Source organism: Pirellulaceae bacterium (assembly GCA_019636385.1).
Classification (GTDB): Bacteria; Planctomycetota; Planctomycetia; order Pirellulales; family Pirellulaceae; genus Aureliella.
In genome coordinates, this window is sequence record JAHBXT010000001.1 from 346,029 (window position 1) to 461,371 (window position 115,343).

General features: G+C 54.8%; 97 protein-coding genes and 2 pseudogenes (2 of these 99 cut by a window edge). 29 read left to right on the plus strand and 70 right to left on the minus strand.

Annotated elements, in window-relative coordinates:
• Nucleotides 1–788, minus strand: the 5' end (the start) of a protein-coding gene (locus KF752_01265) for a DNA translocase FtsK (GenBank protein MBX3420163.1). It extends 2,203 nt beyond the left edge of the window; 788 of the gene's 2,991 nt are visible here — the first part of the coding sequence; its start codon is at nt 786–788; its stop codon lies off the left edge, out of view.
• Between the two features lie 484 nt (nt 789–1,272).
• On the opposite strand from KF752_01265, the gene KF752_01270 reads away from it, so the two are divergent.
• The gene (locus KF752_01270) at nt 1,273–2,580 is read left to right on the plus strand and encodes a neutral/alkaline non-lysosomal ceramidase N-terminal domain-containing protein (GenBank protein ID MBX3420164.1); all 1,308 of its coding nucleotides are present in this window, start codon (nt 1,273–1,275) and stop codon (nt 2,578–2,580) included.
• 47 nt (nt 2,581–2,627) lie between these two features.
• Nucleotides 2,628–3,380, plus strand: coding sequence for a metallophosphoesterase (locus KF752_01275; protein ID MBX3420165.1), 753 nt, complete (start codon nt 2,628–2,630; stop codon nt 3,378–3,380).
• Here the strand turns inward: KF752_01275 and KF752_01280 are convergent.
• The 27 genes from KF752_01280 to rpsJ all read right to left on the minus strand — a co-directional run bounded on the left by KF752_01280 (nt 3,346) and on the right by rpsJ (nt 18,975).
• A complete protein-coding gene (locus tag KF752_01280) occupies nt 3,346–4,065 on the minus strand; it encodes a DJ-1/PfpI family protein (protein MBX3420166.1) in 720 nt (239 codons plus the stop codon). The genes KF752_01275 and KF752_01280 overlap by 35 nt on opposite strands.
• 1 nt (nt 4,066) lies before the next feature.
• Complete coding sequence (gene rpmG / locus KF752_01285) at nt 4,067–4,231, minus strand: 50S ribosomal protein L33 (protein ID MBX3420167.1); 165 nt, start codon at nt 4,229–4,231, stop codon at nt 4,067–4,069.
• A 20-nt stretch (nt 4,232–4,251) separates the two neighbouring features.
• Nucleotides 4,252–4,842 (minus strand): 50S ribosomal protein L17, encoded by a 591-nt coding sequence (locus tag KF752_01290; protein MBX3420168.1) that lies wholly within the window; start codon nt 4,840–4,842, stop codon nt 4,252–4,254.
• Nucleotides 4,843–4,924: 82 nt separating this feature from the next.
• Nucleotides 4,925–5,917, minus strand: coding sequence for a DNA-directed RNA polymerase subunit alpha (locus KF752_01295; protein ID MBX3420169.1), 993 nt, complete (start codon nt 5,915–5,917; stop codon nt 4,925–4,927).
• 109 nt (nt 5,918–6,026) lie between these two features.
• Entirely contained in the window at nt 6,027–6,407 is a 381-nt protein-coding gene (rpsK, locus tag KF752_01300; GenBank protein MBX3420170.1) for a 30S ribosomal protein S11, read from the minus strand.
• Between the two features lie 135 nt (nt 6,408–6,542).
• Complete coding sequence (rpsM, locus tag KF752_01305; protein ID MBX3420171.1) at nt 6,543–6,926, minus strand: 30S ribosomal protein S13; 384 nt, start codon at nt 6,924–6,926, stop codon at nt 6,543–6,545.
• A 160-nt stretch (nt 6,927–7,086) separates the two neighbouring features.
• The gene (gene secY / locus KF752_01310) at nt 7,087–8,457 is read right to left on the minus strand and encodes a preprotein translocase subunit SecY (GenBank protein ID MBX3420172.1); all 1,371 of its coding nucleotides are present in this window, start codon (nt 8,455–8,457) and stop codon (nt 7,087–7,089) included.
• A gap of 53 nt (nt 8,458–8,510) precedes the next feature.
• Nucleotides 8,511–9,008 (minus strand): 50S ribosomal protein L15, encoded by a 498-nt coding sequence (gene rplO / locus KF752_01315; protein MBX3420173.1) that lies wholly within the window; start codon nt 9,006–9,008, stop codon nt 8,511–8,513.
• Entirely contained in the window at nt 9,005–9,499 is a 495-nt protein-coding gene (gene rpsE, locus KF752_01320) for a 30S ribosomal protein S5 (GenBank protein ID MBX3420174.1), read from the minus strand. The genes rplO and rpsE overlap by 4 nt, the downstream gene beginning before the upstream one ends.
• Nucleotides 9,500–9,532: 33 nt before the next feature.
• On the minus strand, nt 9,533–9,892 hold the full coding sequence (rplR, locus tag KF752_01325; GenBank protein ID MBX3420175.1) for a 50S ribosomal protein L18: 360 nt from the start codon (nt 9,890–9,892) through the stop codon (nt 9,533–9,535).
• 88 nt (nt 9,893–9,980) lie between these two features.
• Nucleotides 9,981–10,517, minus strand: a complete 537-nt coding sequence (rplF, locus tag KF752_01330) for a 50S ribosomal protein L6 (protein ID MBX3420176.1) — start codon at nt 10,515–10,517, stop codon at nt 9,981–9,983.
• 82 nt (nt 10,518–10,599) lie between these two features.
• Nucleotides 10,600–10,995, minus strand: coding sequence for a 30S ribosomal protein S8 (rpsH, locus tag KF752_01335; GenBank protein MBX3420177.1), 396 nt, complete (start codon nt 10,993–10,995; stop codon nt 10,600–10,602).
• 173 nt (nt 10,996–11,168) lie between these two features.
• Nucleotides 11,169–11,354 (minus strand): type Z 30S ribosomal protein S14, encoded by a 186-nt coding sequence (locus KF752_01340; protein ID MBX3420178.1) that lies wholly within the window; start codon nt 11,352–11,354, stop codon nt 11,169–11,171.
• 120 nt (nt 11,355–11,474) lie between these two features.
• A complete protein-coding gene (gene rplE, locus KF752_01345) occupies nt 11,475–12,041 on the minus strand; it encodes a 50S ribosomal protein L5 (GenBank protein MBX3420179.1) in 567 nt (188 codons plus the stop codon).
• Between the two features lie 85 nt (nt 12,042–12,126).
• Nucleotides 12,127–12,477: a 50S ribosomal protein L24 gene (gene rplX / locus KF752_01350; protein ID MBX3420180.1), complete on the minus strand. Its 351-nt coding sequence runs from the start codon at nt 12,475–12,477 to the stop codon at nt 12,127–12,129.
• Between the two features lie 105 nt (nt 12,478–12,582).
• Nucleotides 12,583–12,951 carry a 50S ribosomal protein L14 gene (gene rplN, locus KF752_01355; GenBank protein MBX3420181.1) on the minus strand — a complete coding sequence of 123 codons (369 nt, stop codon included), beginning with the start codon at nt 12,949–12,951 and terminating at the stop codon, nt 12,583–12,585.
• A gap of 96 nt (nt 12,952–13,047) precedes the next feature.
• Nucleotides 13,048–13,380: a 30S ribosomal protein S17 gene (rpsQ, locus tag KF752_01360; GenBank protein MBX3420182.1), complete on the minus strand. Its 333-nt coding sequence runs from the start codon at nt 13,378–13,380 to the stop codon at nt 13,048–13,050.
• A gap of 119 nt (nt 13,381–13,499) precedes the next feature.
• Nucleotides 13,500–13,706, minus strand: a complete 207-nt coding sequence (rpmC, locus tag KF752_01365; GenBank protein ID MBX3420183.1) for a 50S ribosomal protein L29 — start codon at nt 13,704–13,706, stop codon at nt 13,500–13,502.
• 141 nt (nt 13,707–13,847) lie between these two features.
• Complete coding sequence (gene rplP, locus KF752_01370; protein MBX3420184.1) at nt 13,848–14,264, minus strand: 50S ribosomal protein L16; 417 nt, start codon at nt 14,262–14,264, stop codon at nt 13,848–13,850.
• The gene (rpsC, locus tag KF752_01375; protein MBX3420185.1) at nt 14,203–14,925 is read right to left on the minus strand and encodes a 30S ribosomal protein S3; all 723 of its coding nucleotides are present in this window, start codon (nt 14,923–14,925) and stop codon (nt 14,203–14,205) included. Before rpsC ends, rplP begins: the two co-directional genes overlap by 62 nt.
• 66 nt (nt 14,926–14,991) lie before the next feature.
• Nucleotides 14,992–15,363: a 50S ribosomal protein L22 gene (rplV, locus tag KF752_01380; GenBank protein ID MBX3420186.1), complete on the minus strand. Its 372-nt coding sequence runs from the start codon at nt 15,361–15,363 to the stop codon at nt 14,992–14,994.
• Nucleotides 15,364–15,432: 69 nt separating this feature from the next.
• Nucleotides 15,433–15,708: a 30S ribosomal protein S19 gene (gene rpsS, locus KF752_01385; protein ID MBX3420187.1), complete on the minus strand. Its 276-nt coding sequence runs from the start codon at nt 15,706–15,708 to the stop codon at nt 15,433–15,435.
• Nucleotides 15,709–15,810: 102 nt separating this feature from the next.
• A complete protein-coding gene (gene rplB / locus KF752_01390) occupies nt 15,811–16,668 on the minus strand; it encodes a 50S ribosomal protein L2 (GenBank protein ID MBX3420188.1) in 858 nt (285 codons plus the stop codon).
• A 123-nt stretch (nt 16,669–16,791) separates the two neighbouring features.
• Nucleotides 16,792–17,103: a 50S ribosomal protein L23 gene (gene rplW, locus KF752_01395; GenBank protein ID MBX3420189.1), complete on the minus strand. Its 312-nt coding sequence runs from the start codon at nt 17,101–17,103 to the stop codon at nt 16,792–16,794.
• 9 nt (nt 17,104–17,112) lie between these two features.
• Nucleotides 17,113–17,733 carry a 50S ribosomal protein L4 gene (gene rplD / locus KF752_01400; GenBank protein MBX3420190.1) on the minus strand — a complete coding sequence of 207 codons (621 nt, stop codon included), beginning with the start codon at nt 17,731–17,733 and terminating at the stop codon, nt 17,113–17,115.
• 23 nt (nt 17,734–17,756) lie between these two features.
• Entirely contained in the window at nt 17,757–18,446 is a 690-nt protein-coding gene (rplC, locus tag KF752_01405; GenBank protein MBX3420191.1) for a 50S ribosomal protein L3, read from the minus strand.
• A 202-nt stretch (nt 18,447–18,648) separates the two neighbouring features.
• Nucleotides 18,649–18,975: a 30S ribosomal protein S10 gene (rpsJ, locus tag KF752_01410; GenBank protein ID MBX3420192.1), complete on the minus strand. Its 327-nt coding sequence runs from the start codon at nt 18,973–18,975 to the stop codon at nt 18,649–18,651.
• A gap of 344 nt (nt 18,976–19,319) precedes the next feature.
• Between rpsJ and KF752_01415 the strand changes: the two genes are divergently transcribed.
• Nucleotides 19,320–20,582, plus strand: a complete 1,263-nt coding sequence (locus KF752_01415; protein MBX3420193.1) for a Gfo/Idh/MocA family oxidoreductase — start codon at nt 19,320–19,322, stop codon at nt 20,580–20,582.
• A 66-nt stretch (nt 20,583–20,648) separates the two neighbouring features.
• The gene (locus KF752_01420; GenBank protein MBX3420194.1) at nt 20,649–22,262 is read left to right on the plus strand and encodes a PQQ-like beta-propeller repeat protein; all 1,614 of its coding nucleotides are present in this window, start codon (nt 20,649–20,651) and stop codon (nt 22,260–22,262) included.
• Between the two features lie 169 nt (nt 22,263–22,431).
• On the opposite strand, the gene KF752_01425 is transcribed toward KF752_01420, so the two are convergent.
• From KF752_01425 to KF752_01450, 6 genes are all read right to left on the minus strand, one after another.
• Nucleotides 22,432–22,965 (minus strand): LptE family protein, encoded by a 534-nt coding sequence (locus KF752_01425; GenBank protein MBX3420195.1) that lies wholly within the window; start codon nt 22,963–22,965, stop codon nt 22,432–22,434.
• A gap of 22 nt (nt 22,966–22,987) precedes the next feature.
• Entirely contained in the window at nt 22,988–24,274 is a 1,287-nt protein-coding gene (gene bamD, locus KF752_01430) for an outer membrane protein assembly factor BamD (protein MBX3420196.1), read from the minus strand.
• Nucleotides 24,271–25,023 carry a DNA repair protein RecO gene (gene recO, locus KF752_01435; protein ID MBX3420197.1) on the minus strand — a complete coding sequence of 251 codons (753 nt, stop codon included), beginning with the start codon at nt 25,021–25,023 and terminating at the stop codon, nt 24,271–24,273. The genes bamD and recO overlap by 4 nt, the downstream gene beginning before the upstream one ends.
• Before the next feature lie 19 nt (nt 25,024–25,042).
• The gene (locus tag KF752_01440) at nt 25,043–25,540 is read right to left on the minus strand and encodes a septation protein SpoVG family protein (GenBank protein ID MBX3420198.1); all 498 of its coding nucleotides are present in this window, start codon (nt 25,538–25,540) and stop codon (nt 25,043–25,045) included.
• A gap of 106 nt (nt 25,541–25,646) precedes the next feature.
• The gene (gene ispE / locus KF752_01445; GenBank protein MBX3420199.1) at nt 25,647–26,594 is read right to left on the minus strand and encodes a 4-(cytidine 5'-diphospho)-2-C-methyl-D-erythritol kinase; all 948 of its coding nucleotides are present in this window, start codon (nt 26,592–26,594) and stop codon (nt 25,647–25,649) included.
• A 7-nt stretch (nt 26,595–26,601) separates the two neighbouring features.
• Nucleotides 26,602–27,498 carry a rhomboid family intramembrane serine protease gene (locus KF752_01450; GenBank protein MBX3420200.1) on the minus strand — a complete coding sequence of 299 codons (897 nt, stop codon included), beginning with the start codon at nt 27,496–27,498 and terminating at the stop codon, nt 26,602–26,604.
• Nucleotides 27,499–27,943: 445 nt separating this feature from the next.
• Here KF752_01450 and hisH point away from each other — a divergent pair, with 445 nt between their 5' ends.
• Nucleotides 27,944–28,576, plus strand: a complete 633-nt coding sequence (gene hisH, locus KF752_01455; GenBank protein MBX3420201.1) for an imidazole glycerol phosphate synthase subunit HisH — start codon at nt 27,944–27,946, stop codon at nt 28,574–28,576.
• A gap of 8 nt (nt 28,577–28,584) precedes the next feature.
• On the opposite strand, the gene KF752_01460 is transcribed toward hisH, so the two are convergent.
• Nucleotides 28,585–29,112: a beta-hydroxyacyl-ACP dehydratase gene (locus tag KF752_01460; protein MBX3420202.1), complete on the minus strand. Its 528-nt coding sequence runs from the start codon at nt 29,110–29,112 to the stop codon at nt 28,585–28,587.
• Between the two features lie 302 nt (nt 29,113–29,414).
• Between KF752_01460 and KF752_01465 the strand changes: the two genes are divergently transcribed.
• From KF752_01465 to glsA, 4 genes are all read left to right on the plus strand, one after another.
• Entirely contained in the window at nt 29,415–30,902 is a 1,488-nt protein-coding gene (locus tag KF752_01465) for a hypothetical protein (GenBank protein ID MBX3420203.1), read from the plus strand.
• 436 nt (nt 30,903–31,338) lie between these two features.
• Complete coding sequence (locus KF752_01470; protein ID MBX3420204.1) at nt 31,339–31,866, plus strand: FHA domain-containing protein; 528 nt, start codon at nt 31,339–31,341, stop codon at nt 31,864–31,866.
• A 104-nt stretch (nt 31,867–31,970) separates the two neighbouring features.
• Nucleotides 31,971–32,747, plus strand: a complete 777-nt coding sequence (locus KF752_01475) for a MinD/ParA family protein (protein MBX3420205.1) — start codon at nt 31,971–31,973, stop codon at nt 32,745–32,747.
• Entirely contained in the window at nt 32,740–33,765 is a 1,026-nt protein-coding gene (gene glsA, locus KF752_01480; protein MBX3420206.1) for a glutaminase A, read from the plus strand. Before KF752_01475 ends, glsA begins: the two co-directional genes overlap by 8 nt.
• Nucleotides 33,766–33,902: 137 nt before the next feature.
• Here the strand turns inward: glsA and KF752_01485 are convergent, their stop codons facing one another.
• The 6 genes from KF752_01485 to queF form a co-directional block, all read right to left on the minus strand.
• Entirely contained in the window at nt 33,903–35,273 is a 1,371-nt protein-coding gene (locus KF752_01485; GenBank protein MBX3420207.1) for a PQQ-binding-like beta-propeller repeat protein, read from the minus strand.
• 143 nt (nt 35,274–35,416) lie between these two features.
• Nucleotides 35,417–38,506, minus strand: a complete 3,090-nt coding sequence (locus tag KF752_01490; protein ID MBX3420208.1) for a valine--tRNA ligase — start codon at nt 38,504–38,506, stop codon at nt 35,417–35,419.
• A 480-nt stretch (nt 38,507–38,986) separates the two neighbouring features.
• Entirely contained in the window at nt 38,987–43,603 is a 4,617-nt protein-coding gene (locus tag KF752_01495) for a DUF1549 domain-containing protein (GenBank protein MBX3420209.1), read from the minus strand.
• A 59-nt stretch (nt 43,604–43,662) separates the two neighbouring features.
• Nucleotides 43,663–45,135, minus strand: a complete 1,473-nt coding sequence (locus KF752_01500) for a DUF1501 domain-containing protein (protein MBX3420210.1) — start codon at nt 45,133–45,135, stop codon at nt 43,663–43,665.
• A gap of 12 nt (nt 45,136–45,147) precedes the next feature.
• Entirely contained in the window at nt 45,148–46,164 is a 1,017-nt protein-coding gene (locus KF752_01505) for a sugar phosphate isomerase/epimerase (protein MBX3420211.1), read from the minus strand.
• Nucleotides 46,165–46,253: 89 nt separating this feature from the next.
• The gene (gene queF / locus KF752_01510; GenBank protein MBX3420212.1) at nt 46,254–46,631 is read right to left on the minus strand and encodes a preQ(1) synthase; all 378 of its coding nucleotides are present in this window, start codon (nt 46,629–46,631) and stop codon (nt 46,254–46,256) included.
• 71 nt (nt 46,632–46,702) lie between these two features.
• On the opposite strand from queF, the gene KF752_01515 reads away from it, so the two are divergent.
• Nucleotides 46,703–47,380, plus strand: a complete 678-nt coding sequence (locus KF752_01515; GenBank protein MBX3420213.1) for a 7-carboxy-7-deazaguanine synthase QueE — start codon at nt 46,703–46,705, stop codon at nt 47,378–47,380.
• 210 nt (nt 47,381–47,590) lie between these two features.
• On the opposite strand, the gene KF752_01520 is transcribed toward KF752_01515, so the two are convergent.
• Nucleotides 47,591–47,917, minus strand: a complete 327-nt coding sequence (locus tag KF752_01520; GenBank protein ID MBX3420214.1) for a hypothetical protein — start codon at nt 47,915–47,917, stop codon at nt 47,591–47,593.
• Between the two features lie 275 nt (nt 47,918–48,192).
• On the opposite strand from KF752_01520, the pseudogene KF752_01525 reads away from it, so the two are divergent.
• Nucleotides 48,193–49,314: pseudogene (locus KF752_01525) on the plus strand (galactose mutarotase).
• A gap of 36 nt (nt 49,315–49,350) precedes the next feature.
• On the plus strand, nt 49,351–49,680 hold the full coding sequence (locus tag KF752_01530; GenBank protein MBX3420215.1) for a rhodanese: 330 nt from the start codon (nt 49,351–49,353) through the stop codon (nt 49,678–49,680).
• Nucleotides 49,681–49,790: 110 nt separating this feature from the next.
• Here the strand turns inward: KF752_01530 and rph are convergent, their stop codons facing one another.
• The 3 genes from rph to KF752_01545 all read right to left on the minus strand — a co-directional run bounded on the left by rph (nt 49,791) and on the right by KF752_01545 (nt 51,877).
• On the minus strand, nt 49,791–50,501 hold the full coding sequence (gene rph, locus KF752_01535) for a ribonuclease PH (GenBank protein MBX3420216.1): 711 nt from the start codon (nt 50,499–50,501) through the stop codon (nt 49,791–49,793).
• Between the two features lie 20 nt (nt 50,502–50,521).
• The gene (locus KF752_01540) at nt 50,522–51,352 is read right to left on the minus strand and encodes an inositol monophosphatase (protein ID MBX3420217.1); all 831 of its coding nucleotides are present in this window, start codon (nt 51,350–51,352) and stop codon (nt 50,522–50,524) included.
• 69 nt (nt 51,353–51,421) lie between these two features.
• Nucleotides 51,422–51,877, minus strand: a complete 456-nt coding sequence (locus tag KF752_01545) for a hypothetical protein (protein MBX3420218.1) — start codon at nt 51,875–51,877, stop codon at nt 51,422–51,424.
• 188 nt (nt 51,878–52,065) lie between these two features.
• Here KF752_01545 and KF752_01550 point away from each other — a divergent pair, with 188 nt between their 5' ends.
• The 3 genes from KF752_01550 (at nt 52,066) to KF752_01560 (ending at nt 55,264) form a co-directional block, all read left to right on the plus strand.
• Nucleotides 52,066–53,451 (plus strand): lactate utilization protein, encoded by a 1,386-nt coding sequence (locus KF752_01550; protein MBX3420219.1) that lies wholly within the window; start codon nt 52,066–52,068, stop codon nt 53,449–53,451.
• 187 nt (nt 53,452–53,638) lie between these two features.
• Nucleotides 53,639–54,223, plus strand: a complete 585-nt coding sequence (locus KF752_01555; protein ID MBX3420220.1) for a ComF family protein — start codon at nt 53,639–53,641, stop codon at nt 54,221–54,223.
• Nucleotides 54,224–54,292: 69 nt separating this feature from the next.
• A complete protein-coding gene (locus KF752_01560; protein MBX3420221.1) occupies nt 54,293–55,264 on the plus strand; it encodes a DUF502 domain-containing protein in 972 nt (323 codons plus the stop codon).
• Between the two features lie 71 nt (nt 55,265–55,335).
• Here the strand turns inward: KF752_01560 and KF752_01565 are convergent, their stop codons facing one another.
• The 4 genes from KF752_01565 to KF752_01580 all read right to left on the minus strand — a co-directional run bounded on the left by KF752_01565 (nt 55,336) and on the right by KF752_01580 (nt 61,823).
• The gene (locus tag KF752_01565; GenBank protein MBX3420222.1) at nt 55,336–57,177 is read right to left on the minus strand and encodes a SpoIIE family protein phosphatase; all 1,842 of its coding nucleotides are present in this window, start codon (nt 57,175–57,177) and stop codon (nt 55,336–55,338) included.
• Nucleotides 57,178–57,437: 260 nt separating this feature from the next.
• Nucleotides 57,438–58,142, minus strand: coding sequence for a hypothetical protein (locus tag KF752_01570; protein MBX3420223.1), 705 nt, complete (start codon nt 58,140–58,142; stop codon nt 57,438–57,440).
• A 50-nt stretch (nt 58,143–58,192) separates the two neighbouring features.
• Nucleotides 58,193–58,672, minus strand: a complete 480-nt coding sequence (gene greA / locus KF752_01575; protein ID MBX3420224.1) for a transcription elongation factor GreA — start codon at nt 58,670–58,672, stop codon at nt 58,193–58,195.
• A gap of 187 nt (nt 58,673–58,859) precedes the next feature.
• Complete coding sequence (locus KF752_01580) at nt 58,860–61,823, minus strand: hypothetical protein (GenBank protein ID MBX3420225.1); 2,964 nt, start codon at nt 61,821–61,823, stop codon at nt 58,860–58,862.
• A gap of 128 nt (nt 61,824–61,951) precedes the next feature.
• Here KF752_01580 and KF752_01585 point away from each other — a divergent pair, with 128 nt between their 5' ends.
• The gene (locus KF752_01585; GenBank protein MBX3420226.1) at nt 61,952–62,317 is read left to right on the plus strand and encodes a hypothetical protein; all 366 of its coding nucleotides are present in this window, start codon (nt 61,952–61,954) and stop codon (nt 62,315–62,317) included.
• Between the two features lie 131 nt (nt 62,318–62,448).
• Nucleotides 62,449–63,381: a rhomboid family intramembrane serine protease gene (locus tag KF752_01590; GenBank protein ID MBX3420227.1), complete on the plus strand. Its 933-nt coding sequence runs from the start codon at nt 62,449–62,451 to the stop codon at nt 63,379–63,381.
• Nucleotides 63,382–63,483: 102 nt separating this feature from the next.
• Here KF752_01590 and KF752_01595 read toward each other — a convergent pair whose 3' ends face one another.
• Nucleotides 63,484–64,977, minus strand: coding sequence for a hypothetical protein (locus KF752_01595; GenBank protein ID MBX3420228.1), 1,494 nt, complete (start codon nt 64,975–64,977; stop codon nt 63,484–63,486).
• Here KF752_01595 and KF752_01600 point away from each other — a divergent pair.
• Nucleotides 64,967–65,227, plus strand: coding sequence for a hypothetical protein (locus tag KF752_01600; GenBank protein ID MBX3420229.1), 261 nt, complete (start codon nt 64,967–64,969; stop codon nt 65,225–65,227). The two genes, KF752_01595 and KF752_01600, sit on opposite strands and share 11 nt — an antisense overlap.
• Nucleotides 65,228–65,362: 135 nt before the next feature.
• On the opposite strand, the gene guaB is transcribed toward KF752_01600, so the two are convergent.
• Together guaB and udk are read right to left on the minus strand one after the other, a co-directional pair.
• On the minus strand, nt 65,363–66,841 hold the full coding sequence (guaB, locus tag KF752_01605; protein MBX3420230.1) for an IMP dehydrogenase: 1,479 nt from the start codon (nt 66,839–66,841) through the stop codon (nt 65,363–65,365).
• Nucleotides 66,842–67,135: 294 nt separating this feature from the next.
• On the minus strand, nt 67,136–67,762 hold the full coding sequence (udk, locus tag KF752_01610) for a uridine kinase (protein ID MBX3420231.1): 627 nt from the start codon (nt 67,760–67,762) through the stop codon (nt 67,136–67,138).
• A 134-nt stretch (nt 67,763–67,896) separates the two neighbouring features.
• On the opposite strand from udk, the gene KF752_01615 reads away from it, so the two are divergent.
• Complete coding sequence (locus KF752_01615) at nt 67,897–68,139, plus strand: hypothetical protein (protein ID MBX3420232.1); 243 nt, start codon at nt 67,897–67,899, stop codon at nt 68,137–68,139.
• 80 nt (nt 68,140–68,219) lie between these two features.
• Here KF752_01615 and KF752_01620 read toward each other — a convergent pair whose 3' ends face one another.
• Nucleotides 68,220–69,002: a hypothetical protein gene (locus KF752_01620; protein MBX3420233.1), complete on the minus strand. Its 783-nt coding sequence runs from the start codon at nt 69,000–69,002 to the stop codon at nt 68,220–68,222.
• Between the two features lie 401 nt (nt 69,003–69,403).
• Between KF752_01620 and KF752_01625 the strand changes: the two genes are divergently transcribed.
• Nucleotides 69,404–72,004 carry a U32 family peptidase gene (locus tag KF752_01625; GenBank protein MBX3420234.1) on the plus strand — a complete coding sequence of 867 codons (2,601 nt, stop codon included), beginning with the start codon at nt 69,404–69,406 and terminating at the stop codon, nt 72,002–72,004.
• Between the two features lie 342 nt (nt 72,005–72,346).
• Here the strand turns inward: KF752_01625 and KF752_01630 are convergent.
• Nucleotides 72,347–72,490 (minus strand): annotated as a pseudogene (locus tag KF752_01630) (DUF3704 domain-containing protein).
• Nucleotides 72,491–72,977: 487 nt separating this feature from the next.
• Nucleotides 72,978–74,006 (minus strand): type I glyceraldehyde-3-phosphate dehydrogenase, encoded by a 1,029-nt coding sequence (gene gap / locus KF752_01635; protein ID MBX3420235.1) that lies wholly within the window; start codon nt 74,004–74,006, stop codon nt 72,978–72,980.
• Nucleotides 74,007–74,236: 230 nt separating this feature from the next.
• Here gap and KF752_01640 point away from each other — a divergent pair, with 230 nt between their 5' ends.
• On the plus strand, nt 74,237–75,043 hold the full coding sequence (locus KF752_01640) for a class I SAM-dependent methyltransferase (GenBank protein ID MBX3420236.1): 807 nt from the start codon (nt 74,237–74,239) through the stop codon (nt 75,041–75,043).
• Between the two features lie 79 nt (nt 75,044–75,122).
• Here the strand turns inward: KF752_01640 and KF752_01645 are convergent, their stop codons facing one another.
• Together KF752_01645 and KF752_01650 are read right to left on the minus strand one after the other, a co-directional pair.
• Nucleotides 75,123–76,151 (minus strand): methyltransferase, encoded by a 1,029-nt coding sequence (locus KF752_01645; GenBank protein ID MBX3420237.1) that lies wholly within the window; start codon nt 76,149–76,151, stop codon nt 75,123–75,125.
• Between the two features lie 74 nt (nt 76,152–76,225).
• Nucleotides 76,226–78,004, minus strand: coding sequence for an esterase family protein (locus tag KF752_01650; protein ID MBX3420238.1), 1,779 nt, complete (start codon nt 78,002–78,004; stop codon nt 76,226–76,228).
• A gap of 340 nt (nt 78,005–78,344) precedes the next feature.
• On the opposite strand from KF752_01650, the gene KF752_01655 reads away from it, so the two are divergent.
• A complete protein-coding gene (locus KF752_01655) occupies nt 78,345–79,799 on the plus strand; it encodes a hypothetical protein (GenBank protein ID MBX3420239.1) in 1,455 nt (484 codons plus the stop codon).
• A 19-nt stretch (nt 79,800–79,818) separates the two neighbouring features.
• Here KF752_01655 and KF752_01660 read toward each other — a convergent pair whose 3' ends face one another.
• The 4 genes from KF752_01660 to KF752_01675 form a co-directional block, all read right to left on the minus strand.
• Nucleotides 79,819–81,351 (minus strand): glycerol-3-phosphate dehydrogenase/oxidase, encoded by a 1,533-nt coding sequence (locus KF752_01660; protein MBX3420240.1) that lies wholly within the window; start codon nt 81,349–81,351, stop codon nt 79,819–79,821.
• A 3-nt stretch (nt 81,352–81,354) separates the two neighbouring features.
• Nucleotides 81,355–83,088 carry a DNA polymerase/3'-5' exonuclease PolX gene (gene polX, locus KF752_01665; GenBank protein MBX3420241.1) on the minus strand — a complete coding sequence of 578 codons (1,734 nt, stop codon included), beginning with the start codon at nt 83,086–83,088 and terminating at the stop codon, nt 81,355–81,357.
• Nucleotides 83,089–83,153: 65 nt separating this feature from the next.
• Nucleotides 83,154–84,914: a hypothetical protein gene (locus tag KF752_01670; GenBank protein ID MBX3420242.1), complete on the minus strand. Its 1,761-nt coding sequence runs from the start codon at nt 84,912–84,914 to the stop codon at nt 83,154–83,156.
• A gap of 6 nt (nt 84,915–84,920) precedes the next feature.
• Nucleotides 84,921–86,279, minus strand: a complete 1,359-nt coding sequence (locus KF752_01675; protein MBX3420243.1) for a hypothetical protein — start codon at nt 86,277–86,279, stop codon at nt 84,921–84,923.
• A 353-nt stretch (nt 86,280–86,632) separates the two neighbouring features.
• Here KF752_01675 and KF752_01680 point away from each other — a divergent pair, with 353 nt between their 5' ends.
• The 3 genes from KF752_01680 to cls all read left to right on the plus strand — a co-directional run bounded on the left by KF752_01680 (nt 86,633) and on the right by cls (nt 94,032).
• Nucleotides 86,633–89,968, plus strand: a complete 3,336-nt coding sequence (locus KF752_01680; protein ID MBX3420244.1) for an organic solvent tolerance protein OstA — start codon at nt 86,633–86,635, stop codon at nt 89,966–89,968.
• 201 nt (nt 89,969–90,169) lie between these two features.
• Nucleotides 90,170–92,545 (plus strand): DUF11 domain-containing protein, encoded by a 2,376-nt coding sequence (locus KF752_01685; GenBank protein ID MBX3420245.1) that lies wholly within the window; start codon nt 90,170–90,172, stop codon nt 92,543–92,545.
• A gap of 2 nt (nt 92,546–92,547) precedes the next feature.
• Nucleotides 92,548–94,032, plus strand: coding sequence for a cardiolipin synthase (cls, locus tag KF752_01690; protein MBX3420246.1), 1,485 nt, complete (start codon nt 92,548–92,550; stop codon nt 94,030–94,032).
• Between the two features lie 249 nt (nt 94,033–94,281).
• Here cls and KF752_01695 read toward each other — a convergent pair whose 3' ends face one another.
• Together KF752_01695 and KF752_01700 are read right to left on the minus strand one after the other, a co-directional pair.
• Nucleotides 94,282–96,615: a hypothetical protein gene (locus KF752_01695; GenBank protein ID MBX3420247.1), complete on the minus strand. Its 2,334-nt coding sequence runs from the start codon at nt 96,613–96,615 to the stop codon at nt 94,282–94,284.
• A gap of 90 nt (nt 96,616–96,705) precedes the next feature.
• A complete protein-coding gene (locus tag KF752_01700; GenBank protein MBX3420248.1) occupies nt 96,706–98,712 on the minus strand; it encodes a cytochrome C in 2,007 nt (668 codons plus the stop codon).
• A 315-nt stretch (nt 98,713–99,027) separates the two neighbouring features.
• Between KF752_01700 and KF752_01705 the strand changes: the two genes are divergently transcribed.
• Nucleotides 99,028–99,498 (plus strand): hypothetical protein, encoded by a 471-nt coding sequence (locus KF752_01705; protein ID MBX3420249.1) that lies wholly within the window; start codon nt 99,028–99,030, stop codon nt 99,496–99,498.
• A gap of 71 nt (nt 99,499–99,569) precedes the next feature.
• Nucleotides 99,570–100,085 (plus strand): adenine phosphoribosyltransferase, encoded by a 516-nt coding sequence (locus KF752_01710; GenBank protein MBX3420250.1) that lies wholly within the window; start codon nt 99,570–99,572, stop codon nt 100,083–100,085.
• Nucleotides 100,086–100,216: 131 nt separating this feature from the next.
• Here the strand turns inward: KF752_01710 and KF752_01715 are convergent, their stop codons facing one another.
• From KF752_01715 to KF752_01740, 6 genes are all read right to left on the minus strand, one after another.
• Nucleotides 100,217–101,545: a DUF1552 domain-containing protein gene (locus KF752_01715; GenBank protein ID MBX3420251.1), complete on the minus strand. Its 1,329-nt coding sequence runs from the start codon at nt 101,543–101,545 to the stop codon at nt 100,217–100,219.
• Between the two features lie 66 nt (nt 101,546–101,611).
• Nucleotides 101,612–104,035 (minus strand): DUF1592 domain-containing protein, encoded by a 2,424-nt coding sequence (locus KF752_01720; protein ID MBX3420252.1) that lies wholly within the window; start codon nt 104,033–104,035, stop codon nt 101,612–101,614.
• A gap of 741 nt (nt 104,036–104,776) precedes the next feature.
• A complete protein-coding gene (locus KF752_01725; GenBank protein ID MBX3420253.1) occupies nt 104,777–105,784 on the minus strand; it encodes a calcium/sodium antiporter in 1,008 nt (335 codons plus the stop codon).
• Nucleotides 105,785–107,037: 1,253 nt separating this feature from the next.
• A complete protein-coding gene (locus tag KF752_01730) occupies nt 107,038–107,274 on the minus strand; it encodes a transposase (protein ID MBX3420254.1) in 237 nt (78 codons plus the stop codon).
• Between the two features lie 917 nt (nt 107,275–108,191).
• Entirely contained in the window at nt 108,192–108,467 is a 276-nt protein-coding gene (locus tag KF752_01735) for a hypothetical protein (protein ID MBX3420255.1), read from the minus strand.
• Between the two features lie 21 nt (nt 108,468–108,488).
• The gene (locus KF752_01740) at nt 108,489–109,262 is read right to left on the minus strand and encodes a hypothetical protein (protein MBX3420256.1); all 774 of its coding nucleotides are present in this window, start codon (nt 109,260–109,262) and stop codon (nt 108,489–108,491) included.
• Between the two features lie 263 nt (nt 109,263–109,525).
• Here KF752_01740 and KF752_01745 point away from each other — a divergent pair, with 263 nt between their 5' ends.
• Nucleotides 109,526–110,422 (plus strand): polyphosphate kinase 2 family protein, encoded by an 897-nt coding sequence (locus tag KF752_01745; protein MBX3420257.1) that lies wholly within the window; start codon nt 109,526–109,528, stop codon nt 110,420–110,422.
• Between the two features lies 1 nt (nt 110,423).
• On the opposite strand, the gene KF752_01750 is transcribed toward KF752_01745, so the two are convergent.
• Nucleotides 110,424–114,398 (minus strand): hypothetical protein, encoded by a 3,975-nt coding sequence (locus KF752_01750; GenBank protein ID MBX3420258.1) that lies wholly within the window; start codon nt 114,396–114,398, stop codon nt 110,424–110,426.
• Nucleotides 114,399–114,789: 391 nt separating this feature from the next.
• On the opposite strand from KF752_01750, the gene KF752_01755 reads away from it, so the two are divergent.
• On the plus strand, nt 114,790–115,343 hold the 5' portion of the coding sequence (locus KF752_01755) for a hypothetical protein (protein ID MBX3420259.1). It continues 874 nt past the right edge of the window; 554 of the gene's 1,428 nt are visible here — the first part of the coding sequence; its start codon is at nt 114,790–114,792; its stop codon lies off the right edge, out of view.

Sequence of the window (115,343 nt, forward strand, 5' to 3'; positions counted from 1 at the left end):
CCACTTGCAGCCGAGCGGACAGCGCTCATGTCATTGCTGCTCAAGTCCGAATTGGTTCGACCGCTGATTCTCACTGGTGGCAGGGCACCGCTCGATACAGCGTCGCCGGGCAGTTCAATCCCCTGATCGACGTCACTGCGAGTTTTTGAGACTAGTGGAGTTCCGATCGGCAGTGTGATGCGCGACCGGGCCACCGTCGTAGCAAGTGCCGTTCCGCCTGCCAGAAGCCATGCCATGCTGCGGACGACAACATAGTCGGTGCTCAGCAACAAACCGGCGAGTAAAATGCTGAACGTTAGTATCGAAGCACCCAGGACCGCAAAGTTTTCGTGCAACCAAGTGCTGGTAATCGCCCCGATGTAACCTCCTGGTCCAATGATTGGTGCAAAGGGAGTAGCAATTTGATACAGCGCAACCAACGTGGTTGTTCCGACGATCACCAAGAACCAACCAATCTGACGTGATGGCGGGACATAGTTGGTTTGAACTTTGAACAACCAGATTGACAAAACAGATAGCCCGATAGCTACCAATAGGCTACCGATTCCCAGCGACTGGATCAGCAAGTTGGCCACGAGCGCACCGAACCAGCCGCAAACGTTCTGAATTTGTGCATTAGGTGGGTAGACAGCGTTGTCCACTGCGACCAACAGATTGAGCGGCCTTGGCAGTTCGCCTAGCGAGTCTGCCGGGTCGTGGCTCAGTAGACTCATCCAGATAAGAATGCTGATGGCGCTTAGAGCGATAGCTTCGATATCGAGTTCAACTTTGCGCTGAGCGGCGTTCATTCAGCTCTCGACGGTAAGGTAGTTGTTGCTGCGTGCCCGATCCTCCTTGACCTGGGTACGTGAATTCTTCCGCGCCGGTCGCAGCCGGTGCGTTTGCTGACTACGGTCTGGCTAGATCGTGAGTCTTCGATCTAATATCGGAGGCAGGCGCGTCAAGTCGCACTCTTTGTTGCTGCCACCAGAAGGTCCCGTTAATGCTCGCAACCGTTATCTTTGTTAATTGGAGATCAGCGGCGGCTGTTTATGCAACGGCGACATCCCAGATCGAACGGTACCTTTTTCGAACTACAACCGTCGCCAGTCCTAGATTCATTGGGCGGTTGGCAGGTTCCGTGTAGCGGATAGTCGGAGTATTATATCTATAGCGCCGGCCGTGGAATTGTAGCGGCCTGTTCCTATTCAGAGGGTCGGCCACAGCCTGCTCGAAACTGACTCGAATCCAATCGAAATCACCAAGCGAAAAATCATTACATCAGGAACTATTATGTCGAAGCAACTTTTGATTTACCTTGCGTCCGGCCTGGTCATATTTGCATTTGGCTGCGAATTGTTGGCTGCGGACGAGCCGAAGTTTCTAGCCGGAGCCGGCCAAGCTGATGTAACTCCAACCGAGCCGGTTCCGATGTGGGGCTATGGTTCTCGCAAAGATGCATTATCTGTCGGGACGCTTGATCCGCTGATGGCAACCGCCATTGTGATCCAGGCCGGCGAAGACAAGCTGGCCATAGTCGGTTTGGACTTGGGCCGTTCACCAAATGAACTATCGATGCAGCGGATTCGCGAGCGTATTAAAGCAGTCGGGATCGACTACTCGATGATGGCGGGCTCGCACACTCACCACGGACCGGTATTGGAGTTGGCTGATAGCCCCGGACGCGGCCAAGGAAAATTCAATGCATCGCTTCGCTACTACCAGCGATTGGAGGACGGCATCGTTGCCGCAATTCTAGATGCCAACAAGAATTTGGTGCCGGCCAAGCTGGCAACTGGTTCAGTTGATCTGGAGGGCTTTAATCGAAATCGGCATTCGAAAATGCAGCCTCCGCCGCTAGATCGCAGCCTGGCTGTCATGCAACTGGTAGGCAAGGACTCGGATAAAGTAATTGCCACGCTAGTCAATTTTGCTGCTCACCCGACCAGTCTACCGGATAGCCAAAACGAATTCTCTTCTGACTACGTGGGGGCGCTGCGTACAGAGATTGAAAGCAGTCTGGGGGGCCAGGCGGTGTTTATGCAGGGGGCCTCCGGCGATCTATCGACCAATCGAGGGCCTCATGGAGATCACGCCCAGTATGGACGCGCATTGGGTAAGGAAGCGGTCAAGCTGGCTCGAACGCTTAAGCCCCAAGAGGTCCCCAACCCGTCCCTGAAAGTTCGCGAAGATCGTTTCACTTTCAAGCCGCGAACCGATTTGAATAACCCGCTGATTCGAGCCGCGTATACGATGGCTTTCTTTCCTGAGCTAGTAGCCTGCTTCGTAGATGAATACGCCGAGGGTGTCCGCCCCAGAATCACGGTGGCATTGCTGAATGGACAGATTGCTTTAGTGGGAGGTTCAGGCGAGTTTTTCTGTGCGCACGCGATAAACCTCCGAAAGCGTGCTCGCGTCGATCAGCTATTCTTCTTTGGCTATTGCAACGGGTACCATCAGTACTATCCAACCATCGAGGGAGCCGCCGAGGGTGGATATGGGGCAGATAGCCAAGTCGCCCCGGCCGCCGTCGGAGCCGGAGAGCAGCTAATGAATACCTCTCTAGAGTGGATTTTTCGGATGCAGGGCGCTAAGATGTGAGTGTCTCTTACATCCTTCGGTCACCCGGTGCCCATTCCTGGCTGCCAATGAAAGACAATACATCCTGGTTCGTATCGGATTTGCATCTGTTCAGCCGCCGTTCGTCCGCGCCTCAATTTGAGGCAGCCATTCGGGCCGCGGTTCAAAGGTCGCATACGTTCATTCTGGGTGGCGATATCTTTGATTTTCGGTGGAGTACCCAACTGTCGCGCGGACAGGCCATGCAAGACGGTATTGCTTGGCTTCGCCGTTTGATCGGCCTGAACACCGATTGTCGATTCCATTACTTGCTAGGCAATCACGACTGCCATCCAGAGTTCGTTCAGTCGCTGGAGCGGCTCGTTGAGACTACCCCCCAGCTCGTCTGGCACAGGCACAAGCTGCGCATTGGCGACAGTATTTTCCTGCACGGTGACATCGTTGACACAAAGGTCCATCCAGGGCAGTCGCATCACAGCGTCCTGGATTCGCGTCGACTAGCCGGAGAATTGCGGCCACCTCCGGCTAAGATTTCGCACGCCCTCTACGACGTGGCAGTGCAGGCCAAGGTACATCGACTGGTGGTGCATGTAGCCAAGCGGCGAGAACTAGTTCTTCGGCGGTTAGCAACCTACTTGAAGGCACACGACGCCTGCCCGGCAACTGGCGTCCAACATGTCTATTTTGGACACACCCACCGGAGGTTGATCTCAGTGCCCTATGCAGGCATGCGGTTTCACAACCCTGGTGCAGCGATCAAGGGACTGCCGTTCCAAATGATTGAAACTACGGCTTCGCCAGGACAGCAAATGGATCTTTAGTCGGGTCGTCGTTCCAGACGTACTCGGTCGCCTGAGCGATTTTCAGGGCTGTCTCTCGTCCGTAAAATCGGGACACCACCGCTAGCGACATATCGATGCCGGCCGACACGCCCGACGAAGTGACAATGTTCCCAGCATCAACCCAACGCGCATCCGGTTGCCAGTCCACCTCTGGTCGCCAGGAGGTAATGAGCTGGTAGGACAGTTTGTTGGTCGTGGCCGGGCGATTGTCTAACAGGCCCGCTTTGGCCAGTATCCCCGAGCCACTGCAGACGCTCATAATGAGCTCGGCAGTTTGTACCTGTTGGTTAAGCCATTCCAACAATTGCCGATTGTTGATCTCATTGAGCGTACCGATTCCGCCGGGCACTAAAATCCAATCTAATTGTGGAGAGTCGGCCAGGGAGTGGGTGGCCAACATGGACGGCCCCTGCGTTGAGGAAACCGGGCCAGCCTGCTGAGAGAGCATGATGATTTTGACCTGCCCTCGCAGGTTGCCAAATATCTCCGCAGGACCGCAGACATCCAGCAATTCGAAACGCTCGTAGAGATAAATCCCCAATGTTTTTGAGGTTTTGGCTGGCGAGTTGGCGGGCGACTGTGCCTGAGCAACCGCAGTCAGAAGGCAGGCGGCGAGCCAGGCAAACGTCGGCAAGCGATGTACCAACCGCAGGCTCGGCATCATGCTATTTCTTCTTCTCAACGTGCACGGTGTGTTTACGCAGCCGTGGGCAGAACTTCTTCAGCTTCAGCTTTTCGCCGCCCGACTTACGCCGCAGCGTGTAGTTGTAGTCACCGGTTTCTTCGCAAACCAAATGCACGATTTCGAGCTTTTTCTTACCTTTAGCCATTTCTCATCAATCTCTCTGGACTAGGACTCGCTGGTTGACGACTGATCGCCACCAAAATCGGGCTTCTGACTCTTCTTGACTGCGCGATCATTGCGTCCCACGAATTCCAAGATCGCACGGGTTCCGGCATCGCCCAAACGCGGCTTGGCCAACCTCAGGATGCGGGTGTAACCACCTTGTCGATCTTCAAATCGGCTGGCCAAATCATTGCACAAAATACGAACTGCCTGCTTGTCTTGCAAAATCTGATACAGTCGACGGCGGGCAGTAACCGCTGGTGCCCGAGCCGCCACCCACTTGGCATGTTGCGGGCTCTTTCGCCAGCTCTTCCAAGCCTCCGAATTGCGCTCAGCATCGGTGCCAAACTCAGCAGCCGCCTGCTCGGCAGCCTGGCACTTCTTGGCGATGGTAACGCATTTTTCAACCAATGGCCGAATTTCCTTGGCCTTCTGCAAGGTGGTAATGATGCGGCCGGGAACCTTGGGTGGATTCGGATCCAATTCATCCGTCTCACGCTCGGTCAGAACGATAGCCGTAACCATATTGCGATATAGGGATCGGCGATGGCTGGGCGATCGCCCTAAAACTCGACCATGTCTTCTGTGTCGCATGATTGTTAACCGTCTGTAAGAATCTTTTGTTTCATGTATTGTGTCAGCTCAGGCTACTGCCGACCAAAGCTGGTCGTGCTGATTAGCGGAAGCTGACGGAAGATGGCAATCGCATCCCCAAATGGAGTCCCAAGTTGGCAAGTTTCTCACGCACTTCGGACAATGTCGTTTCACCGAAGTTGCGGATTTCAAGCAACTGGTCCTCATTTCGCTGCACCAATTCTCGGATCGTTTGTATGCCTTCGCCAACCAGACAATTACCGGCCCGAACACTCAAGCGTAGTTCGGCGATAGTCAGATTTAGCTTGGCTTCCAATTGAGCTTCGGCTGAACCGGGACCGCCTCGGGCCGTAGCATGAACCTGCTTGCCTAGCTCTTTGTACTGCACAAATGGATTGAGGTGCTTGCGGAAGATTTTCGCCGCTTCCACAAGCGCCATTTCGGGATGGATCGAACCATCTGTCCAGATTTCCAAATTCAGTTTGTCGTAGTTCGTCTTTTGACCAACGCGCGTCTCTTCGATGTCATAGCGCACGCGAATGACCGGGCTGTAAATGGCATCGATGGGGATAATCCCGATTTCGTGATCGCGGGCGCTATGTTCCGATGCCGGCACATAGCCACGACCATTCTCCACCACCATCTCCATGCCGAACGAGACATCGCTGGTCAGCGTCGCAATCACATGCTCCTTGTTGATGATCTCAACGTCGGAATCGGTTTCAACGTCAGCCCCCGTAATGACACCTGCCGTCGAGCGCTCGACGGTGATGACTTTGGTCGATTCGCTGTGGTTCTTGACCACCAACGATTTGACGTTCAGCACGATGTCGGTAACGTCTTCCAAAACACCCGGTAGCGTAGTGAATTCGTGTTGTGCGCCGCGAATCTTGATCTGTGTGACAGAACTACCTTCCAAGCTGGACAGTAATACACGGCGCAGGCTGTTGCCAACCGTCGTACCAAAGCCGCGCTCAAAAGGTTCGGCAATGAATTTACCGTAGGTCCCCGAAAGCGTATGCTGGTCGACTTGCACCGAGCTGGGCAATTCCAATCCGCGCCATTTGATGTGCATTGTTTTTTCCCCGATATAAAGTGCGTTGCCAGATTTCAAAAAATCGAATTTCCGAGCCTGAGACCGAATCTACCGGAACTCAAGCAAGAACACGTACCCAGCCAGACGACTACACGCGACGGCGCTTGCGCGGGCGACAACCATTGTGCGGAATCGGCGTAACGTCCTCGATTACCTTGACCGTCATTCCCACGGTTTGCAAGGCTGAGATAGCGCTTTCGCGCCCCGAACCCGGGCCTTTGACTCGGACTTCCAACTCTTTGACACCATACTTGGCCGCCTTCTCGGCAGCTTGCTGAGCAGCCATTTGACCTGCAAACGGAGTACTTTTGCGCGACCCTTTGAATCCGCATGTTCCGGCGCTGGCCCAAACCAACGTATCACCTTTAGCATCGGTAATGGTGACCGTCGTGTTGTTAAATGTTGAACGAATGTGCGCAATACCCAGCGTTACATTGCGACGATGCTTACGACGTTTTTCTTTTGACACAGTTAACCTCAGCGAACAAATTCCCAGGGCCTACTACACGAGACACTCTGGACTGATCCAAATTGATTTGTTTAATCCCCAACCGACCGCAGCCGTACGCGATCCGCGTCGACACTCAGCCAGTCGACAATCGGACTACTTCAAGTCCTTAACGCCCTTCTTACCGGCTACCGTCTTACGCGGTCCCTTACGTGTCCGGGCATTGGTGCGAGTGCGTTGTCCGCGGACAGGCAACCCCGAGCGATGCCTCAAACCACGGTAACACTTGATCTCACGCAACCGATGGATGCTTTGCCCCACAGCGCGTCGCAGCGGCCCCTCGACCGTATAGTCGCGCTCCAGCAAGGTAGACAAGCGACTGAGCTCGTCTTCGTCCAGATCGCGCGCCTTCTTCTCAGCGTCAATTCCCGTCTTCACGCATGCTTCGCGAGCGACCTTGGGACCAACTCCGTACAGGTAGGTGAGGGAAATTGCTACTTTTTTGTCGTTGGGAATATCCACACCGAGTAAACGCGGCACGGAAGCCTCCTTCGGCTATATGTTGTAAGGTGTAAATTATTATTCGGTAATGACTTACGGCGTGCTGTCAGTCGTCTACATCGGCCGCCTAAATTTCGGACATCATTCTAACCCAGCTACCGAAAGCCTGGCAAGCCTCAATGGTCCAGATTTTGCAGTGCTAGTTCTCCAGCAATCCCTTGTAGTTCCTCATCAGCAGATGGTTGTCGATCTTTTGGATCAGATCAAACGCCACGCTAACGGCAATCAGCAGCCCGGTTCCACCATAGAAATTGGCTACCGAAAAACTAACTCCGAGTTGCGTTTGAACCAGTACCGGCACAATCGCTACCAACGCCAAGAACGCGGCTCCGACATAGGTAATTCGAACCATCACTTTTTCCAGATAGTCCGCCGTGCGCTTACCGGGGCGATATCCAGGAATGAACGTCCCGTGATCCTTCAGATTCTCAGACATTTCTTTGGGATTGAAGGTGATCGAAGTCCAGAAGTAGCAGAAGAAAAATATCAACAACACGTACAGGACGATGTAGGTCAACGATGTTCCACTCTGAAATGCGTTACTCAGGCCGTTGAAGAACTTTGCGAAAAAGTTCTCGCCACCCGGCGTTGTCAACCAGCCCGCAATCACCCCAAACAGGACTCCAGGCAACAGCAGCAAACTACTGGCAAAAATGATGGGCATTACGCCAGCCTGATTGATTCGCAGCGGCAGGTATTGCTTAGTTCCGCCGTAAACCCGGCGCCCGCGCACATGTTTGGCGCTTTGCGTTTGAATTCTACGCTGGCCCATGGTAATGAATACCACACCAAAGACCACCGCCACGAATAGCGCCGCCAGGACAATTAACTTGTCCGGTCCGATCTCGCCGGATGATCCGCTAAGCTCGGCGGTCATGTTACCACGCAAGTCCAAAAGAGCTTGAGGCATTTGAGCTACGATACTGGCCATGATCAACAAGCTAATCCCATTGCCGATGCCGTATTCGTCAATCTGCTCTCCCAGCCACATCAGGAAGATAGTGCCACAGGTCATGATGAAGATGGCCGTGATCTGCCAGCCCCAATGTAGCGCCCCGGTAGCTGGATCCAGGAACTGAGGAGCCACTAAGCTGGAATTCTCGGACATGATGAAGTACTTGAGGTACACATAACTCTGGATCAAGCAGAGGAAGACCGTCAAATAGCGGGTGTACTCATTAATCTTCCGCTGGCCGGCCTGACCTTCCTTGCGAAGTTGTTCGATGGGCTTCCATACCGAACCCAGCAATTGGAAAACGATGGAAGCCGAGATGTAGGGCATGATGCCCAGACCGAAGATCGTTACCTGACGCAAATCAGTCGCCGCAAATACCGACACCTTCTGGAGGAAATCGTTCAGCTGGCTACCGGTGGTAGAATCCGAAGGCGGATTAACCATGGGCAGCCGGATTTGATAACCGACTCGATAAACGGCCAGCAATCCCAACGTCAGCAGAATCTTCTGACGCAGTTCCGGGATCGCAAAGACCGTCCTTAGTTTTTCCCACATGGTCCCATGCTCCTCAAATTAAACTCGCGCCAACTCCGACTGGGCGAAACAACTTAAGCTTTCGCTTTACGCAGGTCAGTAACTCGTTCACGCGGGGTGCGCTTAATACGCAACTTGGTTACCGAACCGCCAGCCGCTTTGATCTTCTGCTCGGCAGCAGCACTGAATCGATGCGCGGCGACCTGCAGCGGCTTGTCAACATCGCCGTCGGCCAGGATCTTCAGCGCATCATACCGGCACTTCACCAGCCCTTTGGCTTCTAAGGCCTGCGGGGTTACCTCTTGGCCCGAAGCGAAAACAGCTGAGATGTCTCCCACATTGACCGCGACCACATCCAGAGCATAACTGTTGTTAAAGCCGCGCTTGGGAACGCGCCGAATCATCGGCAAGTCCTCACCGACCATGCCTGGATGGCGCGAATAACCGCTGCGCGACTTATGTCCATCCTGACCGCGTCCACACAACTTGCCTTGCCCGGCACCCTTGCCGCGACCAACGCGCAGTTTGCGTCGATGCTTGGAAATGTTTTGATTGGCTTGGTCGATTCTCATGACAGTTTTACCCCTCGCAGCAATTCGACGTCTTCGCGAGTCCGCAACTGCTGCAACGCCTTGAACGTAGCTTTGACAAGCACCGATGGATTATTCGAGCGGAAGCTCTTGGTCAAAATGTCACGGATACCGGCAGCTTCGCAAACGGCGCGTACGGCAGGGCCTGCGATGATCCCGGTACCGGGACTAGCCGGTAATAAAACGACTTTGGCTGCACCATAAGTTCCGATGACTCGATGTGGAATGGTCCCCGAGACGATAGGGACGCGAATCGTTTCGCGGTTGGCCTGCTTCTGAGCCTTCTGAACACTGGGCGGAACCTCGTTGGCCTTGCCGTAGCCGTAGCCGACACGCCCTTTGCCGTCGCCGACGACAACCAGCGCCGCAAAGCTAAACCGTCGGCCACCCTTGACCACCGCTGCACAGCGTTTGATATTCAAGACGCGCTCAATTGAGCCGTCGGTACTGGAATCCGTATTTGCGTTAGCCACGATGCCCGGCACTCCCACAACTGGTTAAAAAATCTAAATCTGTAAACCGGCCTCACGCGCAGCATCGGCAAAGGCTGCCAAACGGCCGTGATACTTAGCCGAACCGCGATCCATGCACGCTTGAGCAACGCCTGCCGCCTTGGCTTTTTGGCCGATCAACCTGCCGACTTCAGCTGCAGCCTGGCAATTGCCGCCACCTTGCTCGAAACCCTTGCCGGTGGTTGAAGCCGAAAACAGTGTCTTGCCAGAGTCATCGTCGATGGCCTGGCAATAAAAATGCTTCAGCGTTCGATGCACACTCAGCCGTGGGCACTGCGCAGTACCGTGAAGCTTTTTGCGCACGCGAAAGCCCCGACGCTCACGCTGCTTGTTGATTACTTTCCTAAGTTTCATGGCCCACCTGCCAGTACAATCAAATCAAAATATTGTTATTAACTTCTCGTCGCCACCCAGGCCCGAGCAGGAACTCGTCGATGCAAGTCTAAGTAGCCGACTTACCTGGCTTGATCTTCACTTGCTCCCCTTGGTAGCGAATTCCCTTGCCCTTGTAGGGCTCCGGCTTACGCAACGCCCTGACTTCAGCCGCAAATTGGCCAACCTGTTGTTTGTCGCAACCCTGTACCACGATGTGCGTTTGGTCGGGGCAAGTAACCGACAAGCCCTCGGGAATTGCCTTCTTGAGCTCGTTGGCAAATCCCACGCGCAGTTGCAACTGTTTGCCTTGTATGGCACACAGGTAGCCAACACCGACCACCTCCAGCCGCTTCTCGTAGCCGTTCTTGACTCCGTGAATCATATTGTTAATCACCGCCCGCGTCAGCCCGTGCAGTTCGCGCGCCGTCCGTGATTCGGTATCGCGACTTACGCAGACCGAGCCATCGGACACCGCCACCGAAACCTCGGGGCGACACTGAAACTGCAATTTGCCTTTGGGGCCTTCGACCAGTACTGTCCGATCTTGGACGCTAACTTTCACGCCATCCACGATAGCTACTGGTTTCTTACCGATACGCGACATGATTCAGCCGATCAAACTTGGTTCCAAAACTTCAGGCCACTTCCCGACACCACTGTGTTCCCGATATCACTGTGGGCAGTGGTTAACAAACTTCGCACAAAACTTCGCCACCGAGCTTCTGCTGACGAGCCTCACGATCGCTGACCATGCCCTTGCTGGTACTGAGAATCGAAATCCCCATGCCATTAAGCACTGGACGCAGATCGGTGCACTTGCTATAGACTCGCCGGCCAGGCTTGCTGACTCGTCGAATCGACTGAATCACACGCTCGCCGTTAGGACCATACTTCAGCTCGATACGCAATTGCTTTACAGGCTGAGAATCGATTACCTGGAAGTCCCAAATATAGCCTTCGCGCTTGAGTACCTCGGCCAGTCCCAGCTTGAGACGGGACGTGGGTACATCCACGTGAGGTCGCTCTACACGAACAGCATTGCGAATTCGAGTCAGCATGTCAGCGATAGGGTCAGTCAACATCGCAGTATGTTTCCCCTTTGGCGAAACTATTAAAGACTATCTTGCGGGACAGTCCGCGTTGGCCAGACAATTTCCAGCCGCCGCATCATCAAACACTACATCATTCAATTCAGCCTTGTTAACCGGCGGTCGCCAGCCACAGGACTCCAACGCAATCAATCCACAATCCCACGTCACCAGCTTGCCTTACGAACCCCAGGAATCATTCCTTGGTCGGCCAGCTTCCGAAAACAGATGCGGCAAATTCCAAACTTGCGATACACCGCGCGGGGCCGTCCGCACAGCTTGCAACGATTCTCTCTTCGGACACTAAACTTGGGTGTTCGATTGGCTTTGGCTATTTTGCTTTTACTGGCCACGGGTTCTGCTATCCACGTAGGTATTGGGAACTAATGAAATATCACAGGTCAATTAAATCGATCGATCAACAGTTTCAGGCGTGTGATTTACTCAGTTTTGCTCAGCAGCGATCGCCTCAATCAGGCCGATCGACTCTTCTCTTTCGGAGCTTGGAACGGCATGCCCAAGGCAGCTAACAGTTCAAAGCCTTGTTCGTTGGTAGTTGCCGAAGTCGTAATCGTGATGTTCATGCCTTGGGGCTTGAGGTACTTGTCAGGGTTCAATTCTGGAAACACTAACTGCTCACTCAATCCCAGCGAATAATTGCCGCGTCCATCAAAGGCGGTCCGACTGATACCACGGAAGTCACGCACGCGCGGCAGTACAACGCTGATCAGTCGATCCAAGAATTCATACATCCGCTGGCGGCGAAGAGTCACCTTGCAGCCGATGTTCATGTCTTCGCGCAATTTGAAATTGGCAACCGACTGACGAGCCTTAGTGTAGACCGGTCGCTGACCGGCCATATCAGTCATGGCGTCAAAGGCCAATTCCAAATTCTTCTTGTCGGCGACGGCTGAACCCACCCCCATATTGATAACAATCTTCTCTAGCCGAGGCACGGCCATTGGATTGGTAATGCCCAACTGCTTTGCCAACTGCGGGCGAACTTGCTGTTCGTAAAGTTCTTGTAATCGTGGAGCCATCTCTGGGGCTTCCTATCTCACATCAAATTCGTGTGGAAATGTAAAAAAATCTTGTGTCGCTATTCAAAATCGCACTGCGGTGCGGTCACTTCTTGCCAGCATGAGCGGCTCGCGCCGGCGCAATTGTGCCCAACGAAACGCCACTGGCCTTGGCATATCGCTCTTTGCTGCCATCCTGCAAAAATCGTACGCCCAATCGGGATCGCTTACCGGTCTGTGGGCAAATCAACATCACGTTACTGGCGTCGATTGGCATCTCGCGGCTCAATCGACCGCCCTGAGGATTCTTGGCACTGCGCCGAACGTGTTTGTAAACTTTGTTAACACCTTCCACGGTAACGTGCCCCGTCTGACGATTGACCGCCAGAACTTTCCCTTGCGTTCCCTTGTATTCACCGCGAATCACCAGGACCAAATCTTCTTTACGCAACAACATGGCCGTACCCTACTGGAACCACTGTACTCTTAAACTGACTGCACCTGCAACCGAACCATTCACACTACAGACCGCGCGCCGCCAACACCCTATGGCTGACAACTGTCACACCACCTCACTAGCCAAACTAACAATCTTCATAAACTTGCGGTCACGCAACTCGCGAGCCACCGCACCGAAAATGCGTGTTCCACGAGGATTTGCATCCTTATCGATCAACACTACTGCATTGGAATCGAAGCGGATGTAACTACCGTCGGCGCGGCGCGTCGGCTGCTTGCAGCGGACAACCACCGCCCGAACAACCGCCTTCTTCTTGACGTCACTACCGGCTTGCACCGACTTGACCGAACAAATAATCACGTCTCCCAGGCCAGCGTACCGCCGACGCGTGCCACCGAGCACCTTGATACACATCACTTCCTTAGCACCGCTGTTATCTGCTACGGCGAGTCGTGTTTCTTGTTGGATCATGTTCTGACCGTTGGGAAATAAGTTGTCTGTGTTGACTTAATTGTGTTAATTTGGCTCCGGCCCGACCGGAGTCACTCAGGCAGCACCGAGAACTGCTTAGGATGCTCCACCACTAAGCTGGTCGATCGTCTTTGTTTCCTCGGTCGACTCTGAGCGCCTGGCAGCTCGCAAAGCCGCCAAGTCGATCTCTTTATTCTTCTCCAGCACGCGCACTAGCTTCCAGCGTTTGGTGCGGCTTACCGGTCGGCACTCAACGATTTCCACCGTGTCACCCATGGCGGACTGATTGTCTTCGTCATGTACGTGGCACACCGTTCTTCGACGCACGAATTTGCCGTACTTGGGATGCCGTACCAATCGATCAATTTCGACGCGCCGCGTCTTGGACGTCTTATCGCTGGCTACCACTCCCACAACAATATTTGCCATAGTCGCCTACCGCTGTTCTTTCTGACCTAATCTGATTCAATCTGCTCGACGCCATCTGCCCCAAAGTAACCCTTGAGGCCGCTGTCACTCGAAATGCTCACTGCCAGGTGATTACTACGCTACGCCGTCGCCGACTTTCGTCGAATGCGCTCGGTTTGCAAGGTACGGATGCGCGCTATCATCCGTCGGTTGCGGCGCTTTTCGGAAGTCGCCTTGACCTTTTCCGTCTGTGCTTTGACTCGCAAATGGAACAACTGATTGGCGGCATCCTTAGCCGTCAGTTCCAACTGCTCGTCACTCATCTCGCGCAAGTCACCAAGTTTCATGACAATTGTCTCTCCAGCGGCAGCTTTCACGTTGTGAAGACAACCGCTCACTTAACCCTACAAAACCGAATCCTCGTTACCCTACAGTCCGCCATTGGCCACCGACCGCACACGGTCGGCCAACGCCCATACGCGCCCCCTTTAAGCTGGTCGACGACGAATGAGCCGAACCGGCAATGGCAACTTGGCAGCCAAACGCGCGAAGCAAATCTTTGCCTGCTGTTCGGATACTCCTGCCAACTCATACAAAATCGTGCCCGGCTTAATGACAGCCACCCAGGCTTCCGGCTCTCCCTTACCCTTACCCATGCGCGTCTCCAAAGGCTTGGAGGAAATAGGCTTGTCGGGGAAAATACGGATATACAATCGGCCTTCGCCGCGCACGTACTGCTGTGCCGCGATACGGCCAGCTTCGATTGTGCGCGCCTTGATCCAACCGCCTTGAGTCGCCTGCAACCCGTAGTCACCAAAGACCACTTTGTTACCCCGGGTAGCACTACCTTTTATGCGCCCTCTTTGGCTTTTTCGATGCATTACCCGCTTGGGCATCAGCGCCATCGGTCGAGTCTCCCGAGTAAAAACCTTGATTGATCCACACTTGAACACCCAGATTCCCTTGAGGCGTGGACGCCTCAGCGAATCCATAGTCGATCTTTGCCTGCAATGTGCTCAGGGGCAACGATCCTGTACTAGCCTTTTCACAGCGAGCCATTTCCGCTCCGCCCAAACGCCCTGACAACTGAACCTTGATTCCCTTGGCACCAGCGTCCATGGTCGTTTCCAGAGCCCGCTTCATTGTTCGACGGAAGTTGGCACGCTTCATCAACTGCTGCGCGATATCCTCAGCCACTAACCGAGCCTGAATCTCAGGTCGCGCAATCTCTTCGATCTTCAAATTGACGCGCCGTCCAACCAGCGACTGCAGTTCTTCCTGCAGCTTCTCAACTTCCTGACCCTTCTTACCAATAATCAGTCCAGGCCGAGCCACGAACAGCACTACCCGTACTTCATCGCGCGTACGCTCAATCTCAATCCGATCGATGCCAGCGCTGCGATATTGCGACTGGAACTTAGGATCGGGATGATTGCGAACGAAGTGTCGAATCTTCTGATCCTCAACAAGCAGCTCGGCATACTCCTTCTTAGAAGCATACCAGCGGCTCTTCCAGCCAACGACCACGCCGGTTCGAAAACCAACTGGATTGACCTTTTGACCCATAAATCACTCGCTTGTAGAAAATTGCCTACGCCAACCAACGCTCTGAAAAATGCTCAACCTACCCGACTATTCCAATCCACTGCCTAGCTCATCAATGGTCTTCAGCACCACGGTAATGTGCGACGAACGACGCAAAATACCAAAGGCCATGCCACGCGCACGCGGTCGAATTCGCTTAAACATCGGACCACCGTCGATGCGAGCATCCACCACTACCAGCCGCTCTGGATTATGCGTGACGCCCTTGTTCTGTTCAGGATCCTGCGCATTGCCGATGGCGCTACGAACCACCTTCTCCAGCATTCTCGCGCCGCGCTGGGGCTGGTACTTCAGGATATCCAAGGCTTCGTCGGCAAACTTACCGCGCACCAAATCCGCCAGCGGTCGCACTTTTCGCGAGCTAATGCGAGCGTAGTTGTGAGTGGCTCGAAATGACATCTCTACAAATCCTAAAATGAAGTTCAAATGCACCGAACGGTTGGCGACCAGTCACTGCGACTGCCGGAACTACTTCTTTGCACCCTTTCCAGAGTGACCGCGAAACGTTCGTGTAGGAGCGAATTCGCCCAACTTATGCCCCACCATGTCTTCGGTCACGAAGACACGCATGTGCTGCTTGCCGTTGTGAACCATGAAAGTCATGCCAACAAACTCAGGCACAATCGTGCAGCGCCGAGCCCAGGTCGTAATCGGTTCGCCATCTTTGCGCGAATCACGCGCTGCGGTTACTTTGCCGAACAACCGCGGATCGACGAACGGCCCCTTTTTTGTTGAGCGTCCCATAAATTTATCAATCTCCCAATTTGCAATGCCCAATCGAGCAGTGTCTTATTTTGCAGCGTCTTATCTATCCAGCGACTTAAACCGCCTGACCAACCAATCTGACTAGCGAAGCTTCAACTGGCCATACCGTCGCGAACGGCGACGACGAACAATGGCCGAGTTGGACGGCTTGCGACGGGCGCGAGTCGAACCACCTTTGGTCGGCTTGCCTTGCGGAGTCACCGGATTGCGCCCCCCCTTGGTTCGGCCTTCACCGCCACCGTGCGGGTGATCGATTGGATTCATCGCAGTACCACGAACGTGAGGTCGACGGCCCTTCCAACGATTTCGTCCGGCCTTACCAATCACAACAGCACTATGATCAGGATTACTTGCCTTGCCGATTGTCGCTCGACAACCGCTGGGCACACGGCGAATTTCGCCGCTGGGCATCTGCAATTGAGCCCAATCTGCTTCGCGGGCCATCAAGACCGCCAACGTACCGGCGCTACGACACAAAACGCCACCACGACCGGGCTGCATTTCAACACAAAACACTTCAGTGCCTGGCGGAATCCCCTTGAGCGGCAAACAGTTACCAACCTTAACCGGCGCATCCGGACCATTCTGAACCGTCTCGCCAGCCTTGAGCCCATCGGGAGCGACCACATAGGACTTGTGCCCATCGGCGTAGACCAACAACGCGATACGGCACGAGCGATTCGGGTCATATTGAATCGAATCAACCTTGGCAGGCACGCCATCCTTATTCCGCTTGAAGTCGATTAGCCGATACTGCTGCTTATGACCGCCTCCACGATGACGACAGGTGATCTTGCCTTGATTATTGCGGCCACCTTTCTTGCGACGAGGAATCAACAACGACTTTTCAGGCACCGCACCGGGCGTCAGCTCCGAAAAATCGCTGACCGATGCGTTGCGCCGCCCAGGGCTCGTCGGCTTGTAAATTCGTATTCCCATTTTCAGTACCTAACTGGCAATAATCTATATCTCGAATATCTATTGCTCGGCTTAGCCACACTCTGGCGAACATAGCCACCCATAACCACCACGCTCTAGCCAACCTAGCTACAGGCCGCCATCTTAGAAGAAGTCGATGCGATGCTCCGAATTCAGCTTCACAATCGCCTTCTTCCAGTTGCTGGTCTGGCCAGCCCGGTGACGGTATCGCCGAGACTTACCCTTGCGATTTTGCGTCATCACCTTGTCTACCTTCACATTGAACAACTCCTCAACCGCGCGACGCACGTCCGTCTTGGTCGCCAGCGGATGAATCTCAAACGCGTAATGATTGTTGCGAGTCGCGCGGTGCATCCCCTTTTCGGTCACCAGCGGGCGCACAATCACCTGATGCGACTCCAGCTTCAATCCAACACCAGCCTCTACTTCAGCCATGAACCACCTCTACGAATTCTTAATCAGTTCCAGCGCCGCTTTAGTGACCAGCATCCGACGCGGGCGAAGCACAGCCAAAGCGTTCAAATCCGCCACCGGAGCCACACCCACTCCCGGAACATTGCGAGCACTCAGATACACATTGGTCAAGTAGCCATCAGTCGCCACAATGGTCGACATGCCGGCCAACCCCAGCGCCTTGAGCGTGGCAGCAAACTCCTTGGTCTTCGGAGCTGACATATCCAACTTGTCGACCACCACCAGCTCACCGTCGTGAATCTTGCTAGCGATCGCCATCCGCGTGGCAGCTCGAATCGCCTTCTTAGGCATACGATAGTAAAACGATCGCGGCCGGAGCTGCATAGCATGACCACCACCGCGACGCTGCGGCGCCCGACGGCTACCCACGCGAGCGTTACCCGTCCCCTTTTGACGATACAGCTTGCGCGTCGACCCAGAAACCTCGCCGCGAGCCTTGGTTTTCTTGGTACCCTGGCGCTGATTGGCCAGATACATTACAACCGCATCGTGCAAGAGCTGCTTACTGATCTTGGGCGCAATCGAAGCCGGATCAACCTCGACCTGACCGACCTGCGCGCCCTTCTGATCATAAACTGGCAAAGTAACCATATTAACCGCCTAACCCTGATCGCCTAACCAACCTTATTCGTTTCCTTGACAACCACATACGCGCCCTTTGGGCCCGGCACAGCGCCGCAAACTAACAGCAAATTGTTCTCAGCATCGACCTTGACAACCTTCAAGTTTCGAGCCGTCGACCGCGCGGCCCCGTACTGCCCAGCCATCTTCTTACCCTTAAAGGTACGGCCGGGATAAGTATTCATACTCGTACCACCCGGATGGCGGTGACACTTCTTAACACCGTGCGTAGCACGCTGACCAGCAAAATTATGTCGCTTCATGACGCCCGAATAGCCTCGACCACGGGTCGTCCCAATAACATCCACCGCCTTGACGCCTTCCAGCACAGCGGCAGTTACCGTTCCGCCAACCTGCAACTCGGTCGCACCGCGCAACTCGCGAACAAACCGCTGAGGCTCACAATCGGCCTTGGATGATGCTGCCACGCCACCAACAGCCGTAACTCGAGCACTACGCTTGCTGCTAATAGCAGCCACATGACCTCGCTCAGAACGACTACTTAGCCTGCGAGGCTTATCGGAAAACCCGAGCTGAACCGCTTCATAGCCATCGCGATCAACGGTGCGCACCTGAAGAACATGGCAGGGACCAACCTCAAGAACAGTAACCGGAACGGCGGTGCCGTCTTCCTGGAAAATCTGCGTTGTGCCGACCTTACGGCCGAGTATGCCCTTAGCCATCTTTCACTTCCCGTCGAACGCTTGCCAGCCAGGACCAAGGACCACCGGTCCCCGTTACCCGACTAACTTCCGCCACATAGGTAAACTCGTGATAGAAACAAACTTCTGTAACTTCAACCTTCCCAACCGAACTCAATCAATAACCCGACCAGCATTCACCCAATCGATAGGCAGCCGCAAGACGAAACCAGCCACCCCTCGACTAGCGAGCGGTCGCCTTAATCTTGATATCAACACCCGCGGGCAAACTCAGCTTGTTTAGAGCCTCGATGGTCTTGGCCGTAGCCTGACGAATGTCGATCAGGCGCTTGTGCGTCCGGATTTCAAACTGCTGCCGAGCCTTCTTGTCAATGTGAGGGCCAGACAGAACCGTGTATCGCTCAATTCGCGTTGGCAGCGGAATAGGCCCGTGAACTTCGGAGTGAGTTCGCTTGGCCGTATCCACGATTTCTGCGGCACTTTGATCCAGTACCGTGTGATCGTAAGCTTCCATACGGATGCGGATAACTTCATGCGAACTAGACGACACGTTCGGCCCCTATATCATTTGCCTGTGGAACGCAACGACACAAATCTGGACGTTTCCCTAACCCAATAGCGCACCCTCACGGGCGCAGCCTGCAGCAGGGAAGGGAGTGAGTTTACGAGTCGATCCTGGGATCGTCAACTGCAAATCGACCGCCGCATTTTACAAATTTCTCCCGGCTCCAGTGGCGTTACTCACAGATCCTCGGAACATGCTCGCCCACAGCGATTTCCGACTTAAAAATCGTCAGAATTCCTCCTTCCTGTCGGCACACTCCCTAAAGTCTATCGGATAGAATCATGGCAGATCCCATCCCCGCCGACTGCCAATGAACGAGGGCTGTTTTGATGTCCAGACATATTTCCAGGCGCTCTGCAATTCAGCAGGTCGCAATTTGGGGCGGTGCCGCTGGTGTGGCTACCCAGTTGCTACCCACCAACCGCATTCTTGGTTCTAATGATCGCATTGGCGTGGGAATGATTGGCGTTCGCAATCAAGGAAGCGGCAATTTGAAGCGGTTTCAGCAGGCTGGTGCCGATATCGTGGCCATTTGCGATGTGGACTCTGCTGTGGCTGCAGCAGCCACGAAACTGGTCAAAGGGCCGGCCCCCAAGCTACTGAGCGACTACCGAAAACTACTGGACGATCCAGCCATCGACGCCGTGGTGATCACCGTGCCCGATCACTGGCATGCGTTGATGACCATTCATGCTTGCCAAGCGGGCAAAGATGTATATTGCGAAAAGCCCCTGACGCTAACCATCGCTGAAGGACGGAAGATGGTGGCTGCGGCTCGGACCCATCAACGCATCGTACAGACCGGTTCCCAGCAGCGATCATCCAGTGAGTTTTGGCGGGCCTGCATGTTGGTTCGCAACGGCCACATCGGAACAGTCGCAGAAGTTCGCGTTGGCCTTCCGGGCTGTAATCATCCGGGTCCCTTGGGGCTGGATAGCTTGCCGCCACCCGAGTTAGATTATGAACGCTGGCTGGGGCCGGCGCCCCAACGCCCCTACAACAGCCTACGCGTTCACTACAATTTTCGCTTTTGGTGGGATTACTCCGGCGGGCAGATGACCAACTTCGGCGCGCACCATTTGGATATTGCTCAGTGGGCGTTGGGCATGGATGACAGCGGGCCGGTTGCCGTGGATGGTGTAGCGGGCTTTCATCCCGAGCGGGTGCATGAAGTCACTGAGTCGATTCGGCTGACCTATGCTTATGCCAATGGCGTCAGGCTGATCTGCGGCCAAGGACAAAAAGATATTCAATCCGGAATTCGATTCATCGGAACTCGGGGGGAAATCTACGTCAATCGCGGTAAGCTCAGAACCAATCCTGAAGACCTGACAACGCTACCGCTGGATGACCAGCCGGTCCAGTTGTACTCGAGCCACGATCATACGCGAAATTTCTTAGAGTGCATGCGCAGTCGCCAACTGCCGATATGCGATGTGGAAATTGGCCACCGCTCAGCCACCGTATGCCACCTGGGTAACATCGTGGCGCGGCTAGGTCGTGGTGTGCAGTGGGATCCGGCTTCCGAAACGATTGTTGGCGACGCAGACGCTCAAGCCATGACCGACCGCCCCTACCGCGTAGGGTATTGATTTGGTATTGGTTTCAAAGCGCAGCTGCCCGTAAGTATGTGCCAATCCACACGAGATGATTTAAAAATGTCCGACAAGGCTCAACCGTCGAAGTCGTTTTTTCGTCGCTTTCTGATACCCATCGTATTGATCGATACGCTGATCGTAATCGAGATCATCAACTGGTCGACCAACATCACCAGCGAAGTGCTGATGCCACAGTTTGGCGCTGCGGCCCAGACGGTGTTGGGGCGAATGGTCGCCTTCTTGTTCGGAGGTCTGCTACTGTTGTGGCTGTTGTTCACACGACAGGTTGGCCGCAAGCCAAAGGCGATTGTCTTTGGCTGTGTAGCGCTGATTGCGGCGGGGTTAGCGGCCAGCATTCGCACGATTGAAAACACGGGCGACAACGGCATGGTGATCCACTATCGCTGGCAACCCACACCAGAACAACGATTGGCTAGTTATCAGCGGTCCGCAAGTAAGGAATCACCGCCGGCGATACCTCTGGACCCCAGCGCTCCACAGATGACCAACTTTCTGGGACCGGCCCGCGATGGCATTATACCTGGGCGACTGCTCAATAGTAACTTGAGTCAAACCGCGCCGCGCGAGCTGTGGCGCCGACCCATGGGAGGTGGCTATGCGGCGTGCGTACTGGCGGGCGGCGTGGCGGTGACGATCGATCAGCGCGGCGAAGAAGAGGTTGTTGTCGCACTTGATTTGAAGACCGGTCAAGATCGATGGACACGGGGTTATGCCGGTCACTTCATCGAGTCCATGGGAGGCAACGGACCGCGGGCAACTCCAACCATCGCCGGGGACGAAGTGTTTGCGCTCGGAGCCAGCGGCCTGCTGGTGGCTTTGGATTTGGCCACAGGCAACGAGAAGTGGAAGACCAATATTCTCGAAGACGCCGGCGCTCAGAACATCAAATGGGGAATGTGCGGCGCTCCACTGGTCACTGCCGATAAAGTTATCGTCAACCCAGGCGGAGCGAAAGATTCGGGATTAGTTGCCTACGATCGCGCCACGGGACAGAAGCGTTGGAGCGGCGGAGGCAGCGAAGCCGGCTACGCCAGTCCCGTGTTAGGCACCATACACGGAAGCCAGCAAGTGGTCATCTTTGATGCTGTTGGCGTGGCTGGGCATGATCTTGAAAACGGCGCAGAACTGTGGCGATTTTCGTTTCCAACGTTCAACGGTATCAACTGCGGCCAGCCATTGGTCTTGCCCGACAATCGCGTGTTCATCTCCGCAGGTTATGACGCGGGAAGCGTCCTCCTGCAAATCGGCCATGAGGGAGACCAGTGGACGGTAGCTCCGGTGTGGCGCAGCAAGCGACTGAAGTGCAAAATGGGAACCGTCATCGTGCATGAAGGTTTTGCCTATGGGCTGGACGACGGCATTTTGTGCTGCGTGGATATGAACAACGGCGAGCGGAAATGGAAGTCGGGTCGCTACGGCCATGGGCAAATTTTGCTTCGTGGCACGACGTTGGTGATTCAGGCCGAGTCCGGGGACTTGGTGCTGGTAGCGGCTGAGCCAGAACGCCATCGAGAGCTGGCCAAGATACCGATGTTGCCAGGTGGAAAGACGTGGAATGCACCGGCGCTGGCAGACAACCTGCTCTTGCTACGCAATCACTTTGAGGCTGTACTCTTGGAAATGCCGGTGGCCGAACAGGCGGAACCACTCTAGCCCCGATCTGCGCTGATGGTGGGCCATCGCAAGTCGTACTTATCGCCAGGGACGCTTGGCGTCCACTGCACCTAGCCAGGGGGCAATTTCTTGACGACGACCGCAACCTGCTAGTCCCAGCCGTCCCAGCCCACAAATCCGAGAACGTTTGCAAATGAGCCCGCGGCACTTACCAGCGAGACTCCATTTGGCTAACGATTTGCTCGGCCAGTTGTTCTACGGCCTGATGGTGCGCGGTCCCCATGCTTTGGCCGCCTTCAGGAACAAAATTTGCGCCTTGGATGAAGTAAAAAGCCAATTCGCCAGCAGGCACAAATCGATTGGTCAGCAGCAGATTGCCGCGTCGATCAGTCCAAGTCAGCTCGACGCTGACAGTCGAATTGAGCACTCGTGGCTCGTCAAATGCATTCTCAGCAACCACGCGTTTGGCTTGATTGGAAACGCGACAGGTGAGCGTGCTATCCGCATTGGGATCGGCCACTACTTTGTAGGGTGTGCGCAGCTCGATCGATCGAATGAGCGCTTCGGTCAATTGTCCGCCTATCTCGTGGCGAAACGTGTCGTTGCGAACCATGGGCACGTGGATCGTCCGAATATTGGGCTGATACAGCGACGCCGTACCAAATTGGTAAGTAGCGCAACCGCACAGGCCCCCCAGTGCAAGTGTCAAAGCGGCACTAAGGCTCCACGGCGCAAGCACCAGATAGGCGGCGAACCAAGTCAGGCTACTGAGTTGCTTCAACGTCAGGTTTACTCCAGGTACGATCGTCGGCGTCGGCCCGTAACAATTTGATCAGCGGTGTGAATCGTTGAGGAGGTCGATCGGGTTTACCATTCAGTTCCGCCAGTTTCTCACGAGCCTGCTCGGCAAACGGCGTGTCTGGGTAATCGTCCAGCAACTGCTGCAAGTACATTCGCGCCGACCGGTTTTCGCCTTGCAGGAAGCGATATTCAGCGCTGCGCCACTGTCGCTCGGCCATTAAGTAATTGATCTTGACCATGGCTTCGCGCAGTTCCAACTGCCTTTCGTTGGCCTCTTGAGGAAACAGACGCACAATCGCCTTGGCACGCTTGTCGGCTTCGATCAGCGGCGAGTCGGAGTACTCGGGGCCCATGTAGGACAGCAACAGGCTCTGCAATTCAAGATATTGAGCTTTGAACTGATGCGGACTGTCAGGGTAGGTCATCCGCAACTCGCCGAAAGTTGCTGCCGCCGATTCGTAGTCCTCTTTCTCAAAGTAGTTGGTCGCCAGTCGCATCGTCGCGTCGTCGCTCACCTTGCCGATGGGGTTGTCCAGTCGCAGGTTTTCCAGAACGCGTTTACCGTGGCCCGCAGTATCGTTCCACGGCCGCTTGTTATCGGTGAAATTCACTACCACAAATGGCTTGGGATCGGCAGCATTGTATTTCAGCCAGTAGTCGGCAATCTCAAAGCGTCTAGCGTCGATCTGATCCAAATAGGGATTGCGCGGATATTCCTTGACCAGTTTGGCGTAGGTGTGTTCGGCTCGGTAATAATCTTCTGCGAAGAATTGGCACTCGGCTTGCATGAGCAGGGCGTCCTGTTCGAGCTGCGAACTTTGCCAGTTTTGGGCAGCCTTCTTGTAGTGGGTCGCAGCGGCGAGAAATGCGTCACGACGTTGCCTGCCCGTCAACTCCTTGGCAGCAGCAAACGCTTGGTTGCCTTCATCGTACGCCTTGCGTGCGGCCTCAATATCTTTGCGCGATTTGCTTGTCAGGCCAAATCGATTCAGCAGTTTGACCGAGCTGCCCTCTTCGGCCGTTTTGCCTTCAGGGCGAAAAATGCCATCGCCATATTGGCCACCAATCGCGCGCTTGGTTGCATCGTAGTCACGGTCAGCTTTGTTCCATGAAGTCAATGTGCTACAACCGGCTAGCGGGCCAAACATTGCTACAGCAGTAAAAATACAATGCCGTAGACGCTGCCCCCGAGTTGCCATCGCGGTCAGTGCATCGCTTGGATACTGCATTGGCTGGCAGCAATCATTCATCGCCCCAGCTCCTCTAGGTAGGCGTGGAGTTTCAATTTCTGATCCAACAAACAGGTCAATGTTTTAACCATCATGGCTCGCACCGCAGCAGGCGCTGGGCAATGATAGGTTTTTAAAGGAATGGATTGCCATGCAGGGTGACCAAACTGTTCTACGAAATTCCGGGTCGCTTGTGGTAGACGCATGAGTTGTCGTTTTCCGACGGAGCAGGCTGAACATAGTGTGCCGCCGGCCGCCACACCATACAGAATCCCATCGTCTTCCGGCAAATCGTCTCCACATTCTGTGCAACGTCGTAGTTCGGGCAACTGTCCAATCAAGCGCAGCAGTTGTAACTCAAAGCGGAGTACCGTACCGCGCACATCATGCTCCGGGTTTTCCAACTGCAACAGCGAGTCCGACAGCAACTCGAATAGCTCTGGCTGAGGTACTCCTTCACTAATGAATTTTTCCATCAGTTCAGCCAGGTAATATCCGCAATACAGTCGCAACAACTGGCCGTCCACTGTACGAAACCTGCGCTGCAACTTCGCTTCAGTTAGTAAGTTCAGCGCTTCACCGGGTTTAGCAATGAACACTACGCGACAGAAAGAAAGCAGGTCAAGAGCAGCTTCAAACGGGCTGCGCGGGCGGCGGGCCCCTTTTGCTAGAAATGAGATTTTGCCAAAATCTCGGGTGTACGACGAGCCGATTAGACTGGTCTCGCTCCACGGGTGCAGCCTCAGCACAATGGCATCGGTTTTCTCCATGGGTGTGATAAGTCGAAAACTAGGCGTCTTCTGTCTTACGTTGCTTGGCGTAGTCCATGTGCGGTGCTGGCACGTCGCGGCGAACGGTCTCCGACTCTGATTCGTACGCATCGTCGTAGCGCGACACGTAACCGGGCAGTTTGGCCCGCTCCAGTTCCAAGCGGTACTCTTCGACCACATGCTTTTGAATCATGTCGCGACAGGCTTGATTGATGGGATGAGCTACATCAGCGTAGAGTTTGTTGGGCGTGTCATCTTCGCGTATGTCGCGCTGTTGCTCTCTTGCGCGCGAGCCGCAGTTGTTGCAGTAGTTACTGCGAATGTGATTCTTGTTGCCGCAGCGTGGGCAGCGATGAGTGAGCTTGCGGCTAGGCATGGCCACAAACGGCCCGTGAGTACCCTCGATGATCTTTAGATCCCGGACCACGAAGCATCCGTCGAAGGTGATGGAACAGAAGGCGCGAAGACGATCCTCGGATTCTTCCATGAGCTTAATTCGTACTTCGGTAATCTCCATGTCGGACACTCCCTTACTGTGATGCCGAATCTGCGTTTGTGCTGAGATATCCGTCCCGGCGCAGTGTCAAGGACCTCATCCTCAGCCGCTTTTTGTAACACTCCGTCTAGATGTCAAGTTGTTGCTCGATCGATGGGCCATACCACGCCTGCGTCTGGTACACCCGTTGAATCCCCAGCTCTTGTGCCTTGGACTTTACTTCCGCTAGCATACCTTGCCGTGGAACTAGTCCATAGCAGCTCGAACCGCTTCCGCTCATAAGCACGTATTGGCTACCACAAGTGGCCAGCAAAGACAACTGGAGTTCGATCCAGTTATTGAGCTGGCAGGCCGGCAATTGTAAGGCATTAAATAGGGCTGCGCCAATCTTCGACTCTTGCCCAGTTTCACATGCTGCCAGAAATTCTTCAGTTTTTCCGAGCTTTTCGAACTGCCTAACCCGCGAATAGACTTCGCCAGTTGAACAACCAATTGGAGGGTGCGTCACCCAGAATGCTAGCGGCGGTTGATACGCAATCAAGCTAGTCTGTTCGCCGCGCCCCTCTGCCAGCATCATCCCAAAGCCGTCATGCGAACCAAAAAAGAAACTCACATCCGATCCAAGCTGCTTCCCTAGAGCCTCTGCGGCGTTGCGGTCCCACTTGGACCACAGCAGTAAGCATCCCGCAATGGTGGCTGCGGCATTGCTACTGCCCCCCCCCAATCCAGCAGCTGCGGGAGTCGATTTTGTCAATCGAATATGGCATCCGGCACTAGTAACTAGCCTGCGTTTCACCAATTTAGCGGCTTGAACAACCAGATTGCGTTCATCCCGCGGAATCTGCCAGGCCGGATCATCCAGCCGAGCCTCAACCGGAACAACAACCTCCAAACTGACCAGTCCATCCGAGCGGGGGGTTAAATGAACTTGGTCCCACAGCGTGATTGGACACATCACCGTCGACACTTGGTGATAACCATCGGGACGCTTGCCCAATACCTCCAACACAAGATTCAGCTTGGCGGGACATTCAATGGTGATACTGTCGCCGGTTGAGCTACGTCGTATTAACATACAGACGCTAACCCGGTCCCTGAGATTGACTACGTTGTCGGCGCAGTTGCTGGCTGTAATCTTCGATGAATTTGCGCTCTTTCACAGTCAGACTGTCCTGACCTTCCCGATGAATCTTGTCCAGAATGCGATCTGCTTCTGCCTGGGCTCGCTGGGAAACGTCGGGACGACGCCCGGCAGGATTGTGAACTTTCAACTTGGGCCGTCGTTTGGGGAGTCGCCAAACCAGCTTCGACCACCAGTCCCCCATAAAGGAAAGATCAAACTTGGCAAAAAAATAGACGGCAGCAAACAACGCACCATACAGGTGAACGTCATAGGCCACCTGCGTCGTATTGTTGACGTCAACACGAAGGTTTCCCAGCAGGTTCGAGGCGACGATCATGACACCCACAACCCAAGCTCGTACCGGGATAATCCCCCAGATTCGCAGGACAGATGTTGGATGTGCGAAAACAAACAGCATCGAAACTGCAGTAACCGCCCCCGACGCGCCAATCAAGACAACACTGTGATTTTGTTCGATAACATGTGAAATGGCCCAAGCCACGCCGCATACGACCAGCGTGGTTAGATAGAACCTCAGGAATTCCCAGCGACCGTACTTCTGCTCAACCGCTTGGCCAAGGAAGAATAGTGCGGCCATGTTGAACAGAATGTGTTTAATATCAGGCGAATGCACAAATCCGTAGGTCAGGAAACGGTACCAATGCAGTGGTTGCCCCAGATGTTCGGCTTTTAACCACAGTAGCTGTGACAAAGAGTTCTCGTGACCCAAGAACAGCTCAATCACCTGCACCAGGACATTGATGATAATAATCGTGCTAATGATCGACCGCGAACTCCAACTGAAGCTCATGTTCTCGAGGTTGTCGCTGTAATAGTGGCGGTCGTAGATACCCATGTTCGATCTTGTGGCCAGGTTTTCCTATCTGAGAAGGGTACTGTCAGCCAGGCAAGTGCCTGTACTTGCCAAACTCTGGCACGTGAGTGGTCATTGAAGACATCACGTAACACCACCTATTGGGGCGAGCCAGCGATACATATATCGTAAATCTTAGCTTCTGCCTAACCCATTTTGGCGCGTTTTATGCTGGAAATGCCCCCTGCCAGACTGTTTTTGACATGCGCGCGGCTCGCGGTACGTTCCTACTAAGGACCCGCCAAATGGCCAAACTGCTGACGGGAAATTCTCCGAACATCAGCGACAATACGGGCGTCCAAGTAGTGGCTCAATCACGCGAACAGCCGCCGTTGGTGTTGCATCCAGTTGCCGGGCGTGCATAATTCGTCGGCCGCTGTCGCCATTTTTTCATGGACACAATTCGCCCCAGCTAAAGCACCTCTGGATGTCGCCTTCCATTGCCATCGTCGACTACCAAATGGGCAATCTGCGCAGCGTTCAAAAAGCGTTGGAATCCACGGGCTATTCAGCGTTCGTCACTAGTGACCCGGATGCGATTCGTCGTGCTGACAAGGTGATTTTGCCAGGTGTGGGAGGTTTTGGAGAAGCAATCCGAGAGCTTCGTCAGCGTCAATTGGACCAACCGATCGTCGAGTCGATTCAGGCTGGCAAGCCGTTTCTGGGCATTTGTTTGGGACTGCAATTGTTGTTTGAGGTCGGCCATGAAGGTGGACTTCACACCGGCTTGGGAGTTCTGTCCGGCCAAGTACAGCGGTTTGACGGACCTCCGTTTACCGGCGACCAGAGACTAAAAGTTCCACATATGGGGTGGAATCAAGTAGTCGAGCGCCAGGCGAACTGCCCGCTACTGGCCGGCATCCCACCTCAGGACTATTTCTATTTTGTCCATAGTTTCTATGTGGTGCCGACCCAGTCTGAGGTGGTATGGCTAGAGACTCAGTATGGCCAGCCGTTTTGCGCTGCCGTGTGGCGCGACAACCTGTTTGCCACTCAGTTCCACCCGGAGAAGAGCCAGTCCAGCGGCCTGCGCTTATTGCAGAATTTTGGCGGACTATGACGCGTGGCTTAGTGGGCAAGCCTGGCCGCTATCTGATGGTTGACAAATTCAATCGGAATGGGGACACCTTTTAGAATTCCCTCGACGACCAACGTCTCTCCAACGAAGCCTTCAAATTTGGTGATGACGATTCGGCCACGTCGCAGCTTGCTCATTTGGCAGACGACGATCAACTTGTCGCCTGGAAAGACTGAATCGCGAAAGCGAACTTCTTCTAAACCTCCAAAGCCAACAATCTCGCAGCCTAACAAGTCGTATTTGTGCGAAAAATAGCTGCACATCTGAGCAGCAGCTTCCAATAACAACACACCTGGCATCAGTGGCATGTCGGGCATATGGCCCCGGACCCAGAATTCGTCCGACTTGACATCCTTGTATCCCGCGCAGATGTGTCGCTCCAAGTCTTCGAAGACAATGGCCGTCAGTTGCTCCATCTCGAATCGCTGACGATTGTGTTTGCGGATTTCGGCTGCATCCGCTATCACATTGTTCAAATCGAGCGTAGTTGGATCTAAGATAATATCGCGAGTTGACACCGCAAAACTCCGCAAAACCTAGAATCTATACCTAGGTGCGAACCTTCTTGCGCTTGGCCTTACGAGCCTTGGCATTGGCGGGTCGTGCTCCGTGATTGGCTTTCTTCAGCTTGTGGTGGGGCTTAGTCATGTGTCATCCAATATGAGATATTAGAGAGGGATGCGGTTGTTTTGGTTCCGAAATCGTGTCAGGGCCTTCCCCTGACAGGGGCCTATATGATATCAGTAGCTCCGGCACACGAAAAGCCTGAATAGGTTGCGATTCATTGCTCTCCCAATCTTGCGTCAACGGTCGTTTTCCCATGAGTTCCAGGCTGCTGCGCACGGCTCCCAGTTGGCTGTTGAGCCTTGTGCTTCACGCATTTTTGCTGTGTGTGTTGGCGCTGATGCGGCTGGATCCATCCTCTCCAAATTTAGGTCTGTTGAGGTTGGGTGCCGACCCAAGCCCCGTTGAACTACAAGAGTTCAGCATTGGTGCGGACGCCCAGCAGCCCCAGGAACCGATCCAACCCGCGCAGCCGACGTCTCCCTCTTCGGTCGTCCAGTGGCTCAGCGAGTCAGCTTCGGCCATCGCGCCAACACTGTTGGAGGATGCCGGCCAACCTGCGCCGCCTTTAGAACAATTAACCAACCAAATCATGCCGCGCACGCTTCTGGATGGTACCCTGGCTCAGGCACTGTCCAATCAGCTTAGCGGACGTTCGTCACAAGATCGTCAGCAACTGCTAAATCGGTATGGTGGCTCGGCAGACAGCGAACGCGCCGTCCAATTGGCGCTCGCGTGGTTGGCCAAACATCAGTTGCGCGGCGGTCACAAGCCCGGTGGCTGGAGCTTTGACCATCGATTGGCCGGACGCGGTCCTACAAGTGAATTCGGCATGCTGGCTGATGCTACGAACGCAGCAACCGCCATGGCCCTGCTGCCATTTCTGGGCGCTGGTCATACGCATCAGCAGGGACAGTATCGACACGTGGTCACGGCTGGGCTGAGCTCTTTGATTGCCAGCATGTCTGTTAATCAGTCGGCTAATTACGGCTCATGGCTTGAGCCGCCGGTGGCCTGGATGTATTCGCACGCACTGGCCACCATTGCTGTCTCAGAAGCCTACGCACTTACTCAGGATCAAGCTTTAAAACTACCCGTTCAACAAGCCGTGAATTTTCTAATCTACGCGCAAGACCCACATGGTGGCGGTTGGCGCTATGAACCTCGACAGCCCGGCGACACGTCAGTTGTCGGCTGGTGCATCATGGGGCTCAAGAGCGCGCAGATGGCAGGGATCGGTCTGCCGCCTCATGTCACCCATCAAGCCGGTCGCTTTTTGGATCAAGCTGGCAACTCCGATGGTACCATGTACGGCTATATGGCTTGGTCGCCCAGTGTTGATAGCCAGCACCGTTTTGACGCCACTACGGCAATTGGACTACTGTGCAGAATGTACTCAGGCTGGAACAAAAGTCACCCGAGCCTTCAAAAAGGCGTTCAGTATCTGGAACAACTCGGCCCTCAACTGGACAACCTGTACTACACCTATTATGCAACACAGGTGATGCGTCACTACGGCTCGCCCCACTGGGAGAATTGGAACAGCCGGCTGCGAGACGCGCTGATCGCCAAGCAGGTCAAAGACGGAAGAGATGCCGGAAGCTGGGTTCCCGAAGGCCTGGACAGCCGAGAAGGTGGTCGACTGTATCAGACAGCCTTAGCAACCATGATTCTGGAAATCTACTACCGCCACCTACCACTGTATGGCGAAGGCTCCACCAGCGGAGACGATTTCGAGCTATGAAGCTCCAAATGCAGCTAGCTTTCCGTGTCAAACACAAGGCAGCCTCTGAAACCCTTGATTTAGCCACTCTGCCTAGCTGCCGCAAGGAAAACCAGATTTCTGGTCAGTTTATCGATAGACCTTGTTTACCGTCTAGGTTAGCTTGACTAAACTTGCTAACCACAGTTTACAGCATCTAAGACACCTCGACTGACTTCGACAACTGCGATTTACGCGCCTAGTGTGGCTTGATTAAACTTGCTGTCGAGTCTCAGGAGGTTGAGGGCCTGTGCCAAGCGAATCGTCCCGGACGCGGAAGCTGGAGTCCAGCTGTTCCAATTCCCCGTACAGGGTGGTCGAGTCTGACAACGGGTCGCTCGGCCGTCTGTTCTCGGGGCGATTGCGGTGGTCTTGAGCGTCCGAGTAATGGAGCGGTTCGCAACGGTGAGCGTATATCGTGACTAGTAGTGCTTCGCCATCAGTAAAGCTTCAGTTGCTGGATTCTGCCTTGGGGCACCCACTGCAGAGTTGGGATTGTTCAGCACTCGAACGGGTCACGATTGGCCGGTCGAAAGACAACGTCGTTTCGGTTGAAGATCCTCATGTTTCGAGACTGCATGTTGAATTGGTGCTCGAAGAAGGCCAGTGGTTTCTCGAATCGCGTGGCCGTAACGGGACTTGGATTCAAGGTACGCGCGTCGAGCGCGTGGAATTGGGGCATCGAACCATTTTTCAGTTGGGGTCTAGCGGCCCGATGTTGCAGATCTTGATTCAGGATGCTCCAACGGACATGCCGACAGCGACGTTAGATAACCTCCAGCCGATGGACTTCGACTTCTTGAACTTCAATCGCGAGCAATTGGCTGACGAGGTGACGAAGATCACTGAAACCGAGGCCTTTCAGCGCTTGCAGAGTCAGTCGCGACACAGGCGACCGTTTGGAAAATCGAGTGATGATTCGGATCAAGTTACGAGTGAGCACTAGCCGCATCGCGTACCGAGCCACCAGAAGTTTGCCGTGGCACCGATGGGGGCAATAGTATCGCAATAATTCAAGGAGATCGTAAGCAGGTGGGGAAAATTGTATCTGTGCACTCCTATCGTGGTGGCACTGGAAAATCCAACTTGACGGCTAACCTGGGTGTCGCCATCGCCAAGGCGGGCAAACGGGTAGCAATTGTCGACTGTGACATTCAATCGCCAGGCGTCCACGTGATTTTTCAGATGGACGAAAAGTCGATTGCCTATTCATTAAACGACTATCTTTTCGGCCGTTGTCAGATCGAGCAAGCGGCGGTGGACGTCACTAGCGTTTCGATTGGTGCGGCCAATCCCGACGAGCGGCGTCCCAAGCTGTTTTTAGTGCCGTCCAGCACTAAGACGGGCGAAATTGGCCGCGTGCTGAAAGAGGGCTATGATGTAGCCCTGCTGAATGATGGTTTCAAACGGTTAATCGAGAAGCTGGAACTGGATTTCCTACTGATCGATACTCATCCCGGGGTCAACGAGGAGACGCTGTTATCGATCGTGGTTTCCGATCGAGTCATTCTGATACTGCGCCCTGACAGTCAAGATTTCCAGGGCATCTACGTCACTTTGGAGTTGGCCAAACGATTGGGCGTCGCTCAACCCTGGCTGGTGCTGAACAAGATTCCGCCCGGCATGGACCGCAACACGCTCAAGGAAAAAGTGGAGTCATCCTACGAACGGCAAGTAGTAGGCATGTTTCCGCTCAACTACGAGATCGTGCGACTGGCCAGTAGCGGTGTGTTCATCAATCGTTTTCCCGAACATCCGTTCACCGTTGAAATACAACATGTAGCTGACTTGCTGACCGAAGCGAAGGTGGATGCCTGCCATGGGTAACAGTTTTGATACGCACCTAGACGCCCTGCTGGGAAAAATGAAGTCGGCCGCCTCGCCATTGCGGGAAACCTTGCGGGCCATTCATGGAAACTTGCGCGAAAACCAGGACGGGAACGTGGCCAGCTATATCCCGGAACTGCTCAAGGCCGATCCCAACCATTTTGGCATTTCGGTGGTTTCGGTGGCAGGCCAATCGATTGATGTCGGCGATGCCAATGTCGAATTCACGATTCAGTCGGTTTCTAAGCCATTCATCTTCGGGCTCGCCCTGGAAGATCATGGACGCGAAAAGGTGCTGACCAAAATCGGCGTGCAATCGGTTGGTGAAGCCTTTAACACCATTTCGCTGGACGAGTCATCCAATCGGCCATTCAACCCCATGATCAACGCCGGTGCAATTGCCGCCGCCGACCTGGTACAAGGGAAAGACTATCCGGAGCGGGTCGGTCGGATGCTGGAAATGTTCCAGCGATACTGTGGACGTCCAGTGCATGTGAACAATTCCGTGTTTGCCTCCGAACGGGCCACCGGTCATCGCAATCGGGCCATCGCCCACCTGATGTTGAATTTCGACATGATCAGTTCGCGGTTGGAAGAAACGCTGGACCTTTATTTCCAGCAGTGCAGTCTGTTGGTGACCTGTCACGATCTGGCGGTCATGGGAGCGACCCTGGCCAATGATGGCATCAATCCCATCACCGGTCAGCGGGCAGTTGATGAGGAGTACGTCAAGGATTTGCTAAGTGTCATGTACAGTTGCGGCATGTATGACTTTGCCGGCGAGTGGGGCTATCGCGTAGGCATTCCGGCCAAGAGTGGCGTCGGTGGCGGCATCGTGGCGGTTGTGCCAGGCAAAGTCGGCATCGGAACCTACTCGCCACGACTGGACGCCAAAGGCAACAGCGTACGAGGCATCAAGGCTTGCCAGGAACTGGCTGAAAAATTCAAGCTGCACATCTTTGAAGGCCGCTCGGGCGGCAACTCGATCCTCGACCAGTTCTCGCCACAAACCGCTTGAGTGGCCCTGCGCCGTAATTGACCAGTACGTGTCCGTCCGTAGGGACACAGTAGAATGACCAAGGAGCGGGCGGCTGGGCGCGTGAGCATCGTTGATGCCGACCAGTAGCGGAAGTCGCTTTCCCCAAACGGCTTCATCTACTGCCGCTCAATGCGATAGCAGAATAGCAGCTCTTGATCGCGCAGGAATAGGTGACCGTTGGAGATGACAGGTGGTGTCCAGGTTCGACCACTGGGGGCTCGATTCATGGACTCTTCGGGTAGTTTGAATTTCGATTTCATCACAAACTTGTCTGGGTTGACTTCAACGAGCGCTATTTCGGCGTTGTCTTCATCGTAGCAATACAGCAGCCCCTCGGCAGTAATCAGTGATCCGGCTTTCAGTACTCCGCGGGCCGCCCAACGTTGATCGCCACTGTGCAACTCTTGGCAGACCCAGCCCGTCTTGTCAGAGTAGCCGTACACGAAGTCGCCAATCACAACACTGCCGCCCACCTGATTCTTCATAACCCGAGTGGCCTTACTGGCGTAGGTCATTTCGGCGGAAAAACCGTCGGTGCCATGGGTGATTTTCACCAGCCCGCAGGTCGACGGATTGCCGCCTGCGCTGACGTAAATCTGACCGGGAGTGTAGATGGGAGTGGGTATGACAACGTCGGGATAACTCTTTTCCCAGTTCCACAAGGAGTGCCCATTATCGGCTTGGATGCCGGTCAGTCCAGCGTTGTGCAGCACAATGTACTGACGCACTCCGGCAATCTCGGCCACGATGGGCGAAGCGTACGTGGCTTCAGCCGTAAACTGCTGGCTGCGCCACAAAGGTTGACCGGTCTTGCGATCCAGTGCGGCCAGCGCCCCCTGCGCTCCACCGGGAAAACAGATCAGTTGTTCGCCATCGACCAGCGGTGCCCAACTGTAGCCCCAACCGATTCTGGCTTCGCCGGGTTTAGAACCGGGGCCGCCACCGATCGGGTTCACCTGGCCGCCCAAATCCTGCATCATGTGTTTGCTCCATTTCAATGCGCCTGAGCCCGCATCCACACAGATCAGGTTGCCACCACCTCCCAAGGCATAGACCAAGCCATCATGCACGCTGGCTGTGGAGCGCGGACCGCCACCCCAAGAGTTACCCTCAAAATCAAATTTCGGCCCGATATCGGTGGCCCAAAGCTGTTGACCGGTGTTGGCATCCAGACACAGCAGTTTTTCCGTCTCACCCTGCGCACCGCTCAAGTAAATGCGCTGGTCAACGACGGCGGGACTGGAATAGCCCAAACCTGCCCCACGAAAGGTCCACGCCAATGACGGCCCAGCTTCTGGCCATGCGGTCAGTAATCCTGTTTCAGGAGAGTGCCCGTTGCGTGTTGGTCCTTGAAACTGCGGCCAGTCGGCGCGAGCCATTGAACTCATCACGCAGCCGACAACAGCCAGCCATCGTGTACCGCGCACAAACTGTGCCCGCATCCAGCAAATTAACGTGCGCCAGCTTTCAATAGGTTGATTTGTCATGGCAATTATCCTGTGGAAATTTCCTTGGAGTGAGTGTGTTTTGTTATCTTCGCCGTGTTATGGCGTGTGGCAATTGCACAGGTATCGTAGTCAGCATCGCCCGACGGTGGTCGTGCCGGCTATCCACCGCCTGGCGACGGCAGCTACATTTCTGCCGCTCTCAATTTTTCCAGCGCGACTGCGACCGTTGCTCGCTGTTGTTCCAGTTCAGCCAATGCTTGCCGCTCTTTGTCAACAACGTCGGCAGGTGCTCGCTGGACAAACGATTCATTGCTCAGCTTGGTCCGCTTGCCTTGAATTTGCTTGGACAATTGTTCTGCTAATTTTTCGTTGCGGGCGATCTCGGCGTCCAAATCGATGAATTGCCCCAAGTCTACCGTGACTTGTAGCCCATCCACGGTCAGACTTGCAGGCATTTCGGACTGAGGTACATTACTCCCCAAGCCACGACAGTTGGCTTTGGCTAACGCCACAAAAAACGAGTCCATAGGTCGCAGCAAGTCGGCGGTTTGTTGGTCGCAGGTCACCGTAAATTCTACGGACTCTTTAGGTGGAATGTTCTGGCTGGAACGCAGTTCCCGTAGGGCATTGATGACCGAAACGAAGCGCGCGAACTGGCCTTCAATCTCGCGGTCCTGATGGGCTGCGTCAGCTTCAGGCCAGGCTGATTGCATCAACCATTTTCGAGTTTCCAACTGGCGGTCCAGATTGCGCTGCAGTCCGAACTGCGCCAGCTGCTGCCAGATCGCTTCGGTAATAAATGGAATCATCGGCTGCAGCAGCCTTAGCAAGCTGTCCAGCGTGTGAATCAATACCTGCTGAGTCGCTGCGCGGCGCGCCGCGTCTTGCAATCGCGGCTTGGCCATTTCTACGTAATATGAACAGAACTCATCCCAGGCAAAGTCGTACATCAGCCGGGCGGCGTCAGCATATTGATAGTGCTGTAGCGCTTCGGTAGTTGCCTGCGTGGTAGTTGCCAACCGCGACAGAATCCAGCGATCCTCCAACGGCAGCGACTGGACATCGAGTGCCACCGGCCGATAACCGTCCAAGTGCATCATCACAAACCGCGCAGCGTTCCACAGCTTATTGCAAAAGTTGCGGCCCATTTCAAAGCGCTCGCTGACAACCGGTCCGCGCGGGTGTGCGCGCTGCTGTTCCGTCTTGGCCCACTGCGTCGAGAAACTGCCGTGACACTTGGGACACTCGATGACCGGCAGCTCGCGATTCTGATGTGTCTGATTCAACAGTGCTTGGCAATGTGGGCATTCGAACTGAACAGGCATGCGGACATCCTGAGTCTCAGTAGCCAGCCAAGCTAGTCCAAAACGCAGCGCGTCGGGACCGAACTTGTCGATCACGTCGATTGGATCGACCCCATTGCCTTTGGATTTGGACATCGTTTCGCCATAGCCATCCAGAATCTTGGGATGAATGAACACCTCGCGAAACGGAACTTCTCCAACATTATTCAGTCCCATCAGCACCATCCGCGCTACCCATAGCGTGATGATGTCACGGCTAGTAATCAGCGCGCTGGTGGGATAGAAGTACTGCAATTCAGGCGTTTCGTCTGGCCAACCCAAAGTCGAATGCGGCCACAACGCTGAACTAAACCACGTATCCAACACATCGGCCTGACGCTGATAGCCCTGTGCTTGGAGGGCAGCTTCGTGAGCATCGCCTTCATCGCGAATACAGACATGGACTGTGGCTGGGTGCTCAATGGCAGCTTGTAATTGGTCCTGACCTGCGGCAACCAGCCTGTTGATGCGCTGGACTTCGGCCTGTGCGGCAAGTTCGTCGTCGAAGCCTTTGGTCCAAATCGGAATCTGATGCCCCCACCACAGTTGCCGCCCAACTGGCCAATCACGCTTTTCGCTCAACCAGTCCAGATAACCTTTCGCGTAGCGCTGTGGAAATATCTTGACGCGACCATTGCTGACGGCGTCCATCGCCGCTTGCGCCAGGCGCTCCATTTTCACGAACCACTGATCCGCCAGATAAGGTTCGATGGGCGTCTTGCTGCGATCGCTGTGCGCCAGGTCAATTTCGCGATCCTCAACTCGGACCAGCAGACCCAACTCATCTAGATCGTCGCATACCGCTTTGCGAGCTGCAGCCAGTTTCATACCTTGATACTTGCCCGCTGTCGCTGCCAAGGTGCCATCGGGGTTAAGAATGTTGATGATTGGCAATTGGCAACGCAAGCCAACTTCGTAGTCGTTGGGGTCATGTGCCGGCGTGATCTTGACGCAACCACTGCCCATTTCCGGCTTGGCCCACGGGTCTGCCACCAAAGGTATCTCACGATCGGCCAGCGGCAGTCGCAATTTGACACCGGCACGAGCCATGTTTGCCAGTGTCTTTAATAGCGGAAGATGCGTGGTCTTGCGCTGCCGCAGATCGTCCAATTGTTGCTGCACCACCGCGCGATCTTTGGCGAGCGCTACAGACAGTTTTTCCTCAGCCTGGGCGATGGCATGATTGAGCGCCGCTTCGGGATCGGGATGCACGGCGACCGCTGTGTCACCCAGCATGGTCTCCGGTCGCGTTGTAGCGATCGTCACATGCGTAGGACCACCCGACGGGGGATTAATGATCGGATATTGAAAATGCCAGAAGTGTCCTTTGACCGTTTGGTGAAATACCTCATCGTCGCTGACAGCAGTTTGTAAATAGGTATCCCAGTTGACCAAACGCTTGCCGCGATAAATCAGACCTTGGCGAAACAGATCGAAGAAGGTGGTGCGAACGGCTCGAGCGCACATCTGGTCCAATGTGAATCGGGTGCGTTGCCAGTCACACGAACAGCCCATGCTGCGCAGTTGATTGAGGATTCGCGTTTCATACTCCGCTTTCCACTGCCAAATCCGACGCACTAGCTCTTCGCGGCCCAAGTCATGACGCGATTTATTCTCATCTTGTTTAAGACGCTTTTCGACCACGGCTTGCGTAGCAATGCCAGCATGATCCGTCCCAGGAACCCACAGCGTTTCATAGCCCCGCATGCGATGCCAGCGAATCTGTACATCTTGCAGCGTATTGTTCAGAGCATGCCCCAAATGCAATGCACCGGTAACGTTGGGTGGTGGAATGACGATTGTGTACGGCTGCCGATCTGGATTGACTTCGGCATGAAAGCAACCATCCGCCTCCCAGGCGGCATAGATATCACGACATGCCGTTTGAAATTCAAAGCGATTAGGAATCGAATCCGCAGTTTGACTCATAGTTCAGTGGTATAGGTTCGAGTTGCAGTGAAGCGTTCTGAAAGTGGCTACCCTGGCCAGATTCTGGTCGCCGGCTGGTGCGCGATACATGTGTCATTCCGCACAGCCTGACAATGTGCCAAGCTTTCATGGCGGCACGGACGAGCTGTACGAAGAGCGGCGGACAATTCACAACCATTAATAAAATGGAATCGGCGAGCAAAATCTTCGACGAGCCATAGAAGCGAAAATCATACTCTCAGCAATTGAGACTGGACAGACTTCCTATTGAGGAACTCCCGGTCCAACTGGAATCTCGCGGGCAGAAAGTGCCTATTCCCTGAGTCTGGCGGCGTTTGTATTGCAACAGGCCATTTTCTGGACAGGCTCCTGCGCTGGTCAGGACGGTAGCCGGTCGATAGCCAAGCACAAACTACGAAATCCTCAGCGGACACAACGACAAGCCGTTGAGGGACTTTGTGAAATTTTGTCGTTGATGAATCAGTGTTGAAACAAGAATTCGTCGGTATTCAGCAGCGCCCAGCAGACATCCTCTAGGCCGGCGGCGGTGTCGTTGCGGGTTTGAATGTGTTGGTGCGAGGCAGTTCGCTCGCTTGGACTAGCGGTGCGACATAACGCAGCGAGATACAACTCATCAAGTATCTGGTCGACGGAACTTCCAGCGGCCAAGAGTTTTCGGAAGCGGTTGCCGGAATCTTGCAGTCGCTGGTGTATGAGCGGCCCGTTGAACAGTTCGATGGCCATAGCAAGGTTGGAATCTGATCCGCGCTCACAGGCGCACACGGTGCTTCGTTCGGGCTGACCAAAGACCTTCAAGAAATCAACCGGCACCAGGTCGGGAGCTGGCAATTGAGTCGCTCGCGTGCCAGCAGGCAACGAACCAAAGGTTTGATGGACTCCAGTCACATGATTGATGGCATCCAAGAGCGGTTCAGCCTTCAACAATCTGGGTACTTGATGGGAGAAGTAGTTGATGTCGCCGTGGTTGGATGTGTTGGTCTGGCTGCTGGCCTGATAGGTCTGGCTGTTGGCAATCGTTCGCAACACATGTTTGGCGGAATAGCCGTGATCGCGAAAATCCTGTGCTAGTGATTCCAGCAGTGGTTGGTTCGTGGCCGGATTGGAAGCGCGGAAATCATCGACTGGCTCAGTCAATCCACGGGCAAACATGTGACTCCAAAGTCGATTCGCACCGACGTAGGCAAAGAAAGGATTGCTGGCAGATGTTAACCAATCGGCCAACATGACTCGTCGATCCTGAGCCGGCGACTGATTGTCCAGGCCGTGGCCAGGCAGCCATGGCTGCATCGTCTGGCCGGTGCGCGGTTGAATGACTTCGCCAGTTGAGTCGCTCCAGATAAACATTTCACCAGGCCGTTGGGTTGAGCGACGCTGGACGCGATTAAAAAACGCGGCCAGTCCATAGTAATTATCCTGCGTCCAGCGCTCGAACGGATGATTGTGGCACTTGGCGCACTGCAATCGGGCACCTAAGAAAACCTGTGACACCGTTTCGACGCATTCGCTGGCATCCGCTGCGGCGCGATAAAAATTGGCGGGGGGATTGGCCAAAGTGCTTCCACTGGCCGTAATCAATTGTCGAGCGAACTGATCATAAGGCATGTCTTCTCGAATGGCGCGCTCCAACCAGCGAGAATATTTGTAAGCTCCGTCGGCACCCAATGCTTTGCTGGTTAACTTCAATAGATCGCCCCATTTGAGCGCCCAGAAGCGGGCGTACTCGTCGCGCTGCAAAAGTTGGTCGACCAAGCGTTGACGTTTATCTGATCGCTCGTCTTCCAAGAAATCTCGGGTTTGATCCACCTCGGGCAGCAGCCCGATCAAATCCAAATAGACCCGGCGAATAAACTCGGAATCACTGCAAGTTTCTGAAGGCCTGATCTGCATCTGTTGTAATTTGTCGTACACCAACTGGTCGATGTAATTGGACGGCGGGAGCGGTGTCCATTGGAACTCTGAATCAGAGTCGATGACCAGTAGCGGCAATGATTCGATATGCTCTAAGAAGCGAACTAGAATCACCGCCTCGCCGCGCCCGTGCGCGCGTATCACTCCTGCAGTGTCGACCGCAGCTATCGATTCACTGGACGACTGGTAGGCAGCCAAGTCGGTCACATCACGCTGCGAGCCATCTGCGAAATGTGCGGTGACGGACAGTTGCTGCCTGCCGTCGGTCTCGGCCAAGATACGTTTGCTGTTCGGGAAAACCTCTAATCGCACGCAGCGCGGAGTATCGGGAGGATCGGGCCGGCCCCCCTGTTCAATCCAATTACGCAGTACGCGGTAAGCGGGATCATCGGTGCGCAATTGCCGACCACCACCGTGACTGACCTTCATCAACGGCTTAAGCAACAGCAAACTTTGCTCTGGCTCAACAGAATTAACCCGACGACCATACTCTTCGCGGATCAATGTCAGTTCATCGAGCTCTCGATCGAAGGCCCGTAGCGACAACCGAAACATGCCTTTACCACTAGGCGAACCGTGGCAGGCACCCGAATTACAACCTTGCTTGGACAAAGCAGCCAGCACTTCCGACTCGAATCGCACGGGCCCAGCAATCTGTTGGTTGGACACGATTACAGCTACGCTGTGCTCAATTCCGCCAGCAATTACTTTGATTTCTGTCTGCCCATCTGCTACGGAGAAAATGCGGCTGCTGCGGACTTCAGCGATTAGGCTGTTGGCGGAAACGATTTCAGCAAATGCGGTCCAGTCGTAGGGCTTGTCTGCAGCATCAAAAGCGGTGATGACCAGTTGTCGAGTAGCTTGGCTGTGATCCAAGATAAGCGGATCGGGGTAAACCTCCACTCGCGCAGGCTTGGGCACGACGCGCGTGCACGACGACCGTCCGGACAGCGAAATGGAGTCACCTCCGTAATGTGCATGTGCAGTAAACCCGAGCTTGAAGTCTCCGGCCGGCATGTCGGCAGGAATTGGCACCTGGACCGTCGCCTGCGTTTGGTCGGCGGACAGTGTGAGTTGTTGCAGTGGGGTAACACCGACAGGCAAGTCGTTGAATTCAAGCTGTATTTCTTGAGCCGGCGCGTGTCGCTTTACATTGATATTCAGAATAGCCGTGCTGCCAGCCACGATTGATCGCGGACCAGTGACATCAATGTGCACCGGATCGAACCAAGTCACGGGCAGAGCGATGGTTTCGATGAACCCTCGCCCTTGATGCTCTCCGAAAACCAACACAATTAGCTCATTGGGCTCAACAGAATCTGATGACTCGCGAGATAAACTGGCGGTAACTTTTTCACCTTCTATGTTAAATGTCCCCGACCATCCGCCGGGCAGACGATTGGGTAGCAGTGTCACTGCGCCTTTGAAATCTTCTGACAAACGCTGCAATGTCAATTCGAAAGTGAACTGCTTCAAGGGACGCGCGAGTTGAATGGGGTGTGTTGCATTGAGCCCAACCACAGGCGAGGACTTGTCGGTGCCTGCCAACAGTAACTGCCCCTGTATATCATGGGATGGATAAAGCACATGAGGTTGTCGGGCACGTAGCATGCTCAAATTGCTTACCTCGGTTGCAACCTGTGCGCTGAGCATAGCTCGACCTAACAACCGCACAGGTTGTAACTGTTCAGCTTGCCACTCAGGACCAGCCGTCAGATAGATCCTTGATTCCGTGGCACCCGCAGGAATCACCGGATTCAAAATCGTAATGCCCGCCGGTGGTCCCACCAGCTCCAAACAAATTGGCCCGTCATAACCTAAGCGCTGGACCAATAGTTCCAATGCCATCGCACCGCGCTGGACTGGCAAGGCGAACTGCAAGGGCGTTTTGGCGTCACCTTTGAACGCCAAAGTGTAGCCATCATGCGGTAGAATATTGACCAGATAGCTAAAGCTTGCGCCGCCGCGCCCCAATAAATCCTGAAGCTGTAAAGTGTAGCGTCCGTCGTCGGCGAATTGGTAAGCCAAATGCCACTCGTCATCATTGGCAACGGCCGTTTCGACTACGGTTTGACCCGCTGCATTCAGTAGTTGCATTTTGAGGAGAGTCGGACACCCCAGGCTGCGCGTATAACTGTGAACGTGTATAGTTTTTCCGGGGACTCCCTGCAGGCCAATGCGTTGACTGGCTCCTGTCTCTGCCAAGCGACCGCTGATGGAAACCGGCGCAACGACCACTGCATCAGAAGACAGATCACTGGCAGATAGAACTGCCGCATCGACCGCCTGTACCGATGTCCAGGCTGACGATTGACCGCCCGGCGACCGGGTAGCAACATCATGACGAGTCTGCGTGTGGCTGGCCGGCAAGGCAACCCAATGTGGTTCCGCTATACTGCCATCCAATGTTACGAACTGAACCTGTGTTGACTCGCCGCGGCGAACGGCCAGCGGCTGGGCATGAGACAGCAGCGGAAAATCTCCAACGCGCAGATGAAAACGACCGCCGGTTGCAAAGCGGCTGTCGCGAACATGAATGGTGAATTGGCCAGCTTGGGAGAATTGGTAGCTCAGCCGAGCTTCCGGACCAGTTGCGTCATCGTCAACTTCCAATACCGGTTTTCCAGCGCTATCCAGCAGACGCAACACAGGGTCCATTGGTGAGCCCAGCGTCTGCGTCAACACTTCAATGGCGATGCGCTGGCCAGAGGCGACCGAGATACGATAGAAACAGCCCTGGCTGTGACGACACACATCAGATACCGCGCACAGCGCGGGAATATCTTGAGCATGTTCCCGAGAATCATGATCGGAGACACTCGCCACGAGCGGCAGATCATCGACCAGCATCATCCACGGTTCAGCCGGTCCATGACTTGTCGCGGCAAAGAGAGCTAACGATCCCAGCCTTGAAGCTTCAGGTAGCGTAATTGCGACAGTAGCCGATTCGGCGGTTACTGACTGAACGGAAACAGTGCAATCTGGACGACTGCTTGTCACACGTAAGCCACTGTTTAGCTCCTTGCCTGTCAATTGGATCAGCGTCGTCTCACCGGGTCGGCAGGCACGATGATGCACCTCTGATACCTGAGCCATTGCGCTGGCTGCACAATTCAGGCTGCAGATTGCGCCCAGCCAGGCTCGTAACAGAATCTTCTGAAGTCGCATCAGCAGTGGACTCAACTCAGGTAGGTTTGACGAAGTCTGGTGTGGAAAGGGTCTGGCGTTCAGGTCAGTCCAGCGATGGGCTGTCCGTAGTACACGGCGTGAGGCCGCTGCTGGCTGTCATGCCATGTGGCGTTGGCGGGAATGCCCAGAGCATGATAAATAGTAGCTGCAAAGTTTTCTGGCTTCTCGGGTTGATCGGTGGGATAGCCACCGTGAGCGTCGGAAGCCCCAACGACGCGACCGCCGCACACTCCTCCACCGGCCATCCAGACCGACTGCACGGCACCCCAATGATCTCGACCGGGCAGCTTGTAGTGCTTGTCTAATAGTGTAATTCGGGGAGTGCGTCCAAACTCGCCCGCCATGACGATTAACGTTTCGTCCAGTTGCCCGGAGTGGTGCAGATCGTCCAACAGAGCCGACAACGACCGGTCCAGCGGCGGCAACAAGCGGTCTTTCAAATGCGGAAAGGCGTTGCCGTGCGTATCCCACGTTTCATTATTGCCCAGGTTGACCTGCACCAGTTGTATACCGGCCTCGACCAACCGCCGCGCCATTAGCAACGACCAGCCGAAGGCGTTGGCCCCGTAGCGCTCCTGAGTCGCCGGATCCGCTTGAGTTACCTCGAATGCCTCGTGCAATTGGCGATCGGTCAGCAATGACACTGCTGCTTGGCGCAAGCGATCAAACTGCTGCGTCGATGCCATATGATCGAGCTGTTGGCGTTGACGCTGCAACAGGCTTAGCAATTCCAAGCGACCATTGACCTCGCGCAGGCCCAACCCGTGCGGCAGCGCCAAGTGCGGAGCTTGAAATACCCGCGGATCGACATGTCCGCGCTGCTGGTGATCGAAACTGTATTCGGGGAACGCGCCGTAGGAAGAATTGTGAAACGACGCTGCTTCGATGAACCACGGCTCATGTTGCGATCCCATCTGCCCGGCACTCTGACCGGGAATCACGCGGCCGGTACTGTGCACCAGTCGCTCGGGGATAACGACGGCAGGCGGCAGATTGTTTCGCGATTGCAATTGTCGCTGAGCCACCGCCACCAACGATGGATAATCTGTCGGACTGGGCGCGTTGGGCTGAAAGCCGCTGGGCGTTTCGCTACGGCCGGTCAGCATGATATGGTGGCCCAACGAGTGATCGTTCGATGAATGCGTCAGCGAACGACACAATGCCCACAGGTGACTACGCTCGGCCAACAGCGGGAGATGTTCGCAGATTTCAATTCCTGGAGTTCGCGTGGCGATGGGCCGAAATTCGCCACGAATTTCCTCGGGTGCCAGAGGCTTGAGGTCAAAGCTCTCGTGCTGCGCTAGCCCACCAGACAGAAAGATGAAGATGCAGGACTTGGCTTTACCGAAGCCATCCGTTTGAGACTCCACTGCCTTGGCTTGCTGCAGGCCTACCAGATGATTGCTGCCCAGGCCCAAAATTCCAATCGAGCCCACCTGTATGGCCGTACGACGAGCCATTTGCGGATGCAACCAACCGCTGTTGTTGGTTTCCCAGCGGCGACCGTTCATAAGGCCTCTCGGCTAACGTGGTTCACGACGACGAAGAATATCATTGAAATCGGTTAAATGGTAGTCGATACCAATGTACTCTAAAACTCGGCACAGTCCGCGTAGGGCGACGCCAAATCCATCAGGACCACTAAATCCGCCGAATTGCCCCCCGCCTTTAACGTGCGGCTCCAAGTCCAGGATCACGCCGGGTGCGCCCAGTTTTTTCATGCGCTTGTCCAAACGCGGCAGATCGCCTAGCAGGTCGCGCAGAATAGCTTCGTGGCCAGAATCGCCGATGTCGGCGGGCACAAAGTTTTTGAGCGACGCCTCGTCGATGTGAGCCAAACGGCCCGCTGCGCTGTCGTGACGATAATCTTTGATGTGCAGCCAGCCCAATCCTGGTTTCATTGCCAAGTACTCGGCAAATACCTCGTCAGGCGTCATACCCTGGCACACCAGATTGGCACCGTCGAAAATCAGCACCAAATTGGCATGTTTGACCTGTTGATGAATTCGCGCTAACAGTTTGCCGGTTTGCCCCACCAAATTGGCTTCGACTTCCAAGCCAAACACCAAGCCATTCTTGGCGCACAGGTTGGCAATTTCACCCACCTGGTCGCTTACTTGCGACAAATGCTGCTCAGGAGCCGTACCCTGGGGATGATAGAACGAGAATCCGCGCAGTAGCTTGGTGCCCAATGTATTGGCCACGTCGCAGGCGTGTTGTACGTTCTTGCTCAAGTACTGCTTGAAAGGGATGAACCGATTCGAGCTTCCATCATCAACATCCAGCAGCTTGACCTTGCCGATGGGTGAGCCGACGGTGGCCACACTCAAACCATATTCGTGCTGCATTTTGACGACCTGCTTCAGCTCTTGCTTGGTCAGGTCCATCGAATTCTTAACGCCACTACCAACGTCGATAAAGCGTATCGAATAATACTGCAGGCCGGCGGCAGCCAGTGCAGCAAATTGCTGAACAGCCAACTTGTCGTTGGCGGCTTCATCGGCAAAGCCGCTGAGGATGACTTGTGGTTGCGTCACGATGCTTTTTCCTTGTGAGTGAGCAGAGACCAGCGATTGAGGCCCGCAGCCATATAGTGTACTAATCTGTACACGCGCATTGGATTCTCGCCTTACGTTGTACCGCTGGAAGCCTGGTAGTGCACGCGAATAATCGACGTGATGCCACCGCGAGCGCCCCAGTGACTTTCCAACGTGGCTTTGTGCGGCTTACAAACCGCTACAAAGTCGTCCAGGATACGATTGGTGACGTTCTCGTAGAAGATACCCTCGTTGCGGAATTTTTGCAGGTATAATTTGAGGCTCTTCAGCTCGACGCAGAGGCCATCCGGCACGTAGCGAAATATCAGCGTCCCAAAGTCGGGCTGGCCCGTTTTGGGACACATCGAAGTGAACTCGGGGCACGTAATCTCGATTTCGTATTGTCGGCCCGGAAAACTGTTGTCGAATACTTCCAGTTGTTCTTGAAACGGCGTGCTCACCAGTAACATCTCCTCGGCGTGAATGAACCTATAGGTTGGCCAGTATGCAGTCGGAATTGTCAGATCGAAAGGGGGCTCGGCTGCGCATCTGCGAAATCTACCACAGTCGACAGGGAGAGGGCCTGTTGACTGGAACTCCCAGCGTATTTGTCCGTACCAGCGGCTGCAACTTGCGATGTTGGTTTTGCGATACCCCCTTCGCATCGTGGCATCCAGAAGGTGACTACCGAACGGTAGAGGATATTGTCCGACAGGTTCAAACCCAGGACGCGCGGCACGTCGTGCTGACCGGTGGCGAGCCGATGATCTGGGGTTCGGTAGTCGAATTATCCCACGCACTTCAGGCGGCCGGATACCATTTGACGATTGAAACGGCAGGCACCATCTGGCACGCTGCCCAGGTGGATTTATGGTCGATCAGCCCCAAGCTCACTAGGTCGGCACCAACAACAAGTGGTAGTTGGCCGACCCGACACGAACAGCGACGCCAACGCCTGGATGTCGTGCGCCACATGATGCAGAAGCCCTATCAACTGAAGTTCGTCGTCGACACACCCGACGATGCCCGCGAGGTGCTCGACTATTTGCGAACATTAGGAAATTGGGACCCCCAGCGAGTCTTGCTCATGCCTCAAGGCACCGACAGGCAAGATCTTGATCAGCGCGCCCAGTGGCTAATCCCCTGGTGTCAGCAGCATGGCCTGCAGTTTTGCCCTCGCCAGCACATCTATTGGTTCGGCAATCGCCGTGGAACGTAGCCGATCACGTAGCGTTGCCTGATCTCAAGAAATCTCTGCGACCTCGACAGCTCCTCTTGCAGAGTCTGCCACGGTTTCGCAGAGGCCAATAGATACTCAAAATCGAATAGAAAGCGGCCGAGCTAAGCCAAGCTATGAGCGACGATGAAACTGCCAACAGAATGCGAGCACAGGGCTGGCGGTCAGGCACGAAACAGATGCAGGCCGAAGTTAGGCGGGTTGGGGCTCGACCTGGACGATGGCTTTGATCTTCTGCACAAAGTGCTCACCACCAGAGGATTCGGTCAGCTTGGCAGCACGTTTATCGGCTTCGGCGCGTTGGTCGAATTCAAATACGGCCACCCGCTTGAGGTCTGGATTGAAGACGGCCCAGTAGACGCGGGTTCGGGTTTCCACTTTAGTTCGACGTCGGACAGGCTTGGTGGCGGTAACACCGCTGGTAGGGGCGGGTTTGGCGGCTTTCACTCGGGCGGTAGCTTTCGCTCCAGAACGGACCTTGATGGGTTTGGGTCGAGCGGTCGTAGCACGCACCACCATAATGAAATCTCCCCGTGTTTTATTGACGAATCGAGCGGAGAAAACACTGCGACCAAGAGTCATTAGACTCAGTCGACACCATCGCTCGCCCCGTTGGTACAAAGAAACAAATCCGAGCTTGCAGCCAAAACTGCCACGCTATCTGTGCGTCACCGTCTCACCGCGATCGCGGTGCTCATTATAATGGATTTTCAGTTTGTTTCACAGTAGTTGACTATCAATTTCCGGAATCAATTCTACGTCTCAAAATAATACTTGACTAAAGGGCTTCAGCTATGCGGCAATCAAGCGCGATCTATGCGATGTTCATGGCAACGTGCGTCACGGTGTCAGCTATTCAGGCCGATGGCCCCAAAGTTCAACCTTTTGGAAAGACCACCGATGGTCAGGCCGTTGAGATTTACACCCTGACGAACAGTCAGATGACGGTTCAAGTGATGACTTACGGTGCAACTTTGGTTCAACTTCACACACCCGACCGCCACGGAAAGCTGGCCGATGTCGTTCTGGGGTGGGACAATGTTGCAGGTTACGAATCTGCCGATAACCAGTACTTTGGTTGCACAACTGGTCGAGTTTGCAATCGAATTGCAAAAGGCAAGTTCTGGCTGGACAACAAGCAGTATTCCTTAGCCATCAACAACGAGCCCAATCATTTACATGGCGGAGCCAAGCGCAGCCTGGATAAAGTGGTTTGGAAGGCACGCTCTTCGCACACCAAGCGGGGTCAGCAGGTTGAATTCTCTTACCTCAGCCCAGACGGCGAAGAGGGCTATCCAGGAAATCTGACGATTCAAGTGATCTATAGCTTGGCGGCTGACCAGCCGGAACTGACCATTCGATATCAGGCCACTACGGATCAGGCTACCCCAATAAACCTAACCAATCATGCCTATTTCAACCTTGCCGGCGCTGGCAGCGCGACCGTACTGGACCATACGTTGCAATTGAATGCCGACCAATACACTCCAGTTGACGACACGTTCATACCCACCGGCAAGATCAGTTCTGTTGAAGGCACGCCGCTGGACTTCCGCCAACCGCTCACCATCGGCAAGCGCATTGACCAACTGGTTGGAACCGCCACGCTAGGCTACGACCACAATTATGTGCTCAATGCGCCGTTGGCGGGTCAGAAGTTGCGATTAGCGGCCGTACTCACCGACAACTCCAGTGGTCGGCGACTGAGGATCGCCACCAGTGAGCCTGGAGTGCAATTTTACTCGGGCAATTTTCTGAATGGGCAAACCGGTAAGAACGGTCAGACATACGCGCATCAAAGCGCTTGCTGTCTGGAGACACAGCATTTTCCAGATTCAGTCAATCACGCTAATTTTCCCTCGACGATTCTCAGGCCAGGCCAGCAATTTACTTCAGAAACTGTGTATAGTTTTTCAACTGTGGACACACAAGGAAAGTTGGAGGGTAAGCATATGAACCTGCCGGTGAATGTTGAAGTCGAGGCTGTGAAAGAACTATTGGACGATGACAAGATTGTGCTGATCGACTGTCGCGAGCCGAATGAATGGGAACTTGCCAGAATCGAGGGCGCGGTTTTGTTGCCGCTCAGCCAGTGGGAACAACAAGCCGGCCAGTTGGCACAGTATGCCGACAAGCACATCGTAGTTCATTGCCACCACGGTGGTCGAAGCTTGCGAGTCACCAATTGGTTGCGGCAAAACGGTTTTTCCAATACCCAGAACATGGCCGGTGGCATCGATGCTTGGTCCAAACAGATCGACGAATCCGTTCCGCGATACTAAGCCAGCCCAGCCAGTGGTGCGTAAGTCGCTGCCGTCACCAGACGTTGAAAATCCCACTCGCCCTCCGACTGGCGTTGGCAGCGGGTGTTAGATTCCGCTGGGGCGTTCGTCTAAACGATTGGCCATTGGGGGCCCAATGCTTCGCGCTGGATGGCGGTAAGCTGCTCAATCCCTTGGCGTGCTATTTGAATCAGTCGCGCCAGGTCGTTGTCGCCAAACGTGGCCTCTTCGCCGGTCCCTTGAATCTCAACGAACTTCCCGCTGCCAGTCATGACGATGTTCATGTCCACGTCAGCACCAACGTCTTGCTGGTAGTCCAGGTCTAGTACCACGTCTGCTCCCAGTAGCCCTGCGCTAATAGCGGCAACGCTGTCTAGAATCGGAGACGACGCTGCTTCGGAGAATTCAGGATACAGGGCATCGCACAGAGCTAAGAATCCACCGGTAATGCTGGCTGTGCGTGTTCCACCATCGGCTTGCAGTACATCGCAATCGACAGTGACCATGCGTTCACCCAGTTTCTGAAGATCAACGATGGCTCGCAGGCTGCGACCGATCAGGCGCTGTATTTCCGTTGTTCTGCCATCGACCTTGCCATCGCGATCGCGGCGCTTGCGCTGCGGGGTGCTGTGCGGCAGCATGTTGTACTCCGCCGTGACCCAGCCTTTCCCAGAACCGGCCAACCAAGCTGGAACATCAGCTTGAATACTGGCAGTACACAGGACCACCGTCTGTCCGCTCTGGTACAGCACGCTGCCGGGGCTAGTGCGTGTGAAGTTGCGTGTGACTTGCACTGGACGAATCAATGGCTTAGTAGTCATTAGAGCTTAATTGAACCGAATTACGGGTGATGGGGAGCGATGATAAGCAGCGATGGTGGGTGCAAGATGCCGTTACTGGCCAGCAAACTGGTAGCAGATAGTGGCAGTGGTTGGCCGTGGGCGTCGGTAACCATGCCGCCCGCCTCTTCGACAATCAGTCTTCCGGCCGCATAGTCCCATGGAGACAAGTGGTACTCGAAGTACGCACCAAACATTGCATCAGCCACTGCGCACAGGTCCAGAGCAGCTGCGCCAAAACGACGAATTCCGTGGATCTGTTGTCGAAAAAAATCGCCGATGGTTGCCAGAGTTGCTTCCATCATCGCGCCGCGATCGTAATAAAATCCGACGCCCACCATCGATTCACTCAGCCGCAAGGCCGAACTGACTCGCAGACGTCGCCCATTGTGATAAGCTCCTTCACCGCGCACCGCCCAGTACCAATCACCGCGCACCGGATTGACGACCACGCCACACTCGGCCTGCCCATGCCGGTAGTAAGCGATCGACGCCGCGAATTGCGGTATGCGATGAGCAAAGTTGTTCGTGCCATCTAGGGGGTCTATGATCCAGACGTCGGTTGCATCTATCCGGCCCAGCGTACCCTCTTCGCCTACAATCTCATGGCCGGGAAAATTCCGCCGGATCAGCTCCGCAATCGCCCTCTCTGACTCGATGTCAGCGGTGGTTACAAGATTAAATGGTTGGTTAGCAACTTTACTGTGTGCCTGAATTCCAGTGCGGAAGTATTCGTGGATGATCTTTCCACCTGCCAATGCAGCTTCCAATGCGACTCGCAGTGGTTGCGATCGCTCGGCAAGTACGACATTTGGTGGAATCAGCACGGACATGGCTCGACTTTTCGGTCAACAAGTAGTACGTCCGATGCGTGCTGGAATGAATTGCGAGATTGGCCACCATCAGGTGTTGCGGGGGAAGCCAGGTAGCTTGGCAGGCCAAGTAGCGGCAATTTGACTGAGAATGACATCCAACTCGGCGTCCTTAGGAGAATCCATTGGCACCGGGCAAGGCTGGCTGTCAGGTGGCGAATCGCTCTGAGATTCGAAGGCCGATGGCAATTGTCCTGTGCCGAGCATATCAACCGTGGTAATGCGATACTGTTCAAGGGCGTCACCCATCAAAAATTCAACGGTCACCGACGACTGCCTGCGTGAGCTTGCAAACTGCTGTATAAACTGCCCCAACTGCGCCCAGTCGCCCACATCTGTTGCTTCGACCGCCAACTGCTCTACGCAGATGGCCATCGTCAGGCCGGCCAAGACTCGACGACATTCCAATCGCTCGATCTGCAGCGCTGTATTTCGCCGAGTGGTCGGGATTTTTGCGGATGATTTGGGCTGATGTTTGCGTTTCATGGCGAGAGCGATTGTATCGGGATTCTAGCGTCTTTGTCAGCCTGCAGCTCTGAATTTTTCCTTGGGTTCGCTACAATCAATGGTTGGTTGACGTAGTCAGCGGCCTGATGTAATTCAGGCCGCATTGCCAACAGCCACACATCAGAATTACCGTTGAAATTGTAGCCGCCAGCCTGAGTTTTCCCAAGATGAAAGCAGCCGACCACTTTGACCACGCGCGCCTGGCGCAGGCCTTTGTGGCCGATGCCGCGCGGGCTCGATGGCATGATGGAGCGCTGTGGTACGTTCGCCAAAAGCGCGATCGAATGGCCCAGTCGCTGCCCGAATGGGAACAATTGCGAGAAACTGCGGCCCAAATCAAAGCCCACATGCTGGGCAAGTTGCCGGAATACTTGGAGCAATTCGAGCGTCAGGCCACCGCCTTGGGGGCTCAGGTGCATTGGGCCAGCGATGCAACAGAGCACAACGAAATCGTGCATCGCATTCTGAGCGAATATGGCGTTCGGCGAGTTGTCAAAAGCAAGTCGATGCTGACCGAGGAATGTCACTTGAACCCCTATTTGCAGAGCAGGGGCATACAGGTCGTGGACACGGATTTGGGCGAGTGGATTGTACAGCTGCGCGACGAGCCACCCAGTCATATCGTTTTGCCAGCCATACATATCAAAAAGGAAGAGGTCGGCGAGACGTTTCACCAGCATATTGGAACGCCGGCGGGCAATTCTGACCCTACTTTCTTGACGCGCGCAGCTCGCAGCCAATTGAGACGTCATTTTTTGGAAGCCCAAGCCGGAATCACCGGCGTCAATTTTGCGATTGCAGAAACCGGGGGTGTGGTAGTTTGCACCAATGAAGGCAATGCCGATTTGGGAATATCACTGCCACCGCTGCATATCGCTTGCATGGGTTTGGAGAAACTGTTGCCGCGCTGGATCGACCTGAGCGTGATGACGCGACTACTGGCGCGCAGCGCGACGGGCCAGCCGATCACCACTTATACTTCGCACTTCCACGGCCCGCGCCCAGGTGGACAACTGCATATCATTATCGTTGATAATGGGCGAATCGGACTGCGCGGCAGCGCAACCTACCATGAAGCGCTGCAGTGCATCCGCTGTGGTGCATGTATGAATACTTGTCCGGTCTATCGCCGCAGTGGAGGTTACAGCTATGCCAATACGGTGCCGGGACCGATCGGTAGCGTCTTAGGTCCCGCTCGCGACGCACGTCGCAATCATTCGTTGCCTTATGCCTGTACGCTGTGCGGTTCGTGCACCGATGTTTGTCCGGTGAAAATTCCGCTTCATCATCAATTATTGGCATGGCGTAGCGAGCTAGCTGAGCGGCGATTGATTCCATGGACCAAACGTGCATCGATGAAGCTGGCCAGTCATGTGCTGAAGCGCCCGTGGCTGTATCGTACTGCGGGTTGGATAATGCGACTGTCGTTACGCTGGTTGCCTGTTCGGTTAACGCACTCGCGACTAAACGTCTGGGCCGCGCAACGCGATCTCCCAGCAGCACCCCGGGCTAGCTTTCGCGAACAATATCGAGAACGCAAACGCGAGCAATGACATGGAGATGTCGTCCGATCGCAAAACGAAATTGAACTATGTCGGCAAGTTTGCCCGCAGTTTGGCGAACCTTGTTTGCCCATCTGAATGCAGTATGTGCCAATCGCCGACACTGCCTCAGCGTAGGCTATGCGGCAAATGTACGCGACAGCTAGTGTCGCAAGTCTATCGGTGTCAACGCTGTGCAATGCCGCTGCCCACTGTGCTGCCTAATCAAGATTGTGCTGCCTGTCGCAAATCGGACTGGCGCTTTTCACGCGTGATTGCTCTGGGGACGTATCAGGGGAAACTGCGTCAAGCGGTGATCATGTGCAAAAAGCAGCTTCATGAAAGCCTGCGCTACGCAGTTACCCAGCACATGGCCGACAGGGTAATGCAGCAGATACCGGAAATCGTTCAACAAAACCCGTTGATTGTGCCGGTTCCCAATTACTGGTTGCGTTCATTGTTCAAGACCAAGGCGGCCGCAATCAGTTTGGGGGAACTGCTGTCGCGTCACACCGGTTGGCCCCTGGCCACCGGTATGATCCGCAGAATCCGCAGAACCCAAAAGCAGGGGATGTTGTCGATAACCGAAAGACGCGAAAATGTACGCGGAGCTTTCCTAAACATTCGGCACTATTCGCTAACTGGAAGGCATGTTTTGATAGTCGACGATGTGCTGACCAGCGGGGCGACGGTCAATGAGTTGGCCAGGCAGCTGCGCCGTAGCCGCCCCGCAGATATCAGTGCTGTCGTTATCGCGCGGGCCACCGGGCGTGGACAGGTTTAGGCCACGAATTAGTGCTGGTGGGCGCTACCGCCACACAGGCATGTAAGTTCAAGGAATGATGGGTTACCAATGACAAAGAGTGCTGAACACGATTCGCCAGTAAAGGGCCGTACCCATACGACCTTGCGACATGCCATGTGGCGTGGTATCGGCATCATTGCGCCGCCACTGGTAACATTGCTGTTGTTGATTTGGCTGCTGAACGCCGTCGAGCAGTATGTGCTACAGCCACTGGAGTCCGGTATTCGACAAGTTTTGGTAGCGGTCACAGCCGACGTTATCGAAAAACCACCCCCAGGCTCGAAATTGGTTGATGACTCCCATCCGGAAAAAGGATTTTCGTTTGAAGGCTTTGATTATGTACTGGCACCGATTGGTCGCAGCTACTTGCCGGAATACATCGTCAAGCGAGTCAACGTTAATCTGGACCGGCTTCCCAAAGACATGCAGCGGCCACTATCGGCGAACGATTATTGCGCATCGTACGTCAAGCTCGAATATATGCCGCGCTGGTTTACCATTCCGTCCTTGCTATTGGTGCTGATCTGCGGCTTGTACTTCGTAGGGCGTTTCTTCGCAGCGGGCATTGGCCGCTTTTTCTTTAATGCGTTTGAAGGCATGATCCATCAAGTCCCACTGATTAGCAATGTCTATTCGTCAGTGAAGCAAGTCACTGACTTCGTGTTTTCTGAACGTGAGATCCAATTCACAAAGGCGATTGCCGTTGAGTACCCCAAGGCCGGTGCGTGGACCTTGGGATTTGTCACCGGTGAAAGCATTCCCCAACTGAGGCGCGCGCTAGACTGCGAAGTGGTCTCTGTGTTCGTTCCTACCTCGCCCATGCCCATGACCGGATTTACAGTGAACGTGCCTAAGTCGGACATCGTTGAATTGGACATGACGGTTGATCAGGCGATTCAGTTCATCGTCAGTTGCGGCGTGGTCTGTCCGGTCGACGAACTGAAGGTCGCCCCCAATAGCAGCCGACCCTTGCTGAGGTCTTCGGATGTCACCAAATCACTTCCCAGCACAAACGACTGACAATTGGACGAGGTCCTACCGGACCAACGGTGAGTGAGCAAGCCACGGCCAACCGAACTTGCTTTGTTTCATCATTCGCGTTTGATGATCACCAGGCACATATCGTCGGCCTGACGAGTATCCCGCGTAAATCGCGTCACGTCTTGAACAACAGCCTCTCCCAATTGGCTGATATCGCCATTGCTGGATTCGACATGACGTCTGAGTCGATCGATGCCATACATCGCGTCTTGAGTATTGGGGGCCTCGCTGATACCGTCCGTATACAACACAATCTCATCGCCCGGTTGAAGTTGAAACGACACGCATTCGTACTGGAAATCGTTGACAACGCTTAGTGGAACCCCGGCTTCCTCTTCACCCATTTCAACAACCTGCTTGTGTCCATGTCGCTTCAAAATCGGCAGCATGTGACCGGCATTGACTAATTCGACATGTCCGTCCACCAGGTTCAATCTCATGCACAACAGCGTGACAAATCGATTTAAGTTGAGGCTTGAAATACGCTGGTTCAATAAGGATACGGCCTGAGCCAAGTCGTCGTGCGCCGCTAGACAATAGCGAGCTTCTGCGGATAGTTTTGCCATCAGCATTGCGGCGGCCACTCCGTGCCCCACAACGTCAGCCACTATCGTAACTAACCGCTGCTGGCCCAAAGGGATGTAGTCAAAATAATCGCCGCCCACCTGATCGGCGGGGCGATAAAAGTCGAAAAACTGGTAACCAGCGGCTTGATGTGGTTGCGAGGGCAGAAAGGCCCGTTGAACTTGCCGAGCTAACTCTAAGTCCTGCTCGACCCGATTCTTTTCCAATAACACCTCATGCATCTGAGCGTTTTCGATGGCGATGCCGGCCTGAATGGCGATGCTGGCCAGGATTTCCAGGTCGCCTTTTTCAAATTGTCGGGTTACGTCTAACGAATCCATTTGTATGGCACCAATGGCTCGACCGGAAGTATCCAACAACGGTGCCACGATCATTGACCGGATGCGAAATCCAGAGATGCTCTGAGCCATTTCAAAGCGCTCGTCACTGGAAGCATCCAATGAAATAATCGCCTCTTTGGTATCCATCACCTCGCGCATGACAGTCCGGCTAATGCGAAAACTCTCTTGCTGCTCGGGATGACGTGTGTTAATCCAGCGCGGGACCAGCTTGTCATCCTCCACCAACACAATGAAGGCTCGATCGGCTTGCAAAAAGATTCGAAACAACGTCTCCAGTACTTTGGGCAGTACCTCGTCCAGTCGCACGCTGCGACCTAGGCTGCGAGTAATATCCAACACCGCTTGTAACCGCGTCTCAGCAGATGTAAACAATTGAGTGCCATCACCGCCGCTACGGATGTTCAGTTTGTTCTGGACCGATCTCTGGCCGGATTCTTCCAGACCATCGTCCACCATTTCGACGTCCATATTCGAGGCAGACACCGAACCAGATAATGATCCTGAACTCGAAAAAGAATTTGAACCGAAGGCCGAACCAGAAACAGAACCCGAGGCTGCAGGTCCCACGAATCCAAGTGCTGAACCGAAGCTTGATCCAGAATTGGTTCCAGGATTCGATTGAAAACCCGAGCCAAACCTGGCACTATCCAGAACCAACTCAGACGAACCAAGGCTGGCGGTATGATGAAACGAGTATTCCAAGTCACAAATGCGGATTAGGTCTCCATCGCTCAGCGGCTGAGCCTTGTCAACCAAATGCCCGTTGACGAAAGTTCCGTTGCGACTCTTGAGGTCCACCAACTGATAGCCATTGGCAACCTCTTCGATGCTGGCATGTTGTCGGCTGACGGCACCCGATTCCAAAACAACATCACAGTCAGGGTGGCGGCCCATGACGGTGTTTTTTTTGGTTAGCTCGATGCGCTTCCCATAACCTGAACCGCTAATTGCAGTGAGATAGGCCATGGAAACTCCCAGATTGGAAAATGCGTATGCTCAGTGGGCCGGCTTGCAATCCTGAGCGCCGACAAATGGCGCGATCGCAGTATTCTATACTGCTTGACGTTAACACACTATGCAAGCCGCTCTTGCGCTCGGCAGCGCCTGGCCAGAATTAGCAAAAGAAAAGCGTTTGGCTAACTGCCCACCGCCTGGCAGTGGTCAGTGCAAGACAACTGGGCCTTCCGCGCGAAAACTTCTGTCTTCTACGATTGTGCGCCTACGGTTCATGGCGACTCGGCGGGACTGAGCGCAGCTTCCAACAGACTGGAAAAGACTTGGGCGGGCGTCTGTTCATACGGCTCGGAGGAAATCTGATTGCGGACCAACAGGTTTTCCGCTCGTTTCATGAATGAGCGTATCTGTTCAGCAGTCAGATTGGCGCGCACGTCCAAGACGCTGCCATCGGCACGGACTTCGGATAACTCTTGAATTGTAAACTCCAAATCGGTACGCCCAAGCTTACGTTCGGCAGTCATGCGTAGTAGTCGCTGACAGGTGCGTTTTAGCGTTTCCTGCTCTGTGGTCGTCAAACCAGCTCCAGCGGCCTGATGCTCCATCGACTGCAATCCACCCCACAGCAATACCGGATTGTCCTGCAGGCAGTTACGCAGTCGCCCGAGCTGCTTGCGATCGATGCTCTGGGCTTTCAACTTCTCAACTAAAGTTTCCAGCTCCTGAGTGATCGAAAGCTTGTCTTCTGGTGACAACTGGCTGGTCTCGACCCACGGAATCAATTGATTTTCGATGGACTTGACGGCCAGTGGATACTGGTTGGAAAACACGACCCAGCTACCAAGACCACATACAGCAGCAAACACAGCCAAACCCAGAATCGCAATCACCATGCAGGCCGGGCCAAGCGAGGGCTCGGACTTGCCGTCTGGTGGCTTGGTACTTGTGCTATCGGTCGCCGGGTTTGAGGTCGTCATGCTTTATTCGTCACGGGTTGCGCGTCTCTAGCCGGCTGGGCTGCGTGGAACTAGAGCTTGTATTCGATCCCCACAATCTCGAACTTGAGTTTCCCCTTGGGGACAGCCACTTCGATTTTGTCACCCACGCGCCGGCCCATCAACGCCGATCCGATGGGACTGGTGGATAGAATGCGACCGGTGTCGTAATTTTCGTCGCCAGCTCCAACCAACGTAAACTGCTCTTCGTCGCCGTAGTCGATATCCTTGACCGTTACGGTTGCCAGCAGGCCAATTTGTTCCTTATCGACCTTGCTAGGATCAATAATGAATGCGTTGGACAGTTGCTGTTTGAGCTGGTTAATCTTGGCCTGGAGATAGCCTTGATTCTCGCGCTGCGCATGATATTCGGCATTTTCCTTTAAGTCACCCTCGGCTCTAGCCGCCGCGATCTTCTCGGCGATCTGCGGCATTTCGACGGTTTCGAGCCGCTCGACCTCGATGCGAATGTGATTGTAACGCTCCTGCGTCATGGGGACTGTATCGGACATGATCTACTCCCTGAATCAATGGCATGGGGTGCCGCTGCGAGCCGGGCTGTATGCCTTTCCTATAGGCGTTTCGCCGTGTCGAATTTAATTGCCAAAAAAATGGCGACCTCGTTGTTCGAAAGTGGAACAAAGAGGCCGCTGTGTGTGCTTCAATGTGAATTACCAAGTCAAAATTAGTGTACCGGTCCTACCACAGAATGTCCACCACGGCAGTATCATTGGCCCGAAGGGCAACGACGATCCCCTCTGGGCTGACCGTCAGCCGCGACAACCGATGGCCCAGGTAATCGACGCGGTGTGCTTGAGAAGCGTCCCGAAACAGGCGCAGGCGAGCCGTCGTGGACTTGCCTGCCTGCTCGGACACCACCACTCGCAAACCTGCATTTTGCTGTGCGCTATCCAGCAACGGACACTCCAAATTCACTTCTACATTCATCGCGTCCATGCTCATCAGCCAACCGCTCGTGGATGGACCATTGCCCTTGAGAGCTACCTGATATGGCTTGTCCATAAGTTGGCGCGCATTTGGAAGCGGGTGTGGCAAATCAACTGCCAAGCCAACGCGATGACGGACGCTCGTATGCCCTTGTCCGGCCAACAGAGTTTCGCCAAATCGCATGTCCTGTCGCGTATGAAAGGCCAGACCGCCAGTCAGCAGATGCGTGACATACTCTCCTTCGTCGATATCAATCAGCTCAGGCGAAATCGTCTTTCCACCGCTCCAGGAGACCGGCTTGCCACCCTGGTAAGCTCGCAGTCGAGCAGCCTCGCTGGGCCATGCCCATCGCAACACGTAACCGCTCAACCACGGATTGCGCTGCTGGGCGCTGCGAAGTTGGCTGAGCGAAACAGTAGCACTAATTAACCGGCTGCCGCGACGTATTTCGTAATCAATCTCGAAATCACCCACGTTCTCCCCACGCCACGACAGCCAACCGCGCGAGCGAATCATGCCTGACATGTTGGAACATGTTAGGAGACTGACTTCGCGAGCGACCATGTCTGAATACTGGTAACTTTGTCCCTGCTTTTCGCGATAAGCCACCATCAAACTCAGACGGTTGCCGCGTTTGGCCGGGACGTGCAATGAGCGAATGTGACCTTTGCGGAGATCCACTTGGGCTTCGATGAATTCGTTTCGTAATAACCCTGCGGCATCGGCCAGCACGAACTTGTCCGGCGTACTAACGCTCTTGGATTCATGAAGTGGTGTGGCCACAAAGCCCATCGACGGCAAATCCACGCAGGTCACACGGTCACGCCCCACAAGGCCGCTTGCGAAGTGCCAACTCTCCGTAGCATCAGCCTGCAAATCGGCTGAAGTATGCAATTGGACTCGCACCGGATTGCATCGCGGATTGAACAGCAGCTTGCATTCGCTCCCGCCAACAACATCGGCCCGTCCGGCGGGAGACCGCTCCTGCGACGCCTCACCCCCAGTCCCTGGCGACATTGGGGCCAGCGAGTTGCCAACTAACAATCCAGCCAACTCTTGCAGCAACCGCTGCGACAGTTCGCCCGCCTGTGAATGCAGGCTTACATAACGCTGGCATGACTCCACAGGATCAACCAGCCACTGATCGATTTCAGTCAACAGGTCATTCAATTGCGGCGATAGGACCGATATTGGCAATGTGGAAAAACTGGCGTCTGCCACGGCAGCTTCTGCTGCAGATGCTTGATCGGGCTTCGAACGAATGTGACGCAGTTGCCAGATAAGATTTGCTATGTTCTGGAGGCTGCGAGCACGTGACTGCAATTTGTGCATTTGCTTAACCGCCAAAATCAACGGACTGGGCGACTCCGATTCGGCCAACCAGTTGTAGTGGAATCCTTCAGCAGCTAATCGTTGATGATGATAAGGATCCTCTGTCTGTTGAAAGTATGTTCCCAGCAGACTCCACTTGCCAAGTGCCGGCGTCTTGGAGGCGACAATCGTCAATAGCTCGGCAAACGGACAAACGGTATCCGGCCAATGCGCCAGCACTAAAGTGGGCACATGCTGTCGGTCGAGCGCCTCGCCGACCGTCCAACCCAGGGCATGAAAACTGGCTGGATCAGAGGCGTCCAGCACCGGACAAAGCAAGGCGGGGATACGGCTGCCATCTTGCGCTTCCCACGAGATTTTTGGCTGATCCGCAGTCGGATAACTGCCTCCGGTAAAAGCAAGCAGCAGTGCCCCCTGAAAATCGAAATGCTTTAGCAGCGAGGCCCATTCGGCTTGAAGTCCAAAGGTCAACCGCGCGAAGACTTGTGGCGGAGCGACTTGCAGATCACGATAGGCCTGCGGGGCTCGTTGCAAGGCTCGTACGGCAGCTTCCAGTGGCTCAAGCGGCGCCGGGCTTTCGCGGTCCAATCCACCGGCCAAATACAACGTACCGTCCGCCAGTCGCTGCTGCACACTACAGAAATTCTCAGTCGATTTTTCACGAAGCTTGCTCAGCAGATCAGCACAGGCGATCAAATTGGTTGGCTGAGGGTTGCACAACTGTCGCCCCAACGACCTACCAAGTGTCGATTCGGCTAGTAGCGTTAGATCGAGCAGGTGAACATCGTTCGAATAATAGTGATCGCGTTCTTGACCCAGCGTATCGAAGCAACTCTGCAGTCGCACCTGCGCTGTCGGTTGATCGCCAGCCAGAACGGCATCTACCGATTTCAGCACCTGCTCCTCGAACAGGGCTACATCCAGATTGCTCGTATAGCGAAGCTGCCGAGTCATGAGCTGGACCTGTAGATAGGCGTAGCCTAGAGCCGCAAACTCGATAGCCATGTTGTCGGCCAAGGATTCAGCAGAATCGTCGGCGTGTACTTGCGGAAAGCGCCGCAATATCTGGCTCTGAAATTCGCGCCAGTCGGCGCAGGGTTCAAGCAGCAAACCGCCTGCAGCAGCGATCCTTTCGGCGGCGGTTGCGTCCAAAGCCTGGACGCTGATGGGCGGTAGTACAAACAGTACAGCTTCCAACTGCGTGGGTAGACGCCCGGCCTGATGCCAACGCGGAATCCGCCCTGCTCCGCCCAGCAGTGCAGGATGCCATAAGGCTACCCAACCGCTCAATACCTGGGCTGCCTGATCACTGGGCAAGCTACGCGGGTAGCCCTCCAGTTCATAACTTGGCAGCAGCAGCACGAGTTCATTCAAATTCTTCATCTGCTAACCGCCAGGTACTGGATTCCAAAGCCACAAATATTGACCCGCCAGCGGGCCGGTCGCCCAGCCAGCATATCGTATCCACAATTGAACTTTCGCACTGCGACAACATACCATAATCTAATTGCATGAGTACCGTGGTTTTGCTGCTATCGAAAGACGTTTTCTTCTGGCCGATTGTCAAAAATGCTGCCGAGCAAGCGAATTTGCAAACCGTGGTTGTGACCAGCGCCACCGATACCAAGCTGGAGTCGCTTGACGCAGCGGATGTGGCTTGTTGTCTAATCGACATTGGAGCGATTGAGGTAACGCAATTGTCAACAGCCATCGATCAATTGCGCCAACGACTTGGACCGGTGCACATGGTTGCCTTTGGACCACACGTCCAAGAAGCGCGTTTGCAGGCGGCAGCCGATGCCGGCTGTAATTCGGTACTGACGCGTGGTCAATTGAGCGGCAAGCTGCATCTGCTATTGCCCAAGTGGATCAGTTGAATGAGTGCCCGTGGCAGCCTTTAATGACTGGGCTATTCGGCCTAGCCAATGACTGCCATGCCCACAAATCAGACTTTCGAGTATCATTGGGCGGACTTCAAAGTCCCTTACTACTTGGATTGAATGTTTAAATGCGGTGTCTCGGTGAAATCGACGGTCGCAAGCCGGCCGAACAATTCGTGGCCTATTTGGTGACACAGGGGATTTCTACGCACATTGATACCTCAAGCCAGGGCGGAGAGCGCTGGGAGATTTGGGTTCGCGACGAAGATCAGCTTGAGACTTCTCGCGAGCTGCTGCGCGACTTTCAAAGCAACCCCCATGACCCTAAATTTCATCATGCGCTGCGTGAAGCAGGACAGATTCTGGCAGACCGTGCGAAGCAACGAGCCATTGTCTCTAAGAACGTGCGGCGCCCGACCTACAGCGTGAGTCCACTGACCGATCGGCGCGTTCCTCCGCTGACGCTGACTGTGGTTATTCTGTGTTGCGTCGTGTCATTGGCCAGCAATTTCGGTAGACCAGGTACCTCTAACGAAATTGGCCAATCAATTAACAAGCAACTCAGATTCGTATCGCCGCTAGATTACCTGAATTCGAATGGTGCTCCAGATGCCAGCTTGCGTAAGGGACAAGTGTGGCGTGCCGTGACTCCGATTTTTTTACACTTAAGCACGTGGCATTTGGTGTTTAACGTGTTCGGCATGATCGTGTTTGGACGCATCTCTGAGCGCTGGCTGGGAACACCCAAATACGCACTGTTTATTTTGATCGCTGCAATCGCATCGAACTTGCTGCAAGGATTGTCTCCAGAGTGGATGCGAGGCAACCCGAATTTCGGTGGAGTATCCGGCGTGGTGTACGGTCTGTTTGGCTACATTTGGATTCGCTCGACGTTGAATCCCGACTTAGGAATCATGATTCCCTTTCCGGTGCTCGTGCTTTTGTTGCTGCCATTGGTCATTGGACTTTCGGGGTTAATTCCCAATTGGCAATTTGCTGACCTCGCGCACCTTGGTGGCTTGGTCGTGGGAGTTGCCACCGCCATCTTACACAGGCACTGACTTGAGCGGCTAATCCGAGTATTCCAATAATGAACGTCGCCCAACGGCTGTAATGAAACTCGCTCAGCATCTGGCGAAGTTCACGACGATTAGTTCGATCGCCTAAGGTATTAAGGCGCTGGCACCAGTCCAAACACCGGCCTGAGCCAAACCGCCGCGCAAACTCCATGGAAACGGCTGGACCATGTACGGTGCACAACTGCCCGGACGAAAATACCCCAAAGCGTATTGGCACTCGTGTGGCGGATGGACTCCCATCTTGTAAGGCAGAATGGGTAACGTCAGGAAGAAGTGAGCCGAACTGATGAGCGGCTGCAACACAGGCCCCGTTTCGTGTCCGTATCGCTCTAACTGAACCTGTTCAAAGTACAGCGGGTTGTGACAAGCACCACTGGCCTTCCATTGCACCGTGCTGGCAATGTAATCGCGACCTACCAGCGGCTCGTAGCCAGACCCACAGCGGGTTGGCAGATTCCATACCTGAGCGACGTACGTCATATCCACATCGCTCAGATCGCCAATCGGAATGTGGCGTTGACCCGACCCCGTATCCAGCACAATGTTGCCATACTGCAGGTCAATCAACCGTCCACTGGCCAACGGCTCTCCGCGATAATTTGTCCAGTCGCGTCGTAACGATTTCCTGTCAAAGTCCTTGCGAATCTCAGCCACTTTTTCTTGAACCCTTCTTTGGTCTTCCGCACTCTTGCTGGCGGATCGAAAACCGTCGCTCAATTTGGGGGAAACATCCAGACTGATGGCCGACAGCGGCTGTCCCCTGAGTAATTCTCGTTGTGCGGAACAATCGGGCAGATTCTTCTCGCGAGCACTACGCAAAATGTCTTCCAGTTCGTCGGGACTTTGCGGTGTGCTGCCATCGGATCCGACTGAATCTCGGCCTTTGCTTGGCCAGCGATTGGCGCTTGGAGGCTGCAAACGATCTGCCGGGCTGTCGTCATCGCCCAATTGAGGTGGAAAAGCAGGCAGCTCCTGTGGTGGTGCTGTTGTGACATCCGCCTCATCAGACTGCCCTTCGTCGGAATTCAGAAGTTGATTTACCAATAACTCATCATCCCGGACTAACTGTTGGGAATTTCGTGGCTGCAGAATCGACTGTTGTTGAGGCGTGGATTGTGCAATCTGGTTTGTGTGTTGGCGCTGACGGCGATCGAAGGATTGGAAGGTTACCGAATCCTGCTGACCCCACTTTAGGTCGGCTGCGGATGGCTGTGTGGATGAACGTGCGTTTGGCGTGAATTGCCCAGTCCGTGCATCGCCGGCAGTCTCGGACTGTGAACGATGGTTCTCAGCAGTCGGATAGCCCTGCCCGCCTTGATAGACAGCAGTCTGAATGTGCTGGCTTTCGATGATGGACTTTACTCCCGAAGCCGGGCGTAACGGATTGTTGGATTGTGAACTGCTGGTTTGTGAATTGACTGGCTCGGCACTTGACGTTTCAGACTCAACCGCGTCGCGGGTACGCACGCCAGTCCAACCTGCAGTAACCGGTACCGTCAGATGCTCGGCTACGGGAGCGTTGTCCACAGCTTGATCGAACGATGCACCTGGCTGTTCAATGCCGCTCGTGCGCGACACTGTTCTGGGGGAGCCTGGTGCCCTCAGCGGTGGCGACGGAGCTGGTTCGTATGACCAGAACTCGGCCCTCCGGCGTTCTGGGACAATGTTGTCGTTTGATTGGATGCTGGGTGCCGACTGGAAGTTATTGGCTGGCGAGCCTTCCGGGGGATGGAAATTGTTGTCAGGCGAACTGCGCGGTGTGGACGAGCGCCAGCGCAAGGCAACGCCCGTTCCGAGCTTCTGCGCCGGGATTGCTTGGCCGATTTGAACAGGCGCAGCCTGTACATCGGGACTGGGATGCCACTGCTGACCCGAAACCTGCACGGTTGTGGCTGGCCAGGCGAAGGCCAGGGACAAAACTGTTACGATAGCCCGACTGTGTGCCGGCTGTGGGGCTAGCAGACTAGTTAGACTCCCCGGAACCGTATTCGGGACTGTAATTGGGTGCTTCCTGCGTGATAGCAATGTCATGTGGGTGATTCTCTCTGACAGTTGCAGCGGAGATCTTGATGAACTTCGCATCCTTACGAAGTTCGTCGATATTTCGGACTCCACAGTACCCCATGCCAGCGCGTAGGCCACCGACAAGCTGGTACACAAAGTCGGCCAAGCTACCTTTGAAGGGCACCCGACCTTCGACTCCTTCGGGAACCAGCTTGAGCAGGTTTTCTTGACCCGCCTGCCGATATCGCTCGCTGGAGCCGTGCACCATTGCACCGATGGAACCCATGCCACGGTAGACCTTGAAGGTCCGACCTTGGTACAGGATGGTTCGACCCGGGCTTTCCGCCAGTCCAGCAAACAGGCCACCGATCATGACCGCACTGGCTCCGGCAGCAATCGCCTTGGTGATGTCGCCACTGTAGCGAATGCCACCGTCGGCTATCACCGGCACGCCCGTTCCTTCGGCTGCTTTGGCTGCGTTGTATATGGCGGTGATTTGTGGGACACCAACCCCGGAGATGACTCGTGTGGTGCAGATCGAACCGGGGCCGATTCCAACCTTCACCGCGTCAACTCCCGCTTCAATCAAGTCGCGACAGCCCTCAAAGGTAGCCACGTTGCCGGCTATCACATTGATTTTCCATCGCCGCTTGATCTCACGTACCGTTTCAATGACGTTGGCCGAGTGACCGTGCGCTGAATCAACCACGATGATGTCGACTCCGCGCTCGATCAATAGACCAGCTCGATCGTAATCAAACACTCCTACAGCAGCGCCTACCCGCAATCGTCCGCTCGCATCTTTGCAAGCGTTGGGGTAGCGCTTCATCATGTCGATGTCTTTGATGGTGATCAGCCCCGTCAGGTTAAAGTTATCGTCAACCAGCAAAAGCTTCTCCACCTTTTTATCCGTTAAAATCTTCTCAGCTTCCTCAAGCGTTACGGTTCCAGTGGCTGTTACCAGATTTTCTCCCGTCATCACCATTTTGACTGGAGTTTCGTCCTTTTCGAGGAACCGCAGGTCGCGGCGCGTTAGTATGCCCACCAACCTGCCGCTCTCCTGGACAATCGGAATCCCCGAGACGTTTTTGCTATCCATCAGCTCCATTGCCGCCCGAGCCGATTGATCGGGGTGCAAAGTCACCGGATCGACAATGATGCCATTGGCGGAGCGCTTGACCTTGGTAACCTCTTCACCCTGAGCTTCGATAGGCATGTTCTTGTGAACAATCCCCATGCCACCAACTTTGGCCAAGGCGATAGCCATCTCCGCCTCGGTAACCGTATCCATGGGGCTGGATAACAGGGGGGCCTTGAGCCGAATCTCGCGAGTCAAATTCGTGGCCACATCCACTTCGCTGGGCATGACTTGGCTGTATCGCGGTTCCAGCAGCACGTCATCGAAGGTGATTCCCGAATAGGCCAGCTTGTCGTCCATTTGCCAGAAAACCTCCGAGGCAGATCGCCCAATGAATGCATTGACCCAAAGGCGAATTATCCACCGATACTTGCCGCCCTGCAATCGCTGTTTGTCAGCCGCCAAGTCGACGGTTGGCAGGTATATGGGTCAGTTCCAGCAGTCCCATGGGTAGAATCTGGCGGCACCTCGAAATCATCGCGAAAGCCTCATCGAGCTTGAATTTTCAAACCATTGGCCTCGCGCCGGCCCACCCAAAGCCTGAACGGAGCTGGTTGTGACACTCGATACCCAAGCGGCACGCCCTGTCCGATTCTAAGCAATCAGCGACCGCAAGAATCCGCTCAGCACTTGCGCTCCCTTGTACAAGCTATCGGGACCGGTATTGGGAATGACCAAATCAGCGTGCTCACGACTGGGTTGAATCCATTCGTCATGCATCGGCCTAACCGTCATGCGATACTGATGTACGACAGACGCCAGTGACCGGCCACGTTGCTGAGTATCTCGCACTAGGCGGCGAAGAATTCGTTCATCTGAATTGGCCTCAATAAAGACGCGCCATTGCAAACGGCGACGTATTTCTTCGATGGCAAAAACCAAAATGCCTTCGACCAGCAAGATTCGGCGGCAAGTCACCGATTCAGTGGCCAGTTTGCGGCGATGCGTTTCAAAGCAGTACTCCGGCTGATTAATGGACTCACCGCGCACCAATTGGTCGATGTGCTTGACGTACAACCGATTGTCCACCGCATCGGGATGATCCCAGTTATGGTTATCTCGCAGCTTGGCAGGCAGCTGATCAACGTTCAAGTAGTAATGATCGTGAGGTAAAACGGTGATTTGACCGCCCACCTGGGACTCTAACAGCAAATGCACCAACGACGATTTTCCAGAACCAGTGCCACCGGCAATTCCCACAATCACGGTTTCACGATGCATAAGACAAGTATCCACCTCGAACGCGGGACTGGCGATGATGCTTAAAATCGCTTGACCGAACCAGCGGCATACGATATTACATTGAAAATTCCGGATGTTCACCCCAAATCAATTCATATTCTGAAGGAGCAGCCATGACCATTACCCGCGTCGGTACCAACGAGAAATACGCAGCAGGATGGGAAACGGCGTTTGGCAAGTCCAAGTCGAAGTCCAAGGGATCCCCTAAAAAGCAGGCATCCACTGGCAAATCGAAAGCCGCTGCCAAGCCTGTCGCAACGGCAAGTAAAACTGTATCGACCAAAAAATCTGCGGCGAAGAAAACGGCCGTGCCCAAGTCTGCCGTGAAAAAGGCAGCTAAGAAAAAAGCCAGGTAGCTGGCGGCGTCACGTTCAGCGCCCGAAACCCTACCTAGCGTCCAGGTTCCCTCGGCTTGGCGCCTGCCCGCCACAGGAACTCAGTAAGCTACCGAGCTTTCGACTGTAGCATCGCGCAGCGCGGGAAACTTCTCGCGCCAACGTCGCAGCGCTGCGACATCAACTTCGGCCTGCAGCACTTGCGGCTGCGCGTCGGCTTGAAAAAGTTGCTGGCCCATGTGGTCGAACGCGCAACTGCGCCCGTCAAACTTTAGACCTGGTTCCTCGCCACAGCGGTTTACTCCCATGCAGACCGCCTGATTCTCGATGGCCCGTGCCTGCAGCAATCGCACCCAGTGCTCGGAACGCACGGCTGGCCAGCAGGCAATCACTACCAGCAGTTCGGCACCTGCCAAGGCCGCTGGCCGAAACAGTTCGGGAAATCGCAAGTCGTAACACACAAACGGCGACACCTGAACATCGTGCCAGCGGAAAATCTGCTCGCTCGACCCCGCCGGATAGTGGTCGCCTTCACGAACTAATGAGAACGGTCGTTGCTTCTGATAACAGGCGAGCTGGCTTCCGTCCTCGGCAAAGGCCACCGCTAGGTTGCTAGCCCGACCCTCTACTATCGGTCCCACCACACCACCTAGTACTGTGGAGCGATAGGTGCTCGCCAGTTCCTTGAGTATCGCTTCGGATTCGCGCTGCTGGGATTGAGCGGTTACTTCCAGCTTCATGCTAAAGCCGGTATCGAACATCTCCGGCAGCACGATCAGCGACCCCGGCTGGATGTCACTGGCCTCCAATAGCTCGCGGACACGTCGATGATTCCGAGCCTTGTTTTCCCATAGGATATCCAGTTGTACGGCAACAATTTGCATTGAAATCCTCAGTCATCATTCACGGGCAGGCCAGATAGTTCAAACATATAGGGTGGCACCAGATCGCAGTAGAAACGTGATTGTACTTGAAACTCACCACAAGTCACCTCACCTCCGTTCTGCGACCACCGGCCCACCCCAAACATGGCATCGAGACTGTCCTTGAATCCAATGGTATGGCCTGACATCCCCACAGTCGATCATACGGTGCGATTGCGGAACCAAACCCTGAACCGCACAATTGAAGATTCTGTGCTCTACGATGATAATAGAGGCTACTATTTCGGTAACGAACAACCGGCCGGTTTCAATTCGCCCGAATAGACCTCCTGTCGCCAGCCATTTCGATGCCTGATTCAAGTTCCCTTCAGACCACCCAACCCGAATCCGCCCAGCCAGTGATGGTCGCGTCGGAAGCCGGGGATATCGAACTACTGGCACCGGCTGGTAATTGGGACTGTGCTCGCGCTGCGATCGAAAACGGTGCCGACGCAATCTATTTTGGACTGGATGTTGGCTTTAACGCTCGCGCGCGAGCCACCAACTTCCACTTGAACGATCTACCTAAGCTGATGGACACGTTGCATCGACAAGCTGTCCGTGGCTACGTCACGCTCAACACGCTCGTGTTTACAGACGAACTGCAACGTCTGGAGGACAATGTTCGGCAGTTGGCCGACGCCGGCGTGGATGCCGTCTTGGTGCAGGATTTGGGGGCGGCCCGTTTGATCCGCCAACTGTGCCCTAACTTAACTTTGCACGCTAGCACTCAGATGACGCTAACCTGCGCTGCGGCTATCCAGCAGATTCAGGAATTGGGAATCCGTCGCGTCGTGTTGGCTCGCGAATTATCGATCTCAGAAATCACTGCAATCCACGCTGCAACCTCGATGCCTCTGGAAACCTTTGTTCATGGCGCACTGTGCGTGGCCTACAGCGGACAATGCTTGACCAGCGAATCGCTCGGCGGTCGCAGTGCCAATCGTGGCCAGTGCGCTCAGGCCTGTCGATTGCCCTACGATCTGATATGCGATGGCCAGCAGCGCGATCTGGGAGCGGTCAAGTATCTGCTCAGCCCACAAGACTTGGCAGCCCACGATTGGATTCCGCAATTGCTACAGGCCGGAGTCTGCTCGCTAAAAATCGAAGGTCGATTGAAGACTGCTGAGTACGTCGCCAACGTCTGCCAACATTATCGCCGTGCACTTGACGCCGCACTAACTGGCCAACATCGGCGGCTGACCCCGACACAGAAATCCGAATTAGAGCTGAGCTTCTCACGCGGCTTTTCACCGGGTTGGCTCGATGGATGTGACCACAAGCAGTTAGTGCCGGGGCTCAGCAGCGCCAAGCGCGGAATTCTTTTGGGGACTGTCGTTAGGCAACTCAGTTCACGTCTGACAATTGATCTAGTCACGCCTCTGGCGGTGGGTGATGGAATTGTCGTCGAAGGCAATCGCTTCAGCGGCGAAGAACTAGGCGGGCGAATCTATCAGATGTGGCAAAATGGCCAGCCCACCAGCGGTGCCGCCTCAGGCCAAGTGCAGATCGCTATGCAGCACGGGGTGCTGGAGAAGGCTGAGGTTTCTTCAGGAACGCGTGTCTTCAAGACCGATGATCCGCAACTGACCAAACGTCTGCGACAGAGCTTCCAAACGGCCGATCCGGTCAAGCGGGTGCCGGTTGATATCCACGTACGAGTGGCCGTTGGCCAGCCCATCCAGTTGACCGCCCAGATGCTCCAGCCCGTAGCACCAGACCAACAACGGCCACTCAGCCCGGTGACGCTGACCAGCGATTTCCTGCCCGCAGAGGCACGCAATCGACCACTAGACCACGCGATGCTTCAGCAACAGCTTGGGCGGCTAGGGGGAACCGTGTACACTCTGCGCTGGCTGACTGCGGAGTTCATCGGTCAGCCCATGGTGCCACTGAGTATCCTCGGACAATTGCGGCGACAGTTGATCGAGGGTCTAGATGCCGCCAACGTTACTCGGCCTCTGGCGTGCGACGATCAACCGGTCGCGCTGCGCATGTTGGATCGACGGGGATCGACGACCGGTCCGCCAACTGCCAGCAAGATTCCACCTGCCCCGGTTACGCTGCGAATTCTGTGCCGATCGCTATCGCAATTGGAGCAGGTGCTGTCGCTTGGTACCCGGTCGGTGATCGCTGATTTTCATGATTTGCGACAATATCGACAGGCAATTCAAATGGCACGACAGTCCGGTGCCGACATCGAACTGGCCACGTTGCGCATTCACAAGCCAGGAGAAGATGGCCTGCTGCACGCACTCCGCAAGCACTGTCAGCCGACCGATGCAACTGACGCGCCGTCGGGCGACTCCACGACTCGCGTCGGTTGGCTGGCTCGCAACCTGGCTGCGGTGCGCTACTGCCGTCAGCACGGCATTCCATTCGCGACCGACTTTTCCCTGAACGTTACGAATCCCTTGACTTTAGACCAACTTCGTCAGTGGGGAGCCGGTCGCATCACCGCCTCGTATGATTTGAATCGCGATCAATTGTTGGAGCTGACTGCGGCTTGCGACTCGGAACTTTTGGAAGTCGTGATTCACCAACACATGCCGATGTTCCACATGGAGCACTGTGTGTTTTGCAGCGTACTTAGCCCTGGCAAAAACAAGAGCGATTGTGGTCGCCCGTGCGATCGGCATGACGTCCAGTTGCGGGATCGCGTGGGTGTCGAGCACGTTCTGCATGCCGACATTGGCTGCCGCAACACGCTCTACAATGCAGTGGCACAAAGCGGCGCAGAAGCGGTGGCCCGCCTTCGAGCATTAGGCGTTCGGCACTTTCGCGTCGAACTTTTGCGAGATAGTTCGCTGCAGCACACCCAGAGACTGGTACAACTGTACCAGCAGTTAGTCGATGGACAGGTTGATGGCTCACAGGTCTGGCGCGAGCTGCAGGCGGACAACCGCATCGGAGTCACGCGAGGTACGCTCGAACAACCTCGCAATCCGCTAGCAATCCTTTAAAGACAATTTGGTTAGCATCAAGACTGCAACTACCGTCGCCAACCGGTGGTCTTGATAGGCATCCAACTACGGGCGACGGTAGCAACGCTCAATTGGCGAACTTGGCTGGCCTTAGCCCCGGCGACCTAGGGCTTGATCACGGCTTCCCTGAGCATATCGCGAAAGCCCTGGGCGATTTTCTCGCACAGTTCGGCTGGTCCGGTTGCCTTGACGAAAAACATTCCCGACGATTTGGTGGGAATGATTCCGCCGATCAATTGGTAGCCATCTTTTTTCGCTGCGGCACGGCCATCGCCCATCATGTCCCCAGCGTATGTTCCGGTAATGGTCACCATGTGCAGCTTATGAACGCCAACCTCCAGCTCCTCGACGATGGCCACATCCTTGGTAATTCTGCCGTCCGGCTGAGTGAACTGGCCGTACCAACGATCCAAATTCCCCTGCAATCCGCCGCCTGAGGCCATAACCGTGATGCGCACCGACGGGTCGTCAGGCTTGGCATCAGCGGGGAAGCGAAATTCATATTGGATCATATTGGGAAATCGCGGTTGCACCTGCTTCCACTGGCTGGGTGCCATCAGTATCAGCTTGCCGTCAGCCAGGGTCATTTTGACTGGCTGAGCCGCTTGCTTTTCAGCAGGCTTGTCCTCTGCCACGCAGGTTGACGCCACCGGCACAATGCCCCACACCACAGCTAACAAACTTATCGTTACGCACCGTCGCAGGCCACTCATTGAAATCACTCCGCAACAAAAGGGGGATCGCATCCATCATCAACATTACCGACGCCCTGCAGCCAACTATGAATGTAGCTTGGCATCGAACCGACCGGACATCGCACAAGTTCCGTTCATCATCTATTACAGCTGGCTGCAAAGCAAGTCCCTGCACGCGTTGGCGATGCTGTGAGTGGCGTCTCACAACGCCGAACATTGACAGCTAATTAGGGATCAGACTTTGGGAAACAGACCACTCATAGGAACTTCGCGATGAGCGCGCACAGGTCGACGGTGCGGCAGCTGTAGCCCCATTCGTTGTCGTACCAACTTATAATCTTGGCGAGTTTGCCTTTGTCGCCCAAGACTTGAGTAAAATCGGCAGCAAAGATTGAGCTGTGCGGATCGTGGATGATGTCGGTGCTGACGATGGGGTCTTCGGTGTAGTCCAGGATGCCTTTGAGTGGCCCCTCGGCCGCTGCTTTCATGGCGGAATTGATGTCTTGTACAGTAACTTCCTTCTTCAAATTCACGGTCAAATCTACAACGCTGCCGGTTGGCACGGGGACGCGCATAGCGATACCGGTCAGCTTGCCCTTGAGTTCGGGCAATACCAGTCCGACGGCTTTAGCAGCACCGGTCGAGCTGGGAATAATATTCTGTGCGGCACCGCGAGCCCGATAGGCATCGCTGTGAGGCAGATCATGCACGCGCTGGTCGTTGGTATACGCGTGAACGGTGGTCATCAATCCAGATTCAATGCCAAATGATTCGTGCAACACCTTGGCAACCGGTGCCAAGCAGTTTGTCGTGCAACTGGCATTGGAAACACACTTCATGTCGGCAGTCAGCTTGTCGTGATTGACTCCGATCACGCAGGTCAGGTCGGCACCGTCTTTGGCAGGAGCACTCAGCACCACGCGTTTGGCACCAGCCGTAAGATGCGTGTCGTAGCCCGGTTTGCCACCTTCGGTTCGTCCGGTAAAGATCCCGGTACTTTCAATGGCAATGTCCACGCCCAAATCTTTCCAAGGCAATTGAGTGGGGTCTTTGACCGACAAGGCCCGAATGGTCTTCCCATTGACAATCAAGTTACCATCTTTGGCTTCGACAGTGCCGGGAAAACGCCCGTGAATCGAGTCATACTTGAGCAGCGTGCGCATCATTTCCAGGTCGGTTAAGTCGTTGACAGCCACTACCTCGAACTCTTTGTTGCGAGCGATCAAATTGCGAAAAGTTAGCCGTCCGATGCGACCGAATCCGTTAATTGCAACGCGAGTTACCACCGTAATTGTCTCCGTGAAATAATGATGAACAGTAAGCTGTCGTAACGTTAGAGTTGGGGCACGATTATACTGGCAGGCCACTGGGCAGCAACGACTGCTGGAAGGTGGCCGAGCGCAACTTGCAATTCAGGACTCTATGGAGCGCGAGGTGCCATAGTCGCCCCATTAAGGCAGATGCATGACCATAACATACTCAGCAGCTTCACTATCCTTCAAGGCACTTTACCCGCATGACCGGTCTACCCCAATGGAAACTACCGCGTGGCGTATATCGAGGAACATGGGACTACCTGCAATCGCAGTCGATTGCCCAGGACTACGACACGAAATTGGCTGACAGCAAACTGCTGCTTTTGGACCAGCAGTTCATCCAGCGATTCTTACCTCCTGTAGAACCGGGAAAGCCCCCACCGCTGGTTGCAGATTTAGGCTGTGGCACCGGTCGCATTTCGCGACTGCTGTCGCCGCTGGGATATCGCATGCTGAACGTGGACCTGAGCGCGGCCATGTTGGAACAGTTAAAGCGGCAGTGCCAGCATCCGCATCTAAACGAGTGCCTGCAAGCCAATCTGGTTGAATTGGACCTCATCACACCAGCTTCTGTGTCGATGGCTGTATGTCTGTTTAGCACTATCGGGATGATCCATGGTCGCAAGAATCGACAGCAGTTCTTGACCAGACTTCACAGTTCGCTGACGCCCGGCGCACCGCTGGTGTTACATGTTCACAATCGCTACCACAGCTTGTGGCACCCACGGGGACCGTCATGGCTGCTGAGCACGTGGCTGCGGAGTCACTGGAACAGCGGCTGGGAATTTGGCGATCGTGTGTTTGCCGATCAAGGTTTGCCGGCCATGTTTTTGCACATTTACAGTCGCCGCGAGTTGTTGCAAGACTTGCACGTTGCCGGATTCGATACCATCGAGTTATTTCCGATTAATCCGCCCGGCGATGCCATCGTGCGCCGCAGGCTGCTGACTGGCTTAACTGCCGGCGGCTACTTCGCAGTGGCTCGATCCCGCATGGTATGCGGCTAACGATACGGCCATCTAGCCACCGTCGCCAGGTGGCGGTGAAATCACATCTCGCAGGTCTTCGTGTTTGTACGAGCGCCTGTCAAGGTTTGCGACCGCAGCACACGAAGTAATGTCCCGACGGAAAAATATCGACATCTTCCAGCAGCGACGGAAAGCTCGATTCATACCAGGCGGGCGATTTGGTGACAACCAGTAGCGCTCCACCTGGGCGCAGCCAACGCAGACTGACTTCCACGAAATGCTGGGCGATGCTGTGGTCTCCGTAATAGGGTGGATTGGCCAATGCCACATCGACGGGACCGGACAGTTCCAAGTTTCCATCGGCGTTGTGATGAGCCACGATATTCGTCAATCCGTTCAGCTCCGCTGATTGCTGCAGACACTCGATCGAACGAGCATTGGAATCCACTGCATGAACCTGTCCATCAGTTTGCGCGGCGGCGAACAGAGAAAGCGTACCGGAGCCGCAGCCCATGTCCAATACATGATCGTGAGCGTCAATATCCACGGATCGCAGCAACTGTCGAGCACCGTCATCAACGCGGCGATGGGCGAACACGCCTGGGCGACTGACCGCTTCTAAGAAACGGTCATGGCAACGGAAGCTGAATTTGGCTTGAAAGCATCGAAGCTTCCGAGGAGGCCCGCTGTTTTTTCCCCAGTAGACACATCCCTCATCCGCGCGATGACAACTGACCTTGCGAAACAGCGCCTGCATCTGCTCGTGAACCCAACGATCCGCCGGATGATCGACTGACATGACCAGTGTGCCCTGCTCGGTCAATCGCAACACGGCTTGCTGCATCAAATCGCGTGTCAGCTCAGCTTCGCTACGCTTGAGCACTGGCATAGCAATCACATCGAAGCGGTCGTCGGGCAAATCTGCGGAACAACACACTTCGATTGCAGAATCCAAATCCTGCCGAGCGGCACTGGCCGCAAACAGATCCAGATACCAAGCCGTCACCTTCGAAAACTGGCAACTGCCCCACAAGTGCGTCGCTACCTGTGCGCGACCCGGTGAAATCACGAGCCCGGAGTTTCCCGCGAGTTGCGGAAGATGATCGATCATCAATTGTTCAGTCGCTAGCGCATCCAGGCGAATCATGATGATTTCATCCGCTTTCCGGCCAAGTTGAGCAAGTCGCCAGCGCCGCCAGGGTTTGCGGCAGGGTATTGAAGCTACAAACGCGGCTTGGGCAGCGCGATTGGCGGCGAGAACGTATCGACACCCTTGATTTTCAATTTCCGCGCGTAGACACTTTGACCATCGGCGGCGTAGAGCATGTCGCGCAGTGGACCGCCGATGACGAGGCCGGTGATGGGTAACGTCGACGGCTTGGACAGAATCAGATGCACGCGCCCCAGTTGATCCAACACCTGAATTCCTAGGGAACTAGCCACATACAATCGCCCTTGGTCGTCGGTGGCCAAAGCCGTCACTCCGCTGGAAGACTCCAGGTAGGGCACATGCAGATATCCGTATCGTTGACGATGCTGCAGCGAAAAGTCGTCGGCAATTTGAAAATGCAATGTCCATGGTTCTTTAGGAAGGGCCACGTGCATGAAGGCTTGATCGGCCGTGGGAATCATGGCGGCTGGTCGATCAACTAGGTTGACCGCTTCGCGAACTTGCCCAGCATAGGTGCTCCAAAACAGCTTGTTGTTCGTCTCCTCGCTGAAATAAAACCCCTCGGGCAGCGTGACAAGGCGATGGCAAGGATGGTCTGGAATCACCACAGTCTCAGCACCTGTGACATCCAGCCGCAAAACCTGCTTGTTGTCTTTGGCACAATACAAGTTCTCGTCAGGCCCAAACCGCATCGATGAAATACGCCCAGAAAACTCTTTAAATACGCGCGTCTTTTGATCCTCGCTCAGTCGATAAATGCGTCCTGCGCGAGAGTCGCTGAAGTACACCACTCCCACAGCATTGCAAGTGACGGTATCGATCGACTCATGGCTGGTGCTGACCTGTTGCCAGGTCGAGCCGGGGATCATGATGTCGGTTAACAAAGGCTGTGCCGCATTGGGAGCCACCGCGATTGGTTGGGGAAAATCGCGCCACAGCCAGCGCAGCGCGTCGGGCATGATCTGCTTGGCGTGCTTCGAATCGTGGCCGCCGTCGCCCCAACTATGATGCACATCATAACCTGCCCATTGCAGCGCAGATAACATCGACTGATTGGCCAGCCACCAGTCGCCAGCATAAATGTTCAAGTCGCGACTACCGCCCTGCAAAAAAATTCTTAGCGGTTTCTGCTCCGTCTTGCGCACCAACACCGGAAATTCATGGCCACCGCGAAGACCAACATAGGTACCGATCGTGCTAAGCACTCGGCGAAATGCATCGGGGCGTTCCCAGGCCGCGTTAAAAGCGCAAATGGCTCCGGAACTGGCTCCGGCAATAGCACGATGGTTCGGATCAGAACTTAAGTTATAGCGCGCGGCGACCTCAGGCAATAATTCTTCTAGTAGAAACCGCGCGTACCTGTCACCCAACGAATCGTACTCGAAGCTGCGGTTGAAACGCGGTTGAGTTTCGGGCTTGGAGCTGGCGACGACCCCCGGAGAAACGAAAATACCAACTGTAACTGGCACTTCACCAGCATGAATCAATTCGTCCAGGACCGCTGGCAAATTCCATTGGCTGGCTTGGGCCATTCCATCCTGGACGACCATCGTACATGCCGGCTTGTCGGCAGCGTATGCTGCCGGAACGTAGATCCAATAGTCACGTTGAGTACCCGGGAAGATTTTACTTGCCAAGCTATACGGGCCGTCGATCTTTCCTGCGGGTGGGTCCGATCGCTGGGTGGCATCCGTCTGCTCCTCTGCGGGTTCAGCACCGACCGAAGAGTCGCTTGTCTGCGCCCGGACTGATGGGCCTAATACCACCAGAAACAGTGCCAATCCGACTGTAACGCTGGGGGATCGAAATGCTCGGAGAAACTGCAGCATTGGTAATTTCGGGGGAGCAGGTGTGTAAGTTGATAAGTTGATTTTGCTATCCAGCACCAGGCCCGTCGGCAGCCCAGTCCGGCAAGGCATTCTAAACCAATGCCTCCTTGGGAAAACCCCCAACTTCACGTGGTGCAATGGGCTCGAACACTAGGAATATACATAGCAGTGATAAATGGTCGTCACGCACAATCGGCAAATCCGATCCAACAACCCCCAGCACCCGGACCTTCGAAAGTCTCCGCCAGATCGCCTTGATTGCACAAATTGCAGCTTCCAATTATGGTATAGAGCTGATTAATTGCACATCAAGCGACTGTTTTCCAAGCCAGGATCTACCATGCTTACTCCAATTCGTCGCTTTGTATCATTTGCTGTAATACTGGGAGGTTGTGCACTGTCCGCCCCAGCTCTGGGACAATTGTATCGACCCTACATCGGCTACGACGACTTAGTGGCCGAATATGGCGTGTCACTTGCAACTGGAGCTGGAATTCGGGTGTTTATGCCTGAAGGACCAACGGGTGATGGGAGTTATATGCCCAACACGGGGCTGGCCGAGTTCACAGGCAAGACTTTTACCAACGGAACCATACCGGCCGTGTTAACATTCTCCAATCATGCCATTGCGGTTGGCCGCTACATGTACGGGAATGCGACCAGCGTGGCTTCAGGAATTACCGATATCACGGGGGCGTCGGCGGTCGATTTTATCGATCGCTACACGGGCTTTGTGTCGGGTGGAAATCCAATTGCTCAGGGGTTCCATGTCAGCAACCACAGTTATGTTTACGGTGTCGGCAATGCTGCCGCCAAGACGGACCTCTTGCGACGCTTCGATTACATTGTCAATCGCGACGACACCGTAGCTGTGGTCGGGGCCAACAATGGTGCCTCAAATACCGCGCCCGATCTATGGACGCACAGCTACAACGCCATCAAAGTTGGCCGCAGTGACGGCCTGCACTCTTTTGGCAGTACCAGCGTTTACGGCGCTGGCCGTACGATCCCGGAAATTGTGGTGCCCATTCAGCATGACGGTGCGACATTCAATAGATCCAGTTTCGCAACCGGCGTTGTTTCTGCCTCAGCGGCAGTGCTCAAAGAAAAAGCTGGGTTTGATGGCTTTGGTAATTCACTTCACGGTGGCCGCAATCAGACGGTGCGTGCCCTGCTGTATGCGGGAGCTACCAAAGATGAGTTTCCTGGATGGAGCAAGACCAGCAGCCAGCCGATCGATGGCGTATACGGATTCGGCGAGCTGAATCTTTACAATAGTTACAAGATGCTTGACGCAGGTGAGCAAGAGGGTTTTACGAATCCGCTCACTCCCACAGCCAACATCGACAAACGAGGCTGGGATTTTGGCAACTTTACTGGCAGTGACTTGCACTTTAACTTTGAAGTTGCGGCTAACGAGCAAATCACGGAGCTATCGGCCGTGCTGGCATGGAACGTGAATGTTACCGACACGAACCCCAGCCCCGGCGTATTTACTCCTACGCACACTCTAGCCAATCTGGACCTGGGACTTTACGACTCCAGCGGTTCCTTTTTAGGTTCGCTGCTGCAATCTAGCGTCAGTACGCTGTACAACTTTGAACATATCTATATCAACAGCCCTTTGGGTGCCGGCAATTATACGTTTCGCATCACCGGAGACATGCCGGTTGACTATGGGTTTGCCTGGCGGATGCACGCCGTCATGGTGCCAGAGCCATCCAGTTTGTTTTCAGGACTGATGGTAACTGGAATACTGGTTCTTCGTCGCCGGCCAAAGGCAGTGGTCGTCTAACCAAGGCTAGTCCTTGGTGTCACGGAGATTGAGTTGCGACTGTGTACTTCTGTGCTAACTGCTGGAATTCGGCCAGTTGCTGTTGGGCCCAAGCTGGGTTACTTCCACGCAGCTGCTGCATGAGTTGCACCACCTGCCCAGCCACCTGCTGACTAGCGTTCGCATCCAGCAGCAGACATCGTGTACGACGAGCTAAGACATCTTCAAGCGTTTCTGCCATTTCCTGCTGGACAGCTTGCTGTACATCCCAGGCGGTTATTGGCAATTGCGGATGCAGTTTTCGAGCGGCCGCTTCAGACTTCCCCTGCGACTGACTAACATCATCGCCACCGATCAGCGTCAGCGGTTGCTCGCTTTTGGGGGGCAATCCGCCAACTTGAATGGCCAACTTCAACGCATCACGCCCCATTTTACGAAATGTAGTCCACTTGCCGCCAATGATTGAAATCAATCCGCTGGATGACACGACGATTTCATGCTCGCGAGACAATTGTGCCGTAGAGGCTTGATTGGACTTGCCCAACAGCGGCCTGAGTCCACTGAAGACCGACAATACGTCTCGACGGCTTGGACGGATCGCTAAATAGCGGCTGACATGTTCCAGTAGATAGTCAATCTCATACTCGGTAGCCAGTGGTTCAATGTCAATTGAGTCGGTGGCGATATCCGTCGTGCCCAATAAGGTACGATTTTGCCATGGGATGGCAAACAACACACGACCATCGTCGGTGTGGGGGATCATCAATGCACGTCCACTCGACAAAAACTTTGCAGGCAGTACCAAATGCGTTCCTCGGCTGGGAGAAATGCGAATTGCATGTTCGCTCTGGCCCACCGACCGCTCGCAGCGACTGACCTGCTCGGCAAATACGCCTGTGGCATTGATGACCACTCGAGCAATTACTTCGGTTTGTTGGCTGGTCAATGTATCTTGAAATCGAACGATGCGACGTCGATCTGACTGCCGCGAGTCGATCGACACGACTCGTGCATAATTCAGTACCGCACAGTTGCGATTGGCTACCACAGTCCGAGCGACACACAGCGCCAATCGGGCATCGTCAAATTGGCCATCGCAAAATTCGACTCCGCCTCGCAGGCCGTCAGTTTGGAGATTTGGCAGCAGGGTTGCTACTTGTCGTCGCGACAGGCACTTGGCGGGTTGCATATTGCGTTTGCCGGCCAGCCAATCGTAAACCTTCAGTCCGGCGTAGTAATACCACCGCGAACCCAACCGATAACTGGGGATCACTATGTGTAACGGCCAGACCAACGACCGCGCCGATTGCAGCAGGTACTCGCGTTCGTGTAGCGCAGAACGCACCATTCCCAGTTGTCCTTGACGCAAATAGCGAACGCCACCATGAATCAACTTTGTCGATCGACTGGACGTACCTTGAGCGAAATCGTGAGCTTCCAAGACCAACGTGCGATAGCCTGCAGCCGCAGCATTCCAGGCCACTCCCAGTCCAGTAGCACCTCCGCCGATGACCAACACATCCCAATCTTGTGGACTGTCGCTGATCCGCTGCAACATTTCTTGTCGATTCATTGCTCAGTCCCTGATTAGCCAGCGTAACAATTGCTCTAGCGACCATGTGTTCAACACTTGGCGGCGCAGCAATCCAGCTCGACGCGCTTGCGTGACACCGTAGCGCATCGCCGAGAGTCCGTCTATCGAATGGGCGTCGGTGTTGATGGTGATTGGAATGCCGCGAGCTGCTGCTTGAATCAAGAGTGGCTCGGACAGGTCTAGCCGATAGGGACTCGCGTTTAATTCCAAACTCTTTGTGTGCTCTGCGGCCGCCTGGAACACGGCTTGCATATCAACTGCGTAAGGCGGGCGCGACCCCAGTAATCTGCCCGTCGGATGTGCGATGGCATCCACATGTGGATTCTGCAGCGCGCCCACAATCCGGTCAGTAATCTGCTGGCGCGATTGCTTCTGTCCATAATGTACGCTGGCCACAACCCAATCGGCCTGCGCCAACACCTCGTCGATAATGTCCAGTGGTCCCGCCTCCAAAATGTCGCACTCGACACCCTTCAGAATTCGAAATTGGTCTCGCCAAGTTACATTGAGCGCGTCGATTTCAGCCCACTGTTCCAACAAGCGCTGTTCGTTCAGGCCACGCGCCATGCTGACGCGCTGCGAGTGATCGGTGATCGCGATGTACCGCAACCCACGCGACCGCGCCGCCTCAGCCATGTGCTCGATCGATGCGCTGCCATCGGTAGCCCAGGTATGCATATGCAGATCGGCAATAATATCGACAGGCTCAATCAGTTCTGGAAATCGCCCGGGCTGCTCAGCCCAGCTCAGCTCTTGCCGACCTTCGCGCAGCTCGGGTGGAATCCAGCACAGACCCAGCCGCGCGTACAACTCCTCTTCCGTGCGGCCCGAACTCACATTTTGAGAATTGTCTAACGACGACACACCATATTCATTCACCGACAAGCCCAACTTGCGCGCCCGGGAGCGCACGGCGACATTGTGTTCTTTGGAGCCGGTGAAATATTGCAGTGCTGCGCCAAACGATTCGGCGGGCACGACGCGCAGGTCGACTTGGAATTGCGCGTCGATGCGGATCGACAGCTTGGTAGCACCACGAGCAATCGTGCTGACTCGTCCAGGAAACGATTCCAATCGATCCATGACGGCATCTGGCTGGCAACTGACAACTAAGATATCCAAATCACCTACGGTCTCTCGGCCACGGCGATAGCTGCCGGCAAACTCCAGTTGCTGAATCTCGGCACAAGATTGCAAGTGTTCACGCAGTCGCTGAACAATCCGCTCGACCTGATCGATGCGCAATCGCACAGCCACTTCGGCAGCAATCGCCAGCCCAGCCAGTATTTGCTGCTCGGAGCGAGCCGCAAAGCCCTTGAGAGACTGCACGCGATGTTCCTGACACGCCTGACGCAGGTCGTCCAGTGACTGAAGATTCAGCTCGCGCAGCAGCACCAGCGCCTTCTTGGCACCCAAACCGGGAATGCGCGTCATCTGCACAAGCACTTCAGGCGTATCGGCGCGAAGCTGTTCGAGTTGCGGCAGTTTGCCGGTGGTCACCAGCGTTCGACATTTTTCGGCCAGCGTATCACCGATGCCGGCGATGGACTGGAGATCGGTCGTGGGATCGCTCACAATCTCGCACACAGGCCGCGTCAGTTCACTGATCACTTTGGCACCGTTGCGGTAGGCGCGAACGCGAAACGCATTTTCGCCGCGCAGCTCCAATAGGTCTGCCAGCTCTTCAAAGACATGGGCGATTTCTGCGTTGTTCATAGCCACAGCTTGCTGGACTCGGATTGCAGTTCAGCAATCAGTGTACTGCCAAGTGCCGCCTCACACTACCGCTGAACTCCGTCAGGGTTGGTGCGGGCGAATTCGACGTTGCCAGCCTCTTGGGCTTTGTTGAGCAGCATGCTTCGCACAGCTAATAGCTGCTGACTATTCTGCTCCGTCTGTCGCCGCGCATTTTCCAGCAAGCCATCGAGCGTAGCGTACAGTCGTTCGACCTCACTCTCCAGATAGCTGTGGATGCGGGCTACCTGCTGTTGTCGTTCTTGCTGCAGGCGATGTTGCCATTGGGATTGAATCACTCTCTGGAGCCACTCAGGCAACTGTGTATCCGCAATATTCCAAGTGGGAGCCGCCCAGGTGCCTCCAACCAGCAGCTCGATGGGCGCCAGAGCTATCCCTTGTTGATGCGCTTTTTCCAGTTCGAGAGCCACGGCCTGGGCCAACTGTTGATCGCTGTCGGTCAAGAATGGCAATAGTTCGACATCGACCTGCAATCGCCCCGACAATAACTGGCCATCGCTGGTCAACGTCCACTGAGCTCTATCCAGCTGAATCTCTTGATTGATCCAGTCTGTCCACTGAATTGGCTTGAGGTTGGTCGAGCAGATTTCCATTTGAATGTCAACAGGCTGCTGATGGTCGTCCAACGACTTCCACTGCCTGGGTTCTGCATGAACTCGCACTACATACCGCTGGGCTTCAAAAGCATAACGGAAGCTGGCGCTGGGCGGTGCAGCGCCAACGACTCCGGGCGACAGACTGCACCGCGATTGCAGTAAGAAAGGAGACTTCAGGTCTGCGCTGCGAAACAGACCTTGCGCCATCACGTGATGCAGGTTGATCGTATGCTCTCGAACCGTACGGTAGTCCTGATCGTACTTCGGTCCAGGATCGACGAGCGTCGCACGACAGAGCAGATCGGCCACCTCGCCGAAGGCTTTGAAACGCTTGAGGATTCGGCCACCGGCCAATTGAATCAATCCGTCTGCAATCTGCTGTTGGGCTACCAGATCTGCGGGATTTTCCACTGGCGATGATTCAGGCTGTTGCATTTGCTGCTTGACAACATCTTCAATTTGCTGGAATTTGTCGTCGATTAGCCCCTCGATGGTGGCGTACTGAGCAGTGACCTCTTGTTCTTGACGCATCAGTTCATCCATGCGGCCCAGGCGTTCGGTTAGCTCCTCTGCACGCCGCAACGGGTTATCCAGCAATTCGCTGTCAGAGTTCAACTGGCTGGCTTGTAAGGCGATTTGACGGGCGCTGCCCAGCCACGAATTCATTTGCGATTGGCATTGATTGGTAAACGAATCGACTTTTAGCAGTCCGTCCAGATGTTGTCGTAGATCCTGCCACTGCAAATCGCCAAAGCGCTGGTTTAAGTGCTGTCGCCACACAGAGGCTTCCTCAGCGGCGAGCAGACGGTTGTCGGTGGCAGCCAATTGTTGCGACTCGGGCATGGTGTCCAAATGGAGTCGCGAGTGTTGCAGTAGCGTCTTGGGAATGGACCACTGCTTGTCCAGCAATGGCTCCACGTCCACCACCAACCAGGCACTGTCGGCCGACAATCCAATCGACCGGCTGCCATACGTTGAGCCCCATTCGAACTGTCGCGCCTGGACAATGGTCGTGCCATCGTCCAGTTGATTACCTAGGAAATTCAGCTCCTGGATTCGCAAGTTGGGATGCAGCTTGCTGGCGATGATTGCCTGGTCGATCCAGGTCCGCAGGGGACGGAAAATCAACGCAATCGCCAACACCAGCAGGCAATTAAATCCCCACAGCATCCTCCGCGAACTGATCAACATGCTGACTTAGACCTTTTCCTTTAATGTCTGCAAATGGTTCAGCAGGTGTCGCAACGCTTCTTCATGGCGAATCTCTACATTGCGAGTTGCAACTTCGTGCGCCGCCGAAACGCTGCTCTGTGTGGTCACCGTGCCGATCGCACGCTTGGGAGCCGGAGGCACAATTACGGGAACATGGGCAGTTGGGGAACTAACGGACTGGTTGGTTGTCATGGATGTTGGAATGGATACAGTTTCGAGATGGGGCTGAACATTGGGTGCGGCACTGGCTGCACCACGATGATCTGTGCGATGGAGGAACGATATCTTTGTGTCATAAGCTTCAAACGCCAACGATCCAGGGGCGCGTGGTTGCCAAGTACTGAAACGTTGATTGACCTCGTCCACGCTTGGTGGTGTCGCTGCGTTTGAATTATCCAACTGCGATCGGTCCGCAGGAGCGGAAGATAGCGTCGTTGACTGGGGCGGAACGGCTTGTTCGGGTTCAGACTGCGCGCATGCTGCTTGGTCCGCAGATGGACTGGTACTGGCTGTTTCATCGTCGTAGATCGCTAGGATCTCGTCGATTAATTGGGCGGCCCGAGTAGCACGGGCCAACACGGCGTCGGTACCCAGGCTGCTGGAGTGTTCAGACAAGGCCTGTTCCAACAGCTCTTCCAAGGCTTGAATCGAGTCAATGGTTGGCGCTGCCGCCGGTGCCGGCTGGACCTGAGTATTCAGTCCTGCTGCCAACGGACGCGGCGACACATCTGGCGCAATCTGCGGTGGACGCAGCTGGGCATCTTGGCTCGCCGCAACCCTCACGGGCAGGCTAGAATCAGCCCCTGGAGCGACCAGTTGCAGTTGAACTTGCGGTTGTATTGGTCGTGGCGTTGGTTGCGGCTGCGACCGACGTTGCATTTCAAATTGCTTGGCTAACTCGATGGCTTGTAACTGAATCATCCAGCGCTGTACCATCCAGTAGATCGGCGGCATAGCGACGGCAGAGATCGCCAGCGCTCCACTGGTTACCGTATGATGCAGCCGCAACCATGGAATCAGCGGCAGCCCGTCCAACTGCTGAACCCAACGACTGATGAGGACCGTCTGCATCAGCATGTGCCCGATCTGGCCTTGCCACGGTTGCAGCCAGGCCGCGATCACGCTGGTAATGAACACTCCAACCACGCACACCGTCGCATGAATGGGCAGACAAAACAGTACACACAAACCAAGTGGAAATAATAACCCTGATTTAGGCAGCAGCCCACAGGCGCAACCCAATGCTGCAGCTAAGGCAACTTGCCTAGGCCGATGATGGCTGGATGTCCGTTGAAGCAACGCGACCAGCGCCTCACCTATCAGTCTCTTTTTCCAGTCGCTCACAATTTCCGGTTACTCAACTTCTGCGTGTCGTCGCTCAACATGCCCAGTCACGCTTGCAGTATGGACTGTATCAACTTGATCGAATTTGCAGCTTCAGACATTTAACAAAAACGAGTGTCAGCGACTGCCTGGCAGGTAACGCAACTCGCTGGTCTTCCCAGTGCCCCCAAACTACGACCCAGTACTTAGCTAGCATGGCTGTATGCCTGCAATCAGCTGGTGCTATTGCCCTGGATGTTCGGTGGCTAGGTTGGCTATAAGCCAGAGTCAATCCCTGCGTTCTTTGTCAGGGCTTGCAGTGTCGTTACCCTGAAAGTTGGGGATCTCACCACCAGCCATTTGAAGGTTTGTTAGTGGTTGGCCAATTAGCCCATCACATCGCAGAACGTCTTGGATCGCAAACCGCTGGATGGCGGCTGCGCCGGCGCTGCGCGCTGTTAACATGGTTGTTGTTGGCTGTGTTAAGCGACTGGCGCATGGCGCGGGCGCAGATTGCGCTACCCACGATTGATCCTGCGTTTCAAATCGAAGTCGTGGCCGATGAAGTTGCCAAAGAGCGGCGGGGCGAATACGACGTACTCGCCTTCAGCGGTGGTTGCAAATTGACTCAAGGCGGCCTGACGGCAGGCGCCGATGAAATCGTGCTGTGGATCGAGCGACAACTGGCCGATGAGCCGCAACAGCCGGGAAAAATTATCTGCTATTTGAAAGGCTCCATGCGGCTGGATTGGTCCGAAGGTCAATCATTGCGAGACGAGCAATGGATGGGGCGACTCTACAGTCTGTATCCGGTTCGCTACCAAGCCCAGCGCGACGTGCGACGATTCGACATTCCCAACTTGGATTGGAGTCGCGAGCCATCGAGGTTCGGTGCAGTGCAGCTCGCGCAATTCTCGCACCCGCTCCCGGCTCCGGCCACCACCAGCGGCGGCGGGTTACCTCCACTGCCTACAACTAGCCTGCTGAACCAGCCGACCAAAACACCGGTGGTCGTGGGCAATAGCACTCCCGTCCCGCCATCCAGCAATATCCCCAGCGCGGCGGGCGCGATCCCGTGGAATCCGACAACCGGCGGGGGAACTGTTGGCCGAGTGGAGTTGCCCAGCGTGGGGCTCGTGCTGCCCGAAGACGGCAGCGCACCCTATCCAGCCGTCTCACCACAACCCCCTGAACCGATCGCAATCGGTATGCCAGCTCCGCAACTGCTGATGTCACCGCAGATTCCACCGAACAATCCGTTTGCAGCTAAGAGTGTTCAGTTCTCACAGCGCAACTCAAATTCACGCATCGAATTCAAACCGGACCCGGCTACAGGCCAAACCGTGGCCGAAGTTCGCGGTGGGTTCAAGTTGGTCGTGGCCGGCATTCAGGTTGCCCAGCCCGATGGAAGCCTGATGGATTTTGGCACAATTTCGCTTGAAGCTGACAACGCTGTCGTCTGGCTGCATAGTCAAGGTGAAGGCAGCCCTTTCAGCAACTTGGTCAGTACTCCCGAGCATCCCATCGAGCTGTACCTGGATGGCAACATTGTCTTCAATCAAGGCAATCGGGTGATCTATGCCGATCGCATGTACTACAACGTCTCCAGTGAATACGGCACGGTTCTGGCGGCGGAAATGCTGACGCCGGTACCTCAATATCAGGGTTTGTTGCGACTGAAGGCAGATGTGTTGCAGCAACAAGATCGGCGCAACTTTCGGGCTTATGGAGCAGCCATCACCAGCAGCCGCTTGGGGCTACCTCGTTATTGGTTGCAATCGCGCGAGGTCGAGTTTGTCGACCAGCGTGATGACGGCAATTTGTCGGTCTATTCACCTTCGGATGCCAGGCGCCCAACCAACATGCTGGCTACTTCGCGTAGCAATTTTCTGTACCTGTCTGGTTTGCCCATCTTGTTCTGGCCAAACTTCAGTACGAACCTGTCCGAACCTAGTTTCTATTTGACTGGCGTGAGCGTCGACAACGATAAGATTTTCGGGACGCAGGCTTATCTGGATTGGGATGTCTATCAACTGTTGGGAATTCAAGGGCCGCAGGGCACGAAGCTCAAACTGTCCACGAACTATCTCTCGAAACGCGGATTCTCGTTGGGTGGGCGGTTTGACTACGATGGACCGACTTGGCTGTTCGGCGCTCCCGGAGTTGGTTTCTCGGATGCCTGGTTTATCGACGACCAGGGACAGGACTTTCTGGGCCGCGACCGCACAGATCTTACACCGGAAAAGACCTTTCGAGGCCGGACGTTGTCGCGCAATCGCCTGTACTTTTCCCCGAACGTTGAATTGATCAGCGAGACCGGTTGGATTAGCGATCGCAATTTCTTGGAACAGTATTTCGAAAACGAATGGGATCAGGAAAAGGATCTCGACACGGCCGCGCGGTTGCGACGCTACAACGGCAATCGTCTGTTTGAGGTCTTTGGCCAGGCTCGCTTCAATAAATTCTTCACCGAAACCGAGTGGCTACCGCGAGTGAATCACTACTGGTTGGGCCAGGATCTGCTTGGTCAGCGATTTACGTGGAACGCATTCACCAACGTCGGATACGCTCACCAGCGGGTGGCCACCACACCTGTTGACCCTGTGGACGCCGCCAAATTCGCACCGCTGGGCTGGGAAAGTGACAGCGAAGGCTTGCGCGCAAGAACGCGACAAGAACTGAGTCTGCCAATGGCTTTGGGTGTGTGGAAAATCGTTCCATTTGTGTCTGGTGAAGCTGGATTTTGGAACGAAGATATTGCGCAGCAAGAGGTGACTCGTTTATCGGGCCAAGCCGGCGTTCGCACTGCACTACCACTATGGAGTGCTAACGCGAACGTCGAGAACCGACTATTCGACCTGCGCGGGCTAGCTCACAAGGTGACGCTCAAGTCAGACATTTTCTTCGCGGATACCAATCAAGACCTAGATCGCTTTCCGCTGTTTGATCCGTTGGACGACAATTCCCAAGAACATTTCCGTCGCCGTTTCATCTTCGACACGTTTGGCGGTGCACTTCCCAAACAATTTGACGAACGGAATTATGCGGTTCGCTCCGGCATGCAGCGCTGGGTGACCGCCTACAGCGGCGAAATCTTTGAACGTACTCAACAGGCACGTTTCGGCATTGACCAACGCTGGCAAACGAAACGCGGTCTGCCTGGTCGCGAGCGGATTGTCGATCTGGTGACTCTTGATTTTGACATGATCTACTTTCCTCGACCAGATCGCGATAACTTTGGTGAAGACGTTGGCGGACTGAACTACGATTTTCGCTATCACATCGGCGATCGACTGACGTTGCTGTCCGATGGTTACGCCGATGTATTTGCCGATGGACTCAAGACCATTTCGGTGGGTGCCAATGTTAGTCGTCCTGGTCGTGGCGATGCCTATATTGGCATGTTGTCGATCGAGGGGCCGATCAGCGCCAGCATTCTCAACGGCTACGTAAATTACAGACTGAACGAAAAATGGATAGTTTCGTCGGGCGCGGCTTATGACTTTGGGCAAGCAGGATCGATTGGCCAGTCCCTGGCGCTAACGCGCATCGGAGAAACTGCGCTGATTCGCATGGGTGTCAACGTCGACCGAGGCCGCGATAACGTTTCATTCAACTTCAATATCGAACCACGCTTCCTGCCGACTCGCAAACTCGGACAGTTGGGTGGACAACTGATTGCCCCCGCCGGGTTGTTCGGTGTCGAATAGCGCCACTCTGCAGCAACCCTCACACATACGGTGGCCGGTACCAACCGAGGGTTGGTTCAGCGTTGCGTGGTGGCATGCTAGCATGATGGGCAAAGTTAGCCGACTGATCTTCCCAGCTAAGGTGCGTTGTGCTACGTACTTTCTATGGCAGACAAGCCTCAATTGGTTTCCGTGTTAAAACGTCGGCAGGGATGTCGTCCAATGAAAAAGACCTCGACTCGGCTGGCCACAGCCGCAGCGGTACTACTGATGTCGGCGTTTGCCATCGTGTTGGCTCATCACGACGCTCGACAGCGCGACCTTGGCAAAGAAGATGCGTCTCTGCCCAGTAGCGTCATTCAGACCACCACGACGCCACTGGCACTGGACACCGATTCGACGGCGCTAACCAGGCCCACGACGGTACGCGCCAACAATCAATACCCAGCTGTAGACCAACAGTTTCCAACCCAGAACGAAGCACCACTGCCACCAGCCCAGCGTTACTCGACCAGCCCTGCTGCCATCGAGCGTCTGCCCGAATTCGACTCATTGTCCTCAGCTACGGAGCTAGTCGAAGCTGACATTGACGTCGACGCTGACATTGACTCTGACTATTCATTCACAGACAGTGATGTGCTGCCCGTGGGAGGCGAAAACTCGGTACTGCCACTGCCACCCTCGGCAACCAGCAATCTGTTGGCCGAGCGTCCGGCTAGTTTACCGCTAATCGGCTCGCAACCGTCGGCCATGCTCAGTAGTCCTCAGCCTGCAAGTCCACCGCCGCATTCTACAGGTCTGATGCCACTGCCCAATTCTGTCGACGCACCGCCAGCATTTTCTTCGGATGTCCAGCGTCCCTCGATGCCCCGCACCGATTTACGCGGAAGCAACGATGCACCCGGCTGGCTAGGCAACAACGGCAACTCGACTGCGACCGGACCCTCACCAACGCAGTTATCAATGCCACCATCCACGCTGACGCCGGCGGCTGCCCAGCCTACCACTCAAGGGTTCGGGCAATCTTACACTCAACCTGCCATGCAACCAGTATCGCAACAGCCTGGTCAATTGCCATCTGCGTTATCCACTGCTCAGCCCGGCTCATCCCTCAATCAACCAAGTCGCAATTATTCAGACGGTGGCTTCGAAACTTCCTCTGTGTCACCGGTTCCACGCGGGTCGCTGATCAGCAATCAGCCTGGCAACCGCTACTTGGATGGCTCACAGAATCCTGTCATGCAGATTCAAAAACGAGCGCCGGAAGAAACACAAGTCGGCAAGCGAGCCTCACTGGTCATTACTGTTCGCAACGCAGGCAATGCCACGGCGCATGAAGTCACCGTGGTGGATCGCGTGCCGCGTGGGGCACGGTTGATTGAATCCAGTCCACCGGTCAGTCCGACGCCCGATGGCACGTTGGTATGGCAGTTAGGCGAAATGGCCTCAGGTGATGAACGAACCATCAACTTGCAAATTGTACCTGAAATTGAAGGCGAAGTCGGCAGCGTGGCTTCTGTGCACTTTGCGGCTCAAGCTTCGGTGCGCACCGTCGTCACAGCGCCCAAATTGGAATTACAGATTGAGTCGATTGGTCCAGTGATCATCGGGCAGTCACAACAAGTCGTCGTTTTACTACGCAACATGGGCACCGGCGTGGCTCGGGGCATTCGCATGGAGGCCGATGTACCAGGACAATTGCGACACGAAAGCGGCGAGGCACAATTGGAAGCTGTTGTTGGCGACTTACGCCCCAATGAAACGCGGCGCATGACACTCTCGGTAGCGGCAGTGCAGCCGGGCCAGGCCCCGTTTGTCGTCCGAGCCGTCAACGACGACGGCGTACAGGCTGATCATTCGCTGACCGTCGACGTTCGCGCGCCACAATTGGCTGCCACCATCGCAGGTCCAGCGTTACGGTATCTGGAGCGTCAAGCCAATTACCAGGTTGTCGTGACCAACACCGGAACAGCCATAGCGCGCAATCTAGATTTCGTGGTTCATCTGCCGGTGGGATTGAAGTTTGTCTCCGTCGATATTCCGCAAGCCAGCTACCATCCTCAATCGCATTCCATCACGTTGGGCCTGGCGGAGTTAGACGCCGGCCAAGCCGCACCATTTACCTTGACCGTATTGCCAGTACAACTGGGGCAGCAAGTTGTACGCTTCAATGCCACGGGCGACCTGAATATCTCCGCCGAAGCCAAGGCTCAGGTCACGGTTTCAGGGCTGGCCGAACTATCCTTCACCATCGGTCAGGATAATGGTACAGTCGAAGTTGGTGCTACGACTACTTACGCCGTTCAAGTTACAAACATTGGCAATCAACCGGATAAGAATGTACAATTGCAGGTGCAACTGCCCGAGGGCACTAAATTGTTGCAAGTTGATGCACCCGTTGAGTATCGCGTTGAACCCAATCGCATCACCTTCGCTCCGGTTGCTGAAATGCGCAATCGCGATGTCAAGACCTTCCGTTTTCAAGTGCAGCACAATCGAGCTGGTAACCAAGTTGTTCGCTCGCAGTTGACCAGCGAAAACTGGCCAGTGGCGGTGGTGAAAGAGGAAGGCACTTTGGTCTACAACGATCAGAACTGAGAATGATGACTGAATGGGTGCGGGCGATCAGCGTTTTCGAGCTCTGGTCTGTCGTCGGTGTCGTCGCAGTTTTTCTAAGTCAAGTCGTCGTAGCCGTGCGCGTCATCATGAGTCGCCGAGCTGTCGGCGAAACTCTGGCCTGGATCATGTTGGTCTTGGGCCTTCCTGTGGTCGGTTGGGTGATGTACCTGCTAGTCGGTGAGCTGCGTTTGGGTTCCGCGCGCGCCAAACGTATCCAGCGTCTGTCAACCGTTGTCGCCACTCGACTCAATCAGCTCGATCCCCACGGACATGACATTGCTTGGCATCAATTACGGCCCGAATGTGAGCAACTGGCTCGAGCCGGCCGCAGCGCGCTCCAAGTACCAGCCCTGCCAGGCAATGAACTGGAGCTGATTGACGATTGGCAGAAGGTTTTTGATGGTTTGGTAGCGGACATCGACGTGGCCAAGATCAATTGCGATTTCCAGTTTTACATCTGGCATGCGGCTGGCAGAACATCCGACATCGTAGCTGCCATTGAGCGCGCCTGTGCGCGCGGAGTTACCTGTCGTATCCTGGTGGACTCGCTCGGTAGTTGGTCCTTCCTGCATAGTCAGGAAGTGAAGCGACTGCGAGCCGCCGGGGCGCAGGTGCTGGAAGCGCTGCCCAGTCGTTTGTGGCGACTGCCGTTTGTCCGCTATGATTTGCGGATGCACCGCAAGATCGTGTTAATCGACGATCGCCTGGCTTGGACCGGCAGTCTAAACATGGTCGATCCGCGCTACTTCAAACGTGAAGCCGGCGTGGGGCAGTGGATCGATGCCATGGCGCGCGTGCAAGGCCCGGCGGTGGAGGCTCTGGCCGTGACCTTCCAAACCGATTGGCAAATCGAAAGTGGCTCGACCAGTGAGCAATTACCCGATCTGACAGGCGACCAACCCTTGGTTCGGTGTGGAAACAGCATCGTCCAAGTCCTACCTAGTGGCCCCGCGTTTTCGGTAGAAGCCATCGAGCAGATTCTAATCACCGCCATCTACATGGCCCGCGAGGAGTTAGTCATTACCTCGCCCTATTTTGTCCCCAGCGAAGCACTGTCGATGGCCCTGGCCTCTGCCGCACGCCGTGGTGTGCGCGTAATTGTAATTATTCCTGCTCAAGTCGATTCGTTGCTGGTACGCCATGCCAGTCGCGCCTTTGCCGGAGAACTGTTAGATGCCGGAGTGCAAATGGCCTTGTTCACCGGTGGACTATTGCACACCAAGAGCGTCAGTATCGATCGTCAAACCAGTCTGTTCGGAACGCTGAACATGGATCCCCGCAGTTTGCGTCTGAATTTTGAAGTTACGCTGGCCGTCTACGATCCGCAGTTCACTGTGCAACTTCGCCAACTGCAAGAGTCGTACTTACGCCAATCACAATGGTTAGACGCTCAGCAATGGAAGCAACGGCCAGTCATATCGCGATTCATCGAAAACGTCGCACAACTCCTAAGCCCACTGTTGTAGGATCGCTTACTGGGAATCGCAGAAGCGGCCCAGCATGCGGCTAAGACGCTGTCGGTCAATCCAGCGACGGCATGGGCACTGATGCCTACCAGGCAAAACGCGCCTTGAAACTCCAACCGATGCGTCTCCTGACTCGACGCTTGGCCTGCAAGTGCTGGCGCTCGGCGACTGGATGCACTAGGCCTTTGCCTGTACCTTCAGTCGGATCACTGCAGTGTTATAGGTTTGGGCTATTTCAGCCTAAGTCTTCTAGAACTTCCAACGCAGCTCAAATCGCGAGCCAAAGAGATTGGAGGCGTTCTCGCGAATGCCGCCCATATGATCAGTGCGGAAGATCAGGTTGTGGCTGAGCGGCTTCTGATAGCGCACCCCTAAAGCATATTGATCCCCCGGCGCACTGCGCAACAGCGCAGGACCGAAGGCTTGCAGCATAGCGAACTCCAACACCAATTGATGTGAAAACTGTGAGCCTAATAAGTTAACTCCAGATGCAAAGCCAAAGGTGTTGTTACCCGTGGCATCAAGCGTCGGGTAGCCGGTGATTCCGTCGGTCTCGAAGTTGAGGCCGGTATTGGTTAGAATCCCACCGGCTATGCCGGCACGGGCCAGGCTCTGCGGCCGACCTTGTCCATAAAACAGATTTAGATAAGGAACAATCGTATTGGGATATGCTGAAACGAGAGAATTTTCGATCAGTAGCAAGTGGCCATCGGCGGTCCGATCTTGTTTGGCCAATTGTTCCTGTCCGGTATTGAGAATGAAGCGGACAGAATTGGACAGTCGCGACAGGTAGCGACGAGTAAATGCCAGCGAGATGTTGTGGTAGCTGTGATCGCCGTCGATGCCTATTCGACCCGAGTCATCGCTAACAAACGCGTAGTTGGCTTCAATGTAGCCTTCATAGGCATCGATGAACCAAGCGCTTCCAAATACGTCTGCCGAACTATCTTGCGTGGCAAACGCATCGGTCGTGACATTGTCGAAAGCGCAAAAGAAGGTCGCGTCGTAGTTGGACCACTTTAGCCGGCGGCTATGGCGCGCGGGCAGTGCCACAGCTGCACCCAGCATCGCATCGTTGGCCCAAATGCCATTTTGATAGACCAAGGGGATCAATCCAAACGTGAACGGCAGGTCAAATGGTGGGTAGATACCGCGAGCACCGCCCAACAGCGCTCCGGCATCGCCTTCAAAGAACAGCGTGTTGAAATTGAAATTCGTGCCATCCAGCAGGTCGACAGGATCGTTGAACGCCAAACCCGTGGGCAACGTGGCGCGATTCAGTGGTGATACAAAGGCGTGAATTCGCTCGGTAGAGGTCAGCTGTAAATCCATATCCAAATTCAGCACATTACCCCACACATGGGACTGTCCGGCAGCATTATTGTTGACCCCGATGGCGGTGCGCGCATCGCCGTACACCAAGAAGTGCGGCTTCATGGGATTGGAAACACCCAACCAATTCTTGGCCGGAGGATAAATTCCTCCGGTGTACAGCGGACGCCATAGTTCGATCAACGGACGCTGCACGGGAACCGAGAATTTGCCGCGATAAACATGCGCTGCCGCCTCAGGGTCGAACGTGTTGCCAGCTGGCCCACCCTCCGGGCCAAAGTCTGTCGGTGAATACTCAACCTTTTGCGTCGTGGAGTCGATGTGTGCAGGATGATATTCTGGCAGATTGAATTCGGGAACAATCCGTCGCTTGTTCTGTGATGCAGTTGGGTCATTGCCCCCCGCCTCCACACCCATAGTCGGGCTCGACTGCGGGAATTGAGGCCGCCAGTCATCATCGGGCAATGTGGGTACTTGAGGCGCGTCCCCATGTACCGGTCCAGCCTGCGGAACTTCAATAATCAGGCTCTTGGGTGTTGTATCGTAGACTTGCAGGTTAGTGCCAGCCTCAATCTTCACCCAATCGGGTATAGCAGCGTCTGGCGCAACGGCTCCATTGGGTCGGTTGGGAGTCGATGCCTCTGTTTTTGAAACGGCCCCACTTGAGACAGGCTGTCCACTGGCTGGATTTTCGTCGGTCGGGCTTACAGCGTGAGGAGCCACAATCGAAGACTCCACAGACGATGTCTGGCCAGCAGCACTGGCAGCAGTCGGCGAAGTTGCAGGAGCTGCTGGCGGATGCAAATCGGGTAACGCTGGGTTAACCAGTTGTTGGTTGGGTAGTATCTGCGCTTGATCGAAGTACGGAGCAGGAATCGCTGCATCTACCCATGCCGGAGAGCCGGGCGGATTGGCCGTTCCATCTGCAGCGGCCAGAACTTGCCTTTGGGGCTGAGTGCGATCAGTTGTTGTGGCTGTTAGCCGAGCGGATGAGGCAGCGCTGGAAGGTGATTGAATGGAGGGTGAATCGACGGTGGCTGGCGGTCGACCTGCGGAATACCGCAGGTCCACAACTTGGCGCCGGGCAGTAATTGTAGGAGCCGTGGCGGGTGGCAAGTCCGTTAACTTACTAACTGGTCGTGCGTGCGTAGTCGCATTCGTGATTCCTGTCTGTCCAAATAATGGAATCGAGCAGAACGCTGGGCAGGCTAGTAGCACAGCGTTTGCGATAGTGATTCCCACTGACTTCATGGTTGAATAACCAACAAAAATTGTTTGACCAATTCGAGCGGTCAGCGACCACTGCCGACGCGACATCGCCCATCACTCAGTCTCAGTCAACTACTGCAACTGGAAATTCACCGAATAGGGATGAATGTCGAGCGTGTTCTCAATCATGCGCTGTTCCATTTCGGCTGTCGCATTGACAAACCGCATAAAGTAGATGGGCTCCATACGGCTGCGCAATCGCACACTAAGGCGATACGTACCAGGCTCGCTCAATAAATGACTGGGGACACGATAGCGAGCGATCTTGTTGCCCAGCGGGGGAATTGAATGCGCTTCCATGCGAATCAAGGGAGGATGGTTCAGCACGCTGATGGGTTGGGCTCCAGGGCGCAAGAACGGCAATTGATCAATGTCCACGTTGATTGGCAAATACATCTCTCGATCGGTGCCTTTGACTCCAGTAATCAGAAACTGCGTCTGCAGGTTGAATAGTTGTTTGTCCGCAGGAATGCGCCCCTGAACCACATCAGACGAATGGTTGTTACACAGGTCACCTTGGCTATCCAGATATCCCGATTCCCAGACACGGCAACCGGATGGACTGATGATGGCCACGTTCAGCCACAATTGCGGTTGAGCGCCCAACGAGCCGCTGGGCATATTGTGACCTTCGCTAGTGTTATGTACTACAAAATGAAAATCCAGGTCCTTGCCTAGCCTCGGTGGATGCTTGAAGAACGGCCCATCGACTTGCGAGCCAGCCTCCATGACGGCCACCGACGATTGGCGTTTGATTTGCAGTAATTGCAGATTGTTATCAACGACCTTCCGCGCATCACGCCGCTCGTCGCTTGAACGCCACGGTTGGGGGTAGTCAATCTGTCTGGAATAGGGTTGCTGTTCGAATCCATCCGTTCCCCAACCGGCCCGCCAATCGAAACTCAGCCAATCGTCGACTGACCAACGCAGCGATTGTTCGTTGTGCGGAAAAAGACCGGGATGGCTGATGGGTGTGATCGGCCCCCAAAACATATGATTGGCATGTTTGCGTGGCTCGTTGACTGGCTTACCACCGATCTCCGCGACGTGCGCTACTGCATAACCAGCGGGTTTACCAGGGACCAGTCCCATGTGGCAGTCTTGGCAGCTAACGCCTTTTTTACATGCCGGACCAGCCCGATACTGAGCCCAAACGACCTCCAGTGCGATGCCTGGATGGACGGCTACCTGATGACACGAGGCGCAGTAGGATGAATCACTCAGTTGATCGAAGCGGATAGCGTCCAAGTGAATCTGCTGGCCAGTTCCTTTGTCATTGGGATCGGTCTTGATCTTGTATTTTTCCTTCTCCGACAGCGCCTTTATCAAACCTTCGCCGTAGCTAGCACCGTACACCGGGTCGAAAATGCTGCCCGGCTCAATTCGTCGTTCACCATTGTGCCGATTGTAGGCCTCACGGACTCGGTGACAGACCACACAGGTGACGCCTTCGCGCAGCACGTGTTCGTAGTCAACTACCGAACTCTCGCGAGGAAAACAGACGTGCATGGCGACCGGAGCATGACAACGCATGCAAAAGGTGCCCAACGTGCCAGTACTCAATTGCGTTAGCGCCATTTCGAACTTGTGAAACATGGGCGAAATCCCAGCATAGGCATGTGCGCTGGTCCGCCATTCTTCATAGACACGCGGATGGCATTTCGCGCAGGTCAGCGCTGATGGGTAGAGGTTCTCCAGGAAAACATCGATATGCGGGTCTCGCCCGTCAGGAACACCATTGCGGAGTGGTAATTCGGCAGTATGCTGCGAACGTACACCACCGGTTTCGGGCCCCATGTTTTCCAGTTCAGTGAGTGCTTCATCCGCAGCGGTAGGTGACCCTGCGAGCCGTTCACTGGTACTCACAGGGCGTGCTAAAGTCAGTGGCTGTGCGCGATGGAGCGTACCTGACCCTTGCGTCTGGACGGGTGTCGGCAAAGCTCGCAAATCGGGATACAGCACCGGCTGCTGGGCGTGCGCCACCTCGACCGTCAACAACCAGTACCAGACTAGCGCGCAGGCATACAGCGCTGATCCATTGCTCTTCGCGTCCGCATTTGCTAGCCCGTTTCCAATCATCCGATCACTTACTTAATGCTGGCATTACTAGATTCGCGCAACTGCTCGCTGACGGCACGTAATCGTAACTATCGGAATGTTGCGCGGCAGAATTGATGCAATTGCGATTTTGAGAACAGTCAGTATCTAGGTACTGACCAGTTCAACCATTAAAGTCAGTCTCAAGTCGCTTTCAGATGTGCATCGCCAGCCAGCCAACTGCTCAGAATGTGACTTAGACTTCTGGTGGTGCATTGCTAGCGCTAGCAATGCCCGGCAATGCCTACAGTCGGGCGGACACAGCTACAATAATTGATTTGAGCCACGGAGCCCAGCATGAATAAAGATCGCAGTCTCCCTTTCCGATGTCAGGTAGCGCCGGAAAACGCCTCTGCAATTATCAAAATGGGTCGCCGACAGATGGCATGCCAAGTTGTCGACGTATCACGCGAAGACTTTCACGTACAACTGACACGGCGCAAAATAAATTCGCTTTCGCGAGCCAAGCGACTCGAGGTGCATTACAATTCCGAACGCTGGCAGGTGGAATTTTCTGGTCTCGCCAACATGCGGGGGGACAGCGCGTATCTAACGCGAGTCAAAGAGCTGACGCAGGAAACAAAACCTTCGGCATGGATGACGCTGCTACGTCCGCAAGCCAACTCATACGCGGACCCTCGCTTTACAGCCTGCGTGATTTTGGCCATCATTGCCGCCTGCTTGGCTTTGCCAGGCTTGGGCGACGGCTTGGGGACCGCTCCCAAAGTCAAGAAAGGCGTCCACAGCGTCGTCAACAGTTTCAAGTGAGCTGCCCGCAGGCCACCGCTTTTGGTACGCTAGTGGACTATCTTCACCAGTGAACCAGCAGCGGATTTGCCATGGTAGACCTCAAAGCTTTCGTGCGAGATGTTCCGGATTTTCCCAAGCCAGGCATCCTATTTCGGGACATCACTCCGCTGCTGTCGCAGCCGGATGCCTTTCGCTGGGCCATCGATCAGTTGGTACAGCGATACATCTCGCAGCACATTGACGCCGTAGTGGCTGTCGAATCTCGAGGCTTCATTTTCGGAGCACCTTTGGCCATTCAGCTCGGTGCTCGCTTTGTACCAATTCGCAAGCCTGGGAAACTGCCCTATCACACACTCAGCCACGGTTATGACCTGGAATATGGCAGCGATACGCTAGAGATTCACCGTGACTCACTTGAGTCAGGCTGGCGTGTGCTAATTGTAGATGATCTTCTGGCAACAGGCGGCACAATCCAAGCCTGCCTCAGGCTGCTATCGCACTTTTCGATCGAAGTCGTCGAATGCGCCTTTTGTATTCACTTGGCCTTTTTGGAGGGCCAGCGGCGCCTGAATCCACACCCGGTCTTCAGCTTGCTGACGTATTAGCAACTCTTCGTAGCGACGCCCGCCGGAGCGTGGAAGGCTGTACCCATCCACAGGCTGACGACCGCAGCGACATTCCCACAGTCTGGCGACCGCAGCTACAAATCGATCCACGGCGTGAGTGCCAGCCGGGCCTAAGCCAACTCCAGCTTACCGCTGCTATCACCAAATTGATCAACCCGCACTCCAACCGCATCCAGCATGGTCAAGTACAGGTTGTTAAGCGGCGTTTCGCTGGGGTACTGCAAGTGGCTACCGGGAGTCACGTAGCCTCCACCGCTACCGGCCAGTAGGATCGGCAAGTCATGATGATCGTGACGATTTCCGTCGCGAATGGCTCCACCATAGACAATCAGGCAGTTATCCAGCAGACTGTGCTGGCCGTCGTTGGTTTCTTTCAATTGATTGACGAAGTACGCAAATTGCTCGATAAAAAACTTGTCAATCAGAGCGATCTTGGCAATCTTCTCAGAGTCGTTTTGATGGTGTGACAAATGATGGTGACCCTCGTTGATACCAATCATCGGATAAATTCCGTTGCTGCCTTCATTGCCTAACATGAACGTGGCGATGCGCGTCGTATCGGTCTTGAATCCCAAAGCTATCACATCGTACATCAACCGCATCCGCTGGCCGATATCCTCAGGCTGTTCAACTGGTCGGTGGCCAGAGATATCGTGCTGGACCGGTTCCGACAGCCGTTCAATACGCTTTTCAACGTCGCGCACACTACTGAAATACTCATCCAACTTTTGACGATCGGTTTCCCCCATGCGAGATTTCAGTTGCCGCGCATCGTCGGCTACCAAGTCCAGAATGGAGCGCTGCAATAACAGTTCATCCGTTGACTTGCTTGGTCCACCAGTCCCGAACAGTCGATCGAAGGCCAGTCGAGGATTAATCTCCTTGGCCATGGGTTGTGAAGCCGAGCGCCACGAAATGTTATTCGAGTAAGCACAGGCATAGCCGCTGTCACAAGCTCCAGCCGCCTTGCCAGCTTCCGTGCCCAATTCGATCGAAGGCAAGCGACAGTCGCGTCCATAGCCGTCCGCAGCAATTTGATCAGCACTGCGCCCGGCGCGAATTTTGGCACCGCCAGTTTTCACAGGATGCGCTCCAGTCAAGAAGGCGGCTGCACTGCGTGCGTGATCACCAGGACCATCTCCCAGAGCTCGCGCGTTGACCTGGGCCAATCCACTCAAAACCGTCAACTGATCCTTCAGGTGGCGCAATGGTTCAAGCGATGGAGTGATCTCCCAATCCCGACCAGGAGTTTTGGGTTGCCACGCATCGGGATGCGTACCGTTGGGAAAGAATACCCAGGCCAGTCGAACTGGCTGCTTGACCTGAGGTGCCGCTGCAAAAGCGCTGTGCTTGGGCAACATGGCTTCCAACCACGGCAGTGCCAGCGCCGCTCCGGTACCACGCAAGAGAGTGCGGCGGGAAAGTTGTGCTCGTGGCATGTGGGAACTCCATGAGTCAAAACTGAACGGTTTCTGATGTTCGATACAAATGGCACACTAAGGTGCCTAGTCCAGCAAGCCGATGTCGCTGGCCTGGGGTTCAGTTCGCCGCTTGGTAAACGGTTCGCTGGTTACAATGGCGGCTACAAAACTGCTGAAACGATAGTCGTTCTGCCGTGCTGCCTCCAGAATGTCGTCGACTGCACAATTATCATACGGCTCCAGACTCCGCCCCAGTGCATACGTTAATAGCTTTTCCCCAAAAAAACGATAGAATTGCGAGCTTTTGTCACGCAATAATTCAATCAGGGCGATCGGGCCGCTAAACTCGCGACCATCGGCCAATTGCCCGCTGCTATCCACGGGTAAGCCTGCATCTGTATCTCGCCAGCGTCCGATAGCGTCGAAATTCTCAAAACCCAGGCCCAGCGGGTCCATCACGTCGTGGCAACTAGCACAACTGGGGTTGGCTCGATGAATGGCCAATTGTTCCCTGAGTGTCAATTGTCTGTGCTCTTTTTGAGTTTCCTCAAACGCAGGCACATTGGGCGGTGCTGGGGGTGGCGGATCGCCCAGTATTGTTTCCATGATCCACTTGCCACGCTTTACCGGACTGGTTGCAGTGGAGTTGGAGGTCACAGTCAATACCGAAGCATGAGTCAGCACGCCGCTGCGATTGGCCGGCAGTCCAATACGGACCCACCGGTCCTCATGAAGATAATCGTGATCCCGCTCGCGTTTGGATCCGCGATAAATCCCCGGCCCTTCGGCAAACAATTCAGCCGGGTCACGACCTTCAAACGCCACTCCATACAATTCTGCCAAACGGGGATTCACAAACGTAAAATCGCCGGTCATCAGCGCTTCGACTGGCAAATCGCGATCCACGATTTCCTGACAGAACATCTCTGTTTCGCGCACGATGGCTTGTCGCATGCGCTCATTCCACTGCGGAAACAGACCTGAATTGGGCGCCGCATCGCGCAAGTTCTCGAGTCCTAAATACTGGCCGAAAAATCGCTTGACCAGTGCCGCTGCGCGCGGGTCTTGCAACATCCGTCGGACCTGCTCGGCCAGTACGTCTGGCTGACTCAGTACTCCCTGTTCGGCCACTTCTAACAGCCGATCATCGGGCATGCTAGCCCACAAGAAATAACTCAGGCGGCTGGCCAGCGCATAATCATCCAACCCGGCGCCACTGGATAGTGTTTCGACGCGAAACAGAAAATGCGGTGACATCAAAATGGCCCGTAGCCCATGGCCAACAGCCTGCTCGAAGGTCATTTCTTTGTCCAACGCCATCTGAACCACGTTAACAACACGCTGCACCTCTTCTATCGCGGGCCGACGGCGATAGGCACGGCGGATAATCGGCTCCAGATTGGCTTGTGCTGCCTCCAGTGGCGGCAATTGAGCGTTCGGTCGAACCGCCAACAAACGCGAATACGCTTCGGTCACCAACGGTGGACCTTTGAGCGAAATATTTTGGACCTCGACCCGCCGGTCTGGACGCTTCTTCTCCTCTTGACCATCGCTCACGAATTGCAATGTGAAACGATGCATACCGGCCGTGAGAATTGTCGTCGCCGACTGCGATTGGCGAAGATTGGTAACGGTAAAAGTCTCCAATGGTTGATCGTCGACGAACAACGCCACTTGCACCGACGGGCCGCCGGGCACGGAAAACTGCATTCTAGGCTTGATTTCGTACTCACCTTCAGCACACATAAACGTTATCGACTGTCGATCACCCAGGAACAAGGTCGGGACTTCCGTCGAGCGACTGGCAAACGATTCGGGCGCCGCCAGGGCTCGCTCGGCAATCAGCGTAGCCGCCTGCAGGTATTTTTCTAAGTGAATTTGCGACAGCGACAACACGCTGCCTTGATTGTCAAAGCCATCGCCCACTTCATCCGATGGAAAGCCCGCTAACACCGATGGCTGAAAGTCAATTCCCAACAGGTCGCGAACGGAATTGTCGTATTCGGTATTGTTCAGTCGGCGCACAGTGACTTGGCCAGGATCGTGAATTTGATCACAATCCACCGTATTCACGCGGCCATGAATCCATTGAGCAATCATCGCCCGTTGCTCAGCGGTTGGCTGCGGATCATGCTCCACGGGAGGCATCGCACCTATGGCGATCAAACCGCGAATCTGATTCCATCGCGAGCGCTCCTCTGGTAGGGTTGCGTCTGATTCATATAAACCCAAATCGACTCCAGCCTCGGGACTGTCGCCGCTATGGCATTCGAGGCAATACATTTTCAGAAACGGCCGCACATCACCCTCCCAGGTCGTGGCCGTTGATGGGGCCGCCACAAGCTTGGTAGCGACCGTCTCCAGACGGTCAAGCGTATCTGGTTGGCCCTTCGCCTGCGTTACGGGCGCTGACTGCGCATCCAGTTGCGACTGCGCCCCAGCCAGCGGTAGCAGCCATGGGGTTTGGCTCATCCCCGCCAAGCAAACAGCAATGACAAATCGTTTCATCAGTTGAAATGGTTTGCAGATTTATTAAGTGTGTCCAGTAATCGGCGGCGAATTACCCACTATAAATGGCATCATCTTGGGCCAACCGCAGAGAAAGCAGCTCGCACGCTCCGGGTGCGAATTCCTGGCCGCCCGCGATGGCTCGCTAACGTCCCCCATTATAACCGGCGTTCTTCGATCCGGACGGGGCAAAGTCCGCTGCCCGGAACTCCCACTGAAATTCTGCGACTCAGGCTGCTGCCATAATTCAGTCTCCCGGGCTGCGGCCTGAGACGCAAGGCATTCCAAGCTCCGCTTGTCCAGCGGCCGAGGGTGCGGGACGGCCCAACATCAGGCATGGGCCAAGCAAAGCTTCGCGGGAAATTGAAAGCTTCGCGGGAAATTGCGTCATCTGCCAGCAGCTCGGTGACGACTGAAATCGCGATGCGACGACACGCCATGTGAACAGCCCCACGGCCAGCTCGCAATTAAGTTATTGTCCGCCCTAGACCTAATTATTTGCTGGCCGTGCGTCTACGCCGACCTCTGACAGTGCCATTCATGGGAGGCACCGTACAGTGCCTTAACAAGTCGTTACAACAATTCTTTGAGATTGAAGGCGAGCCGATTGAACTCACCGATGACAGGAAGGGATGGCGAAGTGCCTTCAAAATACAGCCCGACAGTTAGGAGAGTTCATTGGCTTTGTTGCCCGTCAGTCGACTACCTGAGTGCGATAACCGCCGCAGCGAACAAGTAGTCTCAGCCGCCGGGTGTTCCCGGCGGTAGGGCATTGGTCACTAGATACGCGGTGTAGGCCACGTAGCCAATGAAGAAAAGAAGCCCTTCCCAGCGGGCAATCGTCTTACCAGTAAAAAAGATCGGCAAGCACAGGATGGCGACCAAGGTCATGACGGGTATGTCAATTGCGAGCATACCAGGGTTCACCTCCAAACCGCCGCTGGTCACAAGACTGGCAATACCAAGGATCGCCAGAATATTGTAGATGTTGCTGCCTACCACATTTCCTATCGCAATGTCCCGCTCGCCGCGAATCGTGGCAACTACAGAGGTTGCGACCTCTGGCATCGAAGTACCTGCCGCGACAATGGTCAATCCAATGACGGTATTGCTCAACCCAAAATACTCTGCCAATCCCACCGAACCTTGAATAAACCACTTTCCGCCGAAAATCAACAATACTAGGCCTCCGAGCACAAAGCCGACTGACATTAGCAGGGAACTAGCCGCTTTCTCTTGCGGTTTGATGGCATACTCCTGTTCGAATTCCCGTTGTATCTCACGGGTTTCCTTGCGACTTTTCTGAATCGACCAGATCGTGTAAGCAATAATCAAGGCCGTAAGCAGCAGTCCATCCAACCATTGCAGCCTGCCATCCAAAGATAGAAGCCACATCAAGATAGAAACCGCGATCATTATCGGTACGTCCAGTCGAATCAACTGAGCCGATACCTTCAGCGGCAGAATACAGGCACAAATACCCAATATGAACAAAACATTGAAAATGTTGCTGCCTACGATGTTTGCGACAGCGATATCGTCCTGTCCCACCATCCCCGAACGCACGCTCACCACCAACTCAGGCATGCTGGTACCATAGGCAACGATCGTCAACCCGATGACCAGCGGGCTTACGCCAAACGCCGCCGCCAATTTCGAGGCGCCGCGTACTAGGCCTTCTGCCCCTAGGGAGAGTATCAACAGACCAATCAATAACGTCAGAACGTCCTGCGTCGGCACGCTTAGCATCTTCTCATTGTGAGATCCCGATACGATTACCCATCACAACACACCAAGATCTTAATGGACTCACGCAAAAGCGTAAAGTTGCAAGCACCGTCTTGGTCAACAGCGTCAGCAAAACCAGGGCATAACGCGTTGTCAGGCTTGAATGCCGATCCAATAACCCACGTCGGACATACTCGCCAGCCGTCGAATCGCCCGCCGCAGTCGTCAAGCCACTAGAGGAACGATTCGCCCCTGTCGAGTAATTATACTCTCGGTTGTAGAGGGCTTTATTGGGATTGGTGAGCCAACCCCAGCCTCTCGGCGCTTTGAGTCCCAAGCGATGCCGAGTTGATTTGTTTCATCGGGAAGTGGCACATTTCGTCGTTTAGATTAAGCGACGTTTTCCCCAGCATCGAAAGGTAAGGTTTTCTGTCTCAGTTTTAGGTTCATTTCCTTGCGATGATGGCGAGCCTGGCGAAGCTTCAGCAAGCGATTCGCGTCCACTTCTGCGGCTTTTCTTCTGGGGAGAAGCTGGGGTGGAGTCGCTGGTGTAGCTGGAAGCGGAAGCATCCGCCGGATAAACCGGCGGCATTGAATCCCGCAGACTCGCTCAGCGGTTCGTTCGGCTTCCAGCTATTGCACAGCCGCAGGCGCATCCGCTGAACAACCGTCGCCTGGCAACACGGAGGTCTGCTGAGGCAAAAAGCGTTCAGGCGCGTAGCCAAGGGAATTTAGGCAGAGGTAGGAAGCTCGAAATGACCACCGCCCGCTTCTCGCAAGCTGTTGAGCCGTGTCCCAGGCTCTCCGCGGCCCCCAAATCACTCTCGCAATCCACCTGTCCCCCGACAGATTGCTGTGTCCCCAGTCGCCCCCCCGGGAAATTGCGTCATCAACCAGGAGCTTGGTGACGACTGAAATCGCGAACCGATGACACGCCGTGTGGACCACCTCACGGCCGGCAAGTAATTAAGATATTGTCCGCCAAGGACCTAATTATGTGCTGGCCGTGGATAATCGCGCAAATGCAGATCACGATCAGATCAGTCAATTTGCGTTTGCGGTTCTTGGTGTACCTCGGATCGCACAAGCTCTCGAATGTAGTGACTGACCAGTCCGACTCGAACCGCTTTTGCAGTGGGCATGATCGGCTCTCCAGTAGACCAAGCAGCGACACAGCTTCCACGGCCTTCGCAGAGAAAATCACGTCGCGCATGCCTATGGTCTACCAAAAAATCAACATCGCGCCAGACTACCCAGGACACCTAGAGCAGACCTCAAGTAGTTGTAGCGGCTGTATTCTTCAGGCGATATCCGGCATGGATAATGTAGTTGAGGCATTCCTTCGGATGGAATCGGTCGACCAGTTTGCCAACTGCGTTCCAGAGGGCTTGGACGGTCCGGGTCGCCTCGCTTCGAATCAGCCACTTTAGTTTACTGTAGAGATTTTCGATCGGGTTCAGGTCGGGCGAGTATGGGGGAAGGTAGCGAACCTCGGCGCCAACCGACTCGATGGCTTGACGACTCGGCGACTTTAAAGTGCCGAGAGATTGTCCATGACGACAATGTCTTTTATAGCGAAGCCTCTTTGCAGAACTGCTGTTTTATCCAAGCCAGAAAAAGACCGAACCGTTCACCGGCCCATCAATGACCAATGGAGATACGATTCCTTCGACTGTAGTCCCATCAATATACCGGTTCTTCAATGGCCGTGGGGATCATTTCGATGATTCGCTTGCCCGGGAGGGCTCCTACCTCGCAAGCGTGACATTTGTTTTTGCCCAAGTCTCATCCAGAAAGACAAATCGCCTTGCGTCCAGGTGGGAGACCGAACGACGCCATCGTCGCAGCCGCTTCTCTGCTACATCAGGCCGCTGCTGCTCGGCCGCCGTCAATGTCTTTTTAAATCGATAGTTCAAACGACGAACAAAGCGGTCGACGGTTTGATGCGAGATGCAAAGCGGAAGTAATGCCGCGATTTTTGGCCGTTCGATCCGGCTGTTCCTCGACAATTCTCACGAGCTCCTCTTCGTGTCCGTGTAGTTTGGGAAGCGGGCCGTGCCTTTGCTCACGAGCACCGATTTGACCTGTTTCAGACGGCGTTGCTTGAGCCTTCGAATCCAAGCGGTCGACACGTCAAACAATTCCCGGCAACTTCCAATGTTCCTAACCCTGAATCACAGGCCTTGAGTACACGAATTCTCAAATCCATCGAATAAGCACGCATTTGGCCACCTCCTTGGGCAAAATGTATTAAAGCAAATCCGCTACATCCGACGCTACATCAATTCGAGGTCTGCTCTAGTCAGTATTCCAGCAGGTGGATTGGTCGCAAACTCTCGCGCTCCCCTTGCGTACTGCATAGCATTGTAGAATTCCGGAAATTCCTTGCCATGCTTTAAGAAATGCTCGTAAGCATTTTGAACGCCGGTCAATTCTTTTTCGAAGACCAGAGTGGGGACTGTGCAGTCTTGTTCAACTTGCTAAGCGCTGCAGCAGCGGCGACCGCTGGGCGGCCGGTGGCGGCAGCCATTTTCACAATTTTAACTGAATCTCCAAAGCCCGGGATCGTGGCGATCAGGTTTGTAATTGCATCTTCATAATTACCGCGACCCAGCGAGATGCCCGCGTTGGCTAGGTCGAATATTATGCCAAGGCCAGGGGCAAAGCCGCCGACGTCCAGCGCAAGCTGCACGCCATCGAGCATCCGCGTCCACCAGCTACTGGCCTATGGTTCTTCCTCGGGCGGGGTTACCGTAGTGGATGAGACAATCTCATACTCGGTCCTGGCATCGGGTCCATAGGTGCCCGAAACGAATACCAGAGCCTCCGGTGTGCTTAGCTCCAAAGACGGCAGACCACGTTGGTACGACCCGCTGACGTTGACGTGCGGATCACCGAATATTGCAAAACTCTGACTGGGTGGCTGGTCTGATGAGATATTAGCGGTGTACGTGTTCTCAGCTGTGTATTGGGTATACAGGTGATCGTAGCCGCCATTGATCGACCAATCTTGGAGCGTGGCCGCGCGGTAGTAGACCTTGTGTTTCTTGCCCAGTGCAGCCCCACCGTTCCACACAGGCTGGTCATCGACCAACGTACCCGATGCGCCAAATTGTTGTTTGCTGCGCGCTTCGTGGACTTCGGTGTGTGTGATGTTGGTCGTCTTGTACCAGCTGGGATACTCATGGCGGATATGCGTCATTGTGTCTTCGATGAACCAGCCTGCACCGGGGGCATCGGCTGTTAATTGGCCGCTGGCCTGCGCCGGATCGTCAGCTTGGGCTGAGGCCGAGCCGTGGCCGTGGCCCTGATCGACCAGCTTGCACTTGAAGGTCAATCTGGTGACACCGTTGGTGGTGATCGTGCCATCCCCATCGCTGAGCACCCCGTGATCGAACCGCTCGGCGATGATCTCTTCCACGTCCTGACCCGACGCATGGCTGTGGCTAGCATGCTGAGCGGTGCCATCTGCGTTGGGCTGAGCACGCAAATGCGTCATCAACCAAGAGCTTGTTGGTGAGGGGTGAGGCGATGAGATTGGAGGGGAGGAATTGGTGTGGGGTGAAGTACTTCTGTACGCGGAAACGGAACGATCCACCCGACAGACCGGATGGCCCTGGGCCTTTGGCGGTACATTATAGGCAAGGTCGTTGCCCAATACTTCACGTTTGGCGCGGTGTCTCGCTGCAAAGCAGAGGGGCTGCAGTTATGATTGTAGATGACCGATGCGAGGACAACACTGCAACAGAAGGAGAGCACATCGTGCCGTCAAACCATCGTTTCCAAGCCGACGACTTCTTGGTTGTCCCTAATAAGAAATTGGACTTGGCCAAGCGGTCCACGAAAGCTGGCAAGGAACTGGACGAGAAACAACTCGCCGACGAAGCACTGGCGGCAGATGTCTCAGATTTACAGTTGCAGCAACAGTTGTTGTTTGCCAACCGAACACACGGATTGCTGATCATTATTCAGGGCATGGATACTTCCGGCAAGGACGGCGTGATTCGACACGTCATGGGAGCGATCAATCCGCAAGGATGCCGTGTGTTTTCGTTTGGTCCTCCGACAGCCATCGAACAGCGGCATCATTTCCTGTGGCGCCCTGGCCCTTGCCTGCCAGAAAAGGGCATGATCAGCTTATTCAATCGTTCGTACTACGAAGAGACTCTCGTGGTACGCGTGCATCCGCAATTCCTAGAGCCTCAAAGAATTCCTGGGCTACATATTTCCAAGCCCAAGGCGCTGAACAAACTGTGGACTCGTCGTTTCAAGGAGATTCGCACCTTCGAGCGCTCGCTGGTGAACAACGGCATTTTGGTACTCAAATTCTTTCTACATATTTCCCACAGCGAACAGCGCGAGCGACTGCTAGCGCGGCTGCGTGAACCAGACAAGCACTGGAAGTTCAATGCCGGTGACTTGGCAGAGCGAAAATTGTGGTCTGAATACCAGCGGGCCTATCAGCAGTGTATGCAGGAAACCAGTACGCGTTTGGCACCTTGGTTTGTCATACCAGCCGATAACAAGTGGTATGCTCGGGGTGTCATCGCCGATTTGGTGGCGGCGCGACTAGAGCGGTTGAAGATGAAGTTCCCCGAAGTATCCGAACCGGAACTGGCGAGATTCCCAGGCTACATTCAACAGTTGGAGCAAGAGTAGTTTATCGGCGCCAGCGGTCCAGCCAGCCATCGCGCCACTGTTGGATCGGTGACTTGGTGCGATTCCACTGGGCAGGATTTTTCGGCGGCTCGGCGTTGGGCTGCGCCAGCGCCATGTGCACTGCAAGCGACTGTTCCAGGTCCAGCAGATAGTGATTCCATGGACTTTGCAGAAGCTTGGCTGCAGGATACGGATCGTTCTCGGCCAATTTCTGCTTGATGACTAGAAGCTGTCCGCGCAGGTAGTTGCGTTCATCGGGGTGCAGCCAAGTCTGTACGACTTCGACGTCATCGACCCAAATTTTCCCGGGACCAATCAAGTCAATAGCGACTTGCAACTCCTTCAATTCATCGACTGGCAGATCGGCAACTTGAAGCTCAGCAGGTCGGCGGCCCCAGTCATTTGCCAGTGGCCGCGCAGGATTGCCTTCCGTACCTCCAAAGTAACTACTGTGTTCATAACGCTGGCCGTTCTTCAGCCGTCCCACCAATCCCAGACGGACCAGTGGCTGACGATTATCTGCTGCCGACATTCGCAACCAGGCACGCACTGCCAACCTGCCGGTTTCTGGCAATTCAATCGGCTCGCTCTGAATCCAGGCGGCTACCTGACCCGAATTATTGTTCTGGATGGACAACGAACTGGATCCGGAATGTGGCAGCTCGCTCTCTTGCTGGATTATGGTGTTGGGTAGTGTCGATACATTCCAGCCGACGGGACGGTTCGCAGCATTCCAATGCTCGAAGGAACCTCCTAGTTTGAACAGCAGTTTCTGTTGTGACGGATCAGTAGCCATGACCAACAATTTTTCAAAATTCTCGATGTCCTGAGATGTTGCCGCTAAGGCTTCGCTCGAAAACATGTACTCTGCGGACTGAATGTGCACATCCTGCCCGATTCGACTCCAGCCCAACATATCGTAGGCCGGGACTTGAATCTTCATACTGCGATTGTTTAAATCTAGCGGCTGGAAATCTCGCTGGCCCAGGATTTCCCAATCGGCCTGAGTGTCCTCGGCGAATACGATGGTTACGGTAGCGTTCAGCGGTGAGGTATTCAAAATGGACAAATACCAGCGTTCATCAGCTGTACCGGTGCGAATGCGGATCGGGGCATCGCTTGCCAGCACTCTTGGATCGCGCATAATGGTCGCGGGCAGCGACTTGAAGGTTGTTAACAGCGGAGACAATTCCGCCTCGGTGCACCAAATCGGATGCCAGCCACCAAAGGCCAGCATCCGCAAGTCGGTTCGAGCAAGCTGCTCAATCAAAGCCTGCCGTGCGTGTCGGCCATGCTGTGTGTATTCCGGATAAATCCGCAACTCACGATCGGATTCAGATGCCGATTCCTTGCCCGGGCTGGACAGTCGTTGAAGCCGTGGCTGATGCGTGACAAACGCCGCCTGAATTGGCGTTTGAACTAATTCGACAGCTTGATCAGCGCCCAAGTTCTTCCCCCAATTCTTGGCGGCCATGGACTTCCACGAATCCCGAGTCGCTCCCTGAACAACTACCAACCCGTCGACTTCTGACAATGTAATTAAGTCGAGTCCGTGGTTAAGTAGGATTTGCTGAGGATTGCGAGCCGTCAAATCGGATGCAAACGATTCTGTCATCGCCACATCGGAGTTGGTCAAGGGTAATACATTTAGGTACAAGTTCGATCGCGGCTGTGCCGAGCGCACGATTTCAGCCAGTTGTCGATAGAATTCAGTCATGCGCTGCGCTCTCCATGTCAGATAGCCCAGACGCGCCGGTCCCTGCAACAGTTGCTCGCGCTGCGCGACGTCACGCGGTAGCGTGACCGACGTATCGGATGTGAAATCGCGCATCAGTCCTGGGCTATAACCCCAACGCTGACCGGCGAAGACCAGTTGCGATTCCTCATCTAACCGTAAAGAGATTCCGGCGAAGCTGCGGTGGTGGCCATATCGCTGAGCAATCTCTTGCAAAGAAGCACTAATCGTTGACTGAACTAGTTTGTGGGCCGGATTCAAATGGCTTGGCAATGCGGTAAACGCTAGATTGCGCTGATGGAATTGGCCTTGGATGTCCGCCTGAAATAGTTCGGCATCAGCTTGGCTTGCCACAGAAGGCACTTGCAGACCTCGCGACAAATCAACTTCCAATATCATGCTTAACCCGGTACGATCCATGTGCCGCAGAATCAATTCAACGACATCATGAACATCGGGCGATCGCCCGTCTGCAAAGAAGGTCGCTTTATCAATTAGGTGTAGACCCACTTGCGATTTCAGCGGCATCAACGAGCCTTCGGCGGACAGCGCTGACAATACGAGCGTGTCGGCCCCAGCAAGTTGCAAACTGTGAACAAGTCGCTGAGCAACCGCCAACCAGGTTTCCCAGGTTTCTAGTGGCGGCTGATTCGCGGAATCACGTTGTCGAGGTGCTGCGAAGCAATCAGCCAACAACGGTTGATCCAGATACATGCCGACGCTACGCGGCACGCAATACGAAGTGCTCCTGGAGGATACACCTTGCCTGTCTGCGGTAGGTGAATCAACAGATGCCAAACGATCGCCGATATTTCCGGGCGATTCAGTCGAACTCACCAGCTCAGCCGTTTCCAGCAACAGTTTGCCAACCGATGCGGCCGAATGGCGACTGACGTTTGCCAGCACGATCGAAATCGACTCCGCCTCAGGCCAAAATATCAGATCGTGAGTCAAACTGCCTTCGACCGACTGTCGGTCGCCTACTTCGATCACAACAGTTGATTGCGGTACTGGGCCTGTCGACCATTCTGGGCGCTGGTCGTGAATAGATACATTCAGCGTCGTACCTGTATCCGTGGGAACTTCAATTCTCAAGCGATGTGGCTGTCCCGCCTGAAGCCCGGACAATGGCAGCGCCAACCATCCCTCAGGGCCAATCGTAGCGCACTTGGAAGATTGATTCGTTGTTGACGGAGCGATCGAGTAGTAGTCTCGAGTCCCAATATTACCGACGCGGGTCACGTTACCCAAATTGCTTACCGGTCGACTGTGCGGCAATAATCTATTCCACTGCTCCGGTAGATTGCGCTCGGAGAGCTTCAGCAAATCGGAGATTTCCGAAGTGGTCTGATGGCGAGCTTGTGTGGCAAAGGTAGCCAGCCACGAAAAACTGCCCGGGCGGGCGGCAACCGCAGTATCAATTGCCAATTGCGGCTTCCAGCCGCTGATCGTCGGAATTGCAGCGCTGTCGTCCAGCGCTACAATATCAACACTTCGAGCCAGCAGCGGCTTGACTGACATCCAATTGCTGAGCAGATTAGGACGGACCAACTGCAGAGCCAGTTTATGTGCACCTTCCTTAGCCGGAATCTTGACTTCCAATTTTGTGGCCGTGAAATCCCCGTCAGCATCGACGCGGACCTTGGCAGTTGACACTGGCAAAGTACTCCGCCCACCGGCCCAGTGCGCGGTCAGGACGTAGTCTCCCTCAGCCAGTCCAGTACGAAGTCCTGCCACTTGCATGGTCCAAGTGTCGTTACAGTCAAATACCGTGTGTGCGCGCAGGTCATTCACGCGAACCCGATCATGAATGGGGCGTTCCAGAGCCAGCCGATTTCCTTGTTCGTCCAACGCTTGAGTCTTCATTTGCTGCTGAAGTTCATCGAGCCCAAACTCGCACTGCGTCCATTGGTCTGTGCCCGGGTTTCGCAGTTTGAACACCAGCCGACTGGACAGTGGTCCGCGAATGCGAATATCCACTCCACCAAAGGTGGTATCGCCGTGAGGTCGCAGGTGAATTGTGGTTGAATCGGTTTGCTGCAGCATTTCCCAGCAGCGTTGCTGCATTCCCAAATTGCGGACGATCTGAATGGTTCCGCCACCGACCAGCGAAATGCTGCCTTCGTAACCGCGTGCCACTGAGCCTCCCCAGACGCAGCGAAGTTCATGCTGTTGGCCATCGACGATTGGCAAGTTGCCGGCCGATTGTGCCCGACAGGGCGAATCGTATAGCAGCGGCATCCCGAGGCAACATAAAATTGCCAGGAATTGCGAAGTCGGCGTTGTTGACCGGAGTCTGAACATGGTCTTAAGCAAAGGGCTCTTACAATCGGTCGCTATAAATTACGGGTGCGCTGGGGCGGACTGTCGATGACTTGGGCCAACTGGTTGTCCACAGGACGCGCGCCCGTCCCCCCACAAATTGACGCTTGTAGCAGATTCTTCAGTCGTTTCCCACAGCGAAAATTCACTCAATGCTAGCGGCCAAGCAGATGGGATTTCTGTCTTGTGATGGGGTGCTGGTTCGAGTAATTATCCACCGCATACCGTTGGTCGCGACCGGACTGCGCCCGGTTCGGCCTATTCCAACGATTGTCCTCAAACGCCATTGTTCATCGCTGGTGCGAGCTTGATGAAAACAATCAATCCCCAACCTATGAAGTTTGCGTTGTTGGCCAAGCGGCGTACGTTGACAGCCTGGGTGCTGGCGGTTTGCACTGTGTGTAGCCTGCATTGGTCGGCACAGGCGCAAATGCCTGGTGGAGACCCAGGTGGCGGTGTACCTATGTTTCAAGAGCCCAAATTCGCCGACCGGGTGTATGAATCCGGGGGACCGCGGGTCAACCAGCGACATAACGGCAAATTGGTACAGGGAATTGAAATTCAAGGCAACGAAACCGTTAGCCACCACAAAATCTTGTCTCACATGCAAACACGACAGGACCGTGTGTTTGATGAAAAGCAACTGCAACTGGACATTCACGATCTGTACCGCACCGATCTGTTTCGTGAGATCAAGTCGGAGATTGTGGAATCCGCCGAGGGCGTGGTAGTCCGGCTGCGGATCAAGGAACAACCCACGATTACTGACGTCATTTTCCATGGCAATACGCGGATGAACGATTCCGAGCTGAAAAAACATTGCGGCATTGAAGTTGGCGATCCGGCCAATCCGTTTTCGGTCGA

What these genes read in the sequence shown, in the direction of transcription:
- glsA (MBX3420206.1), top strand. Translation starts at nt 32,740, where the DNA reads ATGGGTAACAGTTTTGATACGCACCTAGACGCCCTGCTGGGAAAAATG.
- KF752_01735 (MBX3420255.1), bottom strand. Translation starts at nt 108,467, where the DNA reads ATGCTCGATGGCGTGCAGCTTGCGCTGGACGTCGGCGGCTTTGCCCCT.
- rplE (MBX3420179.1), bottom strand. Translation starts at nt 12,041, where the DNA reads ATGGCTCCACGATTACAAGAACTTTACGAACAGCAAGTTCGCCCGCAG.
- KF752_01650 (MBX3420238.1), bottom strand. Translation starts at nt 78,004, where the DNA reads ATGCTGCAGTTTCTCCGAGCATTTCGATCCCCCAGCGTTACAGTCGGA.
- guaB (MBX3420230.1), bottom strand. Translation starts at nt 66,841, where the DNA reads ATGGACGACAAGCTGGCCTATTCGGGAATCACCTTCGATGACGTGCTG.
- KF752_01740 (MBX3420256.1), bottom strand. Translation starts at nt 109,262, where the DNA reads ATGACGCATTTGCGTGCTCAGCCCAACGCAGATGGCACCGCTCAGCAT.
- KF752_01290 (MBX3420168.1), bottom strand. Translation starts at nt 4,842, where the DNA reads ATGCGACACAGAAGACATGGTCGAGTTTTAGGGCGATCGCCCAGCCAT.
- queF (MBX3420212.1), bottom strand. Translation starts at nt 46,631, where the DNA reads ATGTTACTGGTGAGCACGCCGTTTCAAGAACAACTGGAAGTATTCGAC.
- KF752_01485 (MBX3420207.1), bottom strand. Translation starts at nt 35,273, where the DNA reads ATGACAAATCAACCTATTGAAAGCTGGCGCACGTTAATTTGCTGGATG.
- bamD (MBX3420196.1), bottom strand. Translation starts at nt 24,274, where the DNA reads ATGAATGATTGCTGCCAGCCAATGCAGTATCCAAGCGATGCACTGACC.
- KF752_01580 (MBX3420225.1), bottom strand. Translation starts at nt 61,823, where the DNA reads ATGAAGAATTTGAATGAACTCGTGCTGCTGCTGCCAAGTTATGAACTG.
- hisH (MBX3420201.1), top strand. Translation starts at nt 27,944, where the DNA reads ATGTCGCCTTCCATTGCCATCGTCGACTACCAAATGGGCAATCTGCGC.
- KF752_01295 (MBX3420169.1), bottom strand. Translation starts at nt 5,917, where the DNA reads ATGCACATCAAATGGCGCGGATTGGAATTGCCCAGCTCGGTGCAAGTC.
- KF752_01620 (MBX3420233.1), bottom strand. Translation starts at nt 69,002, where the DNA reads ATGCAAATTGTTGCCGTACAACTGGATATCCTATGGGAAAACAAGGCT.
- ispE (MBX3420199.1), bottom strand. Translation starts at nt 26,594, where the DNA reads ATGTTAATACGACGTAGCTCAACCGGCGACAGTATCACCATTGAATGT.
- KF752_01660 (MBX3420240.1), bottom strand. Translation starts at nt 81,351, where the DNA reads ATGAATCGACAAGAAATGTTGCAGCGGATCAGCGACAGTCCACAAGAT.
- KF752_01520 (MBX3420214.1), bottom strand. Translation starts at nt 47,917, where the DNA reads ATGGTGGTGCGTGCTACGACCGCTCGACCCAAACCCATCAAGGTCCGT.
- rpmC (MBX3420183.1), bottom strand. Translation starts at nt 13,706, where the DNA reads ATGAAACTTGGTGACTTGCGCGAGATGAGTGACGAGCAGTTGGAACTG.
- KF752_01570 (MBX3420223.1), bottom strand. Translation starts at nt 58,142, where the DNA reads ATGACGACCTCAAACCCGGCGACCGATAGCACAAGTACCAAGCCACCA.
- KF752_01495 (MBX3420209.1), bottom strand. Translation starts at nt 43,603, where the DNA reads ATGCGACTTCAGAAGATTCTGTTACGAGCCTGGCTGGGCGCAATCTGC.
- greA (MBX3420224.1), bottom strand. Translation starts at nt 58,672, where the DNA reads ATGTCCGATACAGTCCCCATGACGCAGGAGCGTTACAATCACATTCGC.
- KF752_01585 (MBX3420226.1), top strand. Translation starts at nt 61,952, where the DNA reads ATGAGTACCGTGGTTTTGCTGCTATCGAAAGACGTTTTCTTCTGGCCG.
- rplF (MBX3420176.1), bottom strand. Translation starts at nt 10,517, where the DNA reads ATGTCGCGTATCGGTAAGAAACCAGTAGCTATCGTGGATGGCGTGAAA.
- KF752_01645 (MBX3420237.1), bottom strand. Translation starts at nt 76,151, where the DNA reads ATGATTCGCCTGGATGCGCTAGCGACTGAACAATTGATGATCGATCAT.
- rplC (MBX3420191.1), bottom strand. Translation starts at nt 18,446, where the DNA reads ATGGCTAAGGGCATACTCGGCCGTAAGGTCGGCACAACGCAGATTTTC.
- rpmG (MBX3420167.1), bottom strand. Translation starts at nt 4,231, where the DNA reads ATGGCTAAAGGTAAGAAAAAGCTCGAAATCGTGCATTTGGTTTGCGAA.
- rplN (MBX3420181.1), bottom strand. Translation starts at nt 12,951, where the DNA reads ATGATCCAACAAGAAACACGACTCGCCGTAGCAGATAACAGCGGTGCT.
- rplD (MBX3420190.1), bottom strand. Translation starts at nt 17,733, where the DNA reads ATGGTTACTTTGCCAGTTTATGATCAGAAGGGCGCGCAGGTCGGTCAG.
- KF752_01550 (MBX3420219.1), top strand. Translation starts at nt 52,066, where the DNA reads ATGAAAGCAGCCGACCACTTTGACCACGCGCGCCTGGCGCAGGCCTTT.
- rplW (MBX3420189.1), bottom strand. Translation starts at nt 17,103, where the DNA reads ATGGCTGAAGTAGAGGCTGGTGTTGGATTGAAGCTGGAGTCGCATCAG.
- rpsQ (MBX3420182.1), bottom strand. Translation starts at nt 13,380, where the DNA reads ATGGCAAATATTGTTGTGGGAGTGGTAGCCAGCGATAAGACGTCCAAG.
- rpsS (MBX3420187.1), bottom strand. Translation starts at nt 15,708, where the DNA reads ATGGGACGCTCAACAAAAAAGGGGCCGTTCGTCGATCCGCGGTTGTTC.
- KF752_01640 (MBX3420236.1), top strand. Translation starts at nt 74,237, where the DNA reads ATGACCGGTCTACCCCAATGGAAACTACCGCGTGGCGTATATCGAGGA.
- KF752_01450 (MBX3420200.1), bottom strand. Translation starts at nt 27,498, where the DNA reads ATGGGTATCTACGACCGCCACTATTACAGCGACAACCTCGAGAACATG.
- cls (MBX3420246.1), top strand. Translation starts at nt 92,548, where the DNA reads ATGATGACTGAATGGGTGCGGGCGATCAGCGTTTTCGAGCTCTGGTCT.
- KF752_01655 (MBX3420239.1), top strand. Translation starts at nt 78,345, where the DNA reads ATGCTTACTCCAATTCGTCGCTTTGTATCATTTGCTGTAATACTGGGA.
- KF752_01555 (MBX3420220.1), top strand. Translation starts at nt 53,639, where the DNA reads ATGCCGCTGCCCACTGTGCTGCCTAATCAAGATTGTGCTGCCTGTCGC.
- KF752_01415 (MBX3420193.1), top strand. Translation starts at nt 19,320, where the DNA reads ATGTCCAGACATATTTCCAGGCGCTCTGCAATTCAGCAGGTCGCAATT.
- KF752_01705 (MBX3420249.1), top strand. Translation starts at nt 99,028, where the DNA reads ATGAATAAAGATCGCAGTCTCCCTTTCCGATGTCAGGTAGCGCCGGAA.
- KF752_01615 (MBX3420232.1), top strand. Translation starts at nt 67,897, where the DNA reads ATGACCATTACCCGCGTCGGTACCAACGAGAAATACGCAGCAGGATGG.
- rplR (MBX3420175.1), bottom strand. Translation starts at nt 9,892, where the DNA reads ATGAAACTTAGGAAAGTAATCAACAAGCAGCGTGAGCGTCGGGGCTTT.
- KF752_01565 (MBX3420222.1), bottom strand. Translation starts at nt 57,177, where the DNA reads ATGGCCTATCTCACTGCAATTAGCGGTTCAGGTTATGGGAAGCGCATC.
- KF752_01540 (MBX3420217.1), bottom strand. Translation starts at nt 51,352, where the DNA reads ATGTCCGTGCTGATTCCACCAAATGTCGTACTTGCCGAGCGATCGCAA.
- KF752_01490 (MBX3420208.1), bottom strand. Translation starts at nt 38,506, where the DNA reads ATGAGTCAAACTGCGGATTCGATTCCTAATCGCTTTGAATTTCAAACG.
- KF752_01710 (MBX3420250.1), top strand. Translation starts at nt 99,570, where the DNA reads ATGGTAGACCTCAAAGCTTTCGTGCGAGATGTTCCGGATTTTCCCAAG.
- KF752_01275 (MBX3420165.1), top strand. Translation starts at nt 2,628, where the DNA reads ATGAAAGACAATACATCCTGGTTCGTATCGGATTTGCATCTGTTCAGC.
- rplB (MBX3420188.1), bottom strand. Translation starts at nt 16,668, where the DNA reads ATGGGAATACGAATTTACAAGCCGACGAGCCCTGGGCGGCGCAACGCA.
- KF752_01590 (MBX3420227.1), top strand. Translation starts at nt 62,449, where the DNA reads ATGCGGTGTCTCGGTGAAATCGACGGTCGCAAGCCGGCCGAACAATTC.
- polX (MBX3420241.1), bottom strand. Translation starts at nt 83,088, where the DNA reads ATGAACAACGCAGAAATCGCCCATGTCTTTGAAGAGCTGGCAGACCTA.
- udk (MBX3420231.1), bottom strand. Translation starts at nt 67,762, where the DNA reads ATGCATCGTGAAACCGTGATTGTGGGAATTGCCGGTGGCACTGGTTCT.
- KF752_01715 (MBX3420251.1), bottom strand. Translation starts at nt 101,545, where the DNA reads ATGCCACGAGCACAACTTTCCCGCCGCACTCTCTTGCGTGGTACCGGA.
- KF752_01695 (MBX3420247.1), bottom strand. Translation starts at nt 96,615, where the DNA reads ATGAAGTCAGTGGGAATCACTATCGCAAACGCTGTGCTACTAGCCTGC.
- KF752_01280 (MBX3420166.1), bottom strand. Translation starts at nt 4,065, where the DNA reads ATGATGCCGAGCCTGCGGTTGGTACATCGCTTGCCGACGTTTGCCTGG.
- KF752_01545 (MBX3420218.1), bottom strand. Translation starts at nt 51,877, where the DNA reads ATGAAACGCAAACATCAGCCCAAATCATCCGCAAAAATCCCGACCACT.
- KF752_01420 (MBX3420194.1), top strand. Translation starts at nt 20,649, where the DNA reads ATGTCCGACAAGGCTCAACCGTCGAAGTCGTTTTTTCGTCGCTTTCTG.
- secY (MBX3420172.1), bottom strand. Translation starts at nt 8,457, where the DNA reads ATGTGGGAAAAACTAAGGACGGTCTTTGCGATCCCGGAACTGCGTCAG.
- recO (MBX3420197.1), bottom strand. Translation starts at nt 25,023, where the DNA reads ATGGAGAAAACCGATGCCATTGTGCTGAGGCTGCACCCGTGGAGCGAG.
- KF752_01465 (MBX3420203.1), top strand. Translation starts at nt 29,415, where the DNA reads ATGAGTTCCAGGCTGCTGCGCACGGCTCCCAGTTGGCTGTTGAGCCTT.
- KF752_01685 (MBX3420245.1), top strand. Translation starts at nt 90,170, where the DNA reads ATGAAAAAGACCTCGACTCGGCTGGCCACAGCCGCAGCGGTACTACTG.
- KF752_01270 (MBX3420164.1), top strand. Translation starts at nt 1,273, where the DNA reads ATGTCGAAGCAACTTTTGATTTACCTTGCGTCCGGCCTGGTCATATTT.
- rplX (MBX3420180.1), bottom strand. Translation starts at nt 12,477, where the DNA reads ATGTTGTTGCGTAAAGAAGATTTGGTCCTGGTGATTCGCGGTGAATAC.
- KF752_01720 (MBX3420252.1), bottom strand. Translation starts at nt 104,035, where the DNA reads ATGAAACGATTTGTCATTGCTGTTTGCTTGGCGGGGATGAGCCAAACC.
- rpsC (MBX3420185.1), bottom strand. Translation starts at nt 14,925, where the DNA reads ATGGGTCAAAAGGTCAATCCAGTTGGTTTTCGAACCGGCGTGGTCGTT.
- KF752_01560 (MBX3420221.1), top strand. Translation starts at nt 54,293, where the DNA reads ATGACAAAGAGTGCTGAACACGATTCGCCAGTAAAGGGCCGTACCCAT.
- rpsH (MBX3420177.1), bottom strand. Translation starts at nt 10,995, where the DNA reads ATGTTGACTGACCCTATCGCTGACATGCTGACTCGAATTCGCAATGCT.
- KF752_01530 (MBX3420215.1), top strand. Translation starts at nt 49,351, where the DNA reads ATGAACCTGCCGGTGAATGTTGAAGTCGAGGCTGTGAAAGAACTATTG.
- KF752_01725 (MBX3420253.1), bottom strand. Translation starts at nt 105,784, where the DNA reads ATGCTAAGCGTGCCGACGCAGGACGTTCTGACGTTATTGATTGGTCTG.
- KF752_01625 (MBX3420234.1), top strand. Translation starts at nt 69,404, where the DNA reads ATGGTCGCGTCGGAAGCCGGGGATATCGAACTACTGGCACCGGCTGGT.
- rph (MBX3420216.1), bottom strand. Translation starts at nt 50,501, where the DNA reads ATGACTACTAAGCCATTGATTCGTCCAGTGCAAGTCACACGCAACTTC.
- KF752_01750 (MBX3420258.1), bottom strand. Translation starts at nt 114,398, where the DNA reads ATGCCGCTGCTATACGATTCGCCCTGTCGGGCACAATCGGCCGGCAAC.
- KF752_01500 (MBX3420210.1), bottom strand. Translation starts at nt 45,135, where the DNA reads ATGAACGGTCGCCGCTGGGAAACCAACAACAGCGGTTGGTTGCATCCG.
- rplP (MBX3420184.1), bottom strand. Translation starts at nt 14,264, where the DNA reads ATGGCGCTGATGCCCAAGCGGGTAATGCATCGAAAAAGCCAAAGAGGG.
- KF752_01700 (MBX3420248.1), bottom strand. Translation starts at nt 98,712, where the DNA reads ATGATTGGAAACGGGCTAGCAAATGCGGACGCGAAGAGCAATGGATCA.
- rplV (MBX3420186.1), bottom strand. Translation starts at nt 15,363, where the DNA reads ATGTCATTTCGAGCCACTCACAACTACGCTCGCATTAGCTCGCGAAAA.
- KF752_01670 (MBX3420242.1), bottom strand. Translation starts at nt 84,914, where the DNA reads ATGTTGATCAGTTCGCGGAGGATGCTGTGGGGATTTAATTGCCTGCTG.
- rplO (MBX3420173.1), bottom strand. Translation starts at nt 9,008, where the DNA reads ATGAGAATCGACCAAGCCAATCAAAACATTTCCAAGCATCGACGCAAA.
- KF752_01440 (MBX3420198.1), bottom strand. Translation starts at nt 25,540, where the DNA reads ATGGAGATTACCGAAGTACGAATTAAGCTCATGGAAGAATCCGAGGAT.